113 protein-coding genes, 4 tRNA genes and 1 pseudogene (1 of these 118 running past the window's edge) are annotated in these 112004 nt (G+C 69.8%); 96 read left to right on the top strand and 22 right to left on the bottom strand.

From position 1 onward, the window contains the following. Positions 1-1465, top strand: the 3' portion of a protein-coding gene (locus tag ACZ5XZ_RS28330) for a hypothetical protein (RefSeq protein WP_468982915.1). It extends 953 nt beyond the left edge of the window; only the last 1465 of its 2418 coding nucleotides appear in the window; its start codon lies off the left edge, out of view; it ends in the stop codon at positions 1463-1465. 144 nt (positions 1466-1609) lie between these two features. On the opposite strand, the gene ACZ5XZ_RS28325 is transcribed toward ACZ5XZ_RS28330, so the two are convergent. Continuing rightward, positions 1610-2128, bottom strand: coding sequence for a GNAT family N-acetyltransferase (locus tag ACZ5XZ_RS28325; RefSeq protein ID WP_468982913.1), 519 nt, complete (start codon positions 2126-2128; stop codon positions 1610-1612). Between the two features lie 97 nt (positions 2129-2225). Here ACZ5XZ_RS28325 and ACZ5XZ_RS28320 point away from each other — a divergent pair, with 97 nt between their 5' ends. Both ACZ5XZ_RS28320 and ACZ5XZ_RS28315 read left to right on the top strand, forming a co-directional pair. Continuing rightward, positions 2226-3533 carry a geranylgeranyl reductase family protein gene (locus tag ACZ5XZ_RS28320; protein ID WP_468982911.1) on the top strand — a complete coding sequence of 436 codons (1308 nt, stop codon included), beginning with the start codon at positions 2226-2228 and terminating at the stop codon, positions 3531-3533. A gap of 184 nt (positions 3534-3717) precedes the next feature. Beyond that, entirely contained in the window at positions 3718-4173 is a 456-nt protein-coding gene (locus tag ACZ5XZ_RS28315) for a carboxymuconolactone decarboxylase family protein (protein ID WP_468982909.1), read from the top strand. Positions 4174-4265: 92 nt separating this feature from the next. Here the strand turns inward: ACZ5XZ_RS28315 and ACZ5XZ_RS28310 are convergent, their stop codons facing one another. Then, positions 4266-5063, bottom strand: coding sequence for a C40 family peptidase (locus tag ACZ5XZ_RS28310; RefSeq protein WP_468982908.1), 798 nt, complete (start codon positions 5061-5063; stop codon positions 4266-4268). A 724-nt stretch (positions 5064-5787) separates the two neighbouring features. Between ACZ5XZ_RS28310 and ACZ5XZ_RS28305 the strand changes: the two genes are divergently transcribed. The 14 genes from ACZ5XZ_RS28305 to nuoN are packed head-to-tail and all read left to right on the top strand — an operon-like array spanning position 5788 to position 22055. Next, positions 5788-6147, top strand: a complete 360-nt coding sequence (locus ACZ5XZ_RS28305) for an NADH-quinone oxidoreductase subunit A (RefSeq protein WP_006604811.1) — start codon at positions 5788-5790, stop codon at positions 6145-6147. 9 nt (positions 6148-6156) lie between these two features. Beyond that, positions 6157-6711, top strand: a complete 555-nt coding sequence (locus ACZ5XZ_RS28300) for a NuoB/complex I 20 kDa subunit family protein (RefSeq protein ID WP_030416193.1) — start codon at positions 6157-6159, stop codon at positions 6709-6711. Further along, a complete protein-coding gene (locus ACZ5XZ_RS28295) occupies positions 6708-7493 on the top strand; it encodes an NADH-quinone oxidoreductase subunit C (protein WP_468982906.1) in 786 nt (261 codons plus the stop codon). Before ACZ5XZ_RS28300 ends, ACZ5XZ_RS28295 begins: the two co-directional genes overlap by 4 nt. Further along, positions 7493-8869, top strand: a complete 1377-nt coding sequence (locus tag ACZ5XZ_RS28290; protein WP_468982904.1) for an NADH-quinone oxidoreductase subunit D — start codon at positions 7493-7495, stop codon at positions 8867-8869. Before ACZ5XZ_RS28295 ends, ACZ5XZ_RS28290 begins: the two co-directional genes overlap by 1 nt. A 50-nt stretch (positions 8870-8919) precedes the next feature. Next, the gene (gene nuoE / locus ACZ5XZ_RS28285) at positions 8920-9771 is read left to right on the top strand and encodes an NADH-quinone oxidoreductase subunit NuoE (RefSeq protein WP_468982901.1); all 852 of its coding nucleotides are present in this window, start codon (positions 8920-8922) and stop codon (positions 9769-9771) included. Then, entirely contained in the window at positions 9771-11153 is a 1383-nt protein-coding gene (nuoF, locus tag ACZ5XZ_RS28280; protein ID WP_468982900.1) for an NADH-quinone oxidoreductase subunit NuoF, read from the top strand. Before nuoE ends, nuoF begins: the two co-directional genes overlap by 1 nt. Then, entirely contained in the window at positions 11150-13684 is a 2535-nt protein-coding gene (locus tag ACZ5XZ_RS28275; RefSeq protein ID WP_468982897.1) for an NADH-quinone oxidoreductase subunit G, read from the top strand. The genes nuoF and ACZ5XZ_RS28275 overlap by 4 nt, the downstream gene beginning before the upstream one ends. Next, complete coding sequence (gene nuoH, locus ACZ5XZ_RS28270) at positions 13681-15069, top strand: NADH-quinone oxidoreductase subunit NuoH (protein WP_468982895.1); 1389 nt, start codon at positions 13681-13683, stop codon at positions 15067-15069. Before ACZ5XZ_RS28275 ends, nuoH begins: the two co-directional genes overlap by 4 nt. Beyond that, entirely contained in the window at positions 15035-15661 is a 627-nt protein-coding gene (gene nuoI, locus ACZ5XZ_RS28265; protein ID WP_468982893.1) for an NADH-quinone oxidoreductase subunit NuoI, read from the top strand. Before nuoH ends, nuoI begins: the two co-directional genes overlap by 35 nt. Next, positions 15658-16524, top strand: coding sequence for an NADH-quinone oxidoreductase subunit J (locus ACZ5XZ_RS28260; RefSeq protein WP_468982891.1), 867 nt, complete (start codon positions 15658-15660; stop codon positions 16522-16524). The genes nuoI and ACZ5XZ_RS28260 overlap by 4 nt, the downstream gene beginning before the upstream one ends. After that, positions 16521-16820 (top strand): NADH-quinone oxidoreductase subunit NuoK, encoded by a 300-nt coding sequence (gene nuoK / locus ACZ5XZ_RS28255; protein ID WP_350730467.1) that lies wholly within the window; start codon positions 16521-16523, stop codon positions 16818-16820. The genes ACZ5XZ_RS28260 and nuoK (ACZ5XZ_RS28255) overlap by 4 nt, the downstream gene beginning before the upstream one ends. Positions 16821-16833: 13 nt before the next feature. Continuing rightward, complete coding sequence (gene nuoL / locus ACZ5XZ_RS28250) at positions 16834-18744, top strand: NADH-quinone oxidoreductase subunit L (RefSeq protein ID WP_468982888.1); 1911 nt, start codon at positions 16834-16836, stop codon at positions 18742-18744. 3 nt (positions 18745-18747) lie between these two features. After that, a complete protein-coding gene (locus tag ACZ5XZ_RS28245; protein ID WP_468982886.1) occupies positions 18748-20406 on the top strand; it encodes an NADH-quinone oxidoreductase subunit M in 1659 nt (552 codons plus the stop codon). Then, positions 20403-22055, top strand: a complete 1653-nt coding sequence (gene nuoN, locus ACZ5XZ_RS28240) for an NADH-quinone oxidoreductase subunit NuoN (RefSeq protein WP_468982884.1) — start codon at positions 20403-20405, stop codon at positions 22053-22055. The genes ACZ5XZ_RS28245 and nuoN overlap by 4 nt, the downstream gene beginning before the upstream one ends. 84 nt (positions 22056-22139) lie before the next feature. Here nuoN and ACZ5XZ_RS28235 read toward each other — a convergent pair whose 3' ends face one another. From ACZ5XZ_RS28235 to fahA, 3 genes are all read right to left on the bottom strand, one after another. Beyond that, positions 22140-22619 (bottom strand): hypothetical protein, encoded by a 480-nt coding sequence (locus tag ACZ5XZ_RS28235; RefSeq protein WP_468982882.1) that lies wholly within the window; start codon positions 22617-22619, stop codon positions 22140-22142. Positions 22620-23133: 514 nt separating this feature from the next. Then, positions 23134-23778: a GOLPH3/VPS74 family protein gene (locus ACZ5XZ_RS28230; RefSeq protein ID WP_468982881.1), complete on the bottom strand. Its 645-nt coding sequence runs from the start codon at positions 23776-23778 to the stop codon at positions 23134-23136. Between the two features lie 4 nt (positions 23779-23782). Next, positions 23783-25000: a fumarylacetoacetase gene (gene fahA, locus ACZ5XZ_RS28225; RefSeq protein ID WP_468982878.1), complete on the bottom strand. Its 1218-nt coding sequence runs from the start codon at positions 24998-25000 to the stop codon at positions 23783-23785. A 520-nt stretch (positions 25001-25520) separates the two neighbouring features. On the opposite strand from fahA, the gene ACZ5XZ_RS28220 reads away from it, so the two are divergent. From ACZ5XZ_RS28220 to ACZ5XZ_RS28195, 6 genes are all read left to right on the top strand, one after another. Beyond that, positions 25521-26672 (top strand): carboxylate--amine ligase, encoded by a 1152-nt coding sequence (locus tag ACZ5XZ_RS28220; protein WP_468982875.1) that lies wholly within the window; start codon positions 25521-25523, stop codon positions 26670-26672. Beyond that, entirely contained in the window at positions 26669-27874 is a 1206-nt protein-coding gene (locus ACZ5XZ_RS28215) for an FAD-dependent oxidoreductase (protein WP_468982873.1), read from the top strand. Before ACZ5XZ_RS28220 ends, ACZ5XZ_RS28215 begins: the two co-directional genes overlap by 4 nt. Before the next feature lie 386 nt (positions 27875-28260). Further along, complete coding sequence (locus ACZ5XZ_RS28210; protein ID WP_468982871.1) at positions 28261-29274, top strand: polyprenyl synthetase family protein; 1014 nt, start codon at positions 28261-28263, stop codon at positions 29272-29274. A gap of 257 nt (positions 29275-29531) precedes the next feature. Next, the gene (locus tag ACZ5XZ_RS28205) at positions 29532-30803 is read left to right on the top strand and encodes a LolA family protein (RefSeq protein WP_468982868.1); all 1272 of its coding nucleotides are present in this window, start codon (positions 29532-29534) and stop codon (positions 30801-30803) included. A gap of 92 nt (positions 30804-30895) precedes the next feature. Then, entirely contained in the window at positions 30896-31954 is a 1059-nt protein-coding gene (locus tag ACZ5XZ_RS28200; RefSeq protein WP_468982866.1) for an ABC transporter ATP-binding protein, read from the top strand. After that, positions 31941-32810 carry an ABC transporter permease gene (locus tag ACZ5XZ_RS28195; RefSeq protein ID WP_468982864.1) on the top strand — a complete coding sequence of 290 codons (870 nt, stop codon included), beginning with the start codon at positions 31941-31943 and terminating at the stop codon, positions 32808-32810. Before ACZ5XZ_RS28200 ends, ACZ5XZ_RS28195 begins: the two co-directional genes overlap by 14 nt. Here the strand turns inward: ACZ5XZ_RS28195 and rarD are convergent. The 7 genes from rarD to ACZ5XZ_RS28160 form a co-directional block, all read right to left on the bottom strand. After that, a complete protein-coding gene (gene rarD, locus ACZ5XZ_RS28190; RefSeq protein ID WP_468982861.1) occupies positions 32800-33795 on the bottom strand; it encodes an EamA family transporter RarD in 996 nt (331 codons plus the stop codon). The two genes, ACZ5XZ_RS28195 and rarD, sit on opposite strands and share 11 nt — an antisense overlap. A gap of 189 nt (positions 33796-33984) precedes the next feature. Further along, positions 33985-34851, bottom strand: a complete 867-nt coding sequence (locus ACZ5XZ_RS28185) for an SDR family oxidoreductase (RefSeq protein ID WP_468982859.1) — start codon at positions 34849-34851, stop codon at positions 33985-33987. Positions 34852-35076: 225 nt separating this feature from the next. Continuing rightward, on the bottom strand, positions 35077-36171 hold the full coding sequence (locus tag ACZ5XZ_RS28180) for a 2-oxoacid:ferredoxin oxidoreductase subunit beta (RefSeq protein ID WP_468982856.1): 1095 nt from the start codon (positions 36169-36171) through the stop codon (positions 35077-35079). Continuing rightward, positions 36164-38116, bottom strand: coding sequence for a 2-oxoacid:acceptor oxidoreductase subunit alpha (locus ACZ5XZ_RS28175; protein WP_468982855.1), 1953 nt, complete (start codon positions 38114-38116; stop codon positions 36164-36166). Before ACZ5XZ_RS28175 ends, ACZ5XZ_RS28180 begins: the two co-directional genes overlap by 8 nt. 294 nt (positions 38117-38410) lie before the next feature. After that, on the bottom strand, positions 38411-39082 hold the full coding sequence (locus ACZ5XZ_RS28170) for a LuxR C-terminal-related transcriptional regulator (protein WP_384486086.1): 672 nt from the start codon (positions 39080-39082) through the stop codon (positions 38411-38413). A gap of 207 nt (positions 39083-39289) precedes the next feature. Then, on the bottom strand, positions 39290-40603 hold the full coding sequence (locus ACZ5XZ_RS28165; protein WP_468982853.1) for a sensor histidine kinase: 1314 nt from the start codon (positions 40601-40603) through the stop codon (positions 39290-39292). A gap of 197 nt (positions 40604-40800) precedes the next feature. Continuing rightward, complete coding sequence (locus tag ACZ5XZ_RS28160) at positions 40801-42051, bottom strand: sensor histidine kinase (protein WP_468982851.1); 1251 nt, start codon at positions 42049-42051, stop codon at positions 40801-40803. A 233-nt stretch (positions 42052-42284) separates the two neighbouring features. Here ACZ5XZ_RS28160 and ACZ5XZ_RS28155 point away from each other — a divergent pair, with 233 nt between their 5' ends. The 14 genes from ACZ5XZ_RS28155 (at position 42285) to ACZ5XZ_RS28090 (ending at position 57300) form a co-directional block, all read left to right on the top strand. Beyond that, positions 42285-43403 (top strand): ubiquitin family protein, encoded by a 1119-nt coding sequence (locus ACZ5XZ_RS28155; RefSeq protein ID WP_468982849.1) that lies wholly within the window; start codon positions 42285-42287, stop codon positions 43401-43403. A gap of 411 nt (positions 43404-43814) precedes the next feature. Then, positions 43815-45188, top strand: a complete 1374-nt coding sequence (locus ACZ5XZ_RS28150) for a hypothetical protein (RefSeq protein WP_468982847.1) — start codon at positions 43815-43817, stop codon at positions 45186-45188. A gap of 233 nt (positions 45189-45421) precedes the next feature. Next, on the top strand, positions 45422-45823 hold the full coding sequence (locus ACZ5XZ_RS28145; protein WP_468982844.1) for an NADH-quinone oxidoreductase subunit A: 402 nt from the start codon (positions 45422-45424) through the stop codon (positions 45821-45823). Next, complete coding sequence (locus tag ACZ5XZ_RS28140) at positions 45814-46473, top strand: NADH-quinone oxidoreductase subunit B (RefSeq protein ID WP_468982842.1); 660 nt, start codon at positions 45814-45816, stop codon at positions 46471-46473. The genes ACZ5XZ_RS28145 and ACZ5XZ_RS28140 overlap by 10 nt, the downstream gene beginning before the upstream one ends. Then, positions 46470-47777 (top strand): NADH-quinone oxidoreductase subunit C, encoded by a 1308-nt coding sequence (locus ACZ5XZ_RS28135; protein ID WP_468982839.1) that lies wholly within the window; start codon positions 46470-46472, stop codon positions 47775-47777. The genes ACZ5XZ_RS28140 and ACZ5XZ_RS28135 overlap by 4 nt, the downstream gene beginning before the upstream one ends. Positions 47778-47850: 73 nt before the next feature. Beyond that, on the top strand, positions 47851-48816 hold the full coding sequence (locus ACZ5XZ_RS28130) for a complex I subunit 1/NuoH family protein (protein ID WP_468982838.1): 966 nt from the start codon (positions 47851-47853) through the stop codon (positions 48814-48816). After that, positions 48816-49412: a NuoI/complex I 23 kDa subunit family protein gene (locus tag ACZ5XZ_RS28125; RefSeq protein ID WP_468982835.1), complete on the top strand. Its 597-nt coding sequence runs from the start codon at positions 48816-48818 to the stop codon at positions 49410-49412. Before ACZ5XZ_RS28130 ends, ACZ5XZ_RS28125 begins: the two co-directional genes overlap by 1 nt. Further along, entirely contained in the window at positions 49409-50023 is a 615-nt protein-coding gene (locus ACZ5XZ_RS28120) for an NADH-quinone oxidoreductase subunit J family protein (protein ID WP_468982834.1), read from the top strand. The genes ACZ5XZ_RS28125 and ACZ5XZ_RS28120 overlap by 4 nt, the downstream gene beginning before the upstream one ends. Further along, complete coding sequence (gene nuoK / locus ACZ5XZ_RS28115) at positions 50023-50394, top strand: NADH-quinone oxidoreductase subunit NuoK (protein ID WP_384429816.1); 372 nt, start codon at positions 50023-50025, stop codon at positions 50392-50394. The genes ACZ5XZ_RS28120 and nuoK (ACZ5XZ_RS28115) overlap by 1 nt, the downstream gene beginning before the upstream one ends. Next, positions 50391-52388 (top strand): NADH-quinone oxidoreductase subunit 5 family protein, encoded by a 1998-nt coding sequence (locus ACZ5XZ_RS28110; RefSeq protein WP_468982831.1) that lies wholly within the window; start codon positions 50391-50393, stop codon positions 52386-52388. The genes nuoK (ACZ5XZ_RS28115) and ACZ5XZ_RS28110 overlap by 4 nt, the downstream gene beginning before the upstream one ends. Before the next feature lie 98 nt (positions 52389-52486). Continuing rightward, positions 52487-54127: a complex I subunit 4 family protein gene (locus ACZ5XZ_RS28105; RefSeq protein WP_468982829.1), complete on the top strand. Its 1641-nt coding sequence runs from the start codon at positions 52487-52489 to the stop codon at positions 54125-54127. Continuing rightward, positions 54127-55680 carry an NADH-quinone oxidoreductase subunit N gene (locus tag ACZ5XZ_RS28100; protein WP_468982827.1) on the top strand — a complete coding sequence of 518 codons (1554 nt, stop codon included), beginning with the start codon at positions 54127-54129 and terminating at the stop codon, positions 55678-55680. Before ACZ5XZ_RS28105 ends, ACZ5XZ_RS28100 begins: the two co-directional genes overlap by 1 nt. A 227-nt stretch (positions 55681-55907) precedes the next feature. Then, positions 55908-56774, top strand: coding sequence for a zinc metalloprotease HtpX (gene htpX, locus ACZ5XZ_RS28095; RefSeq protein WP_468982824.1), 867 nt, complete (start codon positions 55908-55910; stop codon positions 56772-56774). A gap of 133 nt (positions 56775-56907) precedes the next feature. Then, on the top strand, positions 56908-57300 hold the full coding sequence (locus tag ACZ5XZ_RS28090; protein WP_468982822.1) for a YccF domain-containing protein: 393 nt from the start codon (positions 56908-56910) through the stop codon (positions 57298-57300). 63 nt (positions 57301-57363) lie between these two features. On the opposite strand, the gene ACZ5XZ_RS28085 is transcribed toward ACZ5XZ_RS28090, so the two are convergent. Next, positions 57364-57621: a hypothetical protein gene (locus ACZ5XZ_RS28085; protein ID WP_468982819.1), complete on the bottom strand. Its 258-nt coding sequence runs from the start codon at positions 57619-57621 to the stop codon at positions 57364-57366. 127 nt (positions 57622-57748) lie between these two features. Next, a complete protein-coding gene (locus tag ACZ5XZ_RS28080) occupies positions 57749-58669 on the bottom strand; it encodes a LysR family transcriptional regulator (RefSeq protein WP_468982817.1) in 921 nt (306 codons plus the stop codon). Between the two features lie 70 nt (positions 58670-58739). Between ACZ5XZ_RS28080 and ACZ5XZ_RS28075 the strand changes: the two genes are divergently transcribed. Continuing rightward, positions 58740-59666, top strand: a complete 927-nt coding sequence (locus ACZ5XZ_RS28075; RefSeq protein ID WP_468982815.1) for a dihydrodipicolinate synthase family protein — start codon at positions 58740-58742, stop codon at positions 59664-59666. An 84-nt stretch (positions 59667-59750) separates the two neighbouring features. Here the strand turns inward: ACZ5XZ_RS28075 and ACZ5XZ_RS28070 are convergent, their stop codons facing one another. From ACZ5XZ_RS28070 to ACZ5XZ_RS28060, 3 genes are all read right to left on the bottom strand, one after another. After that, entirely contained in the window at positions 59751-60095 is a 345-nt protein-coding gene (locus ACZ5XZ_RS28070; RefSeq protein ID WP_468982813.1) for a VOC family protein, read from the bottom strand. A gap of 88 nt (positions 60096-60183) precedes the next feature. Beyond that, complete coding sequence (locus tag ACZ5XZ_RS28065) at positions 60184-60924, bottom strand: antibiotic biosynthesis monooxygenase (protein ID WP_468982812.1); 741 nt, start codon at positions 60922-60924, stop codon at positions 60184-60186. A 147-nt stretch (positions 60925-61071) separates the two neighbouring features. Next, positions 61072-61560 carry a YajQ family cyclic di-GMP-binding protein gene (locus ACZ5XZ_RS28060; RefSeq protein ID WP_384429836.1) on the bottom strand — a complete coding sequence of 163 codons (489 nt, stop codon included), beginning with the start codon at positions 61558-61560 and terminating at the stop codon, positions 61072-61074. Between the two features lie 190 nt (positions 61561-61750). Here ACZ5XZ_RS28060 and ACZ5XZ_RS28055 point away from each other — a divergent pair. Beyond that, positions 61751-61832 (top strand) — tRNA-Tyr (locus ACZ5XZ_RS28055). A 103-nt stretch (positions 61833-61935) separates the two neighbouring features. Here ACZ5XZ_RS28055 and ACZ5XZ_RS28050 read toward each other — a convergent pair. Both ACZ5XZ_RS28050 and ACZ5XZ_RS28045 read right to left on the bottom strand, forming a co-directional pair. After that, positions 61936-62598 (bottom strand): NAD(P)H-binding protein, encoded by a 663-nt coding sequence (locus ACZ5XZ_RS28050; RefSeq protein ID WP_468982809.1) that lies wholly within the window; start codon positions 62596-62598, stop codon positions 61936-61938. 88 nt (positions 62599-62686) lie between these two features. After that, a complete protein-coding gene (locus tag ACZ5XZ_RS28045) occupies positions 62687-63949 on the bottom strand; it encodes an amidohydrolase family protein (protein WP_468982806.1) in 1263 nt (420 codons plus the stop codon). 182 nt (positions 63950-64131) lie between these two features. Here ACZ5XZ_RS28045 and ACZ5XZ_RS28040 point away from each other — a divergent pair. The 6 genes from ACZ5XZ_RS28040 to ACZ5XZ_RS28015 all read left to right on the top strand — a co-directional run bounded on the left by ACZ5XZ_RS28040 (position 64132) and on the right by ACZ5XZ_RS28015 (position 66679). Next, a tRNA-Thr gene (locus ACZ5XZ_RS28040) sits at positions 64132-64204 on the top strand. A 47-nt stretch (positions 64205-64251) separates the two neighbouring features. Then, a tRNA-Met gene (locus tag ACZ5XZ_RS28035) sits at positions 64252-64324 on the top strand. Between the two features lie 88 nt (positions 64325-64412). Further along, a complete protein-coding gene (gene rpmG / locus ACZ5XZ_RS28030; RefSeq protein ID WP_006604855.1) occupies positions 64413-64577 on the top strand; it encodes a 50S ribosomal protein L33 in 165 nt (54 codons plus the stop codon). Between the two features lie 84 nt (positions 64578-64661). Beyond that, on the top strand, positions 64662-65114 hold the full coding sequence (locus tag ACZ5XZ_RS28025; protein ID WP_468982804.1) for an FAS1-like dehydratase domain-containing protein: 453 nt from the start codon (positions 64662-64664) through the stop codon (positions 65112-65114). A gap of 1 nt (position 65115) precedes the next feature. Beyond that, positions 65116-65550, top strand: coding sequence for a MaoC family dehydratase (locus ACZ5XZ_RS28020; RefSeq protein WP_468982801.1), 435 nt, complete (start codon positions 65116-65118; stop codon positions 65548-65550). A 64-nt stretch (positions 65551-65614) separates the two neighbouring features. Further along, positions 65615-66679, top strand: coding sequence for a UDP-N-acetylmuramate dehydrogenase (locus ACZ5XZ_RS28015; protein WP_468982800.1), 1065 nt, complete (start codon positions 65615-65617; stop codon positions 66677-66679). Positions 66680-66755: 76 nt separating this feature from the next. Here ACZ5XZ_RS28015 and ACZ5XZ_RS28010 read toward each other — a convergent pair whose 3' ends face one another. Both ACZ5XZ_RS28010 and ACZ5XZ_RS28005 read right to left on the bottom strand, forming a co-directional pair. Then, entirely contained in the window at positions 66756-67832 is a 1077-nt protein-coding gene (locus tag ACZ5XZ_RS28010) for an adenosine deaminase (protein WP_468982799.1), read from the bottom strand. Between the two features lie 134 nt (positions 67833-67966). Further along, a complete protein-coding gene (locus tag ACZ5XZ_RS28005; protein ID WP_468982798.1) occupies positions 67967-69202 on the bottom strand; it encodes a pyridoxal phosphate-dependent aminotransferase in 1236 nt (411 codons plus the stop codon). Between the two features lie 183 nt (positions 69203-69385). Here ACZ5XZ_RS28005 and ACZ5XZ_RS28000 point away from each other — a divergent pair. The 47 genes and pseudogenes from ACZ5XZ_RS28000 (at position 69386) to truA (ending at position 106494) form a co-directional block, all read left to right on the top strand. Then, a tRNA-Trp gene (locus tag ACZ5XZ_RS28000) sits at positions 69386-69458 on the top strand. A gap of 101 nt (positions 69459-69559) precedes the next feature. Then, complete coding sequence (secE, locus tag ACZ5XZ_RS27995; RefSeq protein WP_468982797.1) at positions 69560-69856, top strand: preprotein translocase subunit SecE; 297 nt, start codon at positions 69560-69562, stop codon at positions 69854-69856. Between the two features lie 73 nt (positions 69857-69929). Beyond that, on the top strand, positions 69930-70814 hold the full coding sequence (gene nusG, locus ACZ5XZ_RS27990; protein WP_468982794.1) for a transcription termination/antitermination protein NusG: 885 nt from the start codon (positions 69930-69932) through the stop codon (positions 70812-70814). A 176-nt stretch (positions 70815-70990) separates the two neighbouring features. After that, a complete protein-coding gene (gene rplK / locus ACZ5XZ_RS27985; protein ID WP_016571043.1) occupies positions 70991-71425 on the top strand; it encodes a 50S ribosomal protein L11 in 435 nt (144 codons plus the stop codon). Positions 71426-71506: 81 nt separating this feature from the next. Then, a complete protein-coding gene (rplA, locus tag ACZ5XZ_RS27980; RefSeq protein WP_468982792.1) occupies positions 71507-72223 on the top strand; it encodes a 50S ribosomal protein L1 in 717 nt (238 codons plus the stop codon). 667 nt (positions 72224-72890) lie between these two features. Beyond that, positions 72891-73235, top strand: a pseudogene (locus ACZ5XZ_RS27975) (SCO4651 family lipoprotein); the annotation flags it as partial. A 317-nt stretch (positions 73236-73552) separates the two neighbouring features. Further along, positions 73553-74080, top strand: a complete 528-nt coding sequence (gene rplJ, locus ACZ5XZ_RS27970; protein WP_384486058.1) for a 50S ribosomal protein L10 — start codon at positions 73553-73555, stop codon at positions 74078-74080. Between the two features lie 111 nt (positions 74081-74191). Beyond that, a complete protein-coding gene (gene rplL, locus ACZ5XZ_RS27965) occupies positions 74192-74581 on the top strand; it encodes a 50S ribosomal protein L7/L12 (protein WP_468982789.1) in 390 nt (129 codons plus the stop codon). Positions 74582-75205: 624 nt separating this feature from the next. Continuing rightward, positions 75206-78688, top strand: coding sequence for a DNA-directed RNA polymerase subunit beta (rpoB, locus tag ACZ5XZ_RS27960; protein ID WP_468982788.1), 3483 nt, complete (start codon positions 75206-75208; stop codon positions 78686-78688). A gap of 99 nt (positions 78689-78787) precedes the next feature. Next, positions 78788-82699 carry a DNA-directed RNA polymerase subunit beta' gene (locus ACZ5XZ_RS27955; protein WP_468982785.1) on the top strand — a complete coding sequence of 1304 codons (3912 nt, stop codon included), beginning with the start codon at positions 78788-78790 and terminating at the stop codon, positions 82697-82699. A 209-nt stretch (positions 82700-82908) separates the two neighbouring features. Further along, positions 82909-83391: a DUF1707 and DUF4190 domain-containing protein gene (locus ACZ5XZ_RS27950; protein ID WP_468982784.1), complete on the top strand. Its 483-nt coding sequence runs from the start codon at positions 82909-82911 to the stop codon at positions 83389-83391. A gap of 388 nt (positions 83392-83779) precedes the next feature. Continuing rightward, positions 83780-84151 (top strand): 30S ribosomal protein S12, encoded by a 372-nt coding sequence (rpsL, locus tag ACZ5XZ_RS27945; RefSeq protein ID WP_003948652.1) that lies wholly within the window; start codon positions 83780-83782, stop codon positions 84149-84151. 2 nt (positions 84152-84153) lie between these two features. Beyond that, positions 84154-84624, top strand: a complete 471-nt coding sequence (gene rpsG / locus ACZ5XZ_RS27940) for a 30S ribosomal protein S7 (protein WP_004571813.1) — start codon at positions 84154-84156, stop codon at positions 84622-84624. Positions 84625-84663: 39 nt separating this feature from the next. Next, positions 84664-86784 (top strand): elongation factor G, encoded by a 2121-nt coding sequence (fusA, locus tag ACZ5XZ_RS27935; RefSeq protein WP_468982782.1) that lies wholly within the window; start codon positions 84664-84666, stop codon positions 86782-86784. Between the two features lie 158 nt (positions 86785-86942). Continuing rightward, a complete protein-coding gene (gene tuf / locus ACZ5XZ_RS27930; protein ID WP_384429890.1) occupies positions 86943-88136 on the top strand; it encodes an elongation factor Tu in 1194 nt (397 codons plus the stop codon). Between the two features lie 463 nt (positions 88137-88599). Then, the gene (gene rpsJ / locus ACZ5XZ_RS27925; protein ID WP_003948644.1) at positions 88600-88908 is read left to right on the top strand and encodes a 30S ribosomal protein S10; all 309 of its coding nucleotides are present in this window, start codon (positions 88600-88602) and stop codon (positions 88906-88908) included. A 14-nt stretch (positions 88909-88922) separates the two neighbouring features. Next, complete coding sequence (gene rplC, locus ACZ5XZ_RS27920; RefSeq protein WP_006604873.1) at positions 88923-89567, top strand: 50S ribosomal protein L3; 645 nt, start codon at positions 88923-88925, stop codon at positions 89565-89567. Between the two features lie 8 nt (positions 89568-89575). Further along, a complete protein-coding gene (gene rplD / locus ACZ5XZ_RS27915; protein WP_468982780.1) occupies positions 89576-90226 on the top strand; it encodes a 50S ribosomal protein L4 in 651 nt (216 codons plus the stop codon). Then, positions 90226-90549: a 50S ribosomal protein L23 gene (gene rplW / locus ACZ5XZ_RS27910; RefSeq protein ID WP_189101106.1), complete on the top strand. Its 324-nt coding sequence runs from the start codon at positions 90226-90228 to the stop codon at positions 90547-90549. Before rplD ends, rplW begins: the two co-directional genes overlap by 1 nt. A 39-nt stretch (positions 90550-90588) precedes the next feature. Continuing rightward, positions 90589-91425 (top strand): 50S ribosomal protein L2, encoded by an 837-nt coding sequence (gene rplB, locus ACZ5XZ_RS27905; protein ID WP_030413014.1) that lies wholly within the window; start codon positions 90589-90591, stop codon positions 91423-91425. A gap of 12 nt (positions 91426-91437) precedes the next feature. Then, entirely contained in the window at positions 91438-91719 is a 282-nt protein-coding gene (gene rpsS / locus ACZ5XZ_RS27900; RefSeq protein WP_016571057.1) for a 30S ribosomal protein S19, read from the top strand. Between the two features lie 44 nt (positions 91720-91763). Continuing rightward, entirely contained in the window at positions 91764-92111 is a 348-nt protein-coding gene (rplV, locus tag ACZ5XZ_RS27895) for a 50S ribosomal protein L22 (protein WP_004571827.1), read from the top strand. After that, positions 92111-92938: a 30S ribosomal protein S3 gene (gene rpsC, locus ACZ5XZ_RS27890; RefSeq protein WP_069567069.1), complete on the top strand. Its 828-nt coding sequence runs from the start codon at positions 92111-92113 to the stop codon at positions 92936-92938. Before rplV ends, rpsC begins: the two co-directional genes overlap by 1 nt. A 5-nt stretch (positions 92939-92943) precedes the next feature. After that, complete coding sequence (rplP, locus tag ACZ5XZ_RS27885) at positions 92944-93363, top strand: 50S ribosomal protein L16 (RefSeq protein WP_004571829.1); 420 nt, start codon at positions 92944-92946, stop codon at positions 93361-93363. Beyond that, on the top strand, positions 93363-93587 hold the full coding sequence (gene rpmC, locus ACZ5XZ_RS27880) for a 50S ribosomal protein L29 (protein ID WP_046927445.1): 225 nt from the start codon (positions 93363-93365) through the stop codon (positions 93585-93587). Before rplP ends, rpmC begins: the two co-directional genes overlap by 1 nt. Continuing rightward, on the top strand, positions 93587-93868 hold the full coding sequence (gene rpsQ, locus ACZ5XZ_RS27875) for a 30S ribosomal protein S17 (RefSeq protein ID WP_006604882.1): 282 nt from the start codon (positions 93587-93589) through the stop codon (positions 93866-93868). Before rpmC ends, rpsQ begins: the two co-directional genes overlap by 1 nt. Before the next feature lie 104 nt (positions 93869-93972). After that, on the top strand, positions 93973-94341 hold the full coding sequence (gene rplN, locus ACZ5XZ_RS27870) for a 50S ribosomal protein L14 (protein WP_003998823.1): 369 nt from the start codon (positions 93973-93975) through the stop codon (positions 94339-94341). A gap of 3 nt (positions 94342-94344) precedes the next feature. Next, complete coding sequence (gene rplX / locus ACZ5XZ_RS27865) at positions 94345-94668, top strand: 50S ribosomal protein L24 (RefSeq protein ID WP_030413017.1); 324 nt, start codon at positions 94345-94347, stop codon at positions 94666-94668. Beyond that, complete coding sequence (gene rplE / locus ACZ5XZ_RS27860; RefSeq protein WP_030074789.1) at positions 94668-95228, top strand: 50S ribosomal protein L5; 561 nt, start codon at positions 94668-94670, stop codon at positions 95226-95228. Before rplX ends, rplE begins: the two co-directional genes overlap by 1 nt. 2 nt (positions 95229-95230) lie before the next feature. Beyond that, entirely contained in the window at positions 95231-95416 is a 186-nt protein-coding gene (locus ACZ5XZ_RS27855) for a type Z 30S ribosomal protein S14 (protein WP_004571834.1), read from the top strand. 239 nt (positions 95417-95655) lie between these two features. After that, on the top strand, positions 95656-96054 hold the full coding sequence (rpsH, locus tag ACZ5XZ_RS27850) for a 30S ribosomal protein S8 (RefSeq protein WP_030413019.1): 399 nt from the start codon (positions 95656-95658) through the stop codon (positions 96052-96054). A gap of 22 nt (positions 96055-96076) precedes the next feature. Then, positions 96077-96616 carry a 50S ribosomal protein L6 gene (rplF, locus tag ACZ5XZ_RS27845; RefSeq protein WP_384429904.1) on the top strand — a complete coding sequence of 180 codons (540 nt, stop codon included), beginning with the start codon at positions 96077-96079 and terminating at the stop codon, positions 96614-96616. Between the two features lie 3 nt (positions 96617-96619). Next, positions 96620-97003, top strand: coding sequence for a 50S ribosomal protein L18 (gene rplR, locus ACZ5XZ_RS27840; RefSeq protein ID WP_384429907.1), 384 nt, complete (start codon positions 96620-96622; stop codon positions 97001-97003). A 46-nt stretch (positions 97004-97049) separates the two neighbouring features. Continuing rightward, positions 97050-97652, top strand: coding sequence for a 30S ribosomal protein S5 (gene rpsE, locus ACZ5XZ_RS27835; protein ID WP_006604888.1), 603 nt, complete (start codon positions 97050-97052; stop codon positions 97650-97652). After that, the gene (rpmD, locus tag ACZ5XZ_RS27830; protein ID WP_384429910.1) at positions 97652-97834 is read left to right on the top strand and encodes a 50S ribosomal protein L30; all 183 of its coding nucleotides are present in this window, start codon (positions 97652-97654) and stop codon (positions 97832-97834) included. The genes rpsE and rpmD overlap by 1 nt, the downstream gene beginning before the upstream one ends. 1 nt (position 97835) lies before the next feature. Beyond that, positions 97836-98291, top strand: a complete 456-nt coding sequence (rplO, locus tag ACZ5XZ_RS27825) for a 50S ribosomal protein L15 (RefSeq protein ID WP_393487431.1) — start codon at positions 97836-97838, stop codon at positions 98289-98291. Between the two features lie 227 nt (positions 98292-98518). Next, a complete protein-coding gene (secY, locus tag ACZ5XZ_RS27820) occupies positions 98519-99832 on the top strand; it encodes a preprotein translocase subunit SecY (protein WP_384429916.1) in 1314 nt (437 codons plus the stop codon). Continuing rightward, positions 99832-100488 carry an adenylate kinase gene (locus ACZ5XZ_RS27815; RefSeq protein ID WP_468982774.1) on the top strand — a complete coding sequence of 219 codons (657 nt, stop codon included), beginning with the start codon at positions 99832-99834 and terminating at the stop codon, positions 100486-100488. The genes secY and ACZ5XZ_RS27815 overlap by 1 nt, the downstream gene beginning before the upstream one ends. Positions 100489-100656: 168 nt before the next feature. Continuing rightward, positions 100657-101493 (top strand): type I methionyl aminopeptidase, encoded by an 837-nt coding sequence (gene map / locus ACZ5XZ_RS27810; RefSeq protein WP_468982772.1) that lies wholly within the window; start codon positions 100657-100659, stop codon positions 101491-101493. 195 nt (positions 101494-101688) lie between these two features. Next, a complete protein-coding gene (infA, locus tag ACZ5XZ_RS27805; RefSeq protein WP_003956442.1) occupies positions 101689-101910 on the top strand; it encodes a translation initiation factor IF-1 in 222 nt (73 codons plus the stop codon). Positions 101911-101970: 60 nt separating this feature from the next. Beyond that, positions 101971-102084 carry a 50S ribosomal protein L36 gene (gene rpmJ / locus ACZ5XZ_RS27800; protein WP_003956441.1) on the top strand — a complete coding sequence of 38 codons (114 nt, stop codon included), beginning with the start codon at positions 101971-101973 and terminating at the stop codon, positions 102082-102084. A gap of 198 nt (positions 102085-102282) precedes the next feature. Further along, positions 102283-102663 (top strand): 30S ribosomal protein S13, encoded by a 381-nt coding sequence (gene rpsM / locus ACZ5XZ_RS27795; protein WP_018090888.1) that lies wholly within the window; start codon positions 102283-102285, stop codon positions 102661-102663. 64 nt (positions 102664-102727) lie between these two features. Then, a complete protein-coding gene (rpsK, locus tag ACZ5XZ_RS27790) occupies positions 102728-103132 on the top strand; it encodes a 30S ribosomal protein S11 (protein WP_004571845.1) in 405 nt (134 codons plus the stop codon). 27 nt (positions 103133-103159) lie between these two features. Next, the gene (rpsD, locus tag ACZ5XZ_RS27785; RefSeq protein ID WP_384429928.1) at positions 103160-103786 is read left to right on the top strand and encodes a 30S ribosomal protein S4; all 627 of its coding nucleotides are present in this window, start codon (positions 103160-103162) and stop codon (positions 103784-103786) included. 132 nt (positions 103787-103918) lie between these two features. Further along, positions 103919-104941 (top strand): DNA-directed RNA polymerase subunit alpha, encoded by a 1023-nt coding sequence (locus ACZ5XZ_RS27780; protein ID WP_003956430.1) that lies wholly within the window; start codon positions 103919-103921, stop codon positions 104939-104941. A 127-nt stretch (positions 104942-105068) separates the two neighbouring features. Continuing rightward, positions 105069-105545: a 50S ribosomal protein L17 gene (gene rplQ / locus ACZ5XZ_RS27775; RefSeq protein ID WP_393487439.1), complete on the top strand. Its 477-nt coding sequence runs from the start codon at positions 105069-105071 to the stop codon at positions 105543-105545. Positions 105546-105627: 82 nt separating this feature from the next. Next, entirely contained in the window at positions 105628-106494 is an 867-nt protein-coding gene (gene truA / locus ACZ5XZ_RS27770; RefSeq protein WP_468982768.1) for a tRNA pseudouridine(38-40) synthase TruA, read from the top strand. A gap of 46 nt (positions 106495-106540) precedes the next feature. Here the strand turns inward: truA and ACZ5XZ_RS27765 are convergent, their stop codons facing one another. Then, positions 106541-107410, bottom strand: a complete 870-nt coding sequence (locus ACZ5XZ_RS27765; RefSeq protein WP_468982767.1) for a hypothetical protein — start codon at positions 107408-107410, stop codon at positions 106541-106543. 56 nt (positions 107411-107466) lie between these two features. On the opposite strand from ACZ5XZ_RS27765, the gene ACZ5XZ_RS27760 reads away from it, so the two are divergent. The 4 genes from ACZ5XZ_RS27760 to glmM all read left to right on the top strand — a co-directional run bounded on the left by ACZ5XZ_RS27760 (position 107467) and on the right by glmM (position 111885). Further along, a complete protein-coding gene (locus tag ACZ5XZ_RS27760) occupies positions 107467-109095 on the top strand; it encodes an ABC-F family ATP-binding cassette domain-containing protein (RefSeq protein ID WP_468982766.1) in 1629 nt (542 codons plus the stop codon). 274 nt (positions 109096-109369) lie between these two features. Beyond that, the gene (gene rplM / locus ACZ5XZ_RS27755; protein WP_384429944.1) at positions 109370-109813 is read left to right on the top strand and encodes a 50S ribosomal protein L13; all 444 of its coding nucleotides are present in this window, start codon (positions 109370-109372) and stop codon (positions 109811-109813) included. Between the two features lie 42 nt (positions 109814-109855). Beyond that, entirely contained in the window at positions 109856-110368 is a 513-nt protein-coding gene (gene rpsI / locus ACZ5XZ_RS27750) for a 30S ribosomal protein S9 (protein WP_468982763.1), read from the top strand. A gap of 158 nt (positions 110369-110526) precedes the next feature. Beyond that, positions 110527-111885 carry a phosphoglucosamine mutase gene (gene glmM / locus ACZ5XZ_RS27745; RefSeq protein WP_468982761.1) on the top strand — a complete coding sequence of 453 codons (1359 nt, stop codon included), beginning with the start codon at positions 110527-110529 and terminating at the stop codon, positions 111883-111885. Positions 111886-112004 lie beyond the last annotated feature (119 nt).

Below are 112004 nucleotides of genomic sequence, written 5' to 3'. Positions count from 1 at the left end.
GCCGGTCAACGCCGAGTGGAACCTCCCCGCCATCCCGTTCCTGGACTCCGGCCGACAGTCGCTCGGCTATGGCGAGCTGAGCCATCTGGGCGGCGGCTGGGTGCTGTTCGGTGTGCTGGCCGGCGGTCTGGTCGGTGCGCTGCTGGTCGGCTTCCTGGTCGTACGGCGCAGCGCCGACCGCCGCGAGGCGCTGCTGTCCGCGGGCTTCTTCGTCGTCTCGCTGGTGCTGCTGGTGCTGGTCGCGGGCGCGAGCGTGAGCGCGACGTTCCGTGCCGGGAGCGGTGACGGATACGGCTACGGGGACGGCTACGGCAGCGGCTACGGCGGCGGGTACGGGAGCGGGTACGGCGGCCGCCTCGCCGGCGCGCACGGTGAACTCGCCGCGGGCGGCGCCGAGACGCTGCTGTTCGCGTTGCTGTGGACCTTCGGCGCGGTGCTGGTCGTGCCGTACCTGCTGCGGATGGTGGGGCGCGGCGCCGGGCCGGCCGCACCGGCCCCCGGCCCGTACGGTGCCGCCCCGGCAGCGCCGTACGGGGCCCCGGGTGCCGCCCCGGCCGCGCCCATGGCGGCCGCTCCGGCACAGGCCGTCCCGGGCGCCGCTCCGGCCGCTCCGGGCACTCCCCACCCCCCTGCGCCTGCCGCGCCCGCACCCTCGGCGCCTGCTCCCGCCCCGCCGACCCCCACCGCGCCCGATCTGCCGCTCGTGCAGTCCGGGCCGGACCCGGCGCCGGAGCCGCCCAGGCCCCGCCGCCGTGCGCTGAAGTGGCTGGCGCTGGCGCTGGCCGCGTTCCTGGTCGGCGGCGGGGCGACGGCCGGTGCGCTGTACTTCACCAAGCACCGCGGCGGCGACCACCAGAGCACCGACCACGGCGACGGCAAGAAGGCCGACAAGCCGGCCCCGGCCAAGAGCGCGCCGCCCGCGCAGGGCCCGTCCGCGACCCCGACCCCGGCGCCCGGCGCCACCGTGAGCGGAGAGCCGACCGGCACCCCTACGGACCAGGCCACCGCCGGACTGCCCGCCGGCTTCGTCCAGAAGTACGACCCCAACGGCTTCTCGGTCGCGGTGCGGAACGACTGGAAGCGGGATCCCAAGGGCACCCAGACCGACTACAAGGCTCCGGTCGGCAAGCAGTACCTGCGCATCGGCGTGATCGCCAACGCCCCGCAGTCCTCCTACGACAACTTCCTGACCATGGAGAAGGGCGCCCAGAAGCGGACGAACTACCAGCGCATGGAGCTGAAGCGGAACACCTTCCACAGCAGCCCGGGCGCCCGCTGGGAGTTCACCTACGTCAACGACACGGGCAACACCGTCCACGCCGTCGACCAGGCCTATCTCGCCGCCGACGGCACCGAGTACAGCATCTACTACGAGTGCCTGGAGGCGCTGTACGCGCCGGAGACCGACAAGATCTTCAGCACCGCGCTCGCCACCTGGTCGGTCAGCGACGTGGACGTCGACTAGGCGCGGGCCGACGTCGACCAGGGGCGGACCAGGGGGCGTTCCCCCTGATCCGCGTGGGACGCGCGAGGGCGCCGCGGGAGGACCGCGGCGCCCTCGCGCGCGTCGTTCAGCCGGCTCGTCGCGCCGGCCCGACGGCGCCGGCCCTCACACGTCCAGCCGGTGGCAGTAGGCCGTCCGCTTCCCGTGCGGCGTGAGAACCGTCTCCGCCCGCCGCATCCCCAGGCGCCGGGTCACCGCGAGGGACCGCTCGTTGCGGGCGTCGACCATCGCCACCACCTGGCGCACGCCGGCCTTCCGTACGCGTTCCAGGGCGAGTTGGGCGGCCGCCGTGGCGTACCCCTTGCCCCAGTAGGCGCGGCCCAGCCGCCAGCCGATCTCTATCTCGCCCTTGGGGCCCCACTCGTGCGGCCAGGGCTGGGCGCCGGTGAAGCCGATGACCGCGCCGTCCGCGGGGTCGAGCATGGTGTAGAGGCAGAAACCCCGTTCCGCGTCGTGGAGCCGCTGGCGGGCGGTCAGCTCCTCGTACACGGACAGTTCGGCCGATGCGCCGCCGTGGAACTCCATCACATCGGGGTGGTCGAAGAGGCGGTGCCAGTTCATTGCGTCCTCGTCGGTGGGGACGCGCAGCTCGACGGACGGGAGCGACTGCGGAGGTCTGTTCATGGACCAACCCTTCAGGTTCTGATCACATACGCCCCCATAGACTGCACGTGCCCAGTGCCGGTCGGCACCCAGATATCGACTTCCGGGAGACCTCGCCGTGACGGAGTCCGTGACCGCGTCAAAGACCACGCCCCGCTCCGAGCACAGCGCGGACGTGATCGTCGTCGGCGCCGGGCCCGCCGGCTCGACGACCGCCTACCACCTCGCCAAGTCCGGACTGGACGTCCTCCTCCTGGAGAAGACGGCCTTCCCCCGCGAGAAGGTGTGCGGCGACGGCCTCACCCCGCGTGCCACCAAGCAGCTGGTCGCCATGGGCATCGACATCTCCGAGGAAGCGGGCTGGCTGCGCAACAAGGGCCTGCGGATCATCGGCGGCGGCTCCCGACTCCAGCTCGACTGGCCGGATCTCGCCTCGTACCCGGACTACGGACTCGTCCGCAAGCGCGACGACTTCGACGAGCAGCTGGCACGGCAGGCACAGAAGGCCGGCGCGCGGCTGCACGAGCGCTGCAACGTGGGCGCCCCCATCATCAACGAGCTGACCGGCCACATCACCGGCGTGCACGCCAAGCTCGGCGACGACAAGACCCCGGTCACCTTCCACGCCCCGCTCGTCGTCGCCGCGGACGGCAACTCCACCCGGCTGTCGCTGGCCATGGGCCTGCACCGCCGCGAGGACCGCCCGATGGGCGTCGCCGTCCGCACGTACTTCACCTCGCCCCGCCACGACGACGACTACCTGGAGTCCTGGCTGGAGCTGTGGGACCGCCGCGGCGCGCAGGACCGGCTGCTGCCCGGCTACGGCTGGATCTTCGGCATGGGCGACGGTACGAGCAACGTCGGTCTCGGCGTGCTGAACACCTCCGCCTCCTTCAAGGAGCTGGACTGGCGCGAGATCCTCAAGGCGTGGTGCGCCTCGATGCCCGCCGACTGGGGCTACACGCCGGAGAACATGACCGGCCCGATCCGCGGCGCCGCGCTCCCCATGGCCTTCAACCGCCAGCCGCACTACACCAAGGGCCTGCTGCTGGTCGGTGACGCGGGCGGCCTGGTCAACCCGTTCAACGGCGAGGGCATCGCCTACGCCATGGAGTCCGGCTCCATCGCCGCCGAGGTCATCGTGCAGGCCCAGGCGCGCGCCACGTACGCCCAGCGCGAGCTGGCCCTGCAGCGCTACCCCAAGATCCTCAAGGACACCTACGGCGGCTACTACTCGCTCGGCCGCGCCTTCGTGAAGCTGATCGGCAACCCCAAGGTCATGAAGATCGCCACGCAGCGCGGTCTGACCCACCCGCTGCTGATGCGCTTCACCCTGAAGATGCTCGCCAACCTCACCGACCCCACGGGCGGCGACGCGATGGACCGCATCATCAACGGTCTGTCGAAGGTCGCACCGAAGGCGTAACGGCCCTGGTGGCAGCCCCGGTGGGCGGTCTTGGGGGCGGCCTCGGAGAAATTCCGGGCCGCCCCCGTCACATTCTCCGGCCGGTATCCGTCAGTGCGGTGACGAGGAGATTCCCGGACGGGATCTCCCGGCGCGCGGCCTCCCGGTGGGGGCCCGCCGGACGGCACTTCGGAGGAGAGCAGTGATGGAAGCACGCATGAAGAACCCCGCGGTGGTCATCCCCGAGGCCATGCAGCCCCTTCTCGACGTGGTGAAGGCGACGCGGCGGGGCGGGGTGCCGGAGGAGACGCTGGAGCTGGTGCATCTGCGGGCCAGCCAGATCAACGGCTGCAGCTTCTGCGTCGACGGTGGCGTCAAGAGCGCCCGCAAGGCGGGTGTCGGCGACGACAAGCTGTTCGCGGTCGCGGCCTGGCGGGAGGCGCCGTACTTCTCGGACGCCGAGCGCGCCGCCCTGGCGCTCGCCGAGTCGGCCACCCGGCTCGCCGACAGCTCCGACCCGGTGCCGGACGCCGTGTGGGACGACGCCGCCGACCACTTCGACGAGCAGCAACTGGCGGCGATCGTGCTGACGATCGGGATCACCAATCTGTTCAACCGGCTCAACGCGACCACCAAGCAGCCGGCGGGCGCGGGCTGGTAGCGGCCGCCACCCCGTACGCCCTACGTCGAAGGACCGCCCCTCCCGAGCCGGGGGAGGGGCGGTCCTTCGTCAGTACCTGGTGGGCGGCGGTCCTACAGGACGCGCACCGCGCCGGTGGGCATGTCGTAGCTGAGCGGGCGCTCGACGATGCCGGTGCTGGAGTTCTGGGCGCCGATGAACTTGCCGTCGCCGATGTAGACGCCGACGTGGTAGGCGCTGCCCGCGCTGCCCCAGTAGAGGATGTCGCCGACCTGGAGGTTGGACAGGCCGACCTGGGTGCCGGCGGTCGACTGGTCCTGCGACACCCGCGGCAGGTCGATACCGATCTGGTTGAACGCGGCCTGCGTCAGACCGGAGCAGTCGTACGACGAGGGGCCGCTGGAGCCCAGCACGTAGGCCTTGCCCAGCTGCGCCTTGAGGAAGGCGATGAGGGTGGCGGTGGAGCCGGTGGCGGTGGAGGTCGACGGCGCGGACAGGGTCGTCCGCTCGTCGGAGCGCGAGGCACGGGCCTGCGCGGCCTCCTTGGCCTTGCGGGCCTCCTCGGCCTTCTTCTTGGCCTCGGCCTTGGCCTTCTTGACGGCCTCGGCCTTGTCCTTCTCCGCGGCCTTGGCGGCCTTGGTGAAGACGCTGTCCTGGAGCGCCTGACGCTCGTAGTTGAACGCGACCTGCTCGGCGGTGTCGGCGCTCTTGGCGGCGCTGGTCGCCAGCGCCGTCGTGATCGTCGGCATCTCCTGGGTCTCGGAGACGGGCTTTTCCGCGGCGTTGGCCGGCACGGTCGCGCCGGTCACCGCGAGAGTGAGGAAGCCACCGGTCACGCCCGCACGCAGGGCCCGCGAGGACGCGGAACGGCGGGGCTTCCGGTGGCTGGGTATGAGTGCGTTCGGGGACATGGCAATAACGGCTATCAGGCGCCGGAGGTTGCTGCCAAGAAAGGTGCAGTGCGCCACACTTGACGCGTACGCGACGAACAAAAGGGACTTTTGGCCGTCCGTCGACTCGGCGGCGCGATGTCCGAATTTCGCGATCATGTTCCTACGCACGGCATTTGCTGCTCGGTGCGCCTCCGGCGGGGGCCTATCACTTCCCCACGCGCCACGCCAAGGCTTCCCATCCGTCAAGAACTCAGTGCTCTAAATAGCGTGGGATAGGTCACTCTTGAGTGTCCGTTATGTTCCCGTGATCCGGCACGGCCGGTCGCTCGTGAACCGGAGCACGTACCGACGATCACGGCCGGGTCACGAGCGGGTCACGCCGACGGGTCGGACTCCTATAGCAGTTGGCCGGGTCCAGCACCAATTTGCCTGGGATCGGCGCCACTTGATAATGGCACCACCACCCTGACCAGCGGTAACCCGTGTGAATGTCACCTCTCGTGATCACTCGCGCGCTTCGCGTACGAAGATCACTGCTCATCCGACTTCATGATCCTTCGCCGGGTGGTGGAGATCACAAAGGCGTTGTTCACCCCCGTGTCGCAGATCACACACCAGCGGGCATAAGATGCAGGCGGCTCGGGCTTGTGAACTGCCTCACATGTGCACGATCTCCATGGGGCGATCAGAGGGCCCGAGCGGACCGCCATCCAGTCATCGTCGACTGAAGGGAGCGAGGACGGTGAACGCTTACGCGCCCATCCTCGTACTGGGAGCCCTAGGGGCAGGCTTTGCGATCTTCTCCGTCGTCATGGCCACCCTCGTCGGGCCCAGGCGCTACAACCGGGCCAAGCTCGAGGCGTACGAATGCGGAATCGAGCCGACGCCACACCCGTCCGGTGGCGGTCGCTTCCCGATCAAGTACTACCTGACGGCGATGCTCTTCATCGTCTTCGACATCGAGATCGTCTTCCTCTATCCCTGGGCCGTCACCTTCGACGCCCTGGGACTGTTCGGGCTCGTCGAGATGCTCCTCTTCGCGCTCACCGTCTTCGTCGCCTACGCCTATGTCTGGCGTCGTGGCGGCCTGGAATGGGACTAGGGGTCACACATGGGACTTGAAGAGAAGCTGCCGAGCGGCTTTTTGCTGACCACTGTCGAGCAGGCCGCGGGCTGGGTGCGCAAATCATCGGTCTTCCCGGCGACCTTCGGGCTGGCCTGCTGCGCCATCGAGATGATGACGACCGGCGCCGGGCGCTACGACCTGGCCCGCTTCGGCATGGAGGTCTTCCGGGGCTCGCCGCGCCAGGCGGATCTGATGATCGTGGCCGGCCGGGTGAGCCAGAAGATGGCCCCCGTCCTGCGGCAGGTCTACGACCAGATGCCGAACCCGAAGTGGGTGATTTCCATGGGGGTTTGCGCCTCATCGGGCGGAATGTTCAATAACTACGCGATTGTCCAGGGCGTCGACCACATCGTGCCCGTCGACATCTATCTGCCGGGCTGCCCGCCGCGTCCCGAGATGCTGATGGACGCCATCCTCAAGCTCCACGACAAGATCCAGCACACCAAGCTCGGGGTCAATCAGCAGCAGGCCGCCCGCGAGGCGGAGGAGGCGGCACTCAAGGCGCTTCCGCTGATCGAGATGAAGGGGCTGCTGCGGTGAGTGAGCAGAAGAACCCCGAGCGTCCGGACGCCTCGGACGAGGCCGTCCCGGCGCAGCGCGACGACACCGGCGAGGTGATCGCCACCCGCCGCGGCATGTTCGGCGCCGACAACGGCGGGGACACCACCGGCTACGGCGGCCTCGTACGGACCGTCCGGCTGCCCGGCGCGTCCCAGCGGCCGTACGGCGGACCGGGCGCCGACGGGGGTGCCTCGGGCGAAGCCGAGAACGGGGGAGGCTACGGCGACTTCGACGAGATCGCCGACGAGCTGGAGGGCGCCCTCGACGAGCAGGGGCTGGCCCCCGAGAACGTCATCGCCAAGACGGTCGTGGACCGCGGCGAGCTGACCTTCCACATCGAGCGGGAGTACCTGCCGGCCGTCGCCAAGATCCTGCGCGACGACCCGGCGCTGCGCTTCGAGCTGTGCACGGGCGTGAGCGGGGTGCACTTCCCCGGGGACACCGGCCGCGAGCTGCACGCCGTCTACCACCTGCGCTCGATCACCCACAACCGGCTGATCCGGCTGGAGGTCTCCGCCCCGGACGCCGACCCGCACGTGCCCTCGCTCGTGGCGGTCTACCCGACCAACGACTGGCACGAGCGCGAGACGTACGACTTCTTCGGCCTGATCTTCGACGGTCATCCCGCGCTGACCCGGATCATGATGCCCGACGACTGGCAGGGCTTCCCGCAGCGCAAGGACTACCCGCTCGGCGGCATCCCCGTCGAGTACAAGGGCGCCCAGATCCCGGCTCCCGACCAGCGGAGGTCGTACAGCTGATGACTACTGCACCGCACTCCCACTCCTCGAACGGCCACCGCACCTCAAGCGACTTCGACACCCAGGAGTCGCTGGGCCGCGAGACCACCGAGGGCACGGTCTACAACGTCTCCGGCGGCGACTGGGACGAGATCGCGGCCGCCGCGGTCAAGTCCGACGACGAGCGGATCATCGTCAACATGGGGCCGCAGCACCCCTCGACGCACGGTGTGCTCAGGCTGATCCTGGAGATCGACGGGGAGACCGTCACCGAGGCCCGCTGCGGCATCGGCTATCTGCACACCGGTATCGAGAAGAACCTCGAATACCGGACCTGGACGCAGGGCACCACCTTCGTCACGAGGATGGACTACCTCACCCCCTTCTTCAACGAGACGGCCTACTGCCTGGCCGTGGAGAAGCTGCTCGGCATCACCGACGACGTCCCCGACCGGGCCTCGGTCATCCGCGTGCTGCTGATGGAACTCAACCGGCTCTCCTCCCACCTGGTGTGCATCGCCACCGGCGGTATGGAGCTGGGCGCCACCACGATCATGATCTACGGCTTCCGCGACCGCGAGCTCATCCTCGACATCTTCGAGCTGATCACCGGCCTGCGGATGAACCACGCCTACATCCGGCCCGGCGGCCTCGCCCAGGACCTGCCCCCGGGCGCGGTCGACCAGGTGCGCGCCTTCGTCAAGAAGATGCGCAAGAACATCGGCGAGTACGACAAGCTCGCCACCGGCAACCCCGTCTTCAAGGGCCGCATGGAGGGCATCGGCTACCTGGACCTGGCCGGCTGCATGGCCACCGGAGCCACCGGCCCCATCGTGCGCTCCGCCGGACTCCCGCACGACCTGCGCAAGACGCAGCCGTACTGCGGCTACGAGGACTACGAGTTCGAGGTGCCGACCGCCGACACCTGCGACGCCTACGGCCGGTTCCTGATCCGGCTGGAGGAGATGCGCCAGTCGCTGCGGATCGTCGAGCAGTGCCTGGACCGCCTGGAGCCCGGTCCGGTGATGGTCGCGGACAAGAAGATCGCCTGGCCCGCCCAGCTGGCCCTCGGCCCGGACGGCCTGGGCAACTCCCTCGACCACATCAAGAAGATCATGGGCACCTCGATGGAGGCCCTGATCCACCACTTCAAGCTCGTGACCGAGGGCTTCAGGGTCCCGCCCGGACAGACCTACGCGGCCGTCGAGTCGCCCAAGGGCGAGCTGGGCGTGCACGCGGTCAGCGACGGCGGCACCCGCCCCTACCGGGTGCACTTCCGCGACCCGTCCTTCACCAACCTGCAGGCCATGGCGGCGATGTGCGAAGGCGGCCAGGTCGCCGACGTCATCGTCGCCGTCGCGTCCATCGACCCCGTGATGGGAGGCGTCGACCGGTGACCACTGCGTCTTCTCCGGGGGGAACCCCCGCATCCCCCACCAGCTTGGGGATGCCCGCGCTCCCCGCCCCCGACTACCCGGCCGAGGTACGGGCCCGGCTCGAGGCGGACGCCAAGGAGGTGATCGCCCGCTACCCCGGCGCGCGCTCGGCGCTGCTGCCGCTGCTGCACCTCGTACAGGCCGAGGAAGGGCACATCACCCGCACCGGCATCCGCTTCTGCGCCGAGCAGCTCGACCTGACCACCGCCGAGGTCACCGCGGTGTCGACCTTCTACTCCATGTACCGCCGCAGGCCGAGCGGCGACTACCAGGTCGGCGTCTGCACCAACACCCTGTGCGCGGTGATGGGCGGCGACGCCATCTTCGAGGAGCTCAAGGAGCACCTCGGCGTCGGCAACGGCGAGACCACCGAGGACGGCGCCGTCACCCTCGAACACATCGAGTGCAACGCCGCCTGCGACTTCGCCCCGGTCGTGATGGTCAACTGGGAGTTCTTCGACAACCAGACGCCGCAGTCCGCCCGGCAGCTCGTCGACGACCTCCGGGCGGGCCGCACCGTCGAGCCCACCCGCGGCGCCCCGCTGTGCACCTTCAAGGAGACCGCCCGGATGCTCGCCGGATTCCCGGACGAGCGGCCGGGCGCCGTCGAGGCCACCGGCGGCGCCGGACCCGCCTCCCTGATCGGACTGCGCCTGGCCAAGGGCGAGGCCGCACCGGGCCGCGGCGCCGATCACGTCATCGCCCCGCGGACGACCACCGACCAGCCCACGGACGAACCCCCGTCCGGGCACTTTGCCGAGCAGGCGCCCTCGGGCCACCCCAGTTCCCACGACGCACCGCACGAGACCTCGGCCTCCGACGACCAGCACCCGGCCGGGCCCACAGCAGAGGAGGGGGAGTGATGACAGTGGCAGCCGAGTACGGGGGCGCCTCCCGGCCGCACGCCGGGGGAGAGGCGAGCCCGGAGAAGCTCCTCATGCCCGTCCTGTCCGCCTTCTGGGACCAGCCCGAATCCTGGACGCTGGAGACCTACCGCCGGCACGAGGGCTACGAGGGCCTGCGCAAGGCACTCGCGATGCCCCCCGACGACGTCATCGCCTACGTCAAGGACTCCGGCCTGCGCGGCCGCGGCGGCGCGGGCTTCCCCACCGGGATGAAGTGGCAGTTCATCCCGCAGGGCGACGGCAAGCCGCACTACCTCGTGGTCAACGCCGACGAATCGGAGCCCGGGACCTGCAAGGACATCCCCCTCCTCTTCGCGAACCCGCACTCCCTCATCGAGGGGATCGTGATCGCCTGCCATGCGATCCGGTCGAACCACGCCTTCATCTATCTGCGCGGTGAGGTCGTCCCCGTCCTGCGCCGGCTGCACGAGGCCGTACGCGAGGCCTACGCGGCGGGGTTCCTCGGACGGAACATCCTCGGCTCGGGACTCGACCTGGATGTCATCGTGCACGCGGGCGCCGGCGCGTACATCTGCGGTGAGGAAACCGCGCTGCTCGACTCCCTGGAGGGCCGTCGCGGACAGCCCCGGCTGCGTCCTCCCTTCCCCGCGGTGGCCGGCCTCTACGCCTGCCCCACTGTCGTGAACAACGTCGAATCCATCGCGTCGGTTCCCGCGATCATGAACAAGGGCAAGGACTGGTTCAGGTCGATGGGCAGCGAGAAGTCCCCGGGCTTCACGCTCTACTCGCTCAGCGGCCATGTCGCAGCCCCCGGCCAGTACGAGGCCCCGTTGGGCATCACCCTGCGCCAGCTGCTCGACATGAGCGGCGGTATGCGCCGCGGCCACCGGCTGAAGTTCTGGACGCCGGGCGGCTCCTCGACGCCGATGTTCACCGCCGAACACCTCGACGTCCCCCTCGACTACGAGGGCGTCGGCGCGGCCGGCTCGATGCTCGGCACCAAGGCGCTGCAGTGCTTCGACGAGACCACCTGCGTCGTACGGGCGGTCACCCGCTGGACCGAGTTCTACGCGCACGAGTCCTGCGGCAAGTGCACACCCTGCCGCGAAGGGACGTACTGGCTGGTGCAGTTGCTGCGCGACATCGAGGCCGGCAACGGCCGGATGGACGACCTCGACAAGCTGAACGACATCGCCGACAACATCAACGGCAAGTCCTTCTGCGCCCTCGGCGACGGCGCCGCCTCGCCGATCTTCTCCTCGCTCCAGTACTTCCGCGAGGAGTACGAGCAGCACATCACCGGCAACGGCTGCCCGTTCGACCCCGCCAAGTCGACCCTGTGGGCCGACAACGACGCTCACCTGGGGGTGAATGCATGACCGTCACGACAACTGGGTCGAACAGCGGCTCCGCCGCGGGTCCCTCGGGGGGCGGCGAGGCGGCCGTCCCGCCGGAGGACCTCGTCACCCTGACGATCGACGGCATCGAGATCTCCGTCCCCAAGGGGACGCTGGTCATCCGCGCCGCCGAACTCCTCGGCATCGAGATCCCGCGCTTCTGCGACCACCCGCTGCTGGACCCGGCGGGCGCCTGCCGGCAGTGCATCGTCGAGGTGGAGGGCCAGCGCAAGCCGATGGCCTCCTGCACCATCACCTGCACCGACGGCATGGTCGTCAAGTCGCAGCTGACCTCTCCGGTGGCCGAGAAGGCCCAGCGCGGGGTGATGGAGCTGCTGCTGATCAACCACCCGCTGGACTGCCCGGTCTGCGACAAGGGCGGCGAGTGCCCGCTGCAGAACCAGGCGATGCAGGTCGGCGACCCGGAGTCGCGCTTCGAGGGCAAGAAGCGCACCTTCGCCAAGCCGGTACCGATCTCCACACAGGTGCTGCTGGACCGCGAGCGCTGCGTGCTGTGCGCGCGCTGCACCCGCTTCAGCAACCAGATCGCCGGCGACCCGATGATCGAGCTGGTCGAACGCGGCGCCCTCCAACAGGTCGGCACCGGAGAGGGCGACCCGTTCGAGTCGTACTTCTCCGGCAACACCATCCAGATCTGCCCGGTCGGCGCGCTCACCTCCGCCGCGTACCGCTTCCGCTCCCGCCCCTTCGACCTGGTCTCCTCGCCGTCGGTGTGCGAGCACTGCGCCGGCGGCTGCGCGACCCGCACCGACCACCGGCGCGGCAAGGTCCTGCGGCGGCTGGCCGCCAACGACCCCGAGGTCAACGAGGAGTGGATCTGCGACAAGGGGCGGTTCGCCTTCCGCTACGCCCAGCAGCGCGACCGGCTGGAGCACCCCCTGGTGCGCAACGCCGAGTCCGGTGAACTGGAGCCGGCGAGCTGGCCCGAGGCCCTTCAGGCGGCGGCCCGCGGCCTGACCGCGGCCAAGGGGCGCACGGGCGTACTGACCGGCGGCCGGCTGACCGTCGAGGACGCCTACGCCTACGCCAAGTTCGCCCGGATCGCCCTGCACACCAACGACATCGACTTCCGGGCCCGGGTGCACAGCGCCGAAGAGGCCGACTTCCTGGCGGCCAAGGTCGCCGGACGGGGCCGTGACCTTGGGGAAGACGGCGGTGTCACGTACACCGCCCTGGAGCAGGCGCCGGCCGTCCTGCTGGCCGGGATCGAGGCCGAGGAGGAGGCGCCCGGCGTCTTCCTGCGGCTGCGCAAGGCGCACCGCAAGAGCGGCCAGCGCACCTACGGGCTGGGCAGTTACGCCTCACGCGGGCTGATCAAGGCCGGTGGGACGCTGCTGCCGGCCGCACCCGGCACCGAGACCGAATGGCTGGACGCGCTCGCGGGCGGCGTCGGCCTGGAGGGCGAGGGGCGCGCGGCGGCCGAGGCGCTGCGTGCGGACGGCGCGGTGATCGTCGTCGGCGAGCGGCTGGCGGGGGCGCCCGGCGCGCTGACCGCCGCGGTGCGCGCCGCCGCCGCGACCGGCGCCCGCCTGGTGTGGATTCCGCGGCGGGCGGGCGATCGCGGCGCCGTCGAGGCCGGCGCGCTGCCCGGTCTGCTGCCCGGCGGGCGGCCGGCCACCGACCCGCGGGCCCGCGACGAGGTCGCCGCGGCCTGGGGCGTCGCCGCGCTCCCGCACCGGCACGGCCGCGACACCGGCCAGATCATCCAGGCCGCGGCGACCGGGGAGCTCAGCGCGCTGCTGGTGGCCGGAGTCGAGGTCGCCGACCTGCCGGACCCGGCGCGGGCGCTGACCGCCCTGGACGAGGTCGGCTTCCTGGTCAGTCTGGAGCTGCGGCCCTCGCAGGTCACCGAGCGGGCGGATGTGGTCCTGCCGGTGGCGGCCGTGGTGGAGAAGGCCGGCACGTTCCTCAACTGGGAGGGCCGGGCGCGGCTGTTCGAGGCGGCGCTCAAGCCGGACCAGATGACCCGCCGCCATCTGCAGCCGGACTCCCGGGTCCTGCACATGCTCGCCGACGCCATGGACGTCCACCTGGCCCTGCCCGACGTCCGCTCCGTACGCCGCGAGCTGGACCGGCTCGGCAGCTGGGACGGCCCGTACGCCGGTGAGCCCCAGGAGACCGGGCGCCCGCTGCCCCGGCCCGCCGGCGGCGAGGCGGTACTCGCCGGGCACCGGCTCCTGCTGGACCAGGGGCTGCTCCAGGAAGGCGACGAGGCACTGGCCGGCACCCGGCACGCCGCGCTGGCCCGGCTGTCGCAGGCCACCGCCGAGGAGACCGGCGTCAAGGACGGCGACCTGCTGGAGGTCGGCGGACCGGCCGGCTCGGTCCGGCTGCCGCTGAAGGTCACGCCGATGCCCGACCGGGTGGTGTGGCTCCCGCTCAACTCCACGGGCGGTGGCGTCGCCGCCGACACCGGGGCGCGCCCCGGTGACCTGGTGAAGATCTCCGCCGCCCCGGGCACGCCGGCGCAGGCCAAGGAGGTGGACGCATGATGCAGCTCGGCCAACTGGCCACCGCGCAGACCGTGCTGGCCCAGGAAGACCTGTCGATGTTCGGCCGCGATCCCTGGTGGCTGATCGTCATCAAGGCGGTCTTCTGCTTCGCGTTCCTGATGCTGACGGTGCTGTTCTCGATCGTCTGGGAGCGCAAGGTCGTCGCCTGGATGCAGCTGCGCATCGGCCCCAACCGCCACGGCCCCTGGGGGATGCTCCAGTCGCTGGCCGACGGCATCAAGCTGATGCTGAAGGAGGACCTGGTCGTCAAGCGGGCCGACAAGGCGGTCTACATCCTCGCGCCGATCGTGGCGGCCATCCCGGCCTTCATGGCGATCGCGGTGATCCCCTTCGGCCCGGCCGGCAACGAGATCTCGATCTTCGGCCACCGCACCCCGATGCAGCTGACCGACCTGCCCATCGGCATCCTCTACATCCTGGCCACGGCCTCGGTCGGCATCTACGGCATCGTGCTGGCGGGCTGGTCCTCCGGCTCGACCTACCCCCTGCTCGGCGGGCTGCGCTCGTGCGCGCAGATGATCTCGTACGAGATCGCGATGGGCATCTCGTTCGCGGCGGTGTTCCTGTACTCCGGGTCGATGTCGACGTCCACCATCGTGGAGTCGCAGCAGGACCGGTGGTACGTCCTGCTGCTGCCGGTGTCCTTCATCATCTACATCGTCGCCATGGTCGGCGAGACCAACCGCGCGCCGTTCGACATGCCGGAGTCCGAGGGCGACCTGGTCGGGGGCTTCAACACCGAGTACTCGTCCATCAAGTTCGCGATGTTCATGCTGGCCGAGTACATCAACATGGTCACCGTCTCGGCGGTCGCGGTCACGCTCTTCCTGGGCGGCTGGCGGGCCCCCTGGCCGGTGTCCACGTTCTGGGAAGGCGCCAACCACGGTTGGTGGCCGCTGCTGTGGTTCACCCTCAAGGTGCAGCTGCTGCTGTTCTTCTTCATCTGGCTGCGCGGCACCCTCCCCCGAGTGCGTTACGACCAGTTCATGAAGCTGGGCTGGAAGGTCCTCATCCCGGTCTCGATGGTCTGGCTGATGCTGGTCGCCACCGTCCGGGCGCTGAAGAACGAGGGCTACGACTTCTCCCAGATCGTGCTGTACGTGGCCGGCAGCGCCGTCGCGCTGCTGCTGATCTCCCTGGTCGTGGACTTCTTCCGGCGCGGTGAGGAAGAGCCGGAGACGGACGGCGACGGCGCCTTCGACCCGATGGCCGGCGGCTTCCCCGTACCGCCGCTGCCCGGGCAGAGCCTGCCGCCCGTGCCGCGCCGGCGTCCCCGCCGGGAGCGGGAGTTGATTGTCAGTGGTCGGGTGGACACTGTCAGTGACGGAAATGAGACCGACGGAAAGGGGGGCGACGGTGCCTGAGTTCCAGAACCCCGTGGCCGGCTTCGGCGTGACCTTCAAGGCCATGTTCAAGAAGCGGCTGACCGAGCAGTATCCGGAGGAGAAGAAGCCGACGGCGCCGCGTTTCCACGGCCGTCATCAGCTCAACCGCCATCCGGACGGGCTGGAGAAGTGCATCGGCTGCGAGCTGTGCGCCTGGGCCTGCCCGGCGGACGCGATCTATGTCGAAGGCGCGGACAACACCGACGAGGAGCGCTACTCCCCGGGTGAGCGCTACGGCCGCGTCTACCAGATCAACTATCTGCGCTGCATCCTGTGCGGGTTGTGCGTGGAGGCCTGTCCGACCCGCGCGCTCACCATGACCAACGAGTACGAACTCGCCGACCGCTCCCGCGAATCGCTCATCTACACCAAGGAGGAGCTGCTCGCGGGCCTGCAGGACACGATGGTCGACTCACCGCACGCGATCTACCCCGGCATGACGGAGAAGGACTACTACAACGGGCTGGTGACCGAGGCCGCGCCCGGCACCGTCCGCCAGGTCGCCGTCTCCAAGGGGGAGCACCCCGCAGAGCAGCCGGCCCGGGCCGCCGACGAGGAGGTGCAGGCATGACCGGCCTCGCCACCGCGGCCGCCTCCACGGGGGAGGCCGTGCAGTTCTGGATCCTGGGCACCGTCGCCGTCATCGGCGCGCTGTGCACGATCCTGATGAAGCGGGCCGTGCACAGCGCCCTCTCGCTCGCCGGCACCATGATCGTCCTGGCGGTCTTCTACCTCGCCAACGGCGCGTACTTCCTCGGCGTCGTGCAGATCGTCGTCTATACGGGCGCGATCATGATGTTGTTCCTGTTCGTCGTCATGCTGGTCGGCGTCACGGCCGCGGACTCCCTCAAGGAGACGCTCAAGGGCCAGCGCTGGCTCGCCGCCGGCCTCGGCATCGGCTTCGGCATCCTGCTGATCGCCGGCCTCGGCAACGCCTCGCTCAAGGAGTTCAACGGCCTGGGCGAGGCGAACGCCGGCGGCAATGTGCAGGGCCTGGCCGCGCTCATCTTCACCAAGTACGTCTTCGCCTTCGAAGTCACCGGCGCGCTGCTGATCACGGCGGCCGTCGGCGCGATGGTGCTCACGCACCGGGAGCGCACGGAGCGGGCCAAGTCGCAGCGCGAGCAGTCCGAGGCGCGGATCCGCGAGGGCAAGCAGGTGCCCCCGCTGCCCGCCCCGGGGGTCTACGCCCGGCACAACGCCGTCGACATCCCGGGCCTGCTGCCCGACGGCACCCCGTCCGAGCTGACCGTCAGTCCCACGCTGCGCGAGCGCGGCCAGGTCCGCGATGTCTCCGGTGAGTCGCTCGCCGAACTCAAGGCGCTGGAGCAGCGCTCCGAGGAGTGGCTGGGGCGCGGCACGGAGGACGAGCCCCCGCCCGGGTCCTCCGGTGGCGCGAGGAGCAAGGAGCACAAGGAGGGGGCCAAGAAATGAACCCGGTCTACTACCTCTACCTCGCCGCCCTGCTGTTCACCATCGGCGCGGCCGGGGTGCTGATCAGGCGGAACGCCATCGTGATGTTCATGTGCATCGAGCTGATGCTCAACGCCTGCAATCTCGCCTTCGTCACCTTCTCGCGGATGCACGGGAATCTGGACGGCCAGATCATCGCCTTCTTCACGATGGTCGTCGCCGCGGCCGAGGTCGTGGTCGGCCTGGCGATCATCGTGTCGATCTTCCGCACCCGTCATACGGCCTCGGTCGACGACGCCAGTCTGATGAAGCTGTAAGGGGTCGCACAAAGTGGAGAACTTGATCGCGCTGCTTGTCGCGGCACCGCTGGTCGGTGCGGCCCTGCTGCTGTGCGGCGGTAAACGACTCGACCGCACCGGCCACTGGATCGGCACACTGCTGGCGGTGGCGTCGTTCGCCGTCGGGGTGGCGCTCTTCGCCGACATGCTCGGCAAGAGCCCCGAGCACCGTGCCCTGCACCAGCATCTGTTCAGCTGGATCCCGGTCGGCGGCTTCCAGGCCGACGTCGCCTTCCAGCTCGACCAGCTGTCGATGACCTTCGTCCTGCTGATCACCGGTGTCGGATCGCTGATCCACATCTACTCGATCGGCTATATGGAGCACGACGAGCGGCGCCGCCGCTTCTTCGGCTACCTCAACCTCTTCCTCGCGGCGATGCTGCTCCTCGTCGTCGCCGACAACTACCTTCTGCTGTACGTCGGCTGGGAGGGCGTCGGCCTCGCCTCGTACCTCCTGATCGGGTTCTGGCAGCACAAGCCCAGCGCGGCCACCGCCGCCAAGAAGGCGTTCCTGGTCAACCGCGTCGGCGACATGGGCCTGTCCATCGCGATCATGCTGATGTTCACGACGTTCGGGACCTTCGCCTTCGGGCCGGTGCTCGCGGCCACCGGTGACACGTCCGAGGGCAAGCTCACCGCCATCGGGCTGATGCTGCTACTGGCCGCCTGCGGCAAGTCGGCACAGGTGCCGCTGCAGTCCTGGCTGGGTGACGCGATGGAGGGCCCGACCCCGGTCTCGGCCCTGATCCACGCCGCCACGATGGTCACCGCCGGCGTGTATCTGATCACCCGCTCCGGGGCGATCTTCAATGCCGCGCCGGACGCGCAGACCGCCGTCGTCGCGGTCGGCGCGGTCACGCTCCTGTTCGGTGCGATCGTCGGTTGCGCCAAGGACGACATCAAGAAGGCCCTGGCCGGCTCGACGATGTCGCAGATCGGCTACATGGTCCTGGCCGCCGGACTCGGCCCCATCGGCTACGCCTTCGCGATCATGCACCTGGTCACCCACGGCTTCTTCAAGGCCGGCCTCTTCCTCGGCGCCGGTTCGGTGATGCACGGCATGAACGACGAGGTCGACATGCGCCATTACGGCGGCCTGCGCCGGTACATGCCGATCACGTTCATCACCTTCGGCCTCGGCTATCTGGCGATCATCGGCTTCCCCGGACTGTCCGGCTTCTTCTCCAAGGACAAGATCATCGAGGCGGCCTTCGCCAAGGGCGGCACCGAGGGCTGGATCCTCGGCGGCGCGGCCCTCCTGGGCGCCGCGATCACCGCGTTCTACATGACACGGGTGATGCTGATGACCTTCTTCGGCGAGAAGCGCTGGGCCGAGACACCGGCCGCTGCCGCGCCGGGGCAGCAGGTGCAACACCCGCACGAGTCGCCGAAGGTCATGACGCTCCCGATGATCGTGCTGGCCGTCGGATCGGTCTTCGCCGGCGCGCTGTTCAGCGTCAACGACGCCTTTGTGAAGTGGCTGGAGCCGGTCACCTCCTTCGCGCACGGCCACTCCCCGGTCAGCGCCACCACCGTCACCGCCTCGACCGTCGTCGTCCTGCTCATCGGCGTCGGCCTCGCCTGGCTGATGTACGGGCGCAAACCCGTCCCGGTGCTCGCCCCGCGCGGCTCCTGGCTCACCCGGGCAGCCCGCCGCGATCTGCTCCAGGACGCGTTCAACCACATCGTCTTCGTGCGCGGCGGCGGCGAGGTCACCACCACGCTCGTCCAACTCGACCGCTCCCTGGTGGACGGGGCGGTCAACGGCACGGCGGCCTCGGTGGGCGGACTCTCCGGCCTGCTGCGCCAGTTCCAGAGCGGCTTCGTCCGCTCGTACGCGGTCCAGATGCTGGGCGGGGCCGCCGTCCTTGTCGCCGCGACCCTGCTGATGAGGGGTGTCTGAGCCATGTCGTTTCCCCTGCTGACGGCAACGGCCGTGGTGCCGGCGGTCGGCGCGATCGCCACCGCCGCGCTGCCCGCCGCCAAGCGCACCGCGGCCAAATGGCTCGCGCTGCTGTTCTCGCTGATCACCTTCGCGCTGGCCCTGGTCATCGCGTTCCGCTTCGACCCCGGAGCCAAGAGCCCGTATCAGCTCACCGAATCGCACGCCTGGATCCAGGACTTCGGCGTCCGCTACGAACTCGGCGTGGACGGCATCGCGGTCGCCCTGATCGCGCTGACCGCCCTGCTGATCCCGTTCATCATCCTGGCCGGCTGGCATGACGCCGACCCTCTGGAAGAGGCCACGCCCAACCGGCGCTGGCGGCCCACCCAGGGCTTCTTCGCGCTGATCCTGGCCGTCGAGGCGATGGTGGTGATCTCCTTCGAGGCCACCGACGTCTTCCTCTTCTACATCTTCTTCGAAGCCATGCTGATCCCGATGTACTTCCTCATCGGCGGCTTCGGGGACCGCGCCGGTGCGGACGGCGAGGAGCAGGCCGCCGGCCGGCGGTCGTACGCCGCGGTGAAGTTCCTGCTCTACAACCTCGCCGGCGGCCTGATCATGCTGGCCGCGGTGATCGGCCTGTACGCCGTCACCGCCGACCAGCTCGGCACCGGCACGTTCTCCCTCCAGCAGATCGTCGAGGCCCGGGCCGCCGGCAAGCTGGACATCGCCGGGGGCACCGAGCGGCTGCTCTTCCTCGGCTTCTTCTTCGCCTTCGCGGTGAAGGCGCCGCTGTGGCCGCTGCACACCTGGCTTCCCGGCGCCATGGGCGAGTCGACCGCGCCGGTCGCGGTGCTGATCACCGCGGTCGTCGACAAGGTCGGCACGTTCGCGATGCTCCGCTTCTGCCTCCAGCTCTTCCCGGAGGCCAGCAGCTGGGCCACCCCCGCCATCCTGGTGCTCGCACTGATCAGCATCGTCTACGGCGCGCTGCTCGCGGTCGCCCAGCGGGACATCAAGCGGCTGATCGCCTACGCCTCGATCTCCCACTTCGGCTTCATCATCCTGGGCATCTTCGCGATGACGTCCCAGGGCCAGGGCGGCGCCACGCTCTACATGGTCAACCACGGCATCTCCACCGCCGCACTGATGCTGGTGGCCGGCTTCCTGATCAGCCGCCGCGGCTCGCGCCTGATCGCGGACTACGGCGGGGTCCAGAAGGTCGCCCCCGTCCTCGCCGGCACGTTCCTCATCGGCGGTCTCGCCACCCTGTCGCTGCCGGGCCTGGCACCGTTCGTCAGCGAATTCCTGGTCCTGGTCGGCACGTTCACCCGCTATCCCGTGATCGGCATCATCGCCACCTTCGGCATCGTCCTCGCCGCGCTCTACGTCCTGGTCCTCTACCAGCGGACGATGACCGGGCCGGTGAAGGCCGAGGTGACCGGCATGCCCGACCTCAGGGTGCGGGAGCTGGTGGTGGTGGCGCCGCTGATCGCGCTGCTGATCTTCCTCGGGGTGTATCCGAAGCCGCTCACCGACATCGTCAATCCGGCCGTCGACCACACCCTGTCCGTCGTGGACAAGCAGGACCCCAAGCCCACTGTGCAGGTGAACGCCGTGCCCGGCGGAGGCCGGCACGGCCACGCCGCGAACGATCAAGACGTGGAGGCCGCGAAGTGAGTTCCGTGGCAAGTGTCCACAGCCTGTGGACGGTGGCGGCCGGCGCGCCGGGCAAGATCCCGGGGCCGCACATCGAGTACGCCCAGCTGTCACCGACGCTGATCGTCCTCGGCGCGGCGGTGATCGGTGTCCTGATCGAGGCGTTCGTGCCGCGCCGCGCCCGCTACCACTCCCAGTTGCTGCTGTCCCTGGTGGCACTGGCCGCCGCGTTCGCCGCGGTGATCGGCCTGGCGGCCGGCGGCTTCGGCTCGTCCAAGGCGCATATCGCCGCCATGGGCGCCATCGCCGTCGACGGCCCCGCCCTGTTCCTGCAGGGCACGATCCTGCTGGTGTCCCTGATCGCGGTCTTCACCTTCGCCGAGCGCCGGCTCGACCCGGCGGCGCACGGCAAGCGAGTGGACTCCTTCGCGGCCCAGCCCGCCGCCGTCCCCGGTGGCCCGGCCGAACAGGCCGCGGTCAAGGCCGGGTTCACCACCTCAGAGGTCTTCCCGATCGTGCTCTTCGCGATCGGCGGCATGCTGGTCTTCCCGGCGGCCAACGACCTGCTGACGCTCTTCGTCGCCCTGGAGGTCTTCTCCCTCCCGCTCTACATCCTGTGCGCGCTGGCCCGCCGCCAGCGACTGCTGTCCCAGGAGTCCGCCGTCAAGTACTTCCTCCTCGGCGCCTTCTCCTCCGCGTTCCTTCTCTTCGGCGTGGCCCTGCTGTACGGCTACGCCGGCACCGTGACGTACGCCGGGATCGCCGAGGTGATCTCGGACGGCGCCAAGCAGATCGACCCGGCGCTGGCCGGCACCATGGGCAACGACGCGCTGCTGCTGATCGGCGCGGCGCTGGTGCTGATGGGCCTGCTGTTCAAGGTCGGCGCGGTCCCGTTCCACATGTGGACCCCGGACGTCTACCAGGGTGCGCCGACCCCGGTCACCGGCTTCATGGCGGCCGCCACGAAGGTCGCCGCCTTCGGCGCGCTGCTGCGCCTGCTGTACGTCGTCCTGCCGGGCATGCGCTGGGACTGGCGGCCGGTGCTGTGGGGCGTCGCGATCATCACGATGCTGGGCGGCGCGATCATCGCCATCACCCAGACCGACATCAAGCGGCTGCTGGCCTACTCCTCCATCGCCCACGCCGGCTTCATCCTCGCCGGTGTGATCGCCACCAGTGAGGACGGCATCTCCTCGGTGCTCTTCTACCTCGGCGCCTACTCCTTCGTGACGCTCGGCGCCTTCGCCGTTGTCACCCTGGTGCGGGACGCGGGCGGCGAGGCCACTCAGCTGTCCAAGTGGGCCGGGCTCGGACGCCGTTCCCCGCTGGTGGCCGCGGTCTTCGCCGTCTTCCTGCTGGCCTTCGCCGGCATCCCGCTGACCTCCGGCTTCGCCGGGAAGTTCGCGGTCTTCAAGGCGGCGGCACAAAGTGGTGCGGGCTGGCTCGTGGTGGTCGGTGTCATCTCCTCCGCCATCGCCGCGTTCTTCTACATCCGCGTCATCGTGCTGATGTTCTTCAACGAGCCCAAGGCGGAAGGCCCGACCGTCGCGGTCCCCAGTCCGCTGACGACCACGGCCATCGCCATCGGCGTCACGGCCACCCTGGTGCTCGGTCTGGCGCCGCAGTACTTCCTGGACCTCGCCGGGCAGGCCGGGGTCTTCGTGCGCTGAGGCACCGCAGTCCGGCACGCACAACGGCCGCCGCCCGCGCCCCGCTTGGGGTCGGGCGGCGGCCGTTGCCGCGCAGGGCGGCGGTCAGCTCTTGGGCATGCCGCTCGGCAGCTCGGGCATGTCGGGGATCTTCACGCTGCCGTCGCTGGACTTGGTGTACTTCTCGGTGGGGCCGTTCTTCCAGTCGACGGTCAGGGTCTTGCCGTCCGAACCGGACTTGAGGGTGCCCATGGTGCGGGTGGTGTCCTTGTCGGTGCACTTGAGCGCGGCCATGGTCATTCCGGCCATCGTCTGGACCTTACCCAGGCAGGCGGCCTTGTGGCCGTTGCTGAACGCGACCGTGCCCTCCTTGATCACGAGGATCAGCGGGCTGCTGCTCGATCCGGCCTTCCAGGCTCCCTCGACCGCGGTGGGGCTGGCGGGCTTGTCGGCGCCTCCCGGAGTCGACGGCGCGGCCTCCGGCGTCTTGCTCGGCTTGCTGTCGGTGCCGCCGCTGCTTCCGCAACCGCTGAGCAGCATCGCGGCGATGGCCGCCGCCCCGGCGATCTGCGCTGCCTTGCGCACGTACGTCTCCTCCGTTGTGGGACAGGGAAACGTGAGGCTAGCAGCGCTCTCCAGGGCTCTCGGATCCGTCACCGGATTGCGTCAACGCCGGTACGCACTTGGTGTGGGGCTGTGACGCGAAAACGGGGCGAAGGGGGTGAAGGGGGCGAGCTGGGTTGGGGGGGGCGGGCTGGGGGCGGGGCGTACTTGGCTACGGCCTTTCGGGGCCCTCCCCCCCCCGCCCCTCCACCTCATGCTCCAGCGCCTGCCGTCGGGAAGGCCACCGCCAGGCCCCTGCCGAGGCTGACGCCGGGACGCCCGCCAATGCCGCCGCCAGGTCCCCTGCCCGAGGCCGGCGCCGGGACGCGCGCCGATGCCGCCACCAGGGCCTCTGTCGAGGCCTGCGCCGGACCTTTGCGTACCCCTGCCGGAGCCTCTGCCAGGACCTCTACTGGGCCACACGCCGCTACTGGGGCCACACGCGGCTACTGGGGCCACTCGCGGCCTCATCGCACTCTCCGGACCTCCTCCCGCCCTACGCCCCACCTCCGGCACTCTGGTCGTCCTGTACGGCGCGGAACGCGGCGTGTGCCGTCCACTCCTCCTTGACCAGGCGGCTCAGATCGCGGCGGAGTGGGCGGAAGGCGCCGCCCGGCAGGAGCTTGGTGTCCAGGCCCGTCGCCGAGGAGTGCGCCGCCAGGAGCCGGGCGCGCCGCTCGGGGAGCCCGGCGTCGACCGCGGCCCTGAAGCGGGCGCGGGCCGGGCCGGTCAGGTCCACCGCCCCTGCCGGGAAGCGCTCGTACGGGAACAGGCCCAGGGCGCGGTGGACCTGTCTGCGCAGCGCGCCGCGCTCCTCCAGCCGCCGCAGGCACAGCTCCCGGACGGGGCGGCTGGCGCCGCGTACCCAGCGGTGGGCCCTGATGCCCCGGCCGCCCTTGGCGGGGGCGGGGAGCGTTGCCAGGGCGCCGTCGAGTATCGGGTCGCCCAGCGGCAGCGGATTGGCCACCGTGACGCGGTCGCCGCGCTCGACCGCGATCCGCCCGGCCGCCTCCAGGTCGGCCAGCGCCGCACCGGCCAGCCCGTACCGCAGGTACCTGGGGTTGTTCAGGGGGCGGCCGCGGACCGGGTCGAGGGCGAGCAGCAGCAGCTCCTCGGGGAGGGTGAGGGGCACGTCGGTCATGTCACTACGGAGTCCCCACCGTGGGTGCGGGCAGGATGCGGCCGGTGACCTCGCCCAGCTCGATCCGGGCGCCGCCGGGGCTCGGGGCCCAGGCGGTGAGGGTGACCTCGTCGCCGTCCTGGAGGTAGGGGCCCTTGCCCTGGGTGAGTTCGAGCAGGCAGCCGAGCTGATCGGGGTCGGGGCCGGAGACCGTGCCGGAGGCGAACAGATCGCCGGTGCGGAGGGAGGCGCCGTTGACGGTCATATGGGCCAGCTGCTGGGCGGCTGTCCAGTACATGCTGGCGAACGGGGGCCGCGAGACGACCTCGTCGTTGATCCGCACCTCGATGCGGATGTCGAAGCCGCCCGGCTCCGCGACCGAGTCGTCGAGGTAGGGCAGCGCTGGGACATCCCGGGCGGGCGGCGCCGTACGGGCCTCGTCGAGGGCGTCGAGCGGGGTGATCCAGGCGGAGACGGAGGTGGCGAAGGACTTGCCGAGGAACGGGCCGAGCGGCACGTACTCCCAGGCCTGGATGTCGCGGGCGGACCAGTCGTTGACGAGGCACACGCCGAACACGTGGTCACGGAAGGAGCCCAGGCCGACGGGCTCATGGAGCGTGGAGGGCGTGCCGACGACGAAGCCGACCTCGGCCTCGATGTCGAGGCGGGTGGACGGGCCGAAGGTCGGGGCCTCGTCCGCCGGAGCCTTGCGCTGGCCGTTGGGCCGCGTCACCGGGGTGCCGGTGGCGACGACGGTGCCCGACCGGCCGTGGTAACCGATCGGCAGATGCTTCCAGTTGGGCGGCAGTCCCGCGTCGTTCGGGCGGAAGATCCGGCCGACGTTCGTGGCGTGGTGCTCGCTGGAGTAGAAGTCGACGTAGTCGGCGACCTCGAAGGGGAGGTGCAGGGTGACCTCCTCCAACGGGTGGAGCAGCGGGGCCACTTCGTCGCGGTGCGCGGGGTCGGTCACGGCGGTGTGGACGGCCGCGCGGATCTGCTGCCAGACGGGCCGGCCGGCGGCGAGGAGGGGGTTGAGGGTCGGCGCGGCGAGGAGCTCGGCGTGCGGATGGATGGCGGCCGGGAGGGCGCTGGGCAGGGCGCTCAGGTCGAGGACATGGGCGCCGTAGCGGACACCGATGCGGTGTTGGTCGGGCGCGTCGGTGGTGCTGAAGACGCCGTAGGGGAGGTTGTGCGGGCCGAAGGGATCGCCTTCCGCCAGCTCGAACGGGCTCTGCTCGGGCATGGACAGCTCCTCGCGTTCGTCGTCGCCGGTGGGCAGCCGGGCCGTCCGGGGCTGGTGTGTCCCCGAGCCGGTGGCTGTGCTGATCAGAGTACGGCGGGGTGCGTCGCGGGGAAGTGGCCTGTGGATAACTCGCGCGGGCGGTTGCGCCGGGCGAGCGTGCGGCGGCCGGCGCGGCCGATGTGCCGGCCGGTCGGGCGGACGGCCGGGCCCGCTCGGCGGGGCGGGCGCGGGGCGCGAGCGCGATGTAGGCGTAGGAAGTCGGCCGACGGCCGTGGGCTCGATACACCCCAAGTGTGGGTAATGTCCGGAAAAGCCTTGCTGTACTACGCAATTCGGGCCTAGCTTCCTTTCCTGGCACGGGCCGGGGAGGGAACGTTCCGTTGGGGGGCACGTGGCTCGTCATGGCGCACGGCTCGCGGTCGACCGGAGTGTGCCGGCACTGATCGTGAAGATCGGGGCTTATCCCTTGCACCACGGCGGTGTGGGGGCGATTCGCAGCCTGGGGCGGCTCGGTGTCCCCATGTACGCCGTGACGGAGGACCGCTTCACGCCGGCGGCGGCCTCCCGCTATCTCCGCGGCCGCTTCGTGTGGCCGACCACCGGGCGCGAGGAGCCGGACCGGCTGGTGGCGGGGCTGCTGCGGATCGGCCGCCGGATCGGGCGGCCGACGGTGCTGATTCCCACCGACGAAGAGGTCGCGGTGCTGATCGCCGAGCATGCCGAGGCGCTCGCCGGATCGTTCCTCTTCCCGCGGGTGGCGGCGGACCTGCCGCGCAGGCTGGCCAGCAAGCAGGGCCTGCACGAGCTGTGCGTGGCCCACGGCGTGCCCTCGCCGGCGGCCGCCTTCCCCGCGTCCTACGGGGAGATCGAGGCGTACGCCAGGCAGGCGCGCTTCCCGGTGGTGGCCAAGAACCGCGAGGCGTTCGTACGGCGCAGCAGACCCGCGGTCGCCGGCACGACGCGGATAGCGGGACCGGGGCAACTGCTCGACCTGGCGCGGGACTGGGGGCCGCGACCCGGCGTGATCCTCCAGGAGTACCTGCCCCGCGAGCAGGCCGAGGACTGGATCGTGCACGGCTGCTTCGGCGCGGACGGCGCGCCACTGGTGCTGTTCACCGGCGTCAAGGTGCGCTCCTGGCCGCCGCACGCCGGCATGACGGCCTGCGCGTATGTCGTCGGCAACCCCGAACTCACCCGGATGTCCGCACAGTTCATCAAGCGGATCGGGTTCACCGGGATCGCCGACCTGGACTGGCGGTTCGACCGCCGCGACGGCCGGTATCGGCTGCTCGACTTCAACCCCCGCATGGGCGCGCAGTTCCGCCTCTTCGAGAGCACCGCCGGGATCGATGTCGTACGCGCCCAGCACCTGTACCTCACCGGGCGCTCAGTCCCCGAAGGCGCCCAGCGGGCCGGGCACCGCTTCGTCGTCGAGAACGTCGATCTGCCCGCGCGCTTCGCCTACCGGCACGGCGGCGCTGGCACCGCGCACATACCGGCGCGCGCCTCGGGCACCGAACTGGCGTGGTTCGCCGGGGACGACCCGCTGCCGTTCTTCACCATGCTCGCGCGGTCCGTCGGGCCGGGCGCCCACCACCTGGTGCAGCTGCGCCGGGCGGGTCGCCGGGCGGGCGCCGACGCACCACCCAGGCAAGGGGAGGAACCCAAGTGAGCACTCCGGTAGCGGTCATCGGGGCCGGCCCGTACGGCCTGTCGACGGCCGCGCATCTACGGGCGCGCGGCCTGCCGGTGCGGGTCTTCGGTCGCCCGATGGTGAGCTGGCACGCGCAGATGCCCGCGGGCATGCTGCTCAAGTCGACCCCGGCGGCCTCCAGCATCCACGCCCCGCAGGCCGGGCACACCCTCGGTGACCACTGCGCGGCGACAGGGGAGGGGCGCCGCTACGAGTCGGACTGGGACATCATCCCGGTGGAGGCGTTCGTCCAGTACGGCCAGTGGGTGCAGCAGCGGCTGGTGCCGGATCTGGAGCAGGTCAGGGTGGTCTCGGTCGACCGGCGGGACGACGGCTTCGAGCTGAAGCTGGACAGCGGTGAGCAGTTCGGCGCCCGGGCCGTGGTCGTCGCCACCGGACTGAGCGGTCTGGCGCACCTGCCGCCGGAACTGGCCGCCGCGGTCCCGGAAGGGCCGTCCGCCACCGGGCCCGTCTCGCACAGCTCGCAGCACCACGACCTCTCGGCGCTGGCCGGCCGGGAGGTGGTGGTCGTCGGCGCGGGGCAGTCGGCCCTGGAGAGCGCGGTGCTGCTGGCCGAGGCGGGCGCGGCGTCCGTAAGGGTGGTGGCGCGCGGGCCCGCCGCGGTGGGCTTCGGCGCGCCCCCGGACCGCCAGCCGCGGCTGCGGCCGTCGTCCCCGTTCGGCAATGCCTGGTCGCTGTTTGCGCTGTCGTATCACGCCGACGCGTTCCGCCGACTGCCGGCGCCGCTGCGGCGGTACCTGGTGCGCAGGGTGCTCGGCCCGCTGGGCGCCTGGTGGCTGCGGGACCGCTTCGCCGGACGGGTGCAGGTCACGCAGGGCCGGCGGATCGTCCGGGCGACGGTGCGCGACGGCCGCCCCGTACTGGCGCTGCGTGGCGCCGACGGCCAGGGAGGGGAGCTCGCGGCCGACCATGTGCTGGCCGCCACCGGCTACCGGATGGATCTCGCGGCGCTGGACTTCCTGGGCCAGGGGCTGCGCACCGAGGTCGTGACGCGGGCCGGCGGGCCCCTGTTGGACGCCGGCTTCGGCTCGTCGGCACCGGGGCTGTACTTCACGGGGCTGCCGGCGGCCGCCTCGTTCGGCCCGGTCATGCGCTTCGTCTGCGGCACGGAGTTCGCCTCGCCCCGGCTGGCGCGGGCGCTGGCGCGGGCGTACGGGTGACCGCCGGAGGCGCCCGGGCAAGTGCGCGGCCCGGCGCCCCGGGATTCATGGAGTCCCGCCCGTCGCCTTGAGGGGCGGAGGGGGTGAGCGGCCTGTGAGGATGGCCGAAGAACGCCGCTTCTGGGGCGGGTATTCGGCTCTCCGGTCACAGCTGTGGCTCGTGGGGTGGGCGGGAAGCCGGATGCCTGTGTTGCCCCGTTGACCGGAGTCAAACCCGTATCAAAGGGTGATCCGCAACGTACCGGTCGGGGGGCCGCTGTGCTTCACGGGCGGTTCGGGGGGCGGGCGCTCACGGTGATCGAACTGAGACCGGATACGCTGGCCAATGGTGGAGACAGCGACAGATCGACATTCAGTTTGATCGTCAGCAGACAGGAGTACCCCTCGTGACCGTCGTCGGGCCCTTCGGGCTGAGCGTGCGGGACCAGGCTCTTGAGGCCGATGTCCAGGCCGGGTTGGCGGCTGTCGAGGAGGGCCTGCTGGAGGCCACCAAGAGCGACGTGCCGTTCATCACCGAAGCCGCGCAGCATCTCGTGCGCGCGGGCGGCAAGCGGTTCCGGCCGCTGCTGGTGGAGCTGGCAGCCCAGTTCGGTGACCCCCACAGCCCGGGCGTGGTGCCCTCGGCCGTCGTCGTGGAGCTGACGCATCTGGCGACGCTCTACCACGACGACGTGATGGACGAGGCCGATGTGCGCCGCGGCGTAGCCAGCGCCAACGCCCGCTGGGGCAACTCCGTCGCGGTGCTGACCGGGGACTTCCTCTTCGCCCGTGCCTCGCACATCCTCGCCGACCTCGGCCCCGAGGCGGTCCGGATCCAGGCCGAGGCCTTCGAGCGCCTGGTGACCGGCCAGATCCTGGAGACCGCGGGGCCGCGCGACGGCCGGGACCCCGTCGACCACTACCTGGACGTCCTCGCCGGCAAGACCGGTTCACTGGTCGCCGTCGCGTGCCGGTTCGGCGCGATGATGTCGGGCGCCGACGAGTCGACGGTCAACATCCTCACCCAGTACGGCGAGCGGCTGGGCACGGCCTTCCAGCTGGCCGACGATGTCCTCGACATCGCCAGCGACTCGCACGAATCGGGCAAGACGCCCGGCACGGACCTGCGCGAGGGCATCCCGACGCTGCCCGTGCTGCATCTGCGGGCGCGGGCCGAGAGCGCCTCCGGCACGCCGGAGGACCGCGCGCTGTGCGAGCTGCTGGCCGGCGATCTCACCGACGACGCCCGGCACGCCGAGGCGCTGGCCGGCCTGCGCGCCCACCCGGCGCTCGAAGAGGCCCGCCGCGACACCGTGCGCTACGCGGAGGAGGCCCGCGCGATGCTGGCGCCGCTGCCGCAGTGCCCGGCCAAGCAGGCCCTGGAAGGCCTCTGCGACGCGGTGGTGCACCGAGCCGGGTGACGTGGGGCGGGCGGATCCCTGAGGGATTGCCCGCCTGTCCCCTAGGGAGTGATCAGACTCCTGTCGTACGTGCAACGCCGTGCGGTGACCCGGCGTCATACCTCAGCAGTACGACGAGTTGGCCCCGCGGGCTGACGCGATACGCCCGGGGCTTTGGTGAGATGGAAAGCACCAGAGCGCGGCGGACGGGTCACCTTCAGCCCAGGGATGGGCGAGCGGACAGCGCAGCAACCGCCGCATACGACGGAGGTAGGCAGATGCCACGGTACGAACCGACAGAGGTCACCGAAGGGGACGGGGGACACTCCCCGAAGCGCCGTAAAGCGGTGCGGTATGCCGTGCCGGTCGCGGTGGCGGGAGTGGCGGCGGCCACGATCGGGCTGGTCCCGGCGTTCGCCGGCGGTTCTCCGGACCTGCCGAAGATCTCGGCACAGGACCTGATCGCCAAGATCGCCAAGTCGGATGTCCAGCAGCTCTCCGGCACGGTCCGGATCACCACGGACCTCGGCCTGCCCGCCCTGCCGGGCATGGCCGGAGGGGCCGGCGGCTTCGGCGGCGGCCCGGGCGGCGGCGAGAAGAAGGGCGACGGCGCGTCCGCGGCGCCCGAGAGCAAGCTGATGGAGCTGGCGTCCGGTGCGCACACGCTGCGCGTCGCCGCCGACGGCCCCGACAAGCAGCGGCTGTCGATCGTCGACAAGGCCGCCGAGTACAGCCTCGTCCACAACGGCAAGGATGTCTGGGCGTACGACAGCGGCAGCAACACCGCCGTCCACAGCACCGCGCCGGACGCCGGCCGGCACGGCAAGCAGCGCCATGAGCCCAAGGACCTCCCCAAGGACCTGAAGAACGCCACCCCGCAGGACCTGGCCAAGCAGGCCCTGGAGGCGGCCGGGGACACGACCTCGGTCACCGTCGACGGCACCGCCAAGGTCGCCGGGCGGGACGCCTACCAGCTGCTGATCAAGCCCAAGCAGGCCGCTTCGACCGTCGGCTCGATCCGGGTCGCGGTGGACGCGGCCAACGGCGTCCCGCTGAAGTTCACCCTCACCCCCAAGAGCGGTGGCGCGGCCGCCATCGACGTCGGCTACACCGATGTCGACTTCGCCAAGCCCGCCGCGAGCCAGTTCTCCTTCACCCCGCCCAAGGGCGCCAAGGTCGTCAACGGCGACCAGGAGCGGGCGAAGGCCGAGCGCGAACACGGCAAGGGCACCAAGGACTTCGGGCCCCACAAGGGCATGAAGGACGTCGAGAAGGACCTGGGCGGGCTGAACGTCATCGGCAAGGGCTGGACGTCCATCGCCACGATCAAGGGCGCCGGCTCCGGCCTGCCCTCGGGCAAGGACCAGGGTGCGGGCGGCGACGCCGGCAAGTTCCTGGACAGCCTCGGCGACAAGGCCAGCGGCTCCTTCGGCTCCGGCCGGATCTTCAGCACCCGCCTGGTCAACGCCCTGATAACGGACAACGGCACGATCTACGTCGGTGCCGTCGACAAGCAGGCTCTGATCGACGCGGCCAACGCCGCCAAGTAACGGGCCACCGCAGCACCAGGGACCGCCGCGCCGCCCCTCACCGGGTGGCGCGGCGCGGCCCGCAGGCCAGCCGTACGACGTTGGGGGAGCCGATGCCACAGCCGCCCGCCCCGGGGGCCGCCGGCGCGCGCCCACCCGCGGGCCTGGCCGCCTTCGACCGCCCGCCGGCCGGGGACCGGGCCATCGAGACGCGGGGGCTGACCAAGGCCTACCGCGGCGGCCAGCTCGCCGTCGCCAGCCTCGATCTGGCCGTACCGCGCGGCAGCGTCTTCGGCTTCCTCGGCCCCAACGGCTCCGGGAAGACCACCACCATCCGCATGCTGATGGGCCTGATCGACGCGACCGCCGGCAGCGCCCGGGTGCTCGGGCAGCCGATGCCCGCCGCGGGCCGCCGCGTGCTCCCCAAGGTCGGCGCGCTCATCGAGGGACCGGCGCTCTACGGCTTCCTCAGCGGCCGCGACAACCTGCGGCGTTTCGACGCCGCCGACCCCGCCGCCGACCCCCGTACCCGTACGCAGCGGGTCGGCGGCGCACTGGAGCGGGTGGGCCTGGCCGCCGCGGCCGGCAAGAAGGCGCGGGCCTACTCCCTCGGCATGAAGCAGCGCCTCGGACTGGCCGCGGCGCTGCTCCAGCCCCGTGAGCTGCTGGTGCTCGACGAGCCCACCAACGGCCTGGACCCGCAGGGCATGCGGGAGATCCGCACCCTGGTCCGGGAACTGGCCGCCGACGGTACGACCGTCTTCCTCTCCTCCCACCTCCTCGACGAGATCGAGCAGGTCTGCACCCATGCCGCGGTGATGGCCCGCGGCCGGCTGATCACCCAGGGCACGGTCGCCGACCTCTCCGCCACGGTCCTCGGGCCGCGTGGCCACGGCCGGCTGACGGTGACGACTCCCGACGCGGCGGACGCGGTACGGGTGCTGAAGGAGCACGGTGTGACCGGACTTCGGGTCACCGACGACCAGGTGACGGGCGACCTGCCGGCCGCCCCTTCGGACCGGCCGGACGCTCAGGCGCCCCTGGAGCTGGCGGACGTCAACGCCGCCCTGGTGCACGCCGGTGTCCGGGTCCGCGCCTTCGGCACCGAACGCGCCTCGCTGGAGGACGTCTTTGTGCACCTGACCGGGGAGGGATTCGATGTCGCAGGCTGAGGCGGTGCCGCGCCGGCCCCGACCGCTGTGGTCGCTGGGCCTGCTGCGCAGCGAGATCACCATGACCTTCCGGCGCTGGCGCACCCTGGCGCTGCTGGCGGTGCTCGCCGGCGTACCGATCCTGGTCGGCATCGCCGTCAAGATCGAGACCGGTGACGGCAGGGCGGCGGGCGACGGCGCGGGCGGCCCGGCGTTCATCTCCCAGGTCAGCAATAACGGACTCTTCCTGGTCTTCACCTCGCTCGCGGTGACGCTGCCGTTCTTCCTGCCCATGTCCATCGGCGTGATCGCGGGCGACTCCATAGCCGGCGAGGCGCACGGCGGGACGCTGCGCTACCTCCTGGTCGCCCCCGCGGGCCGTACCCGCCTGCTGCTGGTCAAATACGCCACGGTCATGACGTTCTGCCTGGTGGGCACCCTCGTCGTGGCGCTCTTCGCGCTGGCGACCGGCGCTGTGCTCTTTCCCCTGGGCGAGATCACCCTGCTCTCCGGAACGACCGTCTCCTTCGCCGAGGGGCTGTTGCGGGCGCTGGCCATCGCCGGAGCGGTGGCGCTGTCCCTGACGGGCGTGGCCGCCGTCGGCCTGTTCATATCGACGCTCACCAGCAGCGGTACCGCCGCCATGGCCACCACGGTCGGGCTGCTGATCACCGTGCAGATCCTGGACACCATCCCCCAGCTGGACGCCATCCAGCCGTATCTCTTCCCGCACTACTGGCTGTCCTTCGCGGACCTGCTGCGCGACCCCGTCTACTGGGACCAGCTGCAGAAGAACTTCGGCCTGCAGGCGCTGTACGCGGCGGTGTTCGGGGCGGCGGCCTGGGCGCGGTTCACCACCCGCGACATCACGGCTTGAGGCCGGGGGGCTGCGCGGTGGCGGGCTGCGCCGCCGACGCGATCGCCTCGGTCGCGGCTGCCTCGCCCGCGCGGGCCGCGGCGGCGGCCAGCTGCGACCGCCCCCGCCGCGCCGTCCGCAGGGCATCCCAGGTCAGCACCACCAGGGCCACCCACACCAGCGCGAACCCGGCCCAGCGCTCCGGCGGCATCTCCTCGTGGAAGACCAGGAGCCCCAGCACGAACTGAAAGGTCGGCGCCAGGTACTGCAGCATCCCGATCACGCTCAGCGGCAGCCGCATCGCCGAGGCACCGAAGCAGATCAGCGGCACCGCGGTCGCCACTCCGCAGGCCGAGAGCAGCAGTGCCTGGCCCACTCCGCCGCCGACGAAGCTGGACTGGCCCTTGGCCCCGAGGTAGATCAGGAAGCCCAGTGCGGGCAGCAGCTGCATGGCCGTCTCGGCGCTGAAGCCCTCGATGCCGTCGAGCTTGATGCCCTTCTTGACCAGCCCGTACGTCGCGAAAGACAGGGCCAGGCCGAGCGCGATCCAGGGCACCTTGCCGTAGGCGACGGTCATCACCACGACGGCCAGGGCGCCGACGCCCACAGCCGTCCACTGCAGCGGCCGCAGCCGCTCACGCAGCACGAGCACGCCGAAGGCGATGCTGACCAGAGGGTTGATGAAGTAGCCGAGCGACGCTTCCAGGACATGCCCGGCGTTGACCGCCCAGATGTAGAGGAACCAGTTGACCGAGATGACCAGGGCGCAGACCAGGACCAGTCCGAGCCGCTTGGGCTGCCGCAGCAGCGGGCCTATCCAGGCCCAGCGGCGCAGCACGGCCAGGATGACGACGGCGACGGGCAGCGACCACACCATCCGGTGGGCCAGGATCTCGGACGGTGCGACGGCGTCCAGCAGATGCCAGTAGAGGGGCAGCAGGCCCCACATGGTGTAGGCGGCGATGCCATAGGCGAGTCCAGCGCGCTGATCGGCTCGAGGCTGCAAGGGGACCCTCCTGAGGTGCTTCGTCGACTCTGCGAAGGTAGCGCCGCATCAGCCCGCGTGTCATGTGCGTATCGATAGACGGTCATGACGAGGGGGTGGCGGAAGGAGGACGGCGGGGAGCCGCCTCAGATCGGAGGCCGCCTCGGGGCGGGAGCCGCCGCGGTTCGGGAAGCCAGGCCGGCAGCCGCCTCAGGCCGGCAGCTGCCTCAGGGCGTCCGCGATGGACTCGGCGATCGGTGTCGTCGGGCGGCCGATGAGCCGGGAGAGGTCGCCGGGGGTCGCCGCCAGCTCGCCCCGGGCGATCCCGGCGTCCGCATCGGCGACCAGCTGCGCCCCCAGGGCCGGCACCCCCGCCTCGACCATCAGGGCCACGTACCGTTCCTGGGACAGATCGCGGTACGGGATGCGCCGGCCGGTCTGCCGGGACACCTCGGCCGCGTACTCCGCCATCGACCAGGCGGTGTCACCGCTCAGCTCGTACACCGAGTTCTCATGGCCGGCGCCGGTGAGCACGACGGCGGCCGCCTCGGCATAGTCCCGGCGCGCGGCGGAGGCCACCCGGCCCTCGCCCGCGCTGCCGATCACCGCGCCGGTCCTCAGCGTGCCGGCCAGCGCACCGGTGTAGTTCTCGTGGTACCAGCCGTTGCGCAGCAGGCAGTACGGCACACCGGACGCGAGCAGCGCCTGCTCGGTGGCGATGTGCTCCTCGGCGATGGAGAAGGTGGCGGTCGGCCCGCCCAGCACGCTGGTGTACGCCAGCAGGCCCACGCCGGCCTCGCGCGCGGCGTCGATCACGTCGCGGTGCTGGGTGAGGCGCTGACCGGCCTCGTTGCCGGAGATGAGCAGGACCCGGTCGCCGGCCGCGAAGGCCCCTTCGAGCGTCTCGGGCCGACCGTAGTCCGCGATCTTGATTCCGACGCCGAGCGCCGCCAGGCCCGCGGTCTTGGCCCGGTCCCGGGCGACCGCCACGATCTCGCCCGGTGCGGCGCGCTTGAGCAGCTCCTCGATGACCAGCCGGCCGAGGGCCCCGCCGGCGCCGGTGACCACGATGCTCATGTCCTGCCCCTTGCCAGTTGGAGGCCGTCAGCATGGCACTCGTACGAGACGCGCAGAAGAGACGCGCCCCGCCCGCGCCGAACGAGGTCCTGGCAGCGCGCAACCGCGAGCGGGTGCCCGTACGGGGGCGCCATGAGACGTTCCGTACGGACACCCGCAGCGGTGTCGGGGGCTCTCCACGCCTCGGCCGCGCCCTGCGGCACGGCCGGCCGTGGACCGCGGTCGTCAGCCGACGACCGTCCAGGTGTCGTTGCCGGTCAGCAGCGCGGCGAGGTCGCCCTTGCCCTGCTGCTCGATGGCGGTGTCGAGCTGGTCGGACATCAGGGTGTCGTAGACCGGCCGTTCGACATTGCGGAGCACACCGATCGGGGTGTGGTGGAGGGTGTCGGGGTCCGCGAGCCGGGAGAGCGCGAAGGCCGTGGTGGGGGAGGGGTTGTGCGCGTCGTGCACCAGCACACCCTCCGTGCCCTCCTGCAGCACGTCGATGATCTTGAGGTCGCCGGTGGCCGGGTCGCGGACCACGCCCTTGGAGCCGAGGCCGTCGGGGGCCGTGGCGCCGAAGCGGATCGGCTGCCCGTGCTCCAGGCGGATGACGGCCTCCTGGGCCTTCTCCTTGTCCTTGAGGACCTCGAAGGCGCCGTCGTTGAAGATGTTGCAGTTCTGGTAGATCTCCACCAGCGCCGTGCCGGGGTGGGCGGCGGCCTCGCGCAGTACCGAGGTGAGGTGCTTGCGGTCGGAGTCGACCGTACGGGCCACGAACGTCGCCTCGGCCCCGAGCGCCAGCGAGACCGGGTTGAACGGCGCGTCCAGCGAGCCCATCGGCGTCGACTTGGTGATCTTGCCGACCTCGGAGGTGGGGCTGTACTGGCCCTTGGTCAGACCGTAGATCCGGTTGTTGAACAGCAGGATCTTGAGGTTGACGTTGCGCCGCAGGGCGTGGATGAGGTGGTTGCCGCCGATGGACAGCGCATCGCCGTCGCCCGTGACGACCCATACGGACAGATCGCGGCGCGAGGAGGCCAGGCCGGTGGCGATGGCCGGGGCGCGGCCGTGGATGGAGTGCATCCCGTAGGTGTTCATGTAGTACGGGAAGCGGGAGGAGCAGCCGATGCCGGAGACGAAGACGATGTTCTCCTTCGCCAGGCCGAGCTCGGGCATGAAGCCCTGCACGGCGGCGAGGACGGCGTAGTCACCGCAGCCGGGGCACCAGCGCACTTCCTGATCGGACTTGAAGTCCTTCATGGACTGCTTGGCCTCGGCCTTGGGCACCAGGGAGAGCGCCTCGATCTGCGAGGGCCGCTCCGAGATCGTCTCAGTCATTGATGGCCTCCTTAAAGACCTCCGCGAGCTGCTCGGCCTTGAACGGCATCCCGCTGACCTGGGTGTGCGAGCGGGCGTCGACCAGGTACTTGGCGCGCAGCAGGATGGCGAGCTGCCCGAGGTTCATCTCCGGCACGATCACCTTGTCGTAACGCGCCAGGACCTCGCCCAGATTCCGGGGGAAGGGGTTGAGGTGGCGCAGATGGGCCTGCGCGATGCGCTCCCCTGCGCCCCGTACGCGCCGTACCGCCGCGGTGATCGGTCCGTACGTCGACCCCCAGCCGATGACCAGGGTGCCCGCGCCCTTGCCGCCGGCGTCGGCGGGGTCGTCGACCGCGAGGTCCGGGACCTCGATGCCGTCGACCTTGGCCTGGCGGGTGCGCACCATGAAGTCGTGGTTGGCGGGGTCGTAGGAGATGTTGCCGGTGCCGTCCTGCTTCTCGATGCCGCCGATGCGGTGCTCCAGGCCCGGCGTGCCCGGCACCGCCCAGGGGCGGGCCAGGGTCTGCTCATCGCGCTTGTAGGGCCAGAAGACCTCCGTGCCGTCCGCCAGCTCGTGGTTGGGGCCGGAGGCGAACTGGACGCGCAGATCGGGGAGTTCCCCGACGTCGGGGATCCGCCAGGGCTCGGAGCCGTTGGCCAGATAGCCGTCGGAGAGCAGGAAGACGGGGGTGCGGTACGTCAGCGCGATACGGGCCGCGTCCAGCGCCGCGTCGAAGCAGTCGGCGGGGGTCCTGGGCGCCACGATCGGCACCGGTGCCTCGCCGTTGCGCCCGTACATCGCCTGCAGCAGATCGGCCTGCTCGGTCTTCGTCGGCAGACCCGTCGAGGGCCCGCCGCGCTGGATGTCCACGATCAGCAGCGGAAGTTCCAGGCTGACCGCGAGACCGATGGTCTCCGACTTCAGCGCCACACCCGGGCCGGACGTGGTCGTCACCGCCAGGGCGCCGCCGAACGCCGCGCCCAGCGCCGCGCCGATACCGGCGATCTCGTCCTCCGCCTGAAACGTCCGCACACCGAAGTTCTTGTGCTTGGACAGCTCGTGCAGGATGTCGGAGGCCGGGGTGATCGGGTAGGAGCCCAGATACAGCGGCAGGTCCGCCTGCTGGGAGGCGGCGACCAGGCCGTAGGACAGCGCGAGGTTGCCGGAGATGTTGCGGTAGGTGCCGGTCGGGAAGGCCGCGGTCGCCGGGGCGACCTCGTAGGAGACCGCGAAGTCCTCGGTCGTCTCGCCGAAGTTCCAGCCCGCCCGGAACGCGGTGACGTTCGCCTCCGCGATGTCCGGCTTCTTGGCGAACTTGGCGCGCAGGAACTTCTCGGTGCCTTCGGTCGGGCGGTGGTACATCCACGACAGCAGGCCCAGCGCGAACATGTTCTTGCTGCGCTCGGCCTCCTTGCGGGAGAGCCCGAACTCCTTGAGCGCCTCGATCGTCAGCGTCGTCAGCGGTACCGGATGGACGTTGTAGGCCGCCAGCGAGCCGTCCTCCAGCGGGCTGGTCGCATAGCCGACCTTCGCCATCGGGCGCTTGGTGAACTCGTCGGTGTTGACGATGATCTCCGCGCCGCGCGGGACGTCGGCGAGGTTCGCCTTGAGCGCGGCCGGGTTCATCGCGACCAGTACGTTCGGAGCGTCACCGGGCGTGAGGATGTCGTGGTCGGCGAAGTGCAGCTGGAAGCTGGAGACGCCCGGCAGCGTGCCGGCGGGCGCCCGGATCTCGGCGGGGAAGTTGGGCAGCGTCGACAGGTCGTTGCCGAACGACGCCGTTTCGGATGTGAACCGGTCTCCGGTGAGCTGCATTCCGTCACCGGAGTCACCGGCGAACCGGATGATCACCCGGTCCAGGCGCCGGACTTCCTTGCTCTGCCCGCCGTTACCGGAAGAGCGCTGTTCCCCGACTAGCGCTGCGTCGGTCTGCTCGGCTGGGCTACTGACCTGGCTGGTCACTGCTTCGGACCTCCCTCGAGGGGTGCGGCGTCCCCGCCGGAGGCAGGGCTCGGGACGAGTCGTACCGGACGGTTGTCCCATAACCATCGTACGTGGGTAAGGGTGACCTTCCCTGGGTCGATCACATGGTGGACGTCAAGATGAGACACCATTCTGGTGTGTTTTGTCATGAAATCACCGCCCCCGTGGCCCCTTATTCATGACGCTCCGGACTCCTCCATTGGTTCTACGCCCAAAGTCCCAGGCCGCGACCAAAATGGCCGCGGCCTGCCAATCTGACAGGGTGTCAGCTAGTCAGGAGTTGAGGTAGGTGAGTACGGCGAGCACCCTGCGGTGATCCCCGTCACTCTGCGCCAGCCCCAGCTTCAGGAAGATGTTGCTGACGTGCTTCTCGACCGCGCCGTCGCTGACCACCAGCTGCCGGGCGATGGCGGAGTTCGTCCGGCCCTCGGCCATCAGCCCCAGCACCTCCCGCTCGCGCGGCGTCAGATTGGCCAGCACATCCTGCTTACGGCTGCGGCCCAGCAGCTGCGCCACCACCTCCGGGTCCAGCGCGGTGCCGCCCTCGGCGACCCGGACCACCGCGTCGACGAACTCCCGCACCTCGGCGACCCGGTCCTTGAGCAGATAGCCGATGCCCCGGCTCGACCCGGCCAGCAGCTCCGTGGCGTACTGCTCCTCGACATACTGCGAGAGCACCAGCACTCCCAGGCCCGGATGGTCGCGGCGCAGCCGGATCGCGGCCCGCACCCCCTCGTCGGTGTGCGTCGGCGGCATCCGTACGTCCGCCACCACCACATCCGGCAGCGCGTCCTCGTCCGCCAGCTCCCTGATCGCCTTGATCAGCGCCTCGGCGTCCCCCACACCCGCCACGACCTCATGCCCACGGTCGGTGAGCAGCCGGGTCAGCCCCTCCCGGAGGAGCACCGAATCCTCGGCGATGACCACCCGCACCTTGTCCTCCACGACTTCGGATCCCCCACGTCTCATCGCTCCCACCCTGCTGGTCCCCAGCATTCCAGCATTCGGACGCGGGCGGGCGGATCAGGGGGCGCGGGACGCAGGGGGGCGGCAGAGGCGGTGCCGAGGCGGGGCAATCGGCGCGGGCGGGCGGGCCGGACTCCCGTCCCGGCCCCGGCCGCCGCCCGCTCTCCCCGCTCCGGTGCCCCGTGGTCACCCGCGCCAGGGCAGTTCGGCGGTGATGGACGTCGGGCCGCCGATCGGGGAGTCCACTATGAGCAGGCCGTCGACGGAGCCGAGTCGCTCCGCCAGGCCGGCCAGGCCGGTGCCGGCATCGGTGCGGGCGCCGCCCCTGCCGTCGTCCGTCACCAGCACCACGATCCGGTCGGCGGTGCGCCAGACATCCACCGTCGCGCGGGTGGCCCGGGCGTGCTTGGAGACGTTCTGCAGCAGCTCGGAAGCGGTGAAGTAGGCGATGCCCTCGATGGCCGCCGCCGGGCGGTGGTCGAGGTCCACCGTCACCCTCACCGGAACCGTGCAGCGGGCGGCCAGTGCCGACAGCGCCGGGCCCAGGCCCCGGTCGGTGAGGATCGCCGGGTGTATCCCCCGGGCCAGATCCCGCAGCTCCTGGAGCGCGATCTTCGCCTCGCCGTGTGCCTCGTCGACCATCCGCGCCGCGGCCTCCGGGTCCTTGGCCAGCTTCTCCTTGGCCAGGCCCAGATCCATGGCGAGCGAGACCAGCCGGGCCTGCGCGCCGTCGTGCAGATCGCGCTCGATGCGGCGCAGATCGGCCGCCGCGGTGTCCACGACCACGCCGCGGTCCGACTCCAGCTCGACGACCCGGGTCGCGAGCGAGGAGGGGCCCAGCAGGCCGTGGACCATGACCCGGTCCACCTGCGTCAGCCCGCGGATCACCCAGGGCCCGGCCAGCACGAGCAGTAGCCCGACCCCGCTGGCGAGCCAGATCTCCGCGGGGGTGTCGAGGTAGAAGCCGCTGCGGCTGCCGTCGCCCCACATCTGGATGCCCGGCTGGTCGAGGTAGGCGGGGAACGTCCACCGCCACAGCGGGTAGGCCAGCAGCGCCCAGCCGATGGTCCAGAACGTCAGCGAGAAGACGAAGGAGAAGACCGCCCACGGGAAGTGCAGCAGGGAGTAGAGCAGGTGCCGCCAGGACACCCCGCTCTTCAGCACGGCCCCGACCCAGCCCATCACGCCCGGCTTCGAGGGGCGCACCGGCTCCGGATCGGCCACGTCCAGCGCCAGCAGACCCCTGGCCCGCGCACGCTCCACGCTGCCCAGTCCCCGGCTGCCGGCCAGGCCGCCCGCCAGCACCGGAATGCCCAGGAACGTCACCAGCAGACCGGCGCCGAGCGAGATCACCGCTAGGGCGTAGGTGAACATCACGATGGACATCGGGAGGCTGAGGAAGAGGTAGAGGAACTCCCGCCAGGTGCGCCCGGAGAACGGGGCGCGCAGTCCCACGGGGACTCGCGAGCCGTGGGGTTGCGGTGCGTATGCGGTATCCATCGTCTCGTCGTCCGTTCTGTCGTATGCGGTTCCTGCCTGTCGGCGCCGCTGTGTGAGCTGCCGGCCCTGCGTGGGCCGAGCAGTTTTCCGTTACGACAAGCCTCCGCGAGCCGAGCCCGGCGCACCATGAGGGTCTTTGCAGTCTTTTCCTGGGGTTTTCCCCACCCCCTGACCTGGGGTTCAGCGCAACCGGCAGGTCAGCGGCCCCTCGGCCGGCGCCCCCGCTTCGACGCCGACGCCGATGCGGATGCCGCCCCCGCCCCGGCGCGCGGCCGCCACGGCAGCTCCGCCGTCACCCGCGTGGGTCCGCCGACCGGCGAATCCAGCACGAACAGCCCGTCCACCGACCCCAGTCGCTCGGCGAGCCCGGCCATCCCGCTGCCGCCGTCCAGCCGCGCCCCGCCCCGCCCGTCGTCCACCACCTGGATCAGCAGCCGGTCCTCCGCCCGCCATACCTCGACGGACGCCCGCCGTGCCGCGCTGTGCTTGGAGACGTTCTGCAGCAGCTCGGAGACGGTGAAGTAGGCGATGCCCTCGATGGCGGGCGCGGGACGCTCGGCCAGGTCGACGGAGGTCGTCGCGGGCACCGTGCAGCGCCCGGCCAGCGAGGCCAGGGCGGGCCCCAGCCCGCGGTCGGTGAGGATCGCCGGATGGATGCCCCGGGCCAGATCCCGCAGCTCCTGAAGGGCCAGCTTCACCTCGCCGTGCGCCTCCTCCACCATCGCCGCCACGGTTTCGTCGGCCCGACCCTCCAGCAGCTTCTCCTTCGCCAGCCCGAGCCCCATGGCCAGCGCCACCAGCCGGGCCTGCGCGCCGTCGTGCAGATCCCGCTCGATCCGCCGCAGATCGGCGGCCGCGGTGTCGGTGACCGTCACCCGGTCCGACTCCAGCTCGGCGATCCGCCGCTCCAACTCGTCGGACGGTGACAGCAGGCCGCGCACCATGGCCCGGTCGACGTTCGACAGCCAGCGCGCCACCCAGGGCAGCGCCGGCCAGCCCACGAAGAGCGAGACGAAGACGACCGTGAAGGTGAGCAGCGCCCACGGCAGCCGGATGAACGCGAACAGTGCGTGCCGCCAGGCGACGGGGTCCTTCAGGCACGTCCACAGCCACGGGAAGAACCCGGACTCCCGCGCCCGTAGCGGGCTCGGCTCCTCGACCCGCACCCCGAGCAGCGCCCGCGCTCTGGCCCGCTCCAGCCTCCCGTACCGCCGGCACGCCATCAGCCCCGTGGCCAGCAGTGGCAGGCCGATCACGGTGACCGACAGCCCGAGTCCCAGCGTCAGCCAGACCACCACCACCGCGAACGCCACGACGCCCAGCGGGAAGTTGGCCAGCAGATAGGCGATCTCCTGCCACGTCGCTCTGCCGAGGGGCGCTCTGGGCGGCGGGGGTGAGGCACCGTCAAGGTCGTCAGCAGCGGCACCGGGTCGGGAACTGTCCGTCATGCCCCCAGCCTGCCCGGCCGCGGCCGCGGGTGCCATGGGGTGGCTGGGGTGGTGGATGGTGGGGTTTTCCCCACCATCGCTTCCCACGCCGTTCGCCCCGTCGCAGGTCAAGGCCCCGGCGCGGCGCGGCGCGTGGGCACCGGTTGCGCCCGTCTCGTTGTCCACAGCGGTGGACAGGGCGCGACGCCGGGACCGTATGGTGTGGCGATGCACAACGGGAGGGGCGGGTGGCGATGGCGCGCAGGGACGACGCCGGGTTGCTGAAGCCGGATTTCGCCGCGCGGCAGCCGGAATCCGCGGCGCGGGACCTCACCGACGCCTTGGCCGGCCCCCTCGACGTCCGCGGCTGGGGATGGGGCGAGCGGAGCAGGGCCTGGACCGCGACGGCGGCGAGCGTGCTGCTCGGGGCGGTCGCCGGGATCTGCGCACACAGCTGGTACGGGAACGGGGGCGCCGCGCTGGGGCTCGGCCTCGCCGCCGTCGCCCTCGCGGGTGCCGGAGCGGCCCTCGGCCCCCGCGCCGGACGAACGGGGCACCGCGCCCCCCAGGTCGCCCTGCTGCTCGGCGGCACCCTCGGGGTGGCCGCGGCATGGCAGGCGGTCCCGGACGGCGGCCCCAGGCTCGCCGCCGTAGGGCTGACCGTCGCGGCCGTGCTCGCGCTCCTCGGACTCTGTGCGGGGCTCGGGCGCGGCGGCCTGATAGGCGCGGCCTCGGTCGCGCTCGCCGTGGGCGCCTGGGAGCTGGGACTGGCCCTGACCACCCCCGCGCGCACGGGAGTTGCGCTCGGCTTCGGCTCCGTACTGGTCCTCGGCTATCTGCCGCGACTCGCCCTGATGGCGGCCGGCCTGACCCGGCTCGACGACCAGCGCTCCGGTGGCACACCGGTCAGCCGGCACCAGGTGGCGGGCGCGCTGGGCGCCGCCCATCGGGAGCTGGCTCTGGCCACGGTGGCGATGGCGGCCTCGGCCGGCGCCGCCGGGGTGCTCGCGGTGCGCACACCCGGCCTGTGGACGGTGCTCGCCGGGCTGCTGCTGTGCGTCGTCCTGTGCTCGCGGGCCCGCGCCTATCCGCTGGCCGTGGAGGTCGTCGCGCTGCTGGCGGCGGGCCTGGTGGTGGGCGTACGGCTGGTGCTGCTCTGGGCCACCGACGGCGGGGCGCCGGTGTTCGCGCTGGCCACGCTGGGTGTGCTGGCCGTGCTGCCGGTCGCGGTGCTCGCCGTGCGGCTGCCGGAGACGCTGCGGGCCCGGCTGCGGCGGTGGCTGGACCTGGCTGAGTCGGTGAGCGTGGTGGCGCTGATCCCGGTGGCCCTCGGGGCCTTCGGGCTCTACGGCCTGCTGTTCGGCACGTCCTGACCCGGAGGGTGGTGGAGGGTCTTGTCATCGTCGGGAGCGAATCCGGACCGAGCGAATCCGGACCGAGCGAACGTGGACGGAGCGGGAGTGGGCGAGGGGGCCCGAGTGGGAGCCGGAGCGACGGAAGGCATGGATGCGGTGAGCGTGAGCTACGGGCCGGGTGCCCTTCCGCCGGCCGAGCCGGTGCCGGCCACGGAGCCGGTGCGGGCGGCCGGGCCGATACCCGCCGCCGGGCCGATGCCCTCGCCCGCCGCCCCCGCCCCGGCGCCCCTCCAGGCCGCGGCGCCGTCTCCCCGGACGCCGGCACCGCCCGCCCCTTCTGCCCCTTCCACCCCGTCAGTGCCGTCCGCCCAGGCCCCCGCCCCCGGCCGCTACGGTCGGTCCGGCCTGCCGGCGCGGACGCCGGTCTCCGTGCCCCTTCTGCCGCCGGAGCTGGCCGACGGGCAGCCCAGGCCGCGCCGCGGCGACCCGCTGGCCCGGCGCGCGGGCCGGGCGCTGCGCCGCGTCTTCGCCTCGTCGCCGGCCGCCGAGACGGCCGCCGTCACCCAGGCCGCGTACGCCATCCAGCAGCCCGTCACCACGGGCCGGCAGATCGCCGTGTCCAGCATCCGGGGCGGTGCGGGCAAGTCCACCGTCGCCGCCCTCCTGGCGCTCACCTTCGCGCACTACCGCTCCGACCCCGTGCTCGCCGTCGAGGCGGACCCGGCGCTCGGCACGCTGCCGCACCGCCTGGGCGCCCGCGAGGTGCGCTGGTCGGGCAGTGATCTGGCGCAGATTGTCGATCCGTCGATGCTGATCACGGACCTGACCGGCTACCTCCTGCCGTTCGCCGGCGGCGGCTGGCTGCTGCCCGGCAGTCAGGGCGCCATCGGCACCCGCCTGGACATCGACACCTACCGCGTCGTGATGACGTCCCTGCGCCGCCACTTCGCGGCCACCGTCGTGGACTGCGAGACGCTGCCCGCCGAGGTGGCGCGCACCGCGCTGGTGACCACACACGCGCGGGTGCTGGTCACCCCGGCGACCCCGGAGGGCGTGGCGGCCACCCGCTCCGTACTGGACTGGATCGGCGGCCTGCACCCCGGACTGCTGCCGACCACGGTGGTCGTGCTCACCCACTCCTCGCCCGACAGCGGTGTCGACGTCCGCAAGGCCGCCGAGCATCTGGGCGCCGGCGGCGCGGCGGTGCTGCCGCTGCCGTACGACCGCCATCTGGCGGCCGGTGGCGCGATCCGTACGGAGCTGCTCGGCGAACGGACACGGGAGGCGGCGGCGCGGATCGCGGCCGAGGCGATGAACCGCGCGGCCTCGCGGGATCCGGGCCGGCGCCGGCAGCAGCCCGCACCGCCCGCGGAGGGCCGGGCGACGGCCGACGCACCGGTCCAGGCGGCCACGTACGGGGAAGGCCCGGCGCCGGTGTACGCACCGGGGCAGCCGCCGGCGACCGCATCCGGACAGGCGTCGGCGTACGCACCGGCACAGACGCCGCCGCAGGCGCCGCTGCCGACACAGCCACACATGCCACCTCAGGCACAGCCGCAACCGGCGCCCCAGGCTCCGGCGCCGCTCCAGCCCCAGCAACCCCAGCCGGCGCCCCAGTATCACTACCCGCCGCAGCCGGCACCCCAGGCCCCGCCACAGACCGGGCCCGCGGCCCATGCCCCGGCGCCCCCGCCCCCGCCCCCGGCATCACCCCCGCCGCCGGCTCCCCGGGCTCCGGAACCCCCCGCGCCCGCCGCCGGCCCCGACAGCCGGAGCCCCTTCGACGGCGGTCCGGTCCGCTGATCCCGCCCCTCCCGCCCCGGTGGGAGGGGCACGGCATCCCGCTTCGTGAGACACCTGATGAGACAACCGCGCAGGATGTCTACGCTGCCACCCGCCCAGGTAGGGCGAAGTACGGACAAGCTCACCGTCGGCGACGACGCGGCTGCTCGGGTGGGCCTGACAGGGCCTAGACTCCCGTCCGTACAGATCGTCGAAGTCGTTGAACAAGCGCAGTAAGGGAGCGAGGGGCGGACGTGCCGGACGCGACCGTACGCACCACCATCGCCGCGGACTATTTCCAGGGCTATTCGGTCGTGGGACTCATCGCCGTGGTCGGTGTGCTCTTCGTCGCCGTGGCCTTCGGGGCCGGGCGGCTGCTGCGCCCTGTCGTCCCGACGCCCGAGAAGCTGCTGACGTACGAGTGCGGCGTGGACCCGGTCGGCGAGGGCTGGGCGCACACCCAGGTCCGCTACTACGTCTACGCCTTCCTCTACGTCATCTTCGCCGTCGACTCGATCTTCCTGTTCCCCTGGGCGACGGTCTTCGCCGCCCCCGGCTTCGGCGGCGTGACACTGGTGGAGATGTTCGTCTTCCTCGGCTTCCTCGCCGTCGGCCTGCTCTACGCATGGAAGAAGGGCGTCCTGGAATGGACGTGAACCCCGTCTCCAACGGCTCGGCAGCCGCGCCCGAAGGCGCCGCCCCCGAGTTCCTGCCGGAGCCGCGACGCCTGGGCACCCTGGCCCGGCTCGCGCCCGAACCGATGAAGGTGGTCCTCAACTGGGGCCGCCGCTACAGCCTGTGGGTCTTCAACTTCGGCCTGGCCTGCTGCGCCATCGAGTTCATCGCCGCTTCCATGGCGCGCCACGACTTCATCCGGCTCGGCGTGATCCCCTTCGCGCCCGGCCCGCGCCAGGCCGACCTGATGGTCGTCTCCGGCACCGTCACCGACAAGATGGCGCCCGCGGTCAAGCGGCTCTACGAGCAGATGCCCGAGCCCAAGTACGTCATCTCCTTCGGAGCCTGCTCCAACTGCGGCGGTCCCTACTGGGACTCGTACTCGGTCACCAAGGGCGTCGACCAGATCATCCCGGTCGATGTGTACGTACCGGGCTGCCCGCCGCGGCCGGAGGCGCTGCTGCAGGGCATCCTCAAGCTCCAGGAGAAGATCGCCCGCGAGTCGCTGGGGGAGCGGTACACGAAGGGCGCCGCCCGGCCCTCGGCGGCCGCGCTGCGCAGCGGGCTGGTGGCGCCGCCCGCCCCGAAGCCGACGGAGGAACCGACGGCACCGGGGGAGGAGCCTCGATGAGCGAGCAGCCGGACCAGCCCGTGCAGCCGGTCGAGCAGCCGGAGACCGCCGAGCAGCCCGCCGCCGAGCCCGTGGTCGGCTGGCTGCCGCGGGCCGCGAGCGAGATCTTCGGCGCGGGCGCGACGGCGGAGCTGGCGTACGAGCTGCTGACCGTCGACGTCCCGGTGGACGGCTGGCTCACCGCGCTGACGGCGGCCCGTGACGACCTCGGCTGCAGCTACTTCGACTGGCTGAGCGCCGTCGACGAGCCCGGTACCGGCTTCCGGATCTGCGCGCACCTCGCGGACGTCGCCCGCCCGGGCACCGTCCGGCGGTTGATCGTGCGCACGACGGTCCCGCACGAGGCGGCCGCGCTGCCCACCGCCGTCGGCGTCTACGCGGGCGCGGGCTGGCACGAGCGCGAGACCCACGAGATGTTCGGCGTCGACTTCACCGGTCACCCCCACCTCGTACCGCTGCTGCTGCCCGAGTCCTTCGAGGGGCACCCGCTGCGCAAGGACTTCGTGCTGGCGGCGCGGGTCGCCAAGGCCTGGCCGGGCGCCAAGGAGCCGGGCGAGTCCGAGCACGGCGGGCCCAAGCGCCGGCAGATGCTGCCGCCCGGTGTCCCGGACCCGAACGAGTGGGGCCCGCTGAAGGGCCAGCTGCCGCCTGCGCCCGCGCGCCCGGCGCGGGGTGCGCGGGCGGCGGGCGGGGCCCGCGTGGCCGGTGCCGCCGCGGGTGAGCGCCCGGCGCGACGTACCCGGACCGCGAGCGCGGGTTCGGCGAGCCAGCAGGCCGCGGGGGAGGGGGCAGCGACCCCGGAGACCCCGGCGGCCCCGGAGACACCGGCAGCCCCGGCGGCCGCAGAAGCACAGGCAGCCCCGGCGCCTACCGGGCGGCCGGAGCGCCCGGCCCGCCGTACGCGCTCGGCCGGCGAGGGTTCGGCGAGCCAGCAGCGGGCGGCGGCGGAGGCGGCCGGGCCCGAGCAGGCCCCGGAGGCGAAGGCCCCCGAGGCGTCCGCCGCACCGCGCTCCTCCGACGCGCCGTGGCACCACGCGCGCCCGGCCTTCGACGAGCCGGAGCGCAAGGCGGCGCCGGAGCAACCGGAGCAGAAGACGGCCCCGCAGAGCCCGGCGGAGTCGCAGAGCCCGGCGGAGCCGCGGCAGCAGCCCGCGCCCGAGGAGAAGCCCGAGCCGGCGCCCGAGCCGACGGACGAGGCCGAGCAGCAAGCCGCGCCGGTCCAGCAGCCCGAGGCCGAGCCCGCGCCCGAGCCCCGCCCCGACCAAGCCACCCCCCAAGACCCGGCAGGAGGCGACACCCCATGAGCGAGCGCAGCGAGCGAATCGTGCAGAGGTGCGCGCCTCGCGAACGCGGGGCCGAGCGAAGCGAGGTGTCGGCATGAGCGACGCCCTCGACATCGCGCTGCGCCTGCTCGCCGTCTTCGCCGTGTTCCTGGTGTTCCCCCTGGTCATCGGGCAGACCGAGCACAAGGTCATGGCCCATATGCAGGGCCGCCTCGGTCCGATGTACGCGGGCGGCTTCCACGGCTGGGCGCAGCTCGTCGCCGACGGTGTGAAGTTCGCGCAGAAGGAGGACATCGTTCCGGCCGGTGCCGACCGGCGGATCTTCCAGCTCGCGCCCGCCGTCGCCCTGCTGCCCTACCTCCTGGTGCTCGTCGCCATCCCGATAGGCCCGCACAACGCCGTCGGACAGGCCCTGGACGCGGGGATCTTCTTCGTCCTCGCCGTCATGGGCGTCGGCGTGCTCGGCTCACTGATGGCGGGCTGGGCCTCGGCGAACAAGTTCTCGCTCCTGGGCGGTCTGCGGACGGCCGCGCAGCTGCTCGCCTACGAGCTGCCGATGCTGCTCACCGCGGCGTCGGTGGCGATGGCCGCCGGCACGCTCTCGCTGCCCGGGATCGTCGAGGCCTTCCACTGGTGGTGGGTGCCGTGGCAGATCGTCGGCGGGCTGGTCTTCTTCACCGCGGGCCTCGCCGAGCTGCAGCGCCCGCCGTTCGACATGCCGGTCGCCGACTCGGAGATCATCTTCGGCGCGTACACCGAGTACACCGGACTGCGCTTCGCCCTCTTCCTGCTCGCCGAGTACGCGGGCATCGTCGTGCTCTGCGCGCTGACCTCGGTGCTCTTCCTCGGCGGCTGGCACGGCCCGTTCGGCGCCGACGGCCTGGGCTGGCTGTGGACGCTGCTGAAGACCGTGATCCTCGCCTTCGGCGTCATCTGGCTACGGGTGACCTACCCGCGGCTGCGCGAGGACCAGCTGCAAAAGCTCGCCTGGACGGTCCTGATCCCGCTCGCTCTCGCCCAGATCGCCCTCACCGGCGTAGTGAAGGTGGTGATCTCCTGATGGGTATCCCTGGCAGCGGCCTCGCCAAGGGCCTGGCCGTCACCCTGCGGACGATGACGAAGCGGTCGGTCACCGCGCAGTACCCGGACGTCCAGCCCGACCTGGCGCCCCGTACCCGCGGCGTCATCGGCCTGTTCGAGGAGAACTGCACGGTCTGCATGCTGTGCGCGCGTGAGTGCCCGGACTGGTGCATCTACATCGACTCCCACAAGGAGACGGTGCCGCCGGCCGCGCCCGGAGGCCGTGAGCGCAGCCGCAATGTGCTGGACCGTTTCGCGATCGACTTCGCGCTGTGCATGTACTGCGGTATCTGCATCGAGGTGTGCCCCTTCGACGCGCTCTTCTGGTCGCCGGAGTTCGAGTACGCCGAGACCGACATCCGCGAACTGACCCATGAGCGCGACAAGCTCCGCGAGTGGATGTGGACGGTGCCCGAGCCGCCGGCGCTCGACCCGGCGGCCGAGGAGCCCAAGGAGATCGCCGCCGCCCGCAAGGCCGTCGACAAGCTCGCCGCCCAGCAGGCGGCGGAGGCCGAGGCGCAGGCCACCGCGGCCCAGGACCAGGAACCACCGACGACCTCAGGGGAGGAAGCGTGACGCTCGCCGCCACCGCCGCAGGCCACGGCTTCCTTTCGCCCACCGGTGTCGAGATCGCCTTCCTCCTGGTCGGGATCGCCACCCTCGGCGCGGCCCTGGTCACCGTCACCACCCGGCAGCTGGTGCACGCCGCCCTCTGGCTGGTCGTCGCCCTCGGCGGGATCGCCGTCGAATACCTCCTCCTCACGGCCGAGTTCATCGCCTGGGTGCAGGTACTGATCTACGTCGGTTCCGTCGTCGTCCTCCTGCTCTTCGGGCTGATGCTCACCAAGGCCCCCATCGGCCGCTCACCGGACGCCGATTCCGGCAACCGCTGGGCCGCGCTCGTGGTGGCCCTGGCCGCGGCCGGTGCCCTGGTCTGGGTCGTCGTCGACGCCTTCCGCGCCACCTGGATCAACCTCGACGGCGCCGCCCAGGGCTCCACCGAAGTCTCCGGGCGCAGCCTCTTCCAGTACTGGGTGCTGCCCTTCGAGGCGCTGTCGGTGCTGCTGCTCGCCGCGCTCGTCGGGGCGATCGTGCTGTCCCGCAAGGGCGGCGAGGGCAGGGCCCCGGCGGCGGCGCTCCGGAACAGCGCCTCCGGTGCCCCCGCCCCGCGAGAGGAGCAGCGCTGATGCATCTCGCTTACCCGGCAGTCCTCGCCGTCCTCCTCTTCTGCACCGGTCTGTACGGCGTGCTCGCCCGCCGCAACGCGATCCTGGTGCTGATGTCCGTCGAGCTGATGCTCAACGCCGTCAACCTCAATCTCGTCGCCTTCGACGTCTGGCTGCGCGACACCCTGCACGCCGGCCAGGCGCTCACCCTCTTCACCATCGCCATCGCCGCCGCCGAGATCGGCATCGGCCTGGCGATCGTGCTGCTCGTCTACCGCAACCGCGGCAGCTCCGACATCGACCGGCTCCGCGACCTCGCCGAGCAGCCGGCCGGGGCGGACGCCGCGGACGGGACGCCGCAGCCGGACACCAAGGCGGAGGCCACCGCGTGACGCTCACGACCACCGCCGTTCTCGTTCCCCTCCTGCCCTTCCTCGGGGGCGTCGCCGGCCTCCTCCTGGGGCGTCGTACGCCCGGTTTCGTACGGCCGCTGGCCGTGCTGCCGACGCTCGCCGCGGCCGCGCTCACCGTGGTCGTCGCCGTCGGGCAGGGCGGCGGACCGGCCACCGACGTCGCCACCCAGCTCACCCCGACCGGCTCGATCCCCATCGACCTGGCCCTGCACATCGACGGCTTCGCCGCGCTGATCGCCGTCCTGGTCGGTGTCGTGGCGACCTGTGTGCAGATCTACTCCACCGGCTATCTGCGCGACGATCCGCGCTACCCCTCCTACGCCGCGCTGGTCTCGCTCTTCACCTCCGCGATGCTGCTGGTCGTCTACACCGGCGACCTGATGATGCTGCTGGTCGGCTGGGAAGTCATGGGCATCTGCTCCTACTTCCTGGTCGGCCACTACTGGGAGACCGAGACCGCCCGCGCCGCCTCGCTCAAGGCCTTCCTGGTCACCAAGCTCGGCGACGTCCCCTTCCTGTTCGGCATCTTCGCGCTGGCCGCCGACGCCGGCACCTTCCGCATCACCGGCATCCTCGGCTCCGTGGCGAACGGCGGCCTGGACCACCCGACGCTGATCGCGCTGCTGCTGCTCGGCGGTGTCGCGGGCAAGTCGGCGCAGTTCCCGCTGCACACCTGGCTCCCGGACGCGATGGCCGGCCCGACGCCGGTCTCGGCGCTGATCCACGCCGCGACGATGGTGGCGGCCGGTGTCTATGTCGTGGCCCGTCTCCTCCCGGTCTTCGCGGCCTCCGCGGTCGCGCTGGTCGTGCTCGCCGTCATGGCCGCGATCACCATGGTCGGCTCCGGACTGGCCGCGCTGGCCCAGGACGACATCAAGCGCGTCCTGGCCTATTCGACGGTCGGTCAGCTCGGCTACATGCTCGGCGCGCTGGCCGTCGGCGACCGCGGCGCCGCCGTCTTCCACCTCCTGACGCACGGTGCGTTCAAGGCCCTCCTCTTCCTCGGCGCGGGCGTGATCATCCACGCCGCGGGCACCAACTCGCTGGCCGCCATGTCCCGGATGAGCGGCCTGGCCCGGCGCATCCCCGACGCGTACTGGACCGTCACCGTCGCGCTGCTCGCACTCGCCGCCGTCCCGCCGTTCGCCGGCTTCTTCTCCAAGGAAGCCGTCCTGGGCGCCGCCGAGCACGCCGCCACCGGAGAGGCACCGGCCATCCCCGGCGCCGCCGGCTGGACCGTACTGGTCTCCGGACTGCTCGCCGCCCTCCTCACCGCGGCCTACGCCGCCCGCCTGTGGCTGCTGGCCTTCAAGGGCAAGGGCGTCGAAGCCTCTGACCACGGCCCGCAGCCGGTCGTCATGAACGCCGTCCTGTGGGTGCTCTTCGTGCCCACCCTCGCGCTCGGTCTCACCGCCCCCCTGCTGCCCGAATGGTTCGACGGGCGCTCGCTCGCCCCGACCCTGACCACCTCCGTCCTGGGCACCGGTCTCGCCCTCATCGGCGGCCTGGTCACCTACGGCGCCTGGCGCCACACCACCGCCCTCGCCGCCCGCACCCCCATCGGTGCGGTCGTCACCGCCCCGGACGCCGCCCCCGGGCTCGCCGAGGAGACCGCGATCGCCACTCACGCCCCGGTCTATGGGAGCGTCTCCGGCGCCGCCGACCCCGCCGACCCCGGCCGCCTCCTCCTGGGCCCGCTGCACCGCCACGCGGCCGTCGGCTTCCACCTCGACGCCGTCTACTCCGCCCTCTTCGTCCGGCCCGTACGCGCCGCCGCCACGCTGGTCCGCTTCCTGGACCGCGAGGTCGTCGACACCTACGTCCGCGGCGCCGGCACCGCGCCCCGCCTGCTGGGCGCCGCCGTCCGCCGCGCCCAGACCGGGAACGTGCAGACCTACCTCGGCGCGCTGCTCGCGGGCTCGCTCGTCCTGGCCGTCGCCGCCGTCCTCGTCGCCACCGGCACGGGAGCCTGACCGTGCTGCCATTCCCCGGGGGCCGAGCCCCGCACCCCCAGCCGACAGCCCTCGTGGCCTGCCTCGCCGGAGCCGAACCCCTGAGGAGGGCCTGACCCGTGAACCACACCGCTCTGCAGCTTCTCCTCGCCGGGGCCGTCGTCCTGCCTCTCGTCGGCGCGCTCGCCGCGCTGCTCCCGGCACCGCCCGGGCTGAAGGGCAAGAACCCCGACCAGGCCGTACTGCGCCACGGCGTGACCGTCACCGGCGTCGTGCTGGCCGCCACCCTCGCGCTGGCCGTCGGCTTCGACCACGCTCACCCGGCCCGTATGCAGGCCACCACCGACATCAGCTGGATCCCGGCGCTCGACATCCGTATCCACCTCGGCGTCGACGGCATCTCGCTCCCCCTTGTCGTCATGACCGCGCTGCTGACCTTCCTGTGCGCGCTCTACAGCTACTTCCACATGCCGGCGGGCCCGTCTCCCAAGGCATTCGTGGCCCTGCTGCTCACTTTGGAGGCCGGCACCCTCGCGACCTTCGCCGTCCTCGACCTGATGCTGTTCTTCCTCGCCTTCGAGATGGTCCTCATCCCGATGTACTTCCTCATCGCCCGCTGGGGCGGTGCGGACAAGCAGGCGGCGGCCTGGAAGTTCATCCTCTACACGCTGCTCGGCTCCGTCGTGATGCTGCTGGGCCTCCTCCTCATCGGCGTGAAGTCCGGCACGTTCGACATGGTCGCACTCGCCACTGACAACGGCCCGAACGCCCAGCTCAGCCACACTGTTCAGGTGCTCGCGGTGCTCGCGATCGGCATCGGACTGGCCGTCAAGTCCCCGCTGTGGCCCCTGCACAGCTGGCTCCCCGACGCGCACACCGCGGCCCCCACCGTCGGTTCGGTACTGCTGGCCGGCGTCCTGCTGAAGATGGGCACGTACGGGTTCGTGCGGATCGCGCTGCCCATCACGCCCGAGGGCATGCACACCTTCGCCCCGTACCTCGCCGCGCTGGCCGCCGTCGGCATCATCTACGGCTCGCTGGCCTGCCTCGCCCTCGTGCGCAAGGGCGCCAAGGGCGACCTCAAGCGCCTGATCGCCTACAGCTCCGTCGGCCACATGGGCTTCGTCCTGCTCGGCATCGCCAGCATGACCCCCACCGGCGTCAACGGCGCGCTGTTCGCCAACATCGCCCACGGTCTGATCACCGGCCTGCTCTTCTTCCTGGTCGGCGCCCTCAAGGACCGCTACGGCAGCACCGATCTCGACGCCCTCGCCGGCACGACCGGCGCCGCCCTCTACGGCAGGGCGCCCCGCTTCGGCGGCCTGCTCGCCTTCGCGGCCGTCGCCTCGCTGGGCCTGCCCGGCCTGGCCGGCTTCTGGGGCGAGATGCTCGCGATGTTCGGCGCCTTCCGGCCGGCCGCCGGCCTCAGCCGCCCCGCTTTCCTGACGTTCATGGTGCTGGCCGGCCTGGGCACCCTGCTGACCGCGGCGTACCTGCTGCTCGTCGTCCGCCGCGTCTGCATGGGCGGTACCCCGCACCTCGCACCGACCGCCCCGCTCGGTGACGGGACCGCCCCGGACGACGCCACCCCCGGGGACCCCGCACCGGCCACGGCCCCCGTAGTCCCCGACATCGCGCGCTACGAGTACGCCGCGTGGACCCCCCTCGCCGTTCTCACCGTCCTCGCCGGACTGTGGCCCGCGGCCCTCCTCGGCCTCACCGACCCGGCCGTCCAGCAGCTCCTCGGAGGCGGTAAGTGATGAGCTCGGTCACCTCACTGGTCCAGTCCGTCGACTGGCTCGCCGTCGCGCCGCCCACCCTCGCCGCGGTCGTGGCCCTGGTGGTGCTCGTCGCCGACCTCTTCCTCCCGGCGGCCCGCAAGCCGGTGCTGGGCTGGATCGCCACGGCCGGCCTCGCGCTCGCCGCGCTGACGCTGCTGCCCCTGCTGAACGGCGACCGCCGCACCTTCTGCCTCCCCGGGCACCCCGAAGTGTGCAGTTACGTGGCCGACCCGTTCACCCTGGTCATCCAGTTCCTGGTGCTCGGCGGGGCGCTGCTGACCGCCCTGCTGTCCATCGACACCATCAAGGACCACGACCTGCCCACCGGCGAGTACTGGTTCCTGCTGCTGTCCTCGGCGGCCGGCGCGGCCCTGCTGCCCGCCTCCAGGGACCTCGCCACCCTCGTCATCGCCCTCGAAGTGGCCTCGCTGCCCGCCTTCGCCCTCGTGGGGCTGCGCCGTGGCGACCGGCTCTCCTCCGAGGCGGCGCTGAAGTTCTTCCTGTCCTCGGTGGCCGCGACCGCCGTGATGCTCCTCGGTGTGAGCTTCCTGTACGCCGCCACCGGCAGCCTGTACCTCTCCCGGGTGGCGAGCGGCCTGGCCGACCTCCCCGACCCGCGCCTGGCCACCCTGGCCAGCGCCGGCGTCGCGCTCACCCTGGTCGGCTTCGCCTTCAAGACCGCGGCCGCCCCGTTCCACTTCTGGGTGCCGGACACCTACGTCGGCGCACCGCTGCCCATCGCCGGCTACCTCTCCGTGGTCGGCAAGGCGGTCGGCTTCTCCGGCCTGATCCTCGTCACGGTCCAGGGCTTCCCCGCGTACGCGGACATCTGGGGCCCGGCACTGGCCGTCCTCGCCGCGCTCACCATGACCGTCGGCAACGTCGCGGCCCTGCGCCAGGACCCGCACCGCGCGCACAGCGCCGTACGCCTGCTCGCCTGGTCCTCGGTCGGCCAGGCCGGCTACCTCCTGGTCCCCCTCGCGGCCGCCGGGTACGCCCACGATCCGGCGCACGCCATCGGCTCCACGGTCGCCTACGCCCTGATGTACGCGGCCGTGAACCTCGGCGCCTTCGCCGTCGCCGCCCTGGTGGCCCGTACGAGCCCGGCCAACCGCATCGCCGACTACCGGGGCCTGTACGCCCGGCGCCCCCTGGTGGCGCTCGCGCTCGGCTTCTTCCTGCTCTGCCTCGCCGGTCTGCCGCCGGGCATCATCGGCCTGTTCGCCAAGGTCACGGTCTTCGCCGTGGCCGTCGACGCGGGGCTGGCCTGGCTCGCCGTCGTCATGGCCGTCAATGTCGTGATCGCGCTCTACTACTACCTGCAGTGGACCACGGTGCTCTTCCGGGGCGCCAAGGAAGCCGAGACCGCCGAGGAGGCCGGCGCGGCGGCAGCCCCCCGCGCCGCGGAGCCGGCCCGCGCCAGGATCCCGGCCCCCCTCGCCACCGCCATCGCCCTGGCCGCCGTCCTCGGCGTGGCCCTCTCCGGCGCCCCGCAGCTCGTCCTGCGCTTCGCGTCCGGGGCGCTGCTCTGACAGGCCGCCGCGAAGCGTAGGGACCCACTCGGGTCCCTACGGCCTCCTGCCCGCCCGTACGGCGATACGGCACCACGTCGCGCACGCCCGCGCCCCGCCCGGCCCCGCCGTCCGCGGGCCGGGGAACCAGGCCCGTTCATCTCGCGTTGACCAGTGCGTAAGGGTCCACTGGAGAGTGGAGCAACAAGGCACAGGGTTCCCCTGCCGCACCGTTTGGAGGGCGTACCGTGCACCGCCGGCACAACGGGCTCAGGACCGCCGTACTCCTCGGGGGGCTGTCCGCACTCATCATCGTCATCGGCGGCCTCTTCGGCCGTACGGGCCTGATCATCGCCGTCCTCGTCGCCCTGGGCACCAACGCCTACGCGTACTGGAACAGCGACAAGCTGGCCCTGCGGGCCATGCGGGCCCGTCCGGTCAGTGAGTTCGAGGCCCCCCAGCTCTACAGGATGGTCCGCGAGCTCTCGACGGCCGCCCGCCAGCCCATGCCGCGGCTGTACATCTCGCCGACCCAGGCGCCCAACGCCTTCGCCACCGGCCGCAACCCCCGCAACGCCGCGGTCTGCTGCACCGACGGCATCCTGCAGCTGCTGACCGAGCGTGAGCTGCGCGGCGTCATCGGCCATGAACTCAGCCATGTCTACAACCGCGACATCCTGATCTCCTCCGTCGCGGGCGCACTGGCCTCGGTCGTGATGTTCCTGGTCAACTTCGCCTGGCTGATTCCCATAGGCCGCTCCGATGACGACGAGGGCCCCGGCCTCCTGGGCATGCTGCTGGTCGCGATCCTCGGGCCGATCGCGGCCTCGCTGATCCAGCTGGCCGTCAGCCGCTCCCGCGAGTACGAGGCGGACGCCTCGGGCGCCCAGCTCACCGGCGACCCGCTCGCCCTGGCCTCGGCCCTGCGCAAGCTGGAGGTCGGCACCCAGCGGCTCCCGCTCCCGCCCGAGCCCCGGCTGGAGACCGCCAGCCACATGATGATCGCCAACCCCTTCCGCGCCGGCGGCGGCATGTCCCGGCTCTTCTCCACCCACCCCCCGATGCGCGAACGGATCACCCGCCTCGAACAGATGGCGGGTCACCACGGCCCGTGAGGCCCCGGGCGCCGGCGGGAACGGGTGGCCGTCCCCACCAGCCCGTCGCATCATGAGTGCAACGTTTCACCAGGCTCGGTGCGTCTAGCAGAGCAGTTACGTTCTGTGCCGTGCCCGTGGAAGGCTGCTGATCATGAAAACCCTCCTCAACGTCCTCTGGCTGATCCTCAGCGGCTTCTGGCTGGCGCTCGGCTATGTCGTCGCGGGCATCATCTGCTGCATTCTGATCATCACGATCCCCTTCGGCATCGCGTCCTTCCGGATAGCCGGCTACGCCCTGTGGCCCTTCGGCCGTACGACGGTCCTGCGGCACGACGCCGGCGCCGGTTCCGCCATCGGCAATGTCATCTGGTTCGTCTTCGCGGGCTGGTGGCTGGCCCTGGGGCATATCGTCACCGGTATCGCCCTGTGCGTGACGATCATCGGCATCCCCTTCGGCATCGCCAACTTCAAGATGATCCCGCTCTCCCTGGTGCCGCTGGGCCGGGAGATCGTCCCCACCGACCAGCCGTTCGCCACCCGCTGACGGGTGGCTCAGCGTGACGTCGAGGCGCTGAACGGCCCGGTGGCCACCGCCGAGGCACCTCGTCTACGTAGGCGGTCGTCGCCGGGCCTCGTCGGCCTCCGGCGCCCAGGTCTGCTGCTTGAGCGCCATCCGGGCGGCCGGCGCTCGCCCGGGGATCGTCGCCCAGTACGGATGCGTGGCGATCTGTACGGACAGGCGCTGCAGGGTGCGGCGCAGGACGGTGGTCTGGGAGGGGTTCTCCTCCTGGGCGAGCTGGCGATAGGCCGTGTACCAGGCGCGCTGGGCATGCAGGAGGTCCTCGGGAAAGTCGTAGGAGGGCATCACCCAAGAATTGCATCACGTGTTCGAATTCCGGTGCAGCACACGCACGGGTGAATGTGGCGGCGACTGAGACGGAGTCGGGAGCGTCCGGCTCCCCCGCAAGGCCGCTGGCCAGCCACGCTCTTCCCTAGGAGGCATCGCCCGTGGCGCCCACCGCCGTTCGCGCCGCCGCCACGAATGCCGCGATCGCCGGGTGGGTGCCGCCGCCCGCGCGGAAGGCGACCTTCGAGCGACGGAAGAGGGGCAGTCGGGTCAGGACCACGCCCTCGGGGGCCTGTGCGGTGGCCATCTCCGGAACGAATCCGGCGCCTTGCCCAATCGCGGCCAGCGCCAGGACCGTACGGAAGTCGTTGACCCGATGGCGGATGCGCGGCTGGAAACCGGCCGCCTGACAGGCGCGTACGGCCATCGCGTGACCGGTCGTACCGTCCCGGGCCGTGATCCAGGGGGACACGGCCCACGGTCCGAGCAGCTTCGCCAGCGTGTCGCCGCGCGCGGCAGGACCGGTGGCGGGAGCGCCGCTCGTGGCCAGGTACATCGGCTCCTCCAACAGGGGCACCTGGTCGACCGTGGTGTCCGGTGATGCGGGAACGAAGTCGTAGTCGTGGACGAGGGCCACGTCGAGTTCGCCGGCGCGCAGGCCGTCGGAGACGCGCGCCGAGTCGATCTCCTGCACCATCGGTTCCAGCGCGGGATGCCGCAGAGCCAGTTCGGCCAGCGTGGCGGGCACGATCGCGGGACCACCGGAGGGAAACGTTCCGATCCGCAGCGGCCCGCCGATGCCCTCGCGTGCCCCGGCCAGCTCCGAGACCGCCAGTTCGAGGCGTTCCAGAACTGCGTCGGCGTGGGTGACGAGGGTGCGGCCCGCAGGTGTGAGCACCACCCGTCTGCCACTTCGTTCCAGCAGGGGCACGCCGGCCTCGCGCTCCAGCACGCCCAGTTGCTGGGAGACGGCCGAGGCGGTGAAGGTCAGCGCCTCGGCCACGGCCGCGATGGTGCCGCGTCTGTCCAGTTCGCGCAGCAGGTGGAGACGTCGAACGTCGAGCATAAGTAGACCTTACGCATAAGCGAAGAAACATGAACTGGATCTACTGGTTTGGGTGGGTCAGGCTGGGCGCATGAAGCCCGAAGCGAACCTCACCGGCCTGTTTGTCCCCTTGGTGACTCCGTTCACCGACGACCTGCACCTCGCCCCGGACGCGCTCGCCCGTCTCGCCGACGAGGCGCTGTCGACCGGCGACGCTCGTGGACTCGTCGCCCTGGGCACCACCGCGGAAGCGGCCACGCTGACCACCGAGGAGAAGCGGGCCGTGGTCCGCATCTGCTCGGCCGCCTGCCGGGCACACGGAGCTCCTCTGATCGTCGGCGTCGGCACCAACGACACCGCCGCCGCCATCACGACGCTGCGGGAGCTCGCCCAGAGCGGCGACGTCACCGCGGCGCTGGTCCCCGCGCCGCCCTACACCCGGCCCGGTGAGGCGGGAACGCTGGCGCACTTCACGGCGCTCGCCGAACACGGGGGCCTGCCGCTGGTCGTCTACGACATCCCGTACCGCACCGGTCAGCCCCTCAGCGCCGGCACCCTGAACGCGCTCGGGCATCTACCGGAGGTCGTCGGGGTCAAGTACGCGACCGGCGCGATCGACGCAGCCGCGATGGAACTGCTCGGCTCGTCGGCACCGGGTTTCGCGGTGCTCGGCGGCGATGACGCCGTCATCTCGCCGCTGCTCGCCGCGGGCGCCCAGGGCGGCATCCTGGCGTCGGCCAATGTCCGCACCGCTGACTTCGCCGAGCTGATCTCGCTGTGGCAGCGCGACGCTGCCGGACCGGCTCGCAGGCTGGGAGCCGAGCTGGCCCGGCTGTCCGCCGCGCTCTTCGCCGAGCCGAACCCGACCGTGATCAAGGGGGTGCTGCACGCCCAGGGCCGCATCCCCAGCCCGGCCGTCCGGCTGCCGCTGCTGGCCGCCTCCGCCGATTCGGTCCGGCGGGCGTCGGACCTGGTCACCGCCCGGCCCCACCAAGCCCACCAAGGGGCCGCGGCCTGACACGGGCGGGCACGTGGTCCCCGGCGGAACCCGGTGGACTTCGACGCAAGCCGACTGCGCCCGCCCGCTGCCGGACAAAAGCTCTCAGGCCCTGACGAAGCAGAACTCGTTGCCTTCCGGATCGCGCATGGCTTGGAAGGCCCCCTGGTCGTCGGTGACCGTCTCGCCGACCTTGGCTGCGCCCAGGCATACCGCTTCGGTGGCGGCGGCCTCGATGTCGTCGACCGCGATGTCGAGGTGGAGCCGGTTCTTCACGGCCTTGCTCTCGGGCACCGGCTGGAAGGAGAGTCGTGCGAACCCCGGCAGTTCCACGTGCGACCAGTTGCGGGCACGGTCGACCGGGTCACTGCCAAACAGCTGCGCCCAGAAACGGACCAGGGTCTTCGGCTCACGGCAGTCCACGACAATCTGATGCAGGTGCGCACGCATGAGCAGGAGCCTATGGCAGCCCCGGCACCTGCGGAGATCGTCCCCACCGACCAGCCGTTCGCCACCCGCTGACGCGAGGGGCCCCGCGTCACACCCGTACGAGCCCCCTGGGGGTCGCATACCGCCGGAACCCCTGCGGTTCGACGCCCGGCAGGCTCGCGATGAAGCTCATCACCGGACCGCCGGCCCGCAGGCTGGTGCCGATCTGCCGGGCGTGCGACTCCGAGTCCGTCCACTCGCTGTAGTTGACGACCCGTGTGCCGTCCTCGCTGATGTGGAAGTGCGAGGCGATCCCGCCCTCGCCCGGCTGCACCCCGCCGAGCAGGTCCAGCAGGCCGTCGACGAGCCCCCGCGCGGCGTCGTGCCCCGTCGTACGGAAGGCGACGCGTACGACGCAGCCCGGCGTCCCCGGCTCCCCGTCGCGCAGCATGCTGCGGTACAGCCGGTAGCGGGTGGGCCCGGAAGCGGCCACCTCCCCCGCCGCCTTCAGCGCCGCCGCGATCCGCTCGCTCAGCCCGGTGTCCTCGCTCCGTACGAACTCCCGGTGCGCCGCGTCGCTCGTCCACTGCGCGTAGTTGAGCACGCTGCGCCCGTCCGTGCCGGCGAACAGCACCCGCGACAGGAACCCCGCCGGCAGCGGTGTCCGCTCCCAGGCCCGGGCGACGCCGTCCAGGACGGCCCGCTGCCCCTCGGGGCTGCCGGCATCCCACTCGCTGATCAGTACCGCCCCGGCGTCCGGCCGCCGGACCTGCGGGAACACATCCGTGACAAAGCCGTCCCCGGGACCGGTCACCGGGGCGGCGCTGTGCTGCGCGTCAAGAGAAGTCATGCCATGAGACTGCAATCTCAAGCGCGGTTGAGGTCAAGCGCTCCGGTAGGTCGCCCGCGGGCAGGCGCTCCTACGGGCGCCACCAAAGCCGGTGGGGCGGCACGCCGCAGCGCACCGCCCCATCCATGGCACCCGGAGGCCGGGCTGCTACCGGTAGTTCACGAACTGGATGGCGAAGTCCAGGTCCTTGCCCTTCAGCAGCTGCTGCACCGCCTGCAGGTCGTCCCGGCTCTTGGAGCTGACCCGCAGCTCGTCGCCCTGCACCTGCGCCTTGACGCCCTTGGGGCCCTCATCGCGGATGATCTTGGCGACCTTCTTCGCGTTCTCCTGCGAGATCCCCTCCTCGATGGAGGCGAAGATCTTGTACTCCTTGCCCGAGGCCTGCGGCTCGCCGGCGTCCAGCGCCTTCAGCGAGATCCCGCGCTTGACCAGCTTGGTCTCGAAGATGTCGAGGACGGCCTTGACCCGCTCCTCGGCGTTGGCCCGCATCTCGATCTTCTCGCCCGACCACGCGATCGACGCGCCCACGCCCTTGAAGTCGTAGCGCTGCGAGATCTCCTTGGCCGCCTGGTTGAGGGCGTTGTCGACCTCCTGCCGCTCTACCTTCGAGACGATGTCGAAACTGGAGTCGGCCATGTTGAGTTGGCTCCTCGTACCTAGATCCGTCAGGGGTGCGGACCGTGCCCGGACCGCCTGCCAAGCCTAGCCACCCGGCCAAGATCCAGCGCTCCGGAATCGAGTGGCGGACCACCCCCAGCCATCGGGTATGGTTTACGTCGTTGCCACGGAGCACCGCCCCCAAGCGGGTCTCCCGGCAGCAAACCCTGGCGGTGTGCCCGAGCGGCCAAAGGGAGCAGACTGTAAATCTGCCGGCTTCGCCTTCCCAGGTTCGAATCCTGGCGCCGCCACAGGTGTGAAAAGGCCCCTGAGTTGTAGCGATACGACTCAGGGGCCTTTTCCGTGCGCCGAGGCTCCGCGGTCGCCGCCGACGAGGCTCCGCAGCCGCGGGTCTCAGCGCTGCGCCACCGCCCGCACCGCCTCCGCCACGGGCACCTCGCCGCCGATCAGCTCCAGCGTCCGGCCGATGGTGCCCGGCTCGTCGAGCAGCTCCACGAGAGCGGCCGCCACGTCGTCGCGGGGCACCGCGCCGCGTCCGGTGGTGTCGCCCAGCGCCACCAGCGACGTTCCCGGCTCGTCCGTCAGCAGGCCCGGCCGCAGGATCGTCCAGTCCAGTCCGGCGCGGGCCCGTACGTCCGCGTCCGCGGCGCCCTTGGCCTTCAGATAGGCCGCGAAGACCGGGTCGGTGCCCTCGGGGGGCTCGCGGTCCGCGCCCATGGCGGAGATCACCAGAAAGCGGCGTACGCCCGCCGCCTCGGCCGCGTCCGCGAAGAGCGCCGCCGCGCCGCGGTCCACCGTGTCCTTGCGTGCGACGCCGCTGCCCGGACCGGCGCCCGCCGCGAAGACGGCCGCGTCGGCGCCCTCCAGGTGCCGGGCGAGGTCCTCCACCGACGCCGACTCCAGGTCGCAGACCACCGGCTCGGCCCCGGCGGCCAGTACGTCGCCGGCCTGCTCCGGCCGGCGGATGATGCCCGCGACCTCGTCCCCGCGCTTGGCGAGCAACCGCTCCAGCCGCAGCGCGATCTGACCATGTCCACCTGCGATGACAATGCGCATGATCCCGACCGTACGCCGAAGGGCCGCCGCCGAGCGCGGGACCGGCCGGACGAGGGGCGCCTTCTCGCCGCCCCCGGTACCCGGGCCCTCAGCGCTGCGACTGGCGCGGCAGCTCCAGCGCCACCTCTCCCGTCGCGTCGCAGTACTCGCGCACCGCGCTGGTCCGGGCGACCACCCGCCCCCGGTGGATCACGATCCGGCTGTACGCCAACGAGAGCACCCCGGCGATCCGCTCGCCGCGCACCGCCAGCAGCTCCGCGGGGAAGCCCGCCTCCACGCGCACCTCCGGCAGGCCCAGCGTCGCCCGCGCCGCCGCGCTCACCGACTCGTACGCCGCCTCCGGCGTGGCCTCGCCCAGGGACGCCAGAAGGTACGCGGCCTCCAACGGGTCACCGCGCCCCACCGGGTTCGCCACGTCCCGCAGCGCCCCGCTGCCGGCCGCCACCCGCACCCCGGCCGCCCGCAGCAGCCGCACGGGAGCCGGCCGCGACACCCGCGAGCCGTACCGCTCCAGGCCCGCGCAGTCGCCCTGCGGCAGGCAGACCACGGCGACGTCCGCGGCCGCCAGCTGCTCGGCGACCCGGGCCGCCACGCTGCGCGGCATCCGCGTCATCCCGGCGCACGGCCCGAGGGCGACACCCGGCCGAAGGCCGCCGGACATCGCCGCGAAGCGGGCCAGCCGCGCCGGATCGTCGCCGTCGGTGTGCAGATCCACCGGGCAGCCGTGCTCGTCGGCCAGTTCCAGAACCGCCTCGACGTAGCCGGCCGGGTCGGGGTCCAGGTCCGGGCAGCCGCCGATGACCGAGGCGCCCATCTTCACGGCGTCCCGCAGCATCGACAGGCCGTCCGCGCCGGCCACCCCGGTCAGCACCCGCGGCACCGCGACCGCCGCCAGATCGGCCATCCCGCGCAGCGACCTGCGGGCCTGCAGCACCGCCTGGAGGGAGCGCAGGCCCTGTACGTCGCCGATCCTGACGTGGCTGCGGGAGGCGGTGGCGCCGTGCCCCAGCTGCAGCAGCGCGGCCTCGGTCGTCCGCCGCTGGACGTCCTCGGGGGAGCCGGAGGCGGGGCCGTCGGAGTCCGCGGTCAGGGCGGTGTCGCAGTGCGCGTGCGGCTCGGCGGGGGCGGGGAGCAGCAGGTAGCCGGAGAGGTCGACGCGGGCGCCCTGCGGGGCGAGGCTGCCGGCCGTGCCCACGGCCTCGATGCGGCCGTCGCCGAGCCGTACGTCCACCGTGCGGCCGTCGGCGAGCCGGGCGCCGCACAGGACCAGCGAACCGCCGTCCGACCTCGTGTGCCGGCCGGGGCCGCCCGGTCTTCCCGGCTGGGGCTGCGGCGGACTGCTGTCGGACATCGCGCTCCTCGAAGGCCCGGGCGTGCAAGATCACGCAGCGTGCCTTCGAGACTAGGGCGCCGCCGGGGGAGCTTCGCGCAGGCGCGAAATAGTCGTACCGGTGTGGTGCGCGGGGCCGTTGGGGCGCGGCCCGGATACGGATTTCACGTTTGGCGGCGGGCCGTGTAATGTCTTCATCGCTCGCCCCAATAGCTCAGTCGGCAGAGCGTCTCCATGGTAAGGAGAAGGTCTACGGTTCGATTCCGTATTGGGGCTCTGATGTGAGAGGCACCTCGCCTTCGGGTGAGGTACTCCCGCATCGCAGCGGTGTAGCTCAGTCGGTAGAGCAAGCGGCTCATAATCGCTGTGTCACCGGTTCAAGTCCGGTCACCGCTACTGACAGTAGCCGATTGTGGGGTCGGTCCTTCGATCGGCTACTCTTTTCTGCGTTCATCCGTCCATCTGTCCGTCAAGGAGCACTCACGTGGCTGCCACCGACGTCCGCCCGAAGATCACGCTGGCCTGCGTGGAGTGCAAGGAGCGGAACTACATCACCAAGAAGAACCGGCGTAACGACCCGGACCGTCTTGAGATGAAGAAGCACTGCCCTCGCTGCAACTCGCACACCGCGCACCGCGAGACGCGATAACACCAGGCTCGTTCGTGAGGCCGTCCCCATTCTGGGGGCGGCCTCACGGCGTTATCACCATCAGTACACGGAGGTTGCGAGCCCATGGCGCTCGACCAGTCTTTTGTCGGACGCACCTACCCGCCCACCGACCCCTATGAGGTCGGCCGGGAAAAGATCCGCGAATTCGCCGAGGCGATCGGTGACCCCAACCCGGCCTACACCGACATCGAAGCGGCCAAGGCCCTCGGTCACCCCGATGTGATCGCGCCGCCGACTTTTGTGTTCGCGATCACTTTCAAGGCGGCGGGGCAGGTCGTCGAGGATCCGCAACTGGGGCTGGACTACAGCCGGGTGGTGCACGGCGACCAGAAGTTCGCCTACACCCGGCCGGTGCGCAGCGGTGACCGACTGGCCGTCACCTCCACCATCGAGGCCGTCAAGACCATGGCGGGCAACGACATCATCGACATCCGCGGCGAGGTGCACGACCAGGCGGGCGAACACGTCGTGACCGCCTTCACCAAGCTGGTGTCCCGTCGCGCCGAGGAGGCCTGAGATGACCGCGAAGATCTCTTACGACGATGTCGAGGTCGGCACCGAACTCCCGGCGCAGTCCTTTCCCGTGAGCCGTGCCACACTCGTGCGCTACGCGGGCGCCTCCGGCGACTTCAACCCGATCCACTGGAACGAGAAGTTCGCCAAGGAGGTCGGGCTGCCGGACGTCATCGCCCACGGCATGTTCACCATGGCCGAGGCGATCCGGGTGGTCACCGACTGGACCGGCGACCCCGGCGCGGTCGCCGAGTACGGCGTGCGCTTCACCAAGCCCGTCGTCGTCCCCAACGACGACAACGGCGCGCTGATCGAGGTCAGCGCCAAGGTGGCGGCCAAGCTCGACGACGACGCCCGTACGGTCCGGGTCGACCTCACCGCGATAAGCGACGGCAAGAAGGTACTGGGCATGGCCCGTGCGGTGGTCCGCCTCGCCTGAGCGGGCGGCGGACGGAGGGGGCGGCCGGACGGCACTGTCGGACCGCCCCCGTACCCTTGGGCTCGTGCAGGAACGCCACGTAGAACACCACGTCCCCCTCGCCCGGCTGACCACCTTCCGGCTGGGCGGCCCGGCGACCCGCCTCGTCACGGCCACCACCGACGAGGAGGTGATCGCCGCCGTCCGCGCTGCCGACGACGCCGGCACCCCGCTGCTGATCATCGGCGGCGGCAGCAACCTCGTCATCGGCGACAAGGGCTTCGAGGGCACCGCCCTGCGCATCGCCACCAGAGGCTTCTCGCTGGACGGCACGGCCCTGGAGCTCGCCGCGGGCGAGAACTGGTCCGAGGCCGTCGCCCGTACGGTCGAGGCCGGGCTGGCCGGCGTCGAGTGCCTGGCCGGCATCCCCGGCTCGGCGGGCGCCACACCGATCCAGAACGTGGGCGCGTACGGCCAGGAGGTCGCCACGACGATCACCGAGGTCGTCGCCTACGACCGCCGCGCCGGCGAGACCGTCACGATCCCGGGCGAGGAGTGCGGCTTCTCCTACCGCCACAGCCGTTTCAAGGCGGACCCCGACCGGTTCGTGGTGCTGCGGGTGCGCTTCGCCCTGGAGGACGCCGGGGGCCTCTCCGCGCCCCTGAAGTACCCCGAGACCGCCCGCGCCCTCGGCGTCGAGGCCGGCGACCGGGTCCCGGCCGCCATCGCCCGGGAGACCGTCCTGGCCCTGCGCGCGGGCAAGGGCATGGTGCTGGACGCGGCGGACCACGACACCTGGTCGGCCGGTTCCTTCTTCACCAACCCGATCCTCACCGAGGCCGAGCACGCCGCCTTCCTGCAGCGCGTCCAGGACCGCCTCGGCCCCGATGTCGCCCCGCCGGCCTTCCCCGCCGGCGACGGCCTGGTGAAGACCTCGGCGGCCTGGCTCATCGACCGCGCCGGCTTCACCAAGGGCTACGGCAGCGGCCCGGCCCGTATCTCCACCAAGCACACCCTCGCGCTCACGAACCGCGGCGCCGCCACCACCGAGGACCTGCTCGCGCTGGCCCGCGAGGTCCGCGACGGCGTCCACGCCGCCTTCGGCGTCACGCTCGTCAACGAACCGGTGACGGTCGGCGTCAGCCTCTAGCCGGGCTTCAGGGCCCCCGGCAGGGTCCCAAGGCCCGAGCGGCCCCGGAAGGCCCCGCACGGGGCCGGCCGGGCCCCTACTCGGCCAGCCAGGCGTCGATCTCCGTCAGCAGCCGCTGCTGCTCGTCCTGTGGGGCGCGCGAGCCGCGTACCGACTGCCGGGCAAGTTCGGCGAGTTCGAGGTCGGTGAAGCCGTGCGCGGTGCGGGCGATCTCGTACTGCGCGGCCAGCCGCGCGCCGAACAACAGCGGGTCGTCCGCGCCCAGCGCCATCGGCACCCCGGCGTCGAAGAGCGTCCGCAGCGGCACGTCCTCCGGCTTCTCGTAGACCCCCAGCGCCACATTCGACGCCGGGCACACCTCGCAGGTCACCCCGCGCGAGGCCAGCCGGCGCAGCAGCGCGGGGTCCTCCGCGGCCCGGACGCCGTGCCCCACCCGGCCGGCGTGCAGATCGTCCAGGCAGTCCCGGACGCTGGCCGGCCCGGACAGCTCACCGCCGTGCGGCGCCGCCAGCAGACCGCCCTCCCGGGCGATGGCGAAGGCGCGGTCGAAGTCCCGGGCGAAACCCCGGCGTTCGTCGTTGGAGAGCCCGAAGCCGACCACGCCCTGATCGGCGTAGCGCACCGCCAGACGCGCCAGCGTACGGGCGTCCAGCGGGTGCTTCATGCGGTTCGCCGCGACCAGGACGCGCATGCCGAGCCCGGTGTCCCGGGAGGCGCTGTGCACCGCGTCCAGGATGATCTCCAGCGCCGGGATCAGCCCGCCCAGCCGCGGTGCGTACGAGGTCGGGTCGACCTGGATCTCCAGCCAGCGCGACCCGTCGCGGACGTCCTCCTCGGCGGCCTCGCGCACCAGCCGCTGGATGTCCTCGGGCGCGCGCAGACACGAGCGTGCGATGTCGTACAGCCGCTGGAAGCGGAACCAGCCGCGCTCGTCGGTGGCCCGCAGCCGGGGCGGCTCACCGCCCCGCAGGGCCTCCGGCAGATGGACGCCGTACTTGTCGGCGAGGTCCAGCAGGGTCGCCGGCCGCATCGAACCGGTGAAGTGCAGATGCAGATGGGCCTTCGGCAGCCGGCGCAGGTCTCGTACGGCGGCCCGGCCGCGGTCACGAGTGCTCGTGGGGTTCGGGGGACGTCCCCCTGACAAGGGCTCCATCAGCCGATCTTGCCGCATCCGGGCGGCACGCCGGTAGGGGCTTTCCCGAAGGGGTGTCCGGGAGAACGCGCGAGCGGGCGGCCGGAACACCTTCCGACCGCCCGCTCAGGGCATCTACGCACAGGCCCGTGTGGCTACTTGGCGTCCGCCAGCAGCTTCTGGATCCGGGACACGCCCTCGACCAGGTCCTCGTCGCCCAGCGCGTACGAGAGCCGCAGGTAGCCGGGGGTGCCGAAGGCCTCGCCCGGAACGACGGCGACCTCCGCCTCCTCCAGGATCAGTTCGGCCAGCTCGACGCTGGTCTGCGGGCGCTTGCCGCGGATCTCCTTGCCCAGGAGCTCCTTGACCGACGGGTACGCGTAGAAGGCGCCCTCCGGCTCCGGGCACAGCACACCGTCGATCTCGTTGAGCATCCGCACGATGGTCTTGCGGCGCCGGTCGAAGGCGACCTTCATCTCCTCGACGGCCGCGAGGTCGCCGGAGACCGCCGCGATGGCCGCGGCCTGCGCGACGTTGGAGACGTTGGAGGTGGCGTGCGACTGGAGGTTCGCGGCGGCCTTGATGACGTCCTTGGGGCCGATCGCCCAGCCCACCCGCCAGCCGGTCATCGCGTACGTCTTCGCCACACCGTTGACGATGATGCACTTGTCGCGCAGCTCGGGCACGACCACCGGCAGCGACGAGAACTCGGCGTCGCCGTAGACCAGGTGCTCGTAGATCTCGTCGGTCAGCACCCACAGACCGTGCTCGGCGGCCCAGCGGCCGACCGCCTCGACCTGCTCGCGGGTGTACACCGCGCCGGTCGGGTTCGACGGCGAGACGAACAGCAGCACCTTGGTGCGCTCCGTACGGGCCGCCTCCAGCTGCTCCACCGTCACCCGGTAGCCGGTGGTCTCGTCGGCGACCACGTCGACCGGCACGCCGCCCGCGAGGCGGATCGACTCGGGGTAGGTGGTCCAGTACGGCGCCGGGACGATGACCTCGTCACCCGGGTCGAGAACGGCCGCGAACGCCTCGTAGATGGCCTGCTTGCCGCCGTTCGTCACCAGGACGTTCGCGGCCTCGATCTCGTAGCCGGAGTCGCGCAGCGTCTTCGCGACGATCGCGGTCTTCAGCTCGGGGAGGCCGCCGGCCGGGGTGTAGCGGTGGTACTTCGGGTTGCGGCAGGCCTCGATCGCCGCCTCGACGATGTAGTCGGGCGTGGGGAAGTCGGGCTCACCGGCGCCGAAGCCGATCACCGGGCGTCCGGCGGCCTTGAGGGCCTTGGCCTTGGCGTCGACGGCCAGGGTCGCGGACTCGGAGATCGAACCGACGCGGGCCGATACCCGGCGGTCGGTGGGGGACGATGCGGAAGGGGTTGCAGCGCTCATATATGCATCGTTGCAGACCCCTGACGAGCCGGGCACACGGGTTTGCGGGGCACCACCGGGACAATCGTGTTCGACGCCCGGCCCGGAAGCACGTACACTCGCTGATCGTTGGCTCCCAACGGGTCGCCGCGGTGCATGCACCTAGTGCAGTCGGCCGCATGCGGTAGGTTGGGGGAACCACAAAGGGTCGTAGCTCAATTGGTAGAGCACTGGTCTCCAAAACCAGCGGTTGGGGGTTCAAGTCCCTCCGGCCCTGCTACACGCACTCTCACCGCAGTGCGTGCACGCGTACGTATGCACCGCCGTGCGGCTCCACCGGGCGCGGCACGGCCACGACCCGGATTCAGGTGAGGACGAGTGACGGACGCCCTGGGCTCCATCGACATGCCTGAGCGTGGCCGTTCCGAGGATGAAGCCTCGGAGTCCCAGAAGAAGCCCCGTCGTGGCGGAAAGCGCGGCAAGAAGGGCCCCTTCGCGCGTCTCGCGCTCTTTTACCGCCAGATCGTCGCGGAGCTCCGTAAGGTCGTCTGGCCCACGCGTAGCCAGTTGTCGACGTACACCAGTGTGGTGATCGTCTTCGTTGTCATCATCATCGGTCTCGTAACCGTGATTGACTTGGGAATCAACCGAGTCGTCGGGTACGTCTTCGGCTGATCCCGCGGAGGGCGCCTGCGCGGGCGCCCATTTCGCATGTTCAACCCCTTGAAGCCAGGAAGAAGCAGCCACCGTGTCTGACCCGAACCTGAACGACGCCGCCGAATCCGCCGAGACGGCAGCGGCCGACGTTGACGCGGCTGCCTCGGCCGAGGTCGAGGGCGACGACACCGAGCGTGAGATCGTCGAGGGCGCCGACGTCGTCGACGAGCTCGACGCCGAGGACGCCGAAGCCGGCGAGCCCGCCGAAGAAGCCGCGGTGCACGTCGAGGACGAGACCGCCGCCGAGACCGCCGAGGACGAGACCGCCGAGGACGAGATCGCCGAGGAGCAGGAGCCGGTCGACCCGGTGGCCGCCCTCCGCGACGAACTGCGCGGCCTGCCCGGCGAGTGGTACGTCATCCACACCTACGCGGGCTACGAGAACCGCGTGAAGACCAACCTCGAGCAGCGCGCCGTCTCGCTGAACGTCGAGGACTACATCTTCCAGGCCGAGGTGCCGCAGGAAGAGGTCGTCCAGATCAAGAACGGCGACCGCCGCACCGTCCGCCAGAACAAGCTCCCGGGCTATGTGCTGGTGCGCATGGACCTGACGAACGAGTCCTGGGGCGTCGTCCGCAACACCCCCGGTGTCACCGGCTTCGTCGGCAACGCCTACGACCCCTACCCGCTGACGCTGGACGAGATCGTCAAGATGCTCGCCCCGGAGGCCGAGGAGAAGGCCGCCAAGGAGGCCGCCGCGGCCGAGGGCAAGCCGGCGCCGTCCCGCAAGGTCGAGGTCCAGGTCCTGGACTTCGAGGTGGGCGACTCCGTCACCGTCACCGACGGTCCGTTCGCGACGCTGCAGGCCACGATCAACGAGATCAACGCCGACTCGAAGAAGGTCAAGGGCCTGGTGGAGATCTTCGGCCGGGAGACCCCGGTCGAGCTCTCCTTCGACCAGATCCAGAAGAACTGACCCCACTCGGTCCTCAGTTCCCAGTCTTCCGAACAGGTCGGGCGGGCCCTTCGCGGCCTGTCTGACCTGCTCGGTTTTTGGCCGCACCGCTATACCCGTTATCGTGGTGCGGTATGCCTCCATCCGGATGACCGGGTGGAATGGCGAAACACCTCTCACTAGGACCCGGAGAGAGCATGCCTCCCAAGAAGAAGAAGGTCACGGGGCTTATCAAGCTCCAGATCCAGGCCGGTGCCGCAAACCCGGCTCCGCCGGTCGGCCCCGCGCTGGGTCAGCACGGCGTCAACATCATGGAGTTCTGCAAGGCCTACAACGCCGCGACCGAGTCGCAGCGTGGCATGGTCGTGCCGGTGGAGATCACGGTCTACGAGGACCGCTCCTTCACCTTCGTCACCAAGACTCCGCCGGCCGCGAAGCTCATCCTGAAGGCCGCGGGCGTGGAGAAGGGCTCCGGCGAGCCGCACAAGACCAAGGTCGCCAAGATCACCGAGGCGCAGGTCCGCGAGATCGCCACCACCAAGATGCCCGACCTGAACGCCAACGACCTGGACGCCGCGTCGAAGATCATCGCCGGCACCGCCCGCTCCATGGGCATCACGGTCGAGGGCTGATCCCAGCCCCTTTTGGCACCCCCGTGGCAGGACCAGGCGCTGGTCCGCACCACGACTCCACCCACTGCACCAGGAGCAGAAGTGAAGCGCAGCAAGACTCTTCGCAACGCGGACGCGAAGATCGACCGGGAGCGTCTGTACGCCCCGCTCGAGGCCGTCCGTCTCGCCAAGGACACCTCCTCGACCAAGTTCGATGCGACCGTCGAGGTCGCCATGCGTCTGGGCGTCGACCCGCGCAAGGCCGACCAGATGGTCCGTGGCACCGTGAACCTCCCGCACGGCACTGGTAAGACCGCCCGGGTCCTGGTCTTCGCGACCGGTGACCGTGCTGCGGCCGCGGAAGCCGCCGGCGCCGACATCGTCGGCTCGGACGAGCTCATCGACGAGGTCTCCAAGGGCCGCCTGGACTTCGACGCCGTCGTCGCCACCCCGGACCTCATGGGCAAGGTCGGCCGCCTCGGCCGCGTGCTCGGTCCGCGTGGTCTGATGCCGAACCCGAAGACCGGCACCGTCACCCCGGATGTCGCCAAGGCTGTCACCGACATCAAGGGCGGCAAGATCGAGTTCCGCGTGGACAAGCACGCGAACCTCCACTTCATCATCGGCAAGGTCTCCTTCGACGAGACCAAGCTGGTGGAGAACTACGCCGCGGCGCTCGAGGAGATCAACCGCCTCAAGCCGTCCGCCGCCAAGGGCCGCTACATCAAGAAGGCCACCATCACCACCACGATGGGCCCCGGCATCCCGCTGGACGCCAACCGCACCCGCAACCTCCTCGTCGAGGACGAGGCCGTCTGATCTTCCTGATCGACGACGCCTCGTAGCGCGCGCACATCGCACTCAGGCCCCGTTCTCCGGCGAGGAGAACGGGGCCTGACGCATGGTGTGTCGGCGCTCTCGACTGCAGTCCCCGAGGTTCATACAGGAGATCCAAGCCTTGATCCACCGAAGCCCGCCTTGTGGATTAAGCCCCCGGAAAAACCAAGAAGTACCTGGATCAAGAGTGCTAAAGTGACGCGTACGCAACAAAGGCGCGCAAGGCGGCCAGGCCTGCCGCCAGTTGCGATGGAAACCGGGGAGGAAAGCGTGAAGAATTCGAAGGTGAAGCGCGTGTTTGCAGGCGCGGCTGTGGCCGTTGCTGCGTTCGCTGTCCCGATGGCGATGGCTGGACCAGCCTCCGCCGACACAATTTCGTGTGCCGATTTTATTGACAGCAAGGGTTACAACGTTGGCCCCAAGGTGTGGAGGGCGTGCGAGATCGTCGGACCTCTTCATGGAGTTCCTGCTAAGGGGTGCATAAATGGCCTGACCGCCATCGGAGTCCGCCCCGAACACGCCGGGCTCGCGTGCGCGCTGGCTTCGTCGTGACGCGTAGCTCAACCGGTTCACGGGGCTAGAGGCAGTCCGTCGGGTTGCGACGACCCGACGGACAGCCCCTGGTGCGTGGAGGTGCCCAGTAGTCCCGGGCAAGGTCAAGGAAGCCGGCAAGGAGGACGTCCGCGGCGTCCAGGCGACCCACTACACCGGCACGCTCTCGGTGTCCGAGCTGACGCGCATGCAGTCCAAGAGCATCAGCGAGCAGGACCTGAAGGCGCTGGAGGCGCAGCTGAAGGCGGCCGGCACGGAGAACGAGACCATCGATCTGTGGATCAGCTCGGACAACCTGCTGGTCAAGAAGCGCGAGAAGATGACCGGTGGCGCCACCACGTTCGACTCGACGGTCTACTACTCGGACTACGGCACCAAGGTCACGGTGACCGAGCCGCCGGCCGGTGACACCGTGGACTTCGACAAGGTCTCCCAGCCGTAACGCGCGCTGAGAGGCACGTTCGGCCCGTCGGCCGGGAGGGGGCGCCCACCGCCCCTTCCCGGCCGATTTGCCTGACGCGGGCCGCTCCCGTAACGTATCCGCGAAGCCAAAGACCGCTGGTTGTCTCTGCGCGTCCGATCACGGATGTGTGGTGGCCGAAGGATCCGCTAGCTGCGGACGGCCTGCGCAGGTGTGAATGTGGAAGAACTCCCGGGTGTATGCCTGGTCGAGTCTCGCCCCGTGCGCCTGCGCCGGGGCGTTTGTTTTGCCCAGCCCCTTCTGCGCGGTCCTCATCACCCGGAAGGAGGCCGAGGCTCATGGCGACGTCTGACAAGAACGCAGCCGTTGCGGAGATCACGGAGAAGCTCCGTGAATCCAACGCAGCTGTTGTGACTTCTTACACCGGACTGACTGTGGCGCAGCTCAAGGAGCTGCGTCGTTCTCTCGGCGAGAACGCTCAGTACCGTGTGGTGAAGAACACGCTGACCAAGATCGCGGCCAAGGAGGCCGGGATTCAGCTGGACGAGCACCTCAAGGGCTCGACCGCTGTCGCCTTCGTGACCGGTGACCCGGTCACGGCGGCGAAGGGTCTTCGTGACTTCGCCAAGGAAAACCCCGCTCTCGTCATCAAGGGCGGTGTCCTTGACGGCAAGGCGCTGTCCGCCGACGAGATCAAGAAGCTTGCGGACCTCGAGTCCCGCGAGGTTCTGCTCAGCAAGCTGGCGGGTGCCTTCAAGGCCAAGCAGTCCCAGGCTGCTTCGGTCTTCCAGGCGCTCCCGTCGAAGCTCGTCCGCACCGTGGACGCGCTTCGCGCCAAGCAGGCCGAGCAGGGCGGTGCCGAGTAATTCGGCTCGCGCATTGATCGTCGCCGCGTGAGGCGACGGTCGTAGCGGGCCCAGTACGCCCGCCTTTTATGTACATCCGGCACCAGCCGAATTAGTGGAAGGACCGCCACCATGGCGAAGCTCAGCCAGGAAGACCTGCTCGCGCAGTTCGAGGAGATGACCCTCATCGAGCTCTCCGAGTTCGTGAAGGCGTTCGAGGAGAAGTTCGACGTCACCGCCGCCGCTGCCGCGCCGGTCGTCGTCGCCGGTGGTGCCGCTGGTGGCGCCGCCGCCGAGGCCGCCGAGGAGCAGGACGAGTTCGACGTCATCCTCACCGGCGCCGGTGACAAGAAGATCCAGGTCATCAAGGTCGTGCGTGAGCTGACCTCCCTGGGCCTGAAGGAGGCCAAGGACCTCGTCGACGGCACCCCGAAGCCGGTCCTCGAGAAGGTCGCCAAGGACGCCGCCGAGAAGGCCGCCGAGGCCCTCAAGGGCGCCGGCGCCTCCGTCGAGGTCAAGTGACCCCACTGAGTCTCTGACTCGGGTCCTGAGCGCCTGAGGCGTAACGGACGACAGCGAAGGGCGATCACCCATGCGGGTGGTCGCCCTTCGGCGTGCTCGCCACGGCTGCATTGCCCCGGGCCGGAGTGCGAGTATGGTGATCATCGGTGCCCGGACGTGCCCCCATGTGACGATCTCGCAGAGGTGGGGGGCCTTGACGAACCGCACGCGGCGCGCAATTCTCGGGACGCGACGCAGAAGCGATCCAGGGTTCGAGGCATGGATCGCTGACGAAGAGGGAAGCATCGGTGTGCGCCACTGGCGCAGGGCTTTCGGCAGGCGCAGGGCATTGAGAAGAACAAGCAACGAGGGGATCCTCCGTCGGGGAGGACGCGACCTCCCGGAGGGAGAAGATCGGTATCACAGTGCTGAACCGGTCTTCGGAAACTCGCTCTGGACATCAGTGTGCCAAGTGGCTACACTGACCCTTTGCGCTGCCTGTTAGCTGCTCCCTGCCCGTCACCAGGGGCATATCCGAGCCCGAGCAAAGCTGGATGATCCGCCCTGACCTGGGCTTTCTCTCAGTCTGCTCGATTCGGAACCGGTACGCGCGTAGTGAGTCCGAGCCCTCGGAAGGACCCCCTCTTGGCCGCCTCGCGCAACGCCTCGACTGCCAATACGAACAACGGCGACAGCACCGCCCCGCTGCGCATCTCTTTTGCGAAGATCAAGGAGCCCCTCGGGGTTCCGAACCTCCTTGCGCTGCAGACCGAAAGCTTCGACTGGCTGCTCGGCAATGCCGCATGGAAGGGTCGCGTCGAGGCTGCGCTGGAGAGTGGGCAGGAAGTTCCCACCAAGTCCGGTCTTGAAGAGATCTTCGAAGAGATCTCCCCGATCGAAGACTTCTCCGGGTCGATGTCGCTGACGTTCCGCGACCACCGCTTCGAGCCCCCGAAGAACTCCATCGACGAGTGCAAGGAGCGCGACTTCACGTACGCGGCTCCGCTGTTCGTCACCGCCGAGTTCACCAACAACGAGACCGGCGAGATCAAGTCCCAGACGGTCTTCATGGGCGACTTCCCGCTCATGACCAACAAGGGCACCTTCTGCATCAACGGCACCGAGCGTGTCGTCGTCTCGCAGCTGGTCCGCTCGCCGGGCGTCTACTTCGACAGCTCCATCGACAAGACGTCCGACAAGGACATCTTCTCCGCCAAGATCATCCCGTCCCGGGGTGCCTGGCTGGAGATGGAGATCGACAAGCGCGACATGGTCGGTGTGCGCATCGACCGCAAGCGCAAGCAGTCCGTGACCGTCCTGCTCAAGGCGCTCGGGTGGACCACCGAGCAGATCCTCGAGGAGTTCGGCGAGTACGAGTCCATGCGCGCCACCCTGGAGAAGGACCACACCCAGGGTCAGGACGACGCGCTGCTGGACATCTACCGCAAGCTGCGTCCGGGCGAGCCGCCGACCCGTGAGGCCGCGCAGACGCTGCTGGAGAACCTGTACTTCAACCCCAAGCGCTACGACCTCGCCAAGGTCGGCCGCTACAAGGTCAACAAGAAGCTCGGCGGCGAGGAGCCGCTCGACGCGGGCGTGCTGACCACCGACGACGTCATCGCCACCATCAAGTACCTGGTCAAGCTGCACGCCGGCGAGACCGAGACGATGGGCGAGAGCGGCCGGGAGATCGTCGTCGAGACCGACGACATCGACCACTTCGGCAACCGTCGTCTGCGCAACGTCGGCGAGCTCATCCAGAACCAGGTCCGCACGGGTCTGGCTCGTATGGAGCGCGTCGTGCGCGAGCGCATGACCACCCAGGACGTCGAGGCGATCACGCCGCAGACCCTGATCAACATCCGGCCGGTCGTCGCCTCCATCAAGGAGTTCTTCGGCACCAGCCAGCTGTCGCAGTTCATGGACCAGACCAACCCGCTGTCGGGTCTGACCCACAAGCGCCGTCTGTCGGCGCTGGGCCCGGGTGGTCTCTCCCGTGAGCGGGCCGGCCTGGACGTCCGTGACGTGCACCCGTCGCACTACGGCCGCATGTGCCCGATCGAGACCCCTGAAGGTCCCAACATCGGTCTGATCGGCTCGCTGGCCTCCTACGGCCGGGTCAACGTCTTCGGCTTCATCGAGACGCCGTACCGCAAGGTCGTCGACGGCCAGGTCACCGAGGAGGTGGACTACCTCACCGCCGATGAGGAGGACCGCTTCCTGATCGCGCAGGCCAACGCCAAGCTGACCGACGACATGCGGTTCGCCGAGCAGCGTGTGCTGGTCCGCCGTCGTGGCGGCGAGGTCGACCTCGTCCCCGCCGACGAGGTGGACTTCATGGACGTCTCGCCGCGCCAGATGGTGTCGGCCGCGACCGCCATGATCCCGTTCCTCGAGCACGACGACGCCAACCGCGCGCTCATGGGATCGAACATGATGCGCCAGGCCGTTCCGCTGATCAAGGCGGAGTCGCCGCTGGTCGGCACCGGCATGGAGTACCGCTGCGCGGTCGACGCCGGCGACGTCATCAAGGCCGAGAAGGACGGTGTGGTCCAGGAGGTCTCCGCGGACTACATCACCGTCGCCAACGACGACGGCACGTACACCACGTACCGCGTCGCCAAGTTCACCCGCTCCAACCAGGGCACCTCCTTCAACCAGAAGGTCGTCGTGGACGAGGGCGCGCGGGTCGTCGAGGGCCAGGTCCTCGCCGACGGTCCGTCCACGGAGCAGGGCGAGATGGCGCTCGGCAAGAACCTGCTCGTCGCGTTCATGCCGTGGGAGGGCCACAACTACGAGGACGCGATCATCCTGTCGCAGCGCCTCGTGCAGGACGACGTCCTCTCCTCGATCCACATCGAGGAGCACGAGGTCGACGCCCGTGACACCAAGCTCGGCCCCGAGGAGATCACCCGGGACATCCCGAACGTCTCCGAGGAGGTCCTCTCCGACCTCGACGAGCGCGGCATCATCCGGATCGGTGCCGAGGTCGTCGCCGGCGACATCCTCGTCGGCAAGGTCACGCCCAAGGGTGAGACCGAGCTGACCCCCGAGGAGCGCCTGCTCCGCGCGATCTTCGGTGAGAAGGCGCGCGAGGTGCGCGACACCTCGCTGAAGGTGCCGCACGGTGAGATCGGCAAGGTCATCGGCGTCCGCGTCTTCGACCGCGAAGAGGGCGACGAGCTGCCCCCGGGCGTGAACCAGCTGGTCCGCGTCTACGTCGCCCAGAAGCGCAAGATCACCGACGGTGACAAGCTCGCCGGCCGCCACGGCAACAAGGGTGTCATCTCGAAGATCCTGCCGGTCGAGGACATGCCGTTCCTGGAGGACGGCACCCCGGTCGACATCATCCTCAACCCGCTGGGTGTCCCGTCCCGAATGAACCCGGGACAGGTCCTGGAGATCCACCTCGGCTGGCTCGCCAGCCAGGGCTGGAAGGTCGAGGGCTCCGAGGACTGGCAGCAGCGTCTGCAGGCGATCGGCGCCGACGACGTCGCGCCGCGCACCAACGTCGCGACCCCGGTCTTCGACGGTGCGCGCGAGGACGAGCTGGCGGGTCTGTTCGACTCCACGCTCCCCAACCGCGACGGCGAGCGGATGGTCAAGGGCTCCGGCAAGGCGCAGCTGTTCGACGGCCGCTCCGGTGAGCCGTTCCCGGACCCGATCTCGGTCGGGTACATGTACATCCTCAAGCTGCACCACCTGGTCGACGACAAGCTGCACGCGCGTTCGACCGGCCCGTACTCGATGATCACCCAGCAGCCGCTGGGTGGTAAGGCTCAGTTCGGTGGCCAGCGGTTCGGTGAGATGGAGGTGTGGGCGCTGGAGGCTTACGGCGCCGCGTACGCCCTCCAGGAGCTGCTGACGATCAAGTCCGACGACGTGACCGGCCGCGTGAAGGTCTACGAGGCCATCGTCAAGGGCGAGAACATCCCCGAGCCCGGCATCCCCGAGTCCTTCAAGGTGCTCATCAAGGAGATGCAGTCCCTGTGCCTCAACGTGGAGGTGCTGTCCTCGGACGGCATGTCCATCGAGATGCGCGACACCGACGAGGACGTCTTCCGCGCTGCGGAGGAGCTCGGCATCGACCTGTCCCGGCGCGAGCCGAGCAGCGTCGAAGAGGTCTGACGGGAGTTTGGCCGGGGAGCCCGTGAGGGTTCCCCGGCCGGCCCCAAGACCCCCGTTTCAGACCCCAAGACTTACAACCCTGAGAGGGATTGACGCATAGTGCTCGACGTCAACTTCTTCGATGAGCTCCGGATCGGTCTGGCCACCGCTGACGACATCCGTCAGTGGAGCCACGGCGAGGTCAAGAAGCCCGAGACCATCAACTACCGCACCCTCAAGCCCGAAAAGGACGGACTCTTCTGCGAGAAGATCTTCGGTCCGACCCGGGACTGGGAGTGCTACTGCGGTAAGTACAAGCGCGTCCGCTTCAAGGGCATCATCTGCGAGCGGTGCGGCGTCGAGGTCACTCGCGCCAAGGTGCGCCGTGAGCGGATGGGCCACATCGAGCTGGCCGCTCCTGTTACCCACATCTGGTACTTCAAGGGCGTGCCGAGCCGGCTGGGCTACCTGCTGGACCTCGCGCCCAAGGACCTCGAGAAGGTCATCTACTTCGCCGCCTACATGATCACGTGGGTGGACGAGGAGCGCCGTACGCGCGATCTGCCCTCGCTGGAGGCCCACGTCTCCGTCGAGCGCCAGCAGATCGAGCAGCGCCGCGACTCCGACCTGGAGGCCCGCGCCAAGAAGCTCGAGACCGACCTGGCCGAGCTGGAGGCCGAGGGCGCCAAGGCCGACGTGCGCCGCAAGGTGCGCGAGGGCGCCGAGCGTGAGATGAAGCAGCTGCGCGACCGTGCGCAGCGCGAGATCGACCGTCTCGACGAGGTCTGGAACCGCTTCAAGAACCTCAAGGTCCAGGACCTGGAGGGCGACGAGCTGCTCTACCGCGAGCTGCGTGACCGCTTCGGCACGTACTTCGACGGTTCCATGGGTGCCGCTGCCCTGCAGAAGCGCCTGGAGACCTTCGACCTGGACGAGGAGGCCGAGCGCCTCCGCGAGATCATCCGGACCGGCAAGGGCCAGAAGAAGACCCGTGCGCTCAAGCGCCTCAAGGTCGTCTCCGCCTTCCTGCAGACCCGCAACAGCCCCAAGGGCATGGTGCTGGACTGCATCCCGGTGATCCCGCCGGACCTGCGTCCGATGGTGCAGCTGGACGGTGGCCGCTTCGCGACCTCCGACCTGAACGACCTGTACCGCCGTGTGATCAACCGCAACAACCGCCTCAAGCGTCTCCTTGACCTCGGTGCCCCCGAGATCATCGTGAACAACGAGAAGCGGATGCTGCAGGAGGCCGTCGACGCGCTGTTCGACAACGGCCGCCGCGGTCGCCCGGTGACCGGTCCCGGTAACCGCCCGCTGAAGTCGCTGTCCGACATGCTCAAGGGCAAGCAGGGCCGCTTCCGTCAGAACCTGCTCGGTAAGCGAGTCGACTACTCGGCGCGTTCCGTCATCGTCGTCGGCCCGCAGCTCAAGCTGCACCAGTGCGGTCTGCCCAAGGCCATGGCGCTGGAGCTGTTCAAGCCGTTCGTGATGAAGCGTCTGGTGGACCTCAACCACGCGCAGAACATCAAGAGCGCCAAGCGCATGGTGGAGCGCGGCCGCACGGTCGTGTACGACGTCCTCGAAGAGGTCATCGCCGAGCATCCGGTTCTGCTGAACCGTGCTCCCACCCTGCACCGCCTCGGCATCCAGGCCTTCGAGCCGCAGCTGGTCGAGGGCAAGGCCATCCAGATCCACCCGCTCGTGTGCACCGCGTTCAACGCGGACTTCGACGGTGACCAGATGGCCGTCCACCTGCCGCTCTCCGCGGAGGCGCAGGCCGAGGCGCGCATCCTGATGCTGTCCTCGAACAACATCCTCAAGCCGGCCGACGGCCGTCCGGTCACCATGCCGACCCAGGACATGGTGCTGGGCCTCTTCTTCCTCACCACGGACGAGGAGGAGCGCGAGGTCAAGGGCGAGGGCCGGTCCTTCGGCTCGGTCGCCGAGGCGATCATGGCCTTCGACGCCCGCGAGCTGTCGCTCCAGGCCAAGGTCGACATCCGCTTCCCGATCGGCACCGTCCCGCCGCGTGGCTGGACCCCGCCGGCCGTGGACGAGGCCGACGGCTTCGGTGCGACCGAGTGGCAGCAGGGTGACAGCTTCCGCCTGCGGACGACCCTGGGCCGTGCGCTCTTCAACGAGCTGCTGCCCGAGGACTACCCGTTCGTCGACTACTCGGTGGGCAAGAAGCAGCTCTCCGCGATCGTCAACGACCTGGCCGAGCGCTACCCGAAGGTCATCGTCGCAGCGACCCTGGACAACCTGAAGGCGGCCGGTTTCCACTGGGCCACCCGCTCGGGTGTCACCGTCGCCGTCTCCGACATCGTCGTGCCGGAGGCCAAGAAGGCCATCGTCGCGGGCTACGAGGCCCAGGACGAGAAGGTCCAGAAGCAGTACGAGCGCGGTCTGATCACCAAGGACGAGCGCACTCAGGAACTGATCAACATCTGGACCAAGGCGACCAACGAGGTCGCCGAGGCGATGAACGAGAACTTCCCCAAGACCAACCCCATCTTCATGATGGTTGACTCGGGTGCCCGAGGAAACATGATGCAGATGCGGCAGATCGCCGGTATGCGTGGTCTGGTGTCGAACGCGAAGAACGAGACCATCCCGCGTCCGATCAAGGCGTCGTTCCGCGAGGGTCTGTCCGTGCTGGAGTACTTCATCTCCACGCACGGTGCCCGTAAGGGTCTGGCGGACACCGCTCTGCGTACCGCCGACTCCGGCTACCTCACCCGTCGTCTGGTCGACGTCTCCCAGGACGTCATCATTCGCGAGGAGGACTGCGGTACGGAGCGCGGCCTCAAGCTGCGGATCGCCTCGAAGGGCGCCGACGGTGTCCTGCGCAAGGCGGACGACGTGGAGTCCAGCGTCTACGCCCGCATGCTGGCCGAGGATGTCGTCGTCGACGGCAAGGTCGTCGCCCCGGCGAACGTCGACCTCGGTGACGTGCTCATCGACGCGCTGGTCAACGCGGGCGTGGAGGAGGTCAAGACCCGCTCGGTCCTGACCTGTGAGTCCGCGGTCGGCACCTGCGCCTACTGCTACGGCCGTTCGCTGGCCACCGGCAAGCTGGTCGACATCGGTGAGGCGGTCGGCATCATCGCCGCCCAGTCCATCGGTGAGCCCGGCACCCAGCTGACGATGCGTACCTTCCACACCGGTGGTGTGGCCGGTGACGACATCACCCTGGGTCTGCCGCGTGTCGTCGAGCTCTTCGAGGCCCGTACGCCCAAGGGCGTCGCCCCGATCTCGGAGGCGGCCGGCCGCGTCCGTATCGAGGAGACCGAGAAGACCAAGAAGCTCGTCGTCACCCCGGACGACGGCAGCGACGAGACCGCCTACGGCGTCTCCAAGCGTGCCCGTCTGCTGGTGGGCGAGGGCGACCACGTCACGGTCGGCCAGCCGCTGACCGTGGGTGCCGTCAACCCGCACGACGTGCTGCGGATCCTCGGCCAGCGTGCCGTCCAGGTCCACCTGGTCGGCGAGGTCCAGAAGGTCTACAACAGCCAGGGCGTGGCGATCCACGACAAGCACATCGAGATCATCATCCGGCAGATGCTGCGCCGTGTGACGATCATCGAGTCCGGCGACGCGGAGCTGCTGCCGGGCGAGCTGGTGGAGCGCACGAAGTTCGAGGGCGAGAACCGTCGCGTCGTGGCGGAAGGCGGCCACCCGGCCTCCGGCCGTCCGCAGCTGATGGGTATCACCAAGGCTTCGCTGGCCACCGAGTCCTGGCTGTCGGCGGCGTCCTTCCAGGAGACGACCCGGGTTCTGACCGACGCGGCGATCAACGCCAAGTCGGACTCCCTGATCGGCCTCAAGGAGAACGTCATCATCGGTAAGCTCATCCCGGCCGGTACGGGCCTGTCCCGCTACCGCAACATCCGGGTCGAGCCCACCGAGGAGGCCAAGGCCGCGATGTACTCGGCCGTCGGTTACGACGACATCGACTACTCGCCCTTCGGCACCGGCTCCGGCCAGGCGGTCCCGCTGGAGGACTACGACTACGGTCCGTACAACCAGTAATCCTGGTCCGTACGACAGCAACAGGGCGGTCACCCCTCGGGGGTGGCCGCCCTGCGGCATTGGGGGCCGTGCGGGGGAACTTGTCTCCCCATTGCTGCGTCTGTGATGAGAAGATGGGGAGAACTGTCGAGCGGGGGGAGGTTCGCGAAGTGGCATTCCAGCCTTGGCAGGGTGGGCAGCCCGCTCAGCCGCCGAATCAGGTGCCTGTCATGCGGGCTTCGCACGCCGATCGTGAGCGGACGGTCGATGTGCTCAAGGCGGGGTTCGCCGAGGGGCGGCTGCAGCAGCCGGAGTACGAGCAGCGGATCGCCCGGGCCTACGAGGCGCAGACACATTCCGAGCTGCAGATGCTGGTCGCGGACCTGCCGATGGGGCCGGTGCCGCAGGCGCAGTTCATGCCGCAGCGGCCGATGGTGCCGGCGACGTTCATGCCGATGCCGATGCCGATGCCGGTGACGACGAACAGCTCGGCTACCGGCGCGCTGGTCTGCGGGATCATGACGCCGGTGACCTGGGGCCTGACGGCGATCCCGGCGGTCATCCTGGGGCACAAGGCGCGCGCCGAGATCCGCCGGACCGGGCAGGGCGGGGACGGCCAGGCCATCACGGGGCTGATCCTGGGCTGGCTGGCGATCGGCGGCTGGGCGCTGTTCCTGCTGATCTTCATCCTGTCGGCGGCGGTCGGCCTCTGACGATCCGGTGGATCCCAGGGGCGGCCGGGGTGTGTTGCGGGGGTGTGGCGCCTTCTTCCGTACGGCCGTGGATCGCACTACGGTGGCCGCAACGCCGTGACGAGTCCGGCGTGTCCTTCGCGTGTGCATTTGTTTTGACCGCAGCCAATGCGGTAGGTACGCTCTGACCTTGTGCCTGGGGTGTCCCTGGGCTGCCGTGCGCGCAATCTCCCCAAGCCTCTGGGTCGGGAGCGGCGTCGACACGGGAGCCAGGTTTTTGACACCGCAATCTGCCGCCTCACTCGTTCCAGCGAGGACCGGACTGCAGTATTCGACACACCCGACCGCGTGGGTCGGGGATGTTCCAGGTTAGCTTTACCGAGACTGGCACACAGAAACCGGAGAAACGGTGCCTACGATCCAGCAGCTGGTCCGCAAGGGCCGGCAGGACAAGGTCGAGAAGAACAAGACGCCCGCGCTCGAGGGTTCTCCCCAGCGCCGTGGCGTCTGCACGCGTGTTTTCACCACCACCCCGAAGAAGCCGAACTCGGCCCTGCGTAAGGTCGCGCGTGTGCGTCTGACCAGCGGGATCGAGGTCACCGCTTACATTCCGGGTGAGGGCCACAACCTCCAGGAGCACTCGATCGTGCTCGTGCGTGGCGGCCGTGTGAAGGACCTGCCGGGTGTTCGGTACAAGATCATCCGCGGCTCCCTCGACACGCAGGGCGTCAAGAACCGTAAGCAGGCTCGCAGCCGCTACGGCGCCAAGAAGGAGAAGTAAGAATGCCTCGTAAGGGCCCCGCCCCGAAGCGCCCGGTCATCATCGACCCGGTCTACGGCTCTCCTCTGGTGACCTCCCTCATCAACAAGGTTCTGCTGAACGGCAAGCGCTCCACCGCCGAGCGCATCGTTTACGGCGCCATGGAGGGTCTGCGCGAGAAGACCGGCAACGACCCGGTCATCACGCTCAAGCGCGCGCTCGAGAACATCAAGCCGACCCTTGAGGTCAAGTCCCGCCGCGTCGGTGGCGCGACCTACCAGGTCCCGGTCGAGGTCAAGCCCGGCCGTGCGGCCACCCTCTCGCTCCGCTGGCTCGTGGGCTACTCCCGCGCCCGCCGCGAGAAGACCATGACCGAGCGCCTCATGAACGAACTGCTCGACGCCTCCAACGGCCTCGGCGCTTCGGTCAAGAAGCGTGAGGACACGCACAAGATGGCCGAGTCCAACAAGGCCTTCGCGCACTACCGCTGGTAGTCGCAACCCACATCGAGACCGAGAGAAGATTGAGCCACTATGGCCACCACTTCGCTTGACCTGGCCAAGGTCCGCAACATCGGGATCATGGCCCACATCGACGCGGGCAAGACGACCACCACCGAGCGGATCCTGTTCTACACCGGCGTTTCGTACAAGATCGGTGAGGTCCACGACGGCGCTGCCACGATGGACTGGATGGAGCAGGAGCAGGAGCGCGGCATCACGATTACGTCCGCCGCGACGACCTGTCACTGGCCGCTCGAGGACGTCGACCACACCATCAACATCATCGACACGCCCGGCCACGTCGACTTCACCGTCGAGGTGGAGCGTTCGCTGCGCGTGCTCGACGGTGCCGTGACGGTGTTCGACGGCGTCGCCGGTGTCGAGCCCCAGTCCGAGACTGTCTGGCGTCAGGCGGACCGCTACGGCGTGCCGCGCATCTGCTTCGTCAACAAGCTCGACCGTACGGGTGCCGAGTTCCACCGCTGCGTCGACATGATCACGGACCGCCTGGGCGCGACCCCGATCGTGATGCAGCTGCCGATCGGCACCGAGATGGACTTCAAGGGCGTCGTCGACCTCGTGAAGATGAAGGCCCTGGTCTGGTCGGCCGAGGCTGCCAAGGGCGAGATGTACGACACCGTCGACATCCCGGCCACGCACGCCGAGGCCGCCGACGAGTGGCGCGGCAAGCTGCTCGAGACCGTCGCCGAGAACGACGAAGAGATCATGGAGCTGTACCTGGAGGGCCAGGAGCCCACCGAGGAGCAGCTGTACGCGGCGATCCGCCGTATCACGATCGCTTCCGGCAAGGCCGACACGACCACCGTCACCCCGGTGTTCTGCGGTACCGCGTTCAAGAACAAGGGCGTCCAGCCCCTGCTCGACGCGGTCGTGCGCTACCTCCCCTCCCCGCTGGACGTCGAGGCCATCGAGGGCCACGCGGTCAACGACCCGGAGGAGATCGTCAAGCGCAAGCCGTCCGAGGACGAGCCGCTGTCGGCCCTCGCGTTCAAGATTGCGAGCGACCCCCACCTGGGCAAGCTCACCTTCATCCGGGTGTACTCGGGCCGCCTCGAGGCCGGCTCGCAGGTGCAGAACTCGGTGAAGGGCAAGAAGGAGCGCATCGGCAAGATCTACCGGATGCACGCGAACAAGCGTGAGGAGATCGAGTCGGTGGGTGCCGGTGACATCGTCGCCGTCATGGGTCTGAAGCAGACCACCACTGGTGAGACCCTCTGCGACGCGGGCAGCCCGGTCATCCTGGAGTCGATGGACTTCCCGGCGCCGGTCATCCAGGTCGCCATCGAGCCCAAGTCCAAGGGCGACCAGGAGAAGCTGGGTGTCGCCATCCAGCGCCTCGCCGAAGAGGACCCCTCGTTCCAGGTGCACACCGACGAGGAGACCGGCCAGACCATCATCGCGGGTATGGGCGAGCTGCACCTCGACGTGCTGGTCGACCGTATGAAGCGCGAGTTCCGGGTCGAGGCCAACGTCGGCAAGCCGCAGGTCGCCTACCGCGAGACCCTGCGCAAGGCCGTCGAGCGTCTCGACTACACGCACAAGAAGCAGACTGGTGGTTCCGGCCAGTTCGCGAAGGTGCAGATCGCGATCGCGCCGCTCGAGGGCGACGGGTACGAGTTCGAGAACAAGGTCACCGGTGGCCGTATCCCGCGGGAGTACATCCCGTCCGTGGACGCGGGCTGCCAGGAGGCCATGGAGTTCGGCGTTCTCGCCGGCTACCCGCTGACCGGCGTCAAGGTCACGCTCCTCGACGGTGCGTTCCACGAGGTCGACTCGTCCGAGATGGCCTTCAAGATCGCCGGTTCGATGGCCTTCAAGGAGGCCGCCCGCAAGGCCAGCCCGGCCCTGCTGGAGCCGATGATGAAGGTCGAGGTCACCACGCCCGAGGACTACATGGGCGATGTGATCGGCGACATCAACTCCCGCCGTGGTCAGATTCAGTCCATGGAGGAGCGCGCAGGCGCCAAGCTCGTCACGGGCCTGGTTCCGCTCTCGGAGATGTTCGGCTACGTCGGAGACCTCCGCAGCAAGACGTCGGGTCGCGCAAGCTACTCGATGCAGTTCGACTCCTACGCCGAGGTTCCGCGGAACGTCGCCGAGGAGATCATCGCGAAGGCCAAGGGCGAGTAGCTCCGTCTCCCGCGAGTCGGAACACGCTTTAGGCTTGACACCGTCTGCCGGGGTAATCCCCGCAATCCGTGAGGAATGCCCCGGCAGCCGGCACCCCAGCAAAGATCACCTGGCGCCGATGAGTAAGGCGTACAGAACCACTCCACAGGAGGACCCCAGTGGCGAAGGCGAAGTTCGAGCGGACTAAGCCGCACGTCAACATCGGCACCATCGGTCACATTGACCACGGTAAGACGACCCTCACGGCCGCCATTACCAAGGTGCTGCATGACGCGTACCCGGACCTGAACGAGGCCTCGGCCTTCGACCAGATCGACAAGGCTCCTGAGGAGCGCCAGCGCGGTATCACCATCTCCATCGCGCACGTCGAGTACCAGACCGAGTCGCGTCACTACGCCCACGTCGACTGCCCCGGTCACGCGGACTACATCAAGAACATGATCACCGGTGCCGCCCAGATGGACGGCGCGATCCTCGTGGTCGCCGCGACCGACGGTCCGATGCCGCAGACCAAGGAGCACGTGCTCCTGGCCCGCCAGGTCGGCGTTCCCTACATCGTTGTCGCCCTGAACAAGGCCGACATGGTGGACGACGAGGAGATCCTGGAGCTCGTCGAGCTCGAGGTCCGTGAGCTCCTCTCCGAGTACGAGTTCCCGGGCGACGACGTCCCGGTCGTCAAGGTCTCGGCGCTCAAGGCGCTCGAGGGCGACGCCGAGTGGGGCAAGTCCGTCCTCGACCTGATGAAGGCCGTCGACGAGTCCATCCCGCAGCCCGAGCGTGACGTCGACAAGCCGTTCCTGATGCCGATCGAGGACGTCTTCACGATCACCGGCCGTGGCACCGTTGTCACCGGTCGTATCGAGCGTGGTGTCCTCAAGGTCAACGAGACCGTCGACATCATCGGCATCAAGACCGAGAAGACCACCACCACGGTCACCGGCATCGAGATGTTCCGCAAGCTCCTCGACGAGGGCCAGGCCGGTGAGAACGTCGGTCTGCTCCTCCGTGGCATCAAGCGCGAGGACGTCGAGCGCGGCCAGGTCATCATCAAGCCGGGCTCGGTCACGCCGCACACCTCGTTCGAGGCTCAGGCGTACATCCTGTCGAAGGACGAGGGTGGCCGTCACACCCCGTTCTTCAACAACTACCGCCCGCAGTTCTACTTCCGTACCACGGACGTGACCGGCGTCGTGACCCTCCCCGAGGGCACCGAGATGGTCATGCCGGGCGACAACACCGAGATGTCGGTCGAGCTGATCCAGCCGGTCGCCATGGAGGAGGGCCTGAAGTTCGCCATCCGTGAGGGTGGCCGGACCGTCGGCGCCGGCCAGGTCACCAAGATCAACAAGTAATTGTTGATCCGGTTGATCCGGTAGCTCCCGGCCTTCGGGTCGGGGGTCCGGGGGTTGCCCCCGGGACAGCACAGCCCCGAGGAGCCCCGTCCACCATCAGGTGGGCGGGGCTCCTTGACAGTTGGGGTCCGATTGGCCTTAGGCATCCCGGGTATGGCACACTGTCCAGGTTGCTCGGTTGAGTGCCGATGCTGCGCGCCTCCCGCCGGGAGGACTGGAAGCGAGTCCCAGGTATTCGTCGTCCCTTCTCAGGGTCGGAAATACGGGAATCTTCCGGGAAGCGTCAGCGGGGTGCCTCGGCCAGGCGCCCGGTGGGTGTTCTTCCCCTACCTCTCCTTCTCAAGGGATCTCTCGTGCGGAGATTTTCGAGAAGGGGTGCGACACGCCCGACCGCGTGGGTCGGAGAAGAACGCGAACCTCCCGGGTCCCAGAGCGTTACGAGAGACAGGACTACGAAGTAGCCATGGCGGGACAGAAGATCCGCATCCGGCTCAAGGCCTACGACCACGAGGTCATCGACTCTTCGGCGAAGAAGATCGTCGAGACGGTGACTCGCACTGGTGCGTCGGTCGCGGGCCCGGTGCCGCTGCCCACTGAAAAGAACGTGTACTGCGTCATCAAGTCGCCGCACAAGTACAAGGACTCGCGCGAGCACTTCGAGATGCGCACGCACAAGCGCCTGATCGACATCCTCGACCCGACGCCCAAGACCGTTGACTCGCTGATGCGCCTGGACCTTCCGGCCGGCGTTGACATCGAGATCAAGCTCTGAGAGGCGCGGAAGAGATGGCTAAGCAGATCAAGGGCATCCTGGGCGAGAAGCTCGGCATGACCCAGGTCTGGGACGAGAACAACCGTGTCGTCCCGGTGACCGTGGTGAAGGCCGGCCCCTGCGTCGTTACCCAGGTGCGCACCAATGACCAGGACGGTTACGACTCCGTCCAGATCGCCTTCGGCGAGATCGACCCGCGCAAGGTGAACAAGCCCCTCAAGGGCCACTTCGCGAAGGCCGACGTCACCCCCCGTCGTCACCTCGTCGAGGTCCGTACTCCCGATGCCGGCGAGTACACCCTCGGCCAGGAGCTGACCGCTGAGACCTTCGAGTCCGGCGTCAAGGTGGACGTGACCGGCAAGAGCAAGGGCAAGGGCTTCGCCGGTGTCATGAAGCGTCACGGCTTCCACGGCGGCAAGGCCTCGCACGGTGCCCACCGCGTGCACCGCAAGCCGGGCTCCATCGGTGGCTGCGCCACCCCGGGCCGCGTGTTCAAGGGCATGCGGATGGCCGGCCGTATGGGCAATGAGCGGGTCACCACCCAGAACCTGACCGTCCACGCCGTTGACGCGGAGAAGGGCCTGCTGCTCATCAAGGGCGCAGTTCCTGGTCCGAACGGCGGCCTCGTCCTGGTCCGTACCGCGGCCAAGGGGGCCTGAGGTAACCGATGAGCACCATTGACATCCTTTCGCCGGCAGGCGACAAGGCCGGGTCCGTCGAGCTCCCCGCGGAGATCTTCGACGCCAAGGTCAGCGTTCCGCTGATCCACCAGGTCGTTGTCGCGCAGCTGGCCGCTGCCCGTCAGGGCACGCACAAGACCAAGACTCGCGGCGAGGTCCGCGGCGGTGGCAAGAAGCCGTACCGCCAGAAGGGCACCGGCCGGGCGCGTCAGGGTTCGACCCGTGCGCCGCAGTTCGCCGGCGGTGGCATCGTCCACGGCCCCGTGCCGCGTGACTACTCGCAGCGGACGCCCAAGAAGATGAAGGTCGCCGCCCTGCGCGGTGCCCTCACCGACCGGGCCCGCAACTCGCGCATCCACGTCGTTTCCGGCGTGGTCGAGGGTGCGACCTCCACCAAGGCCGCCAAGGCTCTCCTCGGCAAGGTCAGCGAGCGCAAGAACGTGCTCCTGGTCGCCGAGCGCAGCGACGAGGCCGCGTGGCTGTCCGCCCGTAACCTGCCCCAGGTTCACATCCTGGAGCCGGGCCAGCTGAACACGTACGACGTGCTCGTCTCCGACGACGTGGTCTTCACCAAGGCCGCTTTCGAGTCCTTCGTGTCTGGCCCCAAGGCCGCTGAGACCGAAGGGAGCGACGCCTGATGACTGAGGCCGTCGTCACCAGCAAGACCTTCACGGACCCGCGCGACGTTCTCGTCAAGCCGGTGGTTTCCGAGAAGAGCTACGCGCTGCTGGACGAGAACAAGTACACGTTCATCGTCGCGCCCGGCAGCAACAAGACCCAGATCAAGCAGGCCGTCGAGGCGGTCTTCTCGGTCAAGGTCACCGGGGTCAACACGATCAACCGGCAGGGCAAGCGCAAGCGCACCCGCACCGGTTACGGCAAGCGCGCCAACACCAAGCGCGCCATCGTGACCCTCGCCGAGGGCGACCGTATCGACATCTTCGGCGGCCCGGTCTCCTAACGGAGTCCGAGTCGTCCGGAATCGGACGAGGACTGAGAAATGGGTATCCGCAAGTACAAGCCGACGACCCCGGGCCGTCGTGGCTCCAGCGTCGCCGACTTTGTCGAGATCACGCGGTCCACGCCGGAGAAGTCGCTGGTCCGCCCGCTGCACAGCAAGGGCGGCCGTAACAACGCCGGTCGTGTGACCGTTCGCCACCAGGGCGGTGGCCACAAGCGCGCCTACCGCGTGATCGACTTCCGTCGTCACGACAAGGACGGCGTGCCGGCCAAGGTCGCGCACATCGAGTACGACCCGAACCGCACCGCGCGCATCGCGCTGCTGCACTACGCAGACGGCGAGAAGCGCTACATCATCGCGCCCCGTGGCCTGGTCCAGGGTGCTCGGATTGAGAACGGCCCTGGGGCCGACATCAAGCCGGGCAACAACCTGCCGCTGCGCCACATCCCCGTGGGTACGACGATCCACGCGATCGAGCTGCGTCCGGGCGGCGGTGCGAAGTTCGCCCGCTCGGCCGGTGCCTCCGTGCAGCTGCTGGCGAAGGAGGGCGCGATGGCCCACCTTCGTATGCCTTCCGGTGAGATCCGCCTGGTCGACGTGCGCTGCCGCGCCACCGTCGGCGAGGTCGGCAACGCCGAGCAGTCGAACATCAACTGGGGCAAGGCCGGCCGTATGCGCTGGAAGGGCGTCCGCCCGACCGTGCGTGGTGTCGTGATGAACCCGGTCGACCACCCGCACGGTGGTGGTGAGGGCAAGACCTCCGGTGGTCGCCACCCGGTCTCGCCCTGGGGCCAGAAGGAGGGTCGTACTCGCTCGCCGAAGAAGGCAAGCAACAAGTACATCGTCCGCCGCCGCAAGACGAACAAGAAGCGCTAGGAGCGGGTTTAGATGCCGCGCAGTCTCAAGAAGGGGCCCTTCGTCGACGACCACCTCGCCAAGAAGGTGGACGTACAGAACGATGCAGGCACCAAGAACGTCATCAAGACCTGGTCCCGCCGCTCCATGATCGTCCCGGCCATGCTCGGCCACACGATCGCGGTGCATGACGGCCGCAAGCACGTCCCGGTGTTCGTCACCGAGTCGATGGTCGGCCACAAGCTCGGCGAGTTTGCGCCGACCCGCACCTTCCGCGGCCACGAGAAGGACGACCGCAAGTCGCGTCGTCGCTGATCGACCGGAGTGCGAAGACTATGACTGACACCGAAGGGACAACCATGGAAGCCAGGGCCCAGGCGCGGTACATCCGCGTCACGCCCATGAAGGCCCGCCGCGTGGTGGACCTTATCCGTGGCATGGATGCCACGGAGGCTCAGGCGGTCCTGCGTTTCGCCCCGCAGGCCGCGAGCGTGCCGGTGGGCAAGGTGCTGGACAGCGCCATTGCCAACGCCGCGCACAACTACGACCACACCGACGCCTCTTCGCTGGTCATCAGCGAGGCGTACGTCGACGAGGGCCCGACCCTGAAGCGGTTCCGTCCGCGTGCCCAGGGCCGTGCCTACCGGATCCGCAAGCGGACCAGCCACATCACCGTGGTCGTCAGCAGCAAGGAAGGAACCCGGTAATGGGCCAGAAGGTAAACCCGCACGGGTTCCGGCTCGGTGTGACGACGGACTTCAAGTCCCGTTGGTACGCCGACAAGCTGTACAAGGACTACGTCAAGGAAGACGTCGCCATTCGTCGCATGATGACGAAGGGCATGGAGCGCGCCGGTATCTCCAAGGTGGAGATCGAGCGCACCCGTGAGCGCGTCCGCGTTGACATCCACACCGCTCGTCCGGGCATCGTCATCGGCCGCCGCGGCGCCGAGGCGGACCGCATCCGCGGCGAGCTGGAGAAGCTGACCGGCAAGCAGGTCCAGCTGAACATCCTCGAGGTCAAGAACCCCGAGACCGATGCGCAGCTGGTGGCCCAGGCCGTCGCCGAGCAGCTCTCGTCCCGCGTCTCCTTCCGTCGCGCCATGCGTAAGAGCATGCAGTCGACGATGAAGGCCGGCGCCAAGGGCATCAAGATCCAGTGCGGTGGCCGTCTCGGCGGCGCCGAGATGTCCCGCTCGGAGTTCTACCGCGAGGGCCGTGTGCCCCTGCACACGCTCCGTGCGAACGTCGACTACGGCTTCTTCGAGGCCAAGACCACCTTCGGCCGCATCGGTGTGAAGGTCTGGATCTACAAGGGCGACGTCAAGAACATCGCCGAGGTTCGCGCCGAGAACGCTGCCGCCCGTGCGGGTAACCGCCCGGCTCGCGGTGGCGGCAACGACCGCCCGCGTCGCGGTGGCGAGCGCGGTGGCCGCGGCGGCCGCAAGCCGCAGCAGCAGAGCGCCGCTGCCGAGGCCCCCAAGGCCGAGGCCGCTGCCGCTGCTCCGGCGGAGACCCCCGGAACGGAGGCCTGACCGACATGCTGATCCCTCGCAGGGTCAAGCACCGCAAGCAGCACCACCCGAAGCGCAACGGTATGGCCAAGGGTGGCACCGAGCTGGCCTTCGGTGAGTACGGAATCCAGGCCGTCACCCCGGCCTACGTGACGAACCGTCAGATCGAGTCCGCTCGTATCGCGATGACCCGTCACATCAAGCGTGGCGGCAAGGTCTGGATCAACATCTACCCGGACCGCCCGCTGACGAAGAAGCCTGCCGAGACCCGCATGGGTTCCGGTAAGGGTTCCCCGGAGTGGTGGGTCGCGAACGTCAAGCCCGGTCGGGTGATGTTCGAGCTGTCCTTCCCGAACGAGAAGGTTGCTAAGGAGGCGCTGACCCGCGCCGCCCACAAGCTTCCGATGAAGTGCCGCATCGTTCGGCGCGAGGCAGGTGAATCGTGATGTCGGCCGTTACCAAGGCGTCCGAGCTGCGCGAGCTGAACAACGAGGACCTCGTTGCCAAGCTCCGTGAGGCCAAGGAAGAGCTGTTCAACCTCCGCTTCCAGGCGGCGACCGGACAGCTCGAGAACCACGGCCGGCTGAAGGCCGTCCGCAAGGACATCGCCCGGATCTACACCCTGATGCGTGAGCGCGAGCTGGGCATCGAGACGGTGGAGAGCGCCTGATGAGCGAGAAGAATGTGACTGAGACGAACGAGCGCGGTTTCCGCAAGACCCGTGAGGGTCTCGTCGTCAGCGACAAGATGGACAAGACCGTCGTCGTCGCTGTCGAGGACCGCGTCAAGCACGCGCTGTACGGCAAGGTCATCCGCCGTACCAACAAGCTCAAGGCGCACGACGAGCAGAACGCTGCCGGCGTCGGCGACCGCGTCCTCCTGATGGAGACCCGGCCGCTGTCCGCCACCAAGCGCTGGCGCATCGTCGAGATCCTCGAGAAGGCCAAGTAATCCCTCCTAGGGGGACCCCCTAGGAACAGTTCCGCCAGGCTCGGTGAGAAGCGCGAAGCACTCGCGCTTCTCGCCGGGAACCGGCAGACAAACAGGAGATAGACGTGATCCAGCAGGAGTCGCGACTGCGTGTCGCCGACAACACTGGTGCGAAGGAAATCCTTTGCATCCGTGTTCTCGGTGGTTCCGGTCGCCGCTACGCGGGCATCGGTGACGTCATCGTTGCCACCGTCAAGGATGCGATCCCCGGTGGCAACGTGAAGAAGGGTGACGTCGTCAAGGCGGTCATCGTTCGCACCGTCAAGGAGCGCCGCCGTCCCGACGGCTCGTACATCCGCTTCGACGAGAACGCGGCCGTCATCCTCAAGAACGATGGCGACCCCCGCGGCACCCGTATCTTCGGCCCCGTGGGCCGTGAGCTGCGCGAGAAGAAGTTCATGAAGATCATCTCGCTCGCGCCGGAGGTGCTGTAACCGATGAAGATCAAGAAGGGCGACCTGGTCCAGGTCATCACCGGTAAGGACAAGGGCAAGCAGGGCAAGGTCATCCAGGCCTTCCCCCGCGAGGACCGCGTCCTGGTCGAGGGTGTCAACCGGGTCAAGAAGCACACCAAGGCCGGCCAGACCGCTCGTGGTTCGAAGACCGGCGGCATCGTGACGACCGAGGCCCCCATCCACGTCAGCAACGTTCAGCTGGTTGTGGAGAAGGACGGCCAGAAGGTTGTCACCCGCGTCGGATACCGCTTCGACGACGAGGGCAACAAGATCCGCGTTGCCAAGCGGACCGGTGAGGACATCTGATGACTGCCACCACCAACGCGCCGCGTCTGAAGACGCGCTACCGCGAAGAGATCGCCGGGAAGCTGAAGGACGAGTTCTCCTACGAGAACGTCATGCAGATCCCCGGTCTGACCAAGATCGTGGTCAACATGGGTGTGGGCGACGCCGCCCGCGACTCCAAGCTGATCGAGGGCGCCATCCGCGACCTCACCACGATCACCGGCCAGAAGCCGGCCGTCACCAAGGCCCGTAAGTCCATCGCGCAGTTCAAGCTGCGCGAGGGCCAGCCGATCGGTGCCCACGTCACCCTCCGCGGTGACCGCATGTGGGAGTTCCTGGACCGCCTGCTGTCGCTCGCGCTGCCGCGCATCCGCGACTTCCGTGGTCTGTCCCCGAAGCAGTTCGACGGTCGGGGCAACTACACCTTCGGTCTCACGGAGCAGGTCATGTTCCACGAGATCGACCAGGACAAGATCGACCGGACGCGGGGCATGGACATCACCGTGGTCACCACGGCGTCCAACGACGATGAGGGCCGCGCCCTGCTTCGTCACCTCGGCTTCCCGTTCAAGGAGAACTGACCGTGGCGAAGAAGGCTCTGATCGCTAAGGCGGCTCGTAAGCCGAAGTTTGCTGTCCGCGCGTACACGCGCTGCCAGCGCTGCGGCCGTCCGCACTCCGTCTACCGCAAGTTCGGCCTGTGCCGCGTGTGCCTTCGTGAGATGGCTCACCGTGGCGAGCTGCCGGGCGTGACCAAGAGCTCCTGGTAATCCCCCACTTGGGATGACCAGGGCTCTCGGTAAGCAATCGGTCGGCGGGATTCCTGCCCCTTTTTTCCCGTAGGGTAGAGGGGTTTGGGTGTCCCGCCGCCCGAGACCGACCGCGGGCGAAGCCCGCATAACGTCGCTTACTACGCCGTAGGTCCCCGCGCCGCACCCGTCCCGACTCTGATCGGGGAGAGGGATGGCGCACATAGGAAACCCCGGCGAGAGAGGCCGAAGGCCAATTCATGACCATGACTGACCCCATCGCAGACATGCTGACCCGTCTGCGGAACGCGAACTCGGCGTACCACGACACCGTCGTGATGCCGCACAGCAAGATCAAGTCGCACATCGCGGAGATCCTCCAGCAGGAGGGTTACATCACCGGCTGGCGCGTCGAGGATGCCGAGGTCGGCAAGAACCTCGTCCTCGAGCTGAAGTTCGGCCCGAACCGCGAGCGCTCGATCGCCGGCATCAAGCGGATCTCGAAGCCGGGCCTGCGGGTCTACGCAAAGTCCACCAACCTGCCGAAGGTGCTCGGCGGCCTGGGCGTGGCGATCATCTCCACGTCCCACGGTCTGCTCACCGGCCAGCAGGCGCAGAAGAAGGGCGTGGGTGGGGAAGTCCTCGCCTACGTCTGGTAACCCGGGAACGGAGGAATAGCTAATGTCGCGCATTGGCAAGCTGCCCATCCAGGTTCCCGCTGGTGTGGACGTCACCATCGAGGGCCGCACGGTCAACGTGAAGGGTCCCAAGGGCTCCCTTTCGCACACCGTGGCCGCTCCCATCGAGGTCGCCAAGGGTGAGGACGGCGTTATCAACGTCACCCGCCCGAACGACGAGCGTCAGAACAAGGCCCTGCACGGCCTGTCCCGCACGCTGGTGGCGAACATGATCACCGGCGTGACCCAGGGCTACAGCAAGGCGCTCGAGATCAGCGGTGTCGGTTACCGCGTCCAGGCGAAGGGCTCCAACCTGGAGTTCGCCCTGGGCTACAGCCACCCGATCGTGATCGAGGCCCCCGAGGGGATCTCCTTCAAGGTCGAGTCCCCGACCAAGCTCAGCGTCGAGGGCATCGACAAGCAGAAGGTCGGCGAGGTGGCGGCGAACATCCGCAAGCTGCGCAAGCCTGACCCGTACAAGGCCAAGGGCGTCAAGTACGCCGGCGAGGTCATCCGCCGCAAGGTCGGAAAGGCTGGTAAGTAAGCCATGGCATACGGTGTGAAGATCGCGAAGGGTGACGCCTACAAGCGCGCCGCCGCCAAGCGTCGCCACATCCGCATCCGTAAGCGGATTTCGGGTACCGCGGAGCGTCCGCGTCTGGTCGTGACGCGGTCCAACCGCGGCATCACCGCACAGGTCATCGACGACATCAAGGGCCACACGCTGGCCTCGGCGTCGAGCCTGGACGCGTCGATCCGTGGTGGCGAGGGCGACAAGAGCGCCCAGGCCCAGAAGGTCGGCTCCCTGGTCGCCGAGCGTGCCAAGGCCGCCGGTGTCGAGGCCGTCGTGTTCGACCGTGGTGGCAAGCAGTACGCCGGGCGGATTGCCGCTCTGGCCGACGCCGCCCGCGAAGCCGGGCTGAAGTTCTAAGCCCCGGTTCCGGAGCTAGCGGACGTAACAGAGAGAGGTAAATCCAATGGCTGGACCCCAGCGCCGCGGGAGCGGTGCCGGTGGCGGCGAGCGGCGGGACCGGAAGGGTCGCGACGGTGGCGCTGCCGCCGAGAAGACCGCGTACGTTGAGCGCGTTGTCGCGATCAACCGCGTCGCCAAGGTTGTCAAGGGTGGCCGTCGCTTCAGCTTCACCGCGCTGGTCGTGGTGGGCGACGGTGACGGCACCGTAGGTGTCGGTTACGGCAAGGCCAAGGAAGTTCCGGCTGCCATCGCCAAGGGCGTGGAAGAGGCCAAGAAGAACTTCTTCAAGGTCCCCCGTATCCAGGGCACCATCCCTCACCCCATCCAGGGCGAGAAGGCTGCGGGCGTCGTCCTGCTCAAGCCGGCTTCCCCCGGTACCGGTGTGATCGCCGGTGGCCCCGTGCGTGCCGTTCTGGAGTGCGCGGGCATCCACGACGTGCTGAGCAAGTCGCTCGGTTCGTCGAACCCGATCAACATCGTGCACGCCACGGTGACCGCGCTTCAGGGCCTTCAGCGCCCCGAGGAGATCGCGGCCCGTCGTGGCCTGCCGCTGGAGGACGTTGCTCCCGCCGCTCTGCTGCGGGCGCGTGCAGGGGTGACCGCGTAATGGCGCACCTCAAGATCACGCAGACGAAGTCCTACATCGGTAGCAAGCAGAACCACCGCGACACCCTTCGTTCGCTGGGCCTGAAGAAGCTCAACGACGTGGTTGTCAAGGAGGACCGCCCCGAGTTCCGCGGCATGGTGCACACCGTCCGCCACCTCGTGACGGTTGAGGAGGTCGACTGACATGGCGGAGCAGAACCCGCTGAAGGTCCACAACCTCCGTCCTGCCCCGGGTGCCAAGACCGCCAAGACCCGCGTGGGTCGTGGCGAGGCGTCCAAGGGTAAGACCGCTGGTCGTGGTACCAAGGGTACGAAGGCCCGTTACCAGGTTCCGGAGCGCTTCGAGGGTGGGCAGATGCCCCTCCACATGCGCCTCCCGAAGCTGAAGGGTTTCAAGAACCCCGCTCACAAGCAGTTCCAGGTCGTGAACCTGGACAAGCTGGCCGCGCTCTACCCGCAGGGTGGCGAGGTCACGGTGGCCGACCTGGTCGCCAAGGGCGCGGTGCGCAAGAACGAGCTCGTCAAGGTCCTGGGCCAGGGCGAGATCTCCGTGGCGCTGCAGGTTTCGGTTGACGCCGTTTCCGGCTCCGCCAAGGAGAAGATCGCCGCCGCCGGCGGCACCGTCACCGAACTCATCTGAGTTCGTTGGTTCAACTGACCGGGGATGCCCATCGTTTGGGGCATCCCCGGTTGGTCGTTCCACGGGGGTACGGTCGCCGGTAAGGTGGCAGGCACTGCTGTTTTCCGGGGCCCCGGCCCCGGGCCCCCGCCGCGTGGGCCGTGTCCGCGCGGTTTTTGGCCTATGTATTCGTCGATCCTCAAGACCGTCACCTCTCGCCCATGGGGCGAAGAGGCGCAGGAGGCACCGTGCTCACCGCGTTCGCCCGAGCGTTCAAGACGCCCGACCTGCGCAAGAAGCTGCTGTTCACATTGGGCATCATCGTGCTCTACCGGATCGGAGCGCACGTCCCGGTCCCCGGGGTGAACTACGCGAACGTCGAGACCTGCATGCGGCAGGCCGGCGGCAACAGCGGGTTGTTCGCCCTGGTGAACATGTTCAGCGGTGGTGCGCTGCTGCAGATCACGATCTTCGCGCTGGGGATCATGCCGTACATCACGGCGAGCATCATCCTCCAGCTGCTGACCGTGGTGATCCCCAGGCTGGAGGCCCTCAAGAAAGAGGGGCAGTCGGGCCAGGCGAAGATCACCCAGTACACCCGCTATCTGACCGTGGCGCTCGCCATCCTGCAGGGCACCGGCCTGGTGGCCACCGCCCGCAGCGGCGCGCTGTTCCAGAACTGCCCGGTCGCCAGCGAGATCGTGCCCAGCGACTCGATCTTCACCACCATCACGATGGTCATCACGATGACCGCCGGCACCGCCCTGATCATGTGGCTCGGTGAGCTCGTCACCGACCGCGGCATCGGCAACGGCATGTCGATCCTGATGTTCATCTCGATCGCCGCCGGCTTCCCGGGCGCCCTGTGGCAGATCAAGCTCACCGGCAAGCTCGCCGACGGCTGGATCGAGTTCTTCGCGGTGATCGCGGTGGGCCTGGCGATGGTCGCCCTGGTGGTCTTCGTCGAGCAGGCCCAGCGACGCATTCCGGTGCAGTACGCGAAGCGGATGATCGGCCGCCGGTCCTATGGCGGTACGTCCACGTACATCCCGCTCAAGGTGAATCAGGCGGGTGTGATTCCCGTCATCTTCGCGTCGTCGCTGCTCTACATTCCAGCCCTCGTTGCACAGTTCAGCGGGTCGAAGGCGGCATGGGCGACCTGGATCGCCACCAACTTCACCAAGGGAAATCACCCGGTTTACATCGTTACGTACTTCCTGCTGATCGTCTTCTTCGCGTTCTTCTACGTCGCCATCAGCTTCAACCCCGAAGAAGTTGCCGACAACATGAAGAAGTATGGTGGCTTCATCCCGGGTATCCGGGCTGGTCGCCCGACGGCCGAGTACCTCAGCTACGTGCTCAACCGGATCACGTGGCCGGGCTCGCTGTACCTGGGGCTGATCGCGCTCGTACCAACAGTGGCGTTGGTGCTTTTCAACGCGAACCAGAACTTCCCGTTCGGCGGGACGAGCATCCTCATCATCGTGGGTGTGGGCCTGGAGACCGTGAAGCAGATCGAGAGCCAGCTTCAGCAGCGCAACTACGAAGGGTTCCTCCGCTGATGCGAATCGTCCTCGTCGGACCCCCGGGGGCCGGCAAGGGTACGCAGGCTGCGTACCTTGCCAAGAACCTCGCGATCCCGCACATCTCCACGGGGGACCTGTTCCGCGCCAACATCAGTCAGGGCACGCCCCTGGGTGTCGAGGCGAAGTCGTACATGGACGCCGGAAACCTGGTGCCCGACTCGGTCACCATCGGGATGGCCGAGGACCGCATGGAGCAGGCCGACGCCACCGAGGGCTTCCTCCTCGACGGCTTCCCGCGCAACCTCGGCCAGGCCGAGGCGCTGGACGAGTACCTCAAGGCCAAGAACCTCAAGCTGGACGCCGTCCTGGACCTGGAGGTCCCGGAGGACGAGGTCGTCAAGCGGATCGCCGGCCGGCGGATCTGCCGCAAGGACTCAAGCCACGTCTTCCACGCCGAGTACAACAAGCCGAAGAGCGAGGGCGTCTGCGACGTCTGCGGCGGCGACCTGTACCAGCGTGACGACGACCGCGAGGAGACCGTCCGCAAGCGGCTGGAGGTCTACCACACGGAGACCGAGCCGATCATCGACTACTACAAGGCCCAGGACCTGGTCGTGACGATCCCGGCCCTCGGCAAGGTCGAAGAGGTCACGCAGCGCGCGATGGCCGCGCTGCCCTCGCGCGACGCGTAAGTAAGCCACCACCGGCTTCGATACGGCCGCGGCGCCCCGACGGGGCACCGCGGCCGTATCGCGTACGGGTACCGTGGTAGCCGCAGTCATCAATTGAGCAACCACGAGGGCGACCAGCCACCTCCGCGAGAGCGGCGGCGGCTTCGCCGCAAGGGAGAGCCAGCCGCAATGGTGGAGATCAAGACCCCCGAGCAGATCGCGAAGATGCGCGAGGCGGGGCTGGTGGTCGCCGCCATCCACGCGGCCACCCGGAAGGTCGCGGTGCCGGGCGCCACGACCAAGGACCTGGACGACGCGGCGCGCAAGGTGCTCGCCGAGCACGGCGCGAAGTCGAACTTCCTCGGCTACGGCGGCTTCCCCGCGACCATCTGCACCTCGGTGAACGACGTCGTCGTGCACGGCATCCCCGACACCGAGACGGTGCTGCAGGACGGGGACATCATCTCCATCGACTGTGGCGCGATCATCGACGGCTGGCACGGCGACGCCGCGTACACCGCCTTCGTCGGATCGGGTCACTCCGCGGAGCTGATCGAGCTCAGCCGGGTCACCGAGGAGTCGATGTGGGCCGGTATCGCGGCGGTCGCCAAGGGCAACCGCCTGGTGGACATCTCCCGGGCGATCGAGGGCTACATCCGGCGCCAGCCCCGTCCGACCAGCGGCAAGTACGGCATCGTCGAGGACTACGGCGGCCACGGCATCGGCTCGCAGATGCACATGGACCCGCATCTGCTGAACTACGTCGACCGCAAGCGCGGCCGCGGCCCGAAGCTGGTGCCCGGCTTCTGCATCGCGATCGAGCCGATGGTCAATCTCGGTACGGCCAAGACCCACGTCCTCGACGACGACTGGACGGTCAAGTCGAACGACGGCAGCTGGTCCTCGCACTGGGAGCACTCGGTCGCGCTGACCGAGGACGGTCCGCTGGTGCTGACCTCGCCGGACGGTGGCAGGGCCAAGCTGGCCGAGCTGGGGATCACGGCGGCGCCGGATCCCCTGGCCTGACCCGGCGGCCCGATCCGCGGCCCGGGGGAGGCCCCCGGGCGTAAGGATCACCCCTCGTGGGCAATAATCCAGGATTCGTCTTTTCCTAGGCACTGACGTAGACTGACGCGTCGGCTCTCGTGCATCCGTATGCCTGTTGCAGGTGACATCCATTGCAGGAGAGTCGATCAAGGTAGCCGATTCGAAGGGCGAAGCGTGGCCAAGAAGCAAGGTGCCATCGAAATCGAGGGCACCGTGATCGAGTCCCTCCCGAACGCCATGTTCAAGGTGGAGCTCCAGAACGGTCACAAGGTCCTCGCGCACATCAGCGGCAAGATGCGGATGCACTACATCCGCATCCTCCCGGATGACCGGGTCGTGGTGGAGCTTTCTCCGTACGACCTGACGCGTGGCCGGATCGTCTACCGCTACAAGTAGATCTTGTCGGCGCCCCGCTCCCGTGGGGTGACGGCACTGACCCGGAGAACCTCACATCCCATGAAGGTCAAGCCGAGCGTCAAGAAGATCTGCGACAAGTGCAAGGTGATCCGCCGCCACGGCCGGGTCATGGTCATCTGCGACAACCTGCGCCACAAGCAGCGCCAGGGCTGACGCACGCCGACCACCTGCAATTTCGCAGTTCGCGCGACGCAAGCACATACGTACATACGCAGTCACCCGACCCCCCGCACCACTCGCGTGGGGACGACACCCCCGGCTCGGAGGCCGGGGACCCGGCTCGTAATTCTTCAGAGTCTTACGGGAACGGTGCTGCGGAAGACCTCCGAATAGCCATCAGGAGCCACATCAATGGCACGCCTCGCAGGCGTTGATCTCCCGCGCGAAAAGCGTGTGGAGGTCGCCCTCACCTACGTCTTCGGTATCGGGCGGACGCTCTCGCAGCAGACTCTCGCCGCCACCGGCGTGAACCCGAACACCCGGGTCCGCGACCTGGCCGAGGAAGACCTCGTCAAGATCCGCGAGTACGTCGACAACAACCTCAAGACCGAGGGTGACCTCCGTCGCGAGATCCAGGCCGACATCCGCCGCAAGGTCGAGATCGGCTGCTACCAGGGTCTGCGGCACCGTCGCGGTCTGCCGGTGCACGGTCAGCGCACCAGCACGAACGCCCGTACCCGCAAGGGTCCGCGTCGCGCGATCGCCGGCAAGAAGAAGCCGGGCAAGAAGTAGTCCTCAGCAGGACGCTTACCAGCGGTCTTCGCTGTAGGACCGACCACCTCCACGGGAGAAATTCATGCCTCCGAAGGGCCGTACGGCCGGCGCCAAGAAGGTGCGCCGCAAGGAGAAGAAGAACGTCGCCCACGGGCACGCTCACATCAAGAGCACGTTCAACAACACGATCGTCTCGATCACCGACCCGACCGGGAACGTGATCTCTTGGGCCTCGGCCGGCCACGTCGGCTTCAAGGGCTCGCGCAAGTCCACCCCCTTCGCCGCGCAGATGGCCGCCGAGTCGGCCGCCCGCCGCGCGCAGGAGCACGGCATGCGCAAGGTCGACGTCTTCGTCAAGGGCCCGGGTTCGGGTCGCGAGACGGCCATCCGTTCGCTCCAGGCGACCGGTCTCGAGGTTGGCTCCATCCAGGACGTCACCCCCACGCCGCACAACGGATGCCGCCCGCCGAAGCGTCGCCGCGTCTGACCACCTGAAGTAGGAGACAACTAGACAATGGCGCGTTACACCGGGGCCGACTGCAAGCGTTGCCGTCGGGAGAAGCAGAAGCTCTTCCTCAAGGGGAGCAAGTGCGAGAGCGCGAAGTGCCCGATCGAGATCCGTCCTTACCCCCCGGGTGAGCACGGTCGCGGGCGCACCAAGGACAGCGAGTACCTGCTCCAGCTTCGTGAGAAGCAGAAGTGCAGCCGTATCTACGGTGTCCTTGAGAAGCAGTTCGTGAACTACTACAAGGAAGCGAACCAGAAGACCGGCAAGACCGGTGAGAACCTTCTGCGCATCCTTGAGACCCGTCTCGACAACGTGGTCTACCGGGCCGGCTTTGCCAAGTCCCGGGACCACGCCCGTCAGCTGGTGCGTCACGGACACATCACCGTGAACGGCCGCAAGACCGACATTCCGTCGGCTCGTGTGGCGGTGAACGACATCATCGAGGTCCGCGAGGGCTCTCGGAACCTGACCCCCTTCGAGGTGGCCAAGGCCGAGGCCGGCGAGAAGACCGTTCCGGCCTGGCTGGAAGCGATCCCGTCGAACCTCCGGATCCTGGTGCACAGCCTGCCCGAGCGCCAGGTGATCGACACCCAGGTGCAGGAGCAGCTGATCGTCGAGCTTTACTCGAAGTAAGGCTCGTCGGCTCTACTCAGGTAAGAGCTGACCGGTGTGGGCGGTACGGGGCCGATGGCGCCGTACCGCCCGTACCCTTGTCAGTACAGCGGGCGTCAAATAGCGGGCGCCCACGACTGAAGGACCACACACATGCTGATCGCTCAGCGTCCCTCTCTGACCGAAGAGGTCGTCGACGAATACCGCTCCCGGTTCGTGATCGAGCCGCTGGAGCCGGGCTTCGGCTACACCCTCGGCAACTCCCTGCGTCGTACGCTCCTCTCCTCGATCCCGGGTGCGGCGGTCACGTCCATCCGCATCGACGGTGTCCTGCACGAGTTCACCACCGTGCCGGGCGTCAAGGAGGACGTCACCGACCTCATCCTCAACATCAAGCAGCTGGTCGTCTCCTCGGAGCACGACGAGCCGGTCGTGATGTACCTGCGCAAGCAGGGCCCCGGCCTGGTCACCGCTGCCGACATCGCGCCCCCGGCCGGTGTCGAGGTCCACAACCCGGACCTGGTCCTCGCCACCCTGAACGGCAAGGGCAAGCTGGAGATGGAGCTGACCGTCGAGCGCGGTCGCGGCTACGTCTCCGCCGTGCAGAACAAGCAGGTGGGCCAGGAGATCGGCCGTATCCCGGTCGACTCGATCTACTCGCCGGTGCTCAAGGTCACCTACAAGGTCGAGGCGACCCGTGTCGAGCAGCGCACCGACTTCGACAAGCTGATCGTCGACGTCGAGACCAAGCAGGCCATGCGGCCGCGCGACGCCATGGCGTCCGCCGGTAAGACGCTGGTCGAGCTGTTCGGTCTGGCGCGCGAGCTCAACATCGACGCCGAGGGCATCGACATGGGCCCGTCCCCGACGGACGCCGCCCTCGCCGCCGACCTGGCGCTGCCGATCGAGGAGCTCGAGCTCACCGTTCGTTCGTACAACTGCCTCAAGCGTGAGGGCATCCACTCCGTGGGTGAGCTCGTGGCGCGCTCCGAGGCGGACCTGCTCGACATCCGCAACTTCGGTGCGAAGTCGATCGACGAGGTCAAGGCGAAGCTGGCCGGCATGGGCCTGGCGCTCAAGGACAGCCCGCCCGGATTCGACCCGACCGCCGCGGCCGACGCCTTCGGCGCGGACGACGACGCGGACGCCGGGTTCGTGGAGACCGAGCAGTACTGATTTCGACCGGCTGGGGTCCGGGGCGGTGCCTCGGACCCCAGCCGTGTGAGTCTTCCGCGGGGCGGCCGCCTCGTGGGAACTGACACCGGTACCTGATACGGCCGGTGCAGCAATGAAGGAGATACACATGCCGAAGCCCGCCAAGGGTGCCCGTCTGGGCGGCAGCGCCGCACACGAGCGTCTGATGCTGCGCAACCTGGCCACCGCTCTCTTCGAGCACGGTCGCATCACCACGACCGAGGCCAAGGCCCGTCGTCTGCGTCCGTACGCGGAGCGTCTGGTGACCAAGGCGAAGAAGGGTGACCTTCACAACCGCCGTCAGGTCATGCAGCTGATCTCGGACAAGAGCGTCGTGCACACGCTCTTCACGGAGATCGCCCCGCGGTTCGAGAACCGCCCGGGTGGCTACACCCGTATCACCAAGATCGGTAACCGCCGCGGCGACAACGCGCCGATGGCCGTCATCGAGCTGGTGGAGGCGCTGACCGTGGCGCAGCAGGCCACTGGTGAGGCCGAGGCCGCCACCAAGCGTGCGGCCAAGGACGCGGAGGCCGCTGCGGCCGAGACCACCGAGGCCCCGGCCGAGGAGTCGAAGGACGCCTGAGGCTTCGCCTCGCGTTGAGCGGGTCCGTCCCTTCGGGGGCGGGCCCGCTTCCGTGTGCCGGGAGCTTGAGAGGATGGTGGGTGTGAGCGACGAGGTGAAGCCCGGGCACGTCCGGGTGCGGCTGGACCTTTCCTACGACGGAAAGGACTTCTCCGGGTGGGCCAAGCAGGCCGGTGGGCAGCGGACGGTCCAGGGGGAGATCGAGGACGCGCTGCGGACGGTGACCCGGTCGGGGCAGACCACGTACGAGCTGACCGTGGCGGGCCGGACCGACGCCGGAGTGCATGCGCGCGGGCAGGTGGCGCACGTCGACCTCCCCGCGGAGCTCTGGGCCGAGCATCGGGAGAAGCTGCTCAAGCGGCTGGCCGGGCGGCTGCCCAAGGACGTGCGGGTGTGGTCGCTGAGCGAGGCGCCGGCCGGCTTCAACGCGCGGTTCTCGGCGATCTGGCGGCGGTACGCCTACCGGGTCACCGACCATCACGGGGGTGTCGATCCGCTGTTGCGCGGCCATGTGCTGTGGCACGACTGGGCGCTGGATGTGGCCGCCATGAACGAGGCGGCCCGCCCGCTGCTGGGGGAGCACGACTTCGCGGCGTACTGCAAGCGGCGTGAGGGCGCCACGACCATCCGCACGCTCCAGGAGCTGAGCCTGGAGCGCGGCGCGGACGGGATCATCACCGCGACCGTGCGGGCGGACGCCTTCTGCCACAACATGGTGCGGTCGCTGATCGGCGCGCTGCTGTTCGTCGGGGACGGCCACCGGCCGCCGGAGTGGCCGGGGAAGGTGCTGGCCGCGGGCGTACGGGACTCCGCCGTGCATGTCGTACGGCCGCACGGGCTGACGCTGGAAGAGGTCGGGTACCCGGCCGACGAGCTGCTGGCGGCGCGGAACCTGGAGGCGCGCAACAAGCGGAGCCTGCCGGGGGCGGCCGGGGGCGGCTGCTGCTGAGCCGGCCCGCTGGTGGCGCCGCCGGGGGGCGGCGCCACCGGGGGCGTCAGGACTTGCCGGCCTTCTTCTGGGCGTCCTTGAGCTGCTGCTCGGCGGCCTTCGCCGCCTGGTCCTTGCCGCGCTGGGTGATCCGGGTGAAGGCGTAGGAGCCGCCGTCCCGGGCGATCTGCTGGGCCTTGGTCTCGGACGCGACGACGTCCTTGCCGTTGAGGTAGCCGGCGATGAGGAAGTAGGCGTAGCGGCCGGTGGCGTTGGTCGCCATCCGGCACTTGTGGCCCTGGCAGAAGTCCGAGGGGACGCCGCCGCCGGGCAGCGGCATCAGGTTGGTCTTGGCCTCGTTCATGACCTTGGTGGCCTTGGCGGGCGAGTCGAAGACCGCGATGCCGACGGTGACCGCGACGCCGCCCTTGGAGTACGTGGCGCGCACCAGCTGCCGGCAGCCGTTGTGGGTGAGCGAGGAGACCAGCGCGCCCTGGGCGGCGGCGGTGCAGTCCTTGGTGGTGGCGGTGTTGGTGCGCGGGTAGCTGTGCTCGCCGATGACCATGGTCTTCTGCCCGAAGAGGGAGGCCGGCGTGAGCGGCGCGGTGTCCTTCTTGGGGTCGGAGATGTAGTCCTGCGGGTTGGGCGGGGGCGGCACCGAGACGTCGGGGAAGGACGGCTTGTCGTCCGGCTCCGCGGCCTGGCCGGACGCGGCGGGGGTCGCCGACGCGCCGCCGCCCGGCGAGTCGCCGCCGCCGGCCAGGACGGCGCCGGTGACGATGCCGGCCACCGCGAGGACGGCCAGCACGCCGCCGCCGATCCACAGCCAGCGCTTGCGGCGGGCCCGCGCCTCGCTCTCCTCGGCGAGCGCGCCCCAGTCAGGAGTGGACGATGATCCCCCAGGGCCGTCGAAGGGCCCGCCTTGCCCGAAACTCATGCCGCGCATCCTAATGGGGTTGGTGGAACGGGTGGAGGCCGGTCACAATCCCGCTCATGGGACATCTAGAGGCCGGCCATCTCGAGTACTACCTGCCGGACGGGAGGGTCCTGCTGGGGGATGTGTCCTTCCGCGTGGGGGAGGGCGCGTCGGTGGCGCTGGTGGGGGCCAACGGCGCCGGCAAGACGACGCTGCTGCGGCTGATCGCGGGCGAGCTGGCGCCGCACGGCGGATCGGTGACGGTCAGCGGCGGACTCGGGGTGATGCCGCAGTTCGTGGGGTCCGTGCGCGACGACCGTACGGTGCGTGACCTGCTGGTCTCCGTGGCGCAGCCGCGGATACGGCAGGCCGCGGCGGCGGTGGACGCCGCCGAGACGGCGATCATGACCGCCGATGACGAGGACGCGCAGATGGCGTACGCGCAGGCGCTCAGCGACTGGGCCGAGGCGCGGGGCTACGAGGCCGAGACGGTCTGGGACATCTGCACGATGGCGGCGCTGGGGATGCCGTACGAGAAGGCCCAGTGGCGGCAGGTGCGCACGCTGTCCGGAGGCGAGCAGAAGCGGCTGGTGCTGGAGTCGCTGCTGCGCGGCACGGACGAGGTGCTGCTGCTGGACGAGCCGGACAACTATCTGGACGTGCCGGGCAAGCGGTGGCTGGAGGAGCAGCTGCGCACGACCCGTAAGACGGTGCTGTTCGTCTCCCACGACCGGGAGCTGCTGGCGCGCGCCGCGGAGAAGATCATCAGCGTCGAGCCGGGCCCCGCGGGCTCCGACGTGTGGGTGCACGGCGGCGGCTTCGACACCTACCACCAGGCCCGCAAGGAGCGCTTCGCCCGCTTCGAGGAGCTGCGCCGGCGCTGGGACGAGAAGCATGCCCAGCTCAAGAAGCTGGTGGTCTCGCTGCGGCAGGCGGCCTCGGTCAGCCATGAGCTGGCCTCCCGTTATGCGGCGGCGCAGACCCGGCTGCGGAAGTTCGAGGAGGCCGGCCCGCCGCCGGAGCCGCCGCGTGAGCAGGACATCACCATGCGGCTGCGCGGCGGGCGCACCGGCGTACGGGCGGTGACCTGCGAGGACCTGGAGCTGACGGGGCTGATGAAGCCCTTCTCGCTGGAGATCTTCTACGGCGAGCGGGTCGCGGTCCTCGGTTCCAACGGCTCCGGCAAGTCGCACTTCCTGCGCCTGCTGGCCCAGGACGCCGAGCGGCCCGTCCCGCACACCGGCACCTGGAAGCTGGGCGCCCGCGTCGTCCCCGGTCACTTCGCGCAGACCCACGCCCACCCCGAGCTGATGGGCCGCCCGCTGCTGGACATCCTGTGGACCGAGCACGCGAAGGACAAGGGCCAGGCGATGTCCGCGCTGCGCCGCTACGAGCTGGAGAAGCAGGCCGAGCAGCGCTTCGAGCGGCTCTCCGGCGGCCAGCAGGCCCGCTTCCAGATCCTGCTGCTGGAGCTCTCCGGCACGACGGCGCTGCTCCTGGACGAGCCGACCGACAACCTGGACCTGGAGTCGGCGGAGGCGCTGCAGGAGGGGCTGGAGGCGTACGAGGGGACGGTGGTGGCGGTGACGCACGACCGGTGGTTCGCACGCTCCTTCGACCGGTTCCTGGTGTTCGGGGCGGACGGGGTGGTGCGGGAGTCGGCGGAGCCGGTGTGGGACGAGCGCCGCGTGGAACGGAAGCGGTAGGGCGGTCGGGCGGCGGCGGGGAGACGGGGGCCGCCCCGGGGGCCCGGTGTCCGTTCGGGGGGCGTTTTGACCCCGCCGGGTGCGGGCCGGTATTCTGCTGGTTCGTTATGCGTATTGGCTTGCTCTATCTCACGTGAGGGGCCCTTACGCCGGTCCATCGGGCCGATGACCAGCGGCGGACGATCGGGTTGCGTCACCCGTAGTGCCGCCCTGCTGTGTGATCGACCACGGGGCCAGTACAGGACCCATTCACCAAAGAAGCGAAGGCTAAGACGTGCGTACGTTCAGCCCCAAGCCCGGCGATGTCCAGCGCCAGTGGCACATCATTGACGCGCAGGACGTTGTCCTGGGCCGTCTGGCCAGCCAGGCCGCGTCCCTCCTGCGGGGCAAGCACAAGCCGGTGTACGCCCCTCACGTTGACATGGGTGACTTCGTCATCATCATCAACGCCGACAAGGTGCACCTGTCCGGCAACAAGCGGTCGCAGAAGATGGCCTACCGCCACTCCGGTTTCCCGGGTGGTCTGCGCTCCGTCCGCTACGACGAGCTTCTCGACAAGAACCCCGAGAAGGCCGTCGAGAAGGCCATCAAGGGCATGCTCCCCAAGAACACCCTCGGCCGTCAGATGCTCTCGAAGCTGAAGGTCTACGCGGGCGCCGAGCACCCGCACGCTGCGCAGCAGCCGGTCCCGTTCGAGATCACCCAGGTCGCGCAGTAAGTCCGGCCACCCCCTAAGACGACAGAGAATCTGAGGAGCATCGTGGCCGAGACCACTCCCGAGACCGTCATCGAGAACGAAGACGCCGTCGAGGAATACACCACCGAGACCGAGGTCGTGGAGTCGGAGTACACCTCCGAGTCCCTCGCGTCCCGCTTCGGCGACCCGCAGCCGGCCGCCGGCCTGGGCCGTCGCAAGAACGCCATTGCCCGCGTCCGGATCGTCCCGGGCACCGGCCAGTGGAAGATCAACGGCCGCACCCTTGAGGGCTACTTCCCGAACAAGGTGCACCAGCAGGAAGTCAACGAGCCCTTCAAGGTGCTCGAGCTCGACAACCGCTACGACGTGATCGCCCGCATCTCCGGCGGCGGCATCTCCGGCCAGGCCGGTGCGCTGCGCCTGGGCGTGGCCCGTGCGCTGAACGAGGCGGACATCGACAACAACCGCCCCGCGCTGAAGAAGGCCGGATTCCTCAAGCGTGACGACCGTGCGGTCGAGCGCAAGAAGGCCGGTCTGAAGAAGGCCCGTAAGGCGCCGCAGTACAGCAAGCGCTAATCCGCTCGCTGCACGACGCAGCTCTTGTGAACGCCCCGGTGGCACCTCCGTGCTGCCGGGGCGTTCGGCTATCCGGGACCTGGAGCGTATATCTGAAGCCAGGGGCGTATACCTGGACGTAAAGCTCTGGTCCAAGCTCGACAACTCGGAGGACACCAGTGGGACGACTCTTCGGCACGGACGGTGTGCGCGGCGTCGCGAACGCGGACCTGACGGCGGAGCTGGCGCTCGGCCTGTCGGTCGCCGCGGCGCATGTACTCGCCGAAGCGGGCACGTTTGAAGGGCACCGGCCGGTGGCGGTGGTCGGACGCGATCCGCGAGCGTCGGGGGAGTTCCTGGAGGCGGCGGTGGTCGCCGGACTGGCCAGCGCCGGTGTGGACGTACTGCGGGTGGGGGTCCTGCCGACCCCGGCGGTCGCGTATCTGACCGGGGCGCTGGGCGCGGACCTCGGCGTGATGCTCTCCGCGAGCCACAACCCGATGCCCGACAACGGCATCAAGTTCTTCGCCCGCGGCGGCCACAAGCTCGCCGACGAGCTGGAGGACCGGATCGAGCGGACCTACCGCGCGCACAGCTCCGGCGAGCCGTGGGAGCGGCCGACCGGCGCGGGCGTCGGCCGGGTCACCGTCTACGACGAGGGCTTCGACAACTACGTCGCGCATCTGGTCGGTGTGCTGCCCAACCGCCTGGACGGGCTGAAGGTCGTCATCGACGGCGCGCACGGTGCGGCGGCCCGGGTCTCGCCCGAGGCGTTCGCCCGGGCCGGCGCCGAGGTCGTCACCATCGGCACCGACCCCGACGGCCTGAACATCAACGACGGCTGCGGCTCCACCCACCTCGCCCAGCTGCGGGCGGCCGTCGTCGAGCACGGCGCCGACCTGGGCGTCGCCCACGACGGCGACGCGGACCGCTGCCTGGCCGTGGACCGCGAGGGCAACGAGATCGACGGCGACCAGATCCTGTCCGTCCTCGCACTGGGCATGCGCGAGGCCGGGACGCTGCGCAAGAACACCGTCGTCGCCACCGTCATGTCCAACCTGGGCTTCAAGCTGGCCATGGAGCGCGAGGGCATCGACTTCGTCCAGACCGCGGTCGGCGACCGGTACGTCCTGGAGGAGATGAAGGCGCACGGCTTCGCGCTGGGCGGCGAGCAGTCCGGGCACGTCATCGTGCTCGACCACGCCACCACCGGAGACGGCACGCTGACCGGTCTGATGCTGGCGGCCCGGGTCGCCGCCACCGGCCGTTCGCTGGGGGAGCTGGCGGGCGTCATGGAGCGGCTGCCGCAGATCCTCATCAACGTCCCCGACGTCGACAAGTCGCGGGTGGCCAGCTCGCCCGAGCTGACGGCGGCGGTCGCCGAGGCGGAGCGGGAGCTGGGGGCCACCGGCCGGGTGCTGCTGCGGCCGTCCGGTACGGAGCCGCTGGTCCGCGTCATGGTGGAGGCGGCCGACATCGAGCAGGCACGGGCCGTGGCGGAGCGGCTGGCCGACGCGGTGAAGTCCGCGCTGGGCTAGGAACGTCCCAAGGGTGCTTTCGGGCGCGGGGGGGGGGGGGGGGGGGGGGGGGGGGGGGGGGGGGGGGGGGGGGGGGGGGGGGGGGGGGGGGGGGGGGGGGGGGGGGGGGGGGGGGGGGG

The sequence above is a fragment of the Streptomyces sp. NPDC033270 genome (assembly GCF_055576575.1).
This window is presented reverse-complemented; position numbering and strand designations above follow the sequence as displayed.

What these genes read in the sequence shown, in the direction of transcription:
- ACZ5XZ_RS28205 (WP_468982868.1), top strand. Translation starts at nt 29,532, where the DNA reads ATGCCACGGTACGAACCGACAGAGGTCACCGAAGGGGACGGGGGACAC.
- rplO (WP_393487431.1), top strand. Translation starts at nt 97,836, where the DNA reads ATGGCGGAGCAGAACCCGCTGAAGGTCCACAACCTCCGTCCTGCCCCG.
- ACZ5XZ_RS28275 (WP_468982897.1), top strand. Translation starts at nt 11,150, where the DNA reads ATGACCGTCACGACAACTGGGTCGAACAGCGGCTCCGCCGCGGGTCCC.
- rplP (WP_004571829.1), top strand. Translation starts at nt 92,944, where the DNA reads ATGCTGATCCCTCGCAGGGTCAAGCACCGCAAGCAGCACCACCCGAAG.
- ACZ5XZ_RS28160 (WP_468982851.1), bottom strand. Translation starts at nt 42,051, where the DNA reads ATGACGGACAGTTCCCGACCCGGTGCCGCTGCTGACGACCTTGACGGT.
- ACZ5XZ_RS28100 (WP_468982827.1), top strand. Translation starts at nt 54,127, where the DNA reads ATGAGCTCGGTCACCTCACTGGTCCAGTCCGTCGACTGGCTCGCCGTC.
- ACZ5XZ_RS28290 (WP_468982904.1), top strand. Translation starts at nt 7,493, where the DNA reads ATGACTACTGCACCGCACTCCCACTCCTCGAACGGCCACCGCACCTCA.
- ACZ5XZ_RS28085 (WP_468982819.1), bottom strand. Translation starts at nt 57,621, where the DNA reads ATGCCCTCCTACGACTTTCCCGAGGACCTCCTGCATGCCCAGCGCGCC.
- rplQ (WP_393487439.1), top strand. Translation starts at nt 105,069, where the DNA reads ATGCCGAAGCCCGCCAAGGGTGCCCGTCTGGGCGGCAGCGCCGCACAC.
- ACZ5XZ_RS28180 (WP_468982856.1), bottom strand. Translation starts at nt 36,171, where the DNA reads ATGACTGAGACGATCTCGGAGCGGCCCTCGCAGATCGAGGCGCTCTCC.
- ACZ5XZ_RS27815 (WP_468982774.1), top strand. Translation starts at nt 99,832, where the DNA reads ATGCGAATCGTCCTCGTCGGACCCCCGGGGGCCGGCAAGGGTACGCAG.
- ACZ5XZ_RS28045 (WP_468982806.1), bottom strand. Translation starts at nt 63,949, where the DNA reads ATGTCCGACAGCAGTCCGCCGCAGCCCCAGCCGGGAAGACCGGGCGGC.
- rpsD (WP_384429928.1), top strand. Translation starts at nt 103,160, where the DNA reads ATGGCGCGTTACACCGGGGCCGACTGCAAGCGTTGCCGTCGGGAGAAG.
- rpmD (WP_384429910.1), top strand. Translation starts at nt 97,652, where the DNA reads ATGGCGCACCTCAAGATCACGCAGACGAAGTCCTACATCGGTAGCAAG.
- ACZ5XZ_RS28260 (WP_468982891.1), top strand. Translation starts at nt 15,658, where the DNA reads ATGACCGGCCTCGCCACCGCGGCCGCCTCCACGGGGGAGGCCGTGCAG.
- rplB (WP_030413014.1), top strand. Translation starts at nt 90,589, where the DNA reads ATGGGTATCCGCAAGTACAAGCCGACGACCCCGGGCCGTCGTGGCTCC.
- rplR (WP_384429907.1), top strand. Translation starts at nt 96,620, where the DNA reads ATGGCATACGGTGTGAAGATCGCGAAGGGTGACGCCTACAAGCGCGCC.
- ACZ5XZ_RS28010 (WP_468982799.1), bottom strand. Translation starts at nt 67,832, where the DNA reads ATGGAGCCCTTGTCAGGGGGACGTCCCCCGAACCCCACGAGCACTCGT.
- ACZ5XZ_RS28200 (WP_468982866.1), top strand. Translation starts at nt 30,896, where the DNA reads ATGCCACAGCCGCCCGCCCCGGGGGCCGCCGGCGCGCGCCCACCCGCG.
- rplD (WP_468982780.1), top strand. Translation starts at nt 89,576, where the DNA reads ATGAGCACCATTGACATCCTTTCGCCGGCAGGCGACAAGGCCGGGTCC.
- ACZ5XZ_RS28245 (WP_468982886.1), top strand. Translation starts at nt 18,748, where the DNA reads ATGTCGTTTCCCCTGCTGACGGCAACGGCCGTGGTGCCGGCGGTCGGC.
- rpsQ (WP_006604882.1), top strand. Translation starts at nt 93,587, where the DNA reads ATGAGCGAGAAGAATGTGACTGAGACGAACGAGCGCGGTTTCCGCAAG.
- ACZ5XZ_RS28130 (WP_468982838.1), top strand. Translation starts at nt 47,851, where the DNA reads ATGAGCGACGCCCTCGACATCGCGCTGCGCCTGCTCGCCGTCTTCGCC.
- nuoK (WP_384429816.1), top strand. Translation starts at nt 50,023, where the DNA reads ATGCATCTCGCTTACCCGGCAGTCCTCGCCGTCCTCCTCTTCTGCACC.
- ACZ5XZ_RS28220 (WP_468982875.1), top strand. Translation starts at nt 25,521, where the DNA reads ATGTACGCCGTGACGGAGGACCGCTTCACGCCGGCGGCGGCCTCCCGC.
- ACZ5XZ_RS28300 (WP_030416193.1), top strand. Translation starts at nt 6,157, where the DNA reads ATGGGACTTGAAGAGAAGCTGCCGAGCGGCTTTTTGCTGACCACTGTC.
- ACZ5XZ_RS28230 (WP_468982881.1), bottom strand. Translation starts at nt 23,778, where the DNA reads ATGACCGACGTGCCCCTCACCCTCCCCGAGGAGCTGCTGCTGCTCGCC.
- nuoK (WP_350730467.1), top strand. Translation starts at nt 16,521, where the DNA reads ATGAACCCGGTCTACTACCTCTACCTCGCCGCCCTGCTGTTCACCATC.
- fahA (WP_468982878.1), bottom strand. Translation starts at nt 25,000, where the DNA reads ATGCCCGAGCAGAGCCCGTTCGAGCTGGCGGAAGGCGATCCCTTCGGC.
- rpmJ (WP_003956441.1), top strand. Translation starts at nt 101,971, where the DNA reads ATGAAGGTCAAGCCGAGCGTCAAGAAGATCTGCGACAAGTGCAAGGTG.
- ACZ5XZ_RS28075 (WP_468982815.1), top strand. Translation starts at nt 58,740, where the DNA reads ATGAAGCCCGAAGCGAACCTCACCGGCCTGTTTGTCCCCTTGGTGACT.
- rplC (WP_006604873.1), top strand. Translation starts at nt 88,923, where the DNA reads ATGGCTAAGCAGATCAAGGGCATCCTGGGCGAGAAGCTCGGCATGACC.
- ACZ5XZ_RS28080 (WP_468982817.1), bottom strand. Translation starts at nt 58,669, where the DNA reads ATGCTCGACGTTCGACGTCTCCACCTGCTGCGCGAACTGGACAGACGC.
- ACZ5XZ_RS28135 (WP_468982839.1), top strand. Translation starts at nt 46,470, where the DNA reads ATGAGCGAGCAGCCGGACCAGCCCGTGCAGCCGGTCGAGCAGCCGGAG.
- ACZ5XZ_RS27765 (WP_468982767.1), bottom strand. Translation starts at nt 107,410, where the DNA reads ATGAGTTTCGGGCAAGGCGGGCCCTTCGACGGCCCTGGGGGATCATCG.
- ACZ5XZ_RS28020 (WP_468982801.1), top strand. Translation starts at nt 65,116, where the DNA reads ATGACCGCGAAGATCTCTTACGACGATGTCGAGGTCGGCACCGAACTC.
- ACZ5XZ_RS27780 (WP_003956430.1), top strand. Translation starts at nt 103,919, where the DNA reads ATGCTGATCGCTCAGCGTCCCTCTCTGACCGAAGAGGTCGTCGACGAA.
- rpsE (WP_006604888.1), top strand. Translation starts at nt 97,050, where the DNA reads ATGGCTGGACCCCAGCGCCGCGGGAGCGGTGCCGGTGGCGGCGAGCGG.
- ACZ5XZ_RS28065 (WP_468982812.1), bottom strand. Translation starts at nt 60,924, where the DNA reads ATGACTTCTCTTGACGCGCAGCACAGCGCCGCCCCGGTGACCGGTCCC.
- ACZ5XZ_RS27950 (WP_468982784.1), top strand. Translation starts at nt 82,909, where the DNA reads ATGCGGGCTTCGCACGCCGATCGTGAGCGGACGGTCGATGTGCTCAAG.
- rpmC (WP_046927445.1), top strand. Translation starts at nt 93,363, where the DNA reads ATGTCGGCCGTTACCAAGGCGTCCGAGCTGCGCGAGCTGAACAACGAG.
- rplJ (WP_384486058.1), top strand. Translation starts at nt 73,553, where the DNA reads ATGGCGACGTCTGACAAGAACGCAGCCGTTGCGGAGATCACGGAGAAG.
- nuoH (WP_468982895.1), top strand. Translation starts at nt 13,681, where the DNA reads ATGATGCAGCTCGGCCAACTGGCCACCGCGCAGACCGTGCTGGCCCAG.
- rplW (WP_189101106.1), top strand. Translation starts at nt 90,226, where the DNA reads ATGACTGAGGCCGTCGTCACCAGCAAGACCTTCACGGACCCGCGCGAC.
- fusA (WP_468982782.1), top strand. Translation starts at nt 84,664, where the DNA reads ATGGCCACCACTTCGCTTGACCTGGCCAAGGTCCGCAACATCGGGATC.
- rplV (WP_004571827.1), top strand. Translation starts at nt 91,764, where the DNA reads ATGGAAGCCAGGGCCCAGGCGCGGTACATCCGCGTCACGCCCATGAAG.
- rpsJ (WP_003948644.1), top strand. Translation starts at nt 88,600, where the DNA reads ATGGCGGGACAGAAGATCCGCATCCGGCTCAAGGCCTACGACCACGAG.
- rplE (WP_030074789.1), top strand. Translation starts at nt 94,668, where the DNA reads ATGACTGCCACCACCAACGCGCCGCGTCTGAAGACGCGCTACCGCGAA.
- ACZ5XZ_RS28005 (WP_468982798.1), bottom strand. Translation starts at nt 69,202, where the DNA reads ATGAGCGCTGCAACCCCTTCCGCATCGTCCCCCACCGACCGCCGGGTA.
- ACZ5XZ_RS28090 (WP_468982822.1), top strand. Translation starts at nt 56,908, where the DNA reads ATGAAAACCCTCCTCAACGTCCTCTGGCTGATCCTCAGCGGCTTCTGG.
- ACZ5XZ_RS28315 (WP_468982909.1), top strand. Translation starts at nt 3,718, where the DNA reads ATGGAAGCACGCATGAAGAACCCCGCGGTGGTCATCCCCGAGGCCATG.
- ACZ5XZ_RS28125 (WP_468982835.1), top strand. Translation starts at nt 48,816, where the DNA reads ATGGGTATCCCTGGCAGCGGCCTCGCCAAGGGCCTGGCCGTCACCCTG.
- ACZ5XZ_RS28195 (WP_468982864.1), top strand. Translation starts at nt 31,941, where the DNA reads ATGTCGCAGGCTGAGGCGGTGCCGCGCCGGCCCCGACCGCTGTGGTCG.
- rpsS (WP_016571057.1), top strand. Translation starts at nt 91,438, where the DNA reads ATGCCGCGCAGTCTCAAGAAGGGGCCCTTCGTCGACGACCACCTCGCC.
- rpsK (WP_004571845.1), top strand. Translation starts at nt 102,728, where the DNA reads ATGCCTCCGAAGGGCCGTACGGCCGGCGCCAAGAAGGTGCGCCGCAAG.
- rpsC (WP_069567069.1), top strand. Translation starts at nt 92,111, where the DNA reads ATGGGCCAGAAGGTAAACCCGCACGGGTTCCGGCTCGGTGTGACGACG.
- map (WP_468982772.1), top strand. Translation starts at nt 100,657, where the DNA reads ATGGTGGAGATCAAGACCCCCGAGCAGATCGCGAAGATGCGCGAGGCG.
- ACZ5XZ_RS28185 (WP_468982859.1), bottom strand. Translation starts at nt 34,851, where the DNA reads ATGAGCATCGTGGTCACCGGCGCCGGCGGGGCCCTCGGCCGGCTGGTC.
- rplK (WP_016571043.1), top strand. Translation starts at nt 70,991, where the DNA reads ATGCCTCCCAAGAAGAAGAAGGTCACGGGGCTTATCAAGCTCCAGATC.
- ACZ5XZ_RS28140 (WP_468982842.1), top strand. Translation starts at nt 45,814, where the DNA reads ATGGACGTGAACCCCGTCTCCAACGGCTCGGCAGCCGCGCCCGAAGGC.
- ACZ5XZ_RS28060 (WP_384429836.1), bottom strand. Translation starts at nt 61,560, where the DNA reads ATGGCCGACTCCAGTTTCGACATCGTCTCGAAGGTAGAGCGGCAGGAG.
- rplX (WP_030413017.1), top strand. Translation starts at nt 94,345, where the DNA reads ATGAAGATCAAGAAGGGCGACCTGGTCCAGGTCATCACCGGTAAGGAC.
- ACZ5XZ_RS28165 (WP_468982853.1), bottom strand. Translation starts at nt 40,603, where the DNA reads ATGGATACCGCATACGCACCGCAACCCCACGGCTCGCGAGTCCCCGTG.
- rpsG (WP_004571813.1), top strand. Translation starts at nt 84,154, where the DNA reads ATGCCTCGTAAGGGCCCCGCCCCGAAGCGCCCGGTCATCATCGACCCG.
- rplL (WP_468982789.1), top strand. Translation starts at nt 74,192, where the DNA reads ATGGCGAAGCTCAGCCAGGAAGACCTGCTCGCGCAGTTCGAGGAGATG.
- nuoF (WP_468982900.1), top strand. Translation starts at nt 9,771, where the DNA reads ATGACAGTGGCAGCCGAGTACGGGGGCGCCTCCCGGCCGCACGCCGGG.
- ACZ5XZ_RS28025 (WP_468982804.1), top strand. Translation starts at nt 64,662, where the DNA reads ATGGCGCTCGACCAGTCTTTTGTCGGACGCACCTACCCGCCCACCGAC.
- nuoI (WP_468982893.1), top strand. Translation starts at nt 15,035, where the DNA reads ATGAGACCGACGGAAAGGGGGGCGACGGTGCCTGAGTTCCAGAACCCC.
- ACZ5XZ_RS28325 (WP_468982913.1), bottom strand. Translation starts at nt 2,128, where the DNA reads ATGAACAGACCTCCGCAGTCGCTCCCGTCCGTCGAGCTGCGCGTCCCC.
- ACZ5XZ_RS28155 (WP_468982849.1), top strand. Translation starts at nt 42,285, where the DNA reads ATGGCGCGCAGGGACGACGCCGGGTTGCTGAAGCCGGATTTCGCCGCG.
- ACZ5XZ_RS27760 (WP_468982766.1), top strand. Translation starts at nt 107,467, where the DNA reads ATGGGACATCTAGAGGCCGGCCATCTCGAGTACTACCTGCCGGACGGG.
- rpsM (WP_018090888.1), top strand. Translation starts at nt 102,283, where the DNA reads ATGGCACGCCTCGCAGGCGTTGATCTCCCGCGCGAAAAGCGTGTGGAG.
- ACZ5XZ_RS28050 (WP_468982809.1), bottom strand. Translation starts at nt 62,598, where the DNA reads ATGCGCATTGTCATCGCAGGTGGACATGGTCAGATCGCGCTGCGGCTG.
- ACZ5XZ_RS28070 (WP_468982813.1), bottom strand. Translation starts at nt 60,095, where the DNA reads ATGCGTGCGCACCTGCATCAGATTGTCGTGGACTGCCGTGAGCCGAAG.
- nuoE (WP_468982901.1), top strand. Translation starts at nt 8,920, where the DNA reads ATGCCCGCGCTCCCCGCCCCCGACTACCCGGCCGAGGTACGGGCCCGG.
- rplF (WP_384429904.1), top strand. Translation starts at nt 96,077, where the DNA reads ATGTCGCGCATTGGCAAGCTGCCCATCCAGGTTCCCGCTGGTGTGGAC.
- rpsH (WP_030413019.1), top strand. Translation starts at nt 95,656, where the DNA reads ATGACCATGACTGACCCCATCGCAGACATGCTGACCCGTCTGCGGAAC.
- ACZ5XZ_RS28310 (WP_468982908.1), bottom strand. Translation starts at nt 5,063, where the DNA reads ATGTCCCCGAACGCACTCATACCCAGCCACCGGAAGCCCCGCCGTTCC.